General features: G+C 69.6%; 85 protein-coding genes and 1 tRNA gene (1 of these 86 only partly in view). 34 read left to right on the top strand and 52 right to left on the bottom strand.

Annotation, left to right across the window (positions count from 1 at the left end; translation table 11 throughout):
* Together ABJF88_14945 and ABJF88_14940 are read right to left on the bottom strand one after the other, a co-directional pair.
* Positions 1-246, bottom strand: partial view of a bacteriorhodopsin gene (locus ABJF88_14945; protein MEP0548231.1) — the 5' end (the start) only. It extends 480 nt beyond the left edge of the window; 246 of the gene's 726 nt are visible here — the first part of the coding sequence; the start codon lies at positions 244-246; its stop codon lies beyond the left edge, outside the window.
* Between the two features lie 134 nt (positions 247-380).
* Positions 381-2,084 (bottom strand): S8 family peptidase, encoded by a 1,704-nt coding sequence (locus ABJF88_14940; protein ID MEP0548230.1) that lies wholly within the window; start codon positions 2,082-2,084, stop codon positions 381-383.
* Positions 2,085-2,359: 275 nt separating this feature from the next.
* On the opposite strand from ABJF88_14940, the gene ABJF88_14935 reads away from it, so the two are divergent.
* The gene (locus ABJF88_14935; protein ID MEP0548229.1) at positions 2,360-2,890 is read left to right on the top strand and encodes a hypothetical protein; all 531 of its coding nucleotides are present in this window, start codon (positions 2,360-2,362) and stop codon (positions 2,888-2,890) included.
* Positions 2,891-2,959: 69 nt separating this feature from the next.
* Here the strand turns inward: ABJF88_14935 and ABJF88_14930 are convergent, their stop codons facing one another.
* From ABJF88_14930 to hppD, 5 genes are all read right to left on the bottom strand, one after another.
* Positions 2,960-4,399: a T9SS type A sorting domain-containing protein gene (locus ABJF88_14930; GenBank protein MEP0548228.1), complete on the bottom strand. Its 1,440-nt coding sequence runs from the start codon at positions 4,397-4,399 to the stop codon at positions 2,960-2,962.
* 71 nt (positions 4,400-4,470) lie between these two features.
* Positions 4,471-6,441, bottom strand: a complete 1,971-nt coding sequence (locus ABJF88_14925) for an AMP-binding protein (protein MEP0548227.1) — start codon at positions 6,439-6,441, stop codon at positions 4,471-4,473.
* 5 nt (positions 6,442-6,446) lie between these two features.
* Positions 6,447-7,505 (bottom strand): porin, encoded by a 1,059-nt coding sequence (locus tag ABJF88_14920; GenBank protein MEP0548226.1) that lies wholly within the window; start codon positions 7,503-7,505, stop codon positions 6,447-6,449.
* 83 nt (positions 7,506-7,588) lie between these two features.
* Entirely contained in the window at positions 7,589-8,848 is a 1,260-nt protein-coding gene (locus ABJF88_14915; GenBank protein MEP0548225.1) for a cupin domain-containing protein, read from the bottom strand.
* A 90-nt stretch (positions 8,849-8,938) separates the two neighbouring features.
* The gene (gene hppD / locus ABJF88_14910; GenBank protein MEP0548224.1) at positions 8,939-10,171 is read right to left on the bottom strand and encodes a 4-hydroxyphenylpyruvate dioxygenase; all 1,233 of its coding nucleotides are present in this window, start codon (positions 10,169-10,171) and stop codon (positions 8,939-8,941) included.
* 185 nt (positions 10,172-10,356) lie between these two features.
* Here hppD and ABJF88_14905 point away from each other — a divergent pair, with 185 nt between their 5' ends.
* The gene (locus ABJF88_14905; protein ID MEP0548223.1) at positions 10,357-10,581 is read left to right on the top strand and encodes a hypothetical protein; all 225 of its coding nucleotides are present in this window, start codon (positions 10,357-10,359) and stop codon (positions 10,579-10,581) included.
* A gap of 8 nt (positions 10,582-10,589) precedes the next feature.
* Here the strand turns inward: ABJF88_14905 and ABJF88_14900 are convergent, their stop codons facing one another.
* The gene (locus ABJF88_14900; protein ID MEP0548222.1) at positions 10,590-13,592 is read right to left on the bottom strand and encodes a T9SS type A sorting domain-containing protein; all 3,003 of its coding nucleotides are present in this window, start codon (positions 13,590-13,592) and stop codon (positions 10,590-10,592) included.
* A 120-nt stretch (positions 13,593-13,712) separates the two neighbouring features.
* Here ABJF88_14900 and ABJF88_14895 point away from each other — a divergent pair, with 120 nt between their 5' ends.
* From ABJF88_14895 to ABJF88_14875, 5 genes are all read left to right on the top strand, one after another.
* Positions 13,713-14,315 (top strand): NUDIX hydrolase, encoded by a 603-nt coding sequence (locus ABJF88_14895; protein MEP0548221.1) that lies wholly within the window; start codon positions 13,713-13,715, stop codon positions 14,313-14,315.
* A gap of 125 nt (positions 14,316-14,440) precedes the next feature.
* Positions 14,441-14,707, top strand: coding sequence for a hypothetical protein (locus ABJF88_14890; GenBank protein MEP0548220.1), 267 nt, complete (start codon positions 14,441-14,443; stop codon positions 14,705-14,707).
* Between the two features lie 62 nt (positions 14,708-14,769).
* On the top strand, positions 14,770-15,537 hold the full coding sequence (locus tag ABJF88_14885; GenBank protein ID MEP0548219.1) for a rhomboid family intramembrane serine protease: 768 nt from the start codon (positions 14,770-14,772) through the stop codon (positions 15,535-15,537).
* Between the two features lie 36 nt (positions 15,538-15,573).
* Entirely contained in the window at positions 15,574-15,735 is a 162-nt protein-coding gene (locus ABJF88_14880) for a hypothetical protein (protein MEP0548218.1), read from the top strand.
* A gap of 95 nt (positions 15,736-15,830) precedes the next feature.
* Positions 15,831-17,276 carry a glycosyltransferase family 39 protein gene (locus ABJF88_14875; GenBank protein MEP0548217.1) on the top strand — a complete coding sequence of 482 codons (1,446 nt, stop codon included), beginning with the start codon at positions 15,831-15,833 and terminating at the stop codon, positions 17,274-17,276.
* A gap of 100 nt (positions 17,277-17,376) precedes the next feature.
* On the opposite strand, the gene ABJF88_14870 is transcribed toward ABJF88_14875, so the two are convergent.
* From ABJF88_14870 to ABJF88_14855, 4 genes are all read right to left on the bottom strand, one after another.
* On the bottom strand, positions 17,377-19,938 hold the full coding sequence (locus tag ABJF88_14870) for an ATP-dependent Clp protease ATP-binding subunit (protein ID MEP0548216.1): 2,562 nt from the start codon (positions 19,936-19,938) through the stop codon (positions 17,377-17,379).
* 271 nt (positions 19,939-20,209) lie between these two features.
* Positions 20,210-20,599 carry an iron-sulfur cluster assembly accessory protein gene (locus ABJF88_14865; GenBank protein ID MEP0548215.1) on the bottom strand — a complete coding sequence of 130 codons (390 nt, stop codon included), beginning with the start codon at positions 20,597-20,599 and terminating at the stop codon, positions 20,210-20,212.
* Positions 20,600-20,765: 166 nt separating this feature from the next.
* Positions 20,766-26,963 carry a lamin tail domain-containing protein gene (locus ABJF88_14860; GenBank protein MEP0548214.1) on the bottom strand — a complete coding sequence of 2,066 codons (6,198 nt, stop codon included), beginning with the start codon at positions 26,961-26,963 and terminating at the stop codon, positions 20,766-20,768.
* Positions 26,964-27,134: 171 nt separating this feature from the next.
* Complete coding sequence (locus tag ABJF88_14855) at positions 27,135-28,361, bottom strand: amidohydrolase (protein MEP0548213.1); 1,227 nt, start codon at positions 28,359-28,361, stop codon at positions 27,135-27,137.
* Positions 28,362-28,589: 228 nt separating this feature from the next.
* Between ABJF88_14855 and ABJF88_14850 the strand changes: the two genes are divergently transcribed.
* The 5 genes from ABJF88_14850 (at position 28,590) to ABJF88_14830 (ending at position 36,299) form a co-directional block, all read left to right on the top strand.
* The gene (locus ABJF88_14850; protein MEP0548212.1) at positions 28,590-29,207 is read left to right on the top strand and encodes an RNA polymerase sigma-70 factor; all 618 of its coding nucleotides are present in this window, start codon (positions 28,590-28,592) and stop codon (positions 29,205-29,207) included.
* On the top strand, positions 29,204-30,145 hold the full coding sequence (locus tag ABJF88_14845; protein ID MEP0548211.1) for a FecR domain-containing protein: 942 nt from the start codon (positions 29,204-29,206) through the stop codon (positions 30,143-30,145). Before ABJF88_14850 ends, ABJF88_14845 begins: the two co-directional genes overlap by 4 nt.
* Before the next feature lie 22 nt (positions 30,146-30,167).
* The gene (locus ABJF88_14840) at positions 30,168-32,879 is read left to right on the top strand and encodes a carboxypeptidase regulatory-like domain-containing protein (protein ID MEP0548210.1); all 2,712 of its coding nucleotides are present in this window, start codon (positions 30,168-30,170) and stop codon (positions 32,877-32,879) included.
* Positions 32,880-32,965: 86 nt separating this feature from the next.
* On the top strand, positions 32,966-33,886 hold the full coding sequence (locus ABJF88_14835; GenBank protein ID MEP0548209.1) for a fasciclin domain-containing protein: 921 nt from the start codon (positions 32,966-32,968) through the stop codon (positions 33,884-33,886).
* A 241-nt stretch (positions 33,887-34,127) separates the two neighbouring features.
* Positions 34,128-36,299 (top strand): DUF4397 domain-containing protein, encoded by a 2,172-nt coding sequence (locus ABJF88_14830; GenBank protein ID MEP0548208.1) that lies wholly within the window; start codon positions 34,128-34,130, stop codon positions 36,297-36,299.
* A 64-nt stretch (positions 36,300-36,363) separates the two neighbouring features.
* On the opposite strand, the gene ABJF88_14825 is transcribed toward ABJF88_14830, so the two are convergent.
* Positions 36,364-37,533, bottom strand: a complete 1,170-nt coding sequence (locus ABJF88_14825; protein MEP0548207.1) for a glutamate--cysteine ligase — start codon at positions 37,531-37,533, stop codon at positions 36,364-36,366.
* A 128-nt stretch (positions 37,534-37,661) separates the two neighbouring features.
* Here ABJF88_14825 and ABJF88_14820 point away from each other — a divergent pair, with 128 nt between their 5' ends.
* Together ABJF88_14820 and ABJF88_14815 are read left to right on the top strand one after the other, a co-directional pair.
* Positions 37,662-38,621, top strand: a complete 960-nt coding sequence (locus tag ABJF88_14820; protein MEP0548206.1) for a cation diffusion facilitator family transporter — start codon at positions 37,662-37,664, stop codon at positions 38,619-38,621.
* Positions 38,622-38,665: 44 nt separating this feature from the next.
* Positions 38,666-40,087: an FAD-dependent oxidoreductase gene (locus ABJF88_14815; protein ID MEP0548205.1), complete on the top strand. Its 1,422-nt coding sequence runs from the start codon at positions 38,666-38,668 to the stop codon at positions 40,085-40,087.
* Here the strand turns inward: ABJF88_14815 and ABJF88_14810 are convergent.
* Complete coding sequence (locus tag ABJF88_14810) at positions 40,062-40,298, bottom strand: hypothetical protein (GenBank protein MEP0548204.1); 237 nt, start codon at positions 40,296-40,298, stop codon at positions 40,062-40,064. The two genes, ABJF88_14815 and ABJF88_14810, sit on opposite strands and share 26 nt — an antisense overlap.
* A 367-nt stretch (positions 40,299-40,665) precedes the next feature.
* Here ABJF88_14810 and rsmB point away from each other — a divergent pair, with 367 nt between their 5' ends.
* Positions 40,666-42,027, top strand: coding sequence for a 16S rRNA (cytosine(967)-C(5))-methyltransferase RsmB (rsmB, locus tag ABJF88_14805; GenBank protein ID MEP0548203.1), 1,362 nt, complete (start codon positions 40,666-40,668; stop codon positions 42,025-42,027).
* On the opposite strand, the gene ABJF88_14800 is transcribed toward rsmB, so the two are convergent.
* Complete coding sequence (locus ABJF88_14800; protein MEP0548202.1) at positions 42,024-43,226, bottom strand: class I SAM-dependent rRNA methyltransferase; 1,203 nt, start codon at positions 43,224-43,226, stop codon at positions 42,024-42,026. The two genes, rsmB and ABJF88_14800, sit on opposite strands and share 4 nt — an antisense overlap.
* 203 nt (positions 43,227-43,429) lie before the next feature.
* Here ABJF88_14800 and ABJF88_14795 point away from each other — a divergent pair, with 203 nt between their 5' ends.
* Both ABJF88_14795 and ABJF88_14790 read left to right on the top strand, forming a co-directional pair.
* Positions 43,430-44,518, top strand: a complete 1,089-nt coding sequence (locus ABJF88_14795) for a PorV/PorQ family protein (protein ID MEP0548201.1) — start codon at positions 43,430-43,432, stop codon at positions 44,516-44,518.
* Positions 44,519-44,520: 2 nt separating this feature from the next.
* On the top strand, positions 44,521-45,249 hold the full coding sequence (locus ABJF88_14790; GenBank protein ID MEP0548200.1) for a TonB family protein: 729 nt from the start codon (positions 44,521-44,523) through the stop codon (positions 45,247-45,249).
* 6 nt (positions 45,250-45,255) lie between these two features.
* Here the strand turns inward: ABJF88_14790 and ABJF88_14785 are convergent, their stop codons facing one another.
* From ABJF88_14785 to ABJF88_14775, 3 genes are all read right to left on the bottom strand, one after another.
* Entirely contained in the window at positions 45,256-46,326 is a 1,071-nt protein-coding gene (locus tag ABJF88_14785) for a DUF2156 domain-containing protein (GenBank protein ID MEP0548199.1), read from the bottom strand.
* Positions 46,327-46,400: 74 nt separating this feature from the next.
* Positions 46,401-47,195, bottom strand: a complete 795-nt coding sequence (locus tag ABJF88_14780; GenBank protein MEP0548198.1) for a phosphatase PAP2 family protein — start codon at positions 47,193-47,195, stop codon at positions 46,401-46,403.
* A gap of 133 nt (positions 47,196-47,328) precedes the next feature.
* Entirely contained in the window at positions 47,329-48,996 is a 1,668-nt protein-coding gene (locus ABJF88_14775; GenBank protein ID MEP0548197.1) for a hypothetical protein, read from the bottom strand.
* A gap of 226 nt (positions 48,997-49,222) precedes the next feature.
* On the opposite strand from ABJF88_14775, the gene ABJF88_14770 reads away from it, so the two are divergent.
* Positions 49,223-50,737, top strand: a complete 1,515-nt coding sequence (locus tag ABJF88_14770) for a sugar transferase (GenBank protein MEP0548196.1) — start codon at positions 49,223-49,225, stop codon at positions 50,735-50,737.
* A 138-nt stretch (positions 50,738-50,875) separates the two neighbouring features.
* Complete coding sequence (locus ABJF88_14765; GenBank protein ID MEP0548195.1) at positions 50,876-52,870, top strand: dehydrogenase E1 component subunit alpha/beta; 1,995 nt, start codon at positions 50,876-50,878, stop codon at positions 52,868-52,870.
* Here the strand turns inward: ABJF88_14765 and ABJF88_14760 are convergent.
* Positions 52,864-53,805, bottom strand: a complete 942-nt coding sequence (locus ABJF88_14760) for an NAD(P)/FAD-dependent oxidoreductase (protein MEP0548194.1) — start codon at positions 53,803-53,805, stop codon at positions 52,864-52,866. The genes ABJF88_14765 and ABJF88_14760 overlap by 7 nt on opposite strands.
* A 168-nt stretch (positions 53,806-53,973) precedes the next feature.
* On the opposite strand from ABJF88_14760, the gene ABJF88_14755 reads away from it, so the two are divergent.
* Positions 53,974-54,855: an SDR family oxidoreductase gene (locus ABJF88_14755; GenBank protein ID MEP0548193.1), complete on the top strand. Its 882-nt coding sequence runs from the start codon at positions 53,974-53,976 to the stop codon at positions 54,853-54,855.
* 7 nt (positions 54,856-54,862) lie between these two features.
* On the opposite strand, the gene pgl is transcribed toward ABJF88_14755, so the two are convergent.
* From pgl to folD, 5 genes are all read right to left on the bottom strand, one after another.
* Positions 54,863-55,597: a 6-phosphogluconolactonase gene (gene pgl / locus ABJF88_14750; GenBank protein ID MEP0548192.1), complete on the bottom strand. Its 735-nt coding sequence runs from the start codon at positions 55,595-55,597 to the stop codon at positions 54,863-54,865.
* A 295-nt stretch (positions 55,598-55,892) separates the two neighbouring features.
* Positions 55,893-57,332, bottom strand: coding sequence for a glucose-6-phosphate dehydrogenase (gene zwf, locus ABJF88_14745; protein ID MEP0548191.1), 1,440 nt, complete (start codon positions 57,330-57,332; stop codon positions 55,893-55,895).
* A gap of 97 nt (positions 57,333-57,429) precedes the next feature.
* Positions 57,430-58,356, bottom strand: a complete 927-nt coding sequence (gene gnd, locus ABJF88_14740; GenBank protein ID MEP0548190.1) for a phosphogluconate dehydrogenase (NAD(+)-dependent, decarboxylating) — start codon at positions 58,354-58,356, stop codon at positions 57,430-57,432.
* A 142-nt stretch (positions 58,357-58,498) separates the two neighbouring features.
* The gene (locus tag ABJF88_14735; GenBank protein ID MEP0548189.1) at positions 58,499-59,533 is read right to left on the bottom strand and encodes a mechanosensitive ion channel family protein; all 1,035 of its coding nucleotides are present in this window, start codon (positions 59,531-59,533) and stop codon (positions 58,499-58,501) included.
* Positions 59,534-59,535: 2 nt separating this feature from the next.
* Entirely contained in the window at positions 59,536-60,411 is an 876-nt protein-coding gene (folD, locus tag ABJF88_14730) for a bifunctional methylenetetrahydrofolate dehydrogenase/methenyltetrahydrofolate cyclohydrolase FolD (GenBank protein ID MEP0548188.1), read from the bottom strand.
* Between the two features lie 129 nt (positions 60,412-60,540).
* Between folD and asd the strand changes: the two genes are divergently transcribed.
* The 4 genes from asd to ABJF88_14710 all read left to right on the top strand — a co-directional run bounded on the left by asd (position 60,541) and on the right by ABJF88_14710 (position 63,841).
* Positions 60,541-61,617 carry an aspartate-semialdehyde dehydrogenase gene (gene asd, locus ABJF88_14725; GenBank protein ID MEP0548187.1) on the top strand — a complete coding sequence of 359 codons (1,077 nt, stop codon included), beginning with the start codon at positions 60,541-60,543 and terminating at the stop codon, positions 61,615-61,617.
* Positions 61,618-61,909: 292 nt separating this feature from the next.
* Positions 61,910-62,410, top strand: a complete 501-nt coding sequence (locus ABJF88_14720) for a GNAT family N-acetyltransferase (GenBank protein MEP0548186.1) — start codon at positions 61,910-61,912, stop codon at positions 62,408-62,410.
* A 76-nt stretch (positions 62,411-62,486) separates the two neighbouring features.
* Complete coding sequence (locus ABJF88_14715; GenBank protein MEP0548185.1) at positions 62,487-63,029, top strand: DUF2911 domain-containing protein; 543 nt, start codon at positions 62,487-62,489, stop codon at positions 63,027-63,029.
* 2 nt (positions 63,030-63,031) lie between these two features.
* Positions 63,032-63,841, top strand: coding sequence for a DUF6503 family protein (locus tag ABJF88_14710; protein ID MEP0548184.1), 810 nt, complete (start codon positions 63,032-63,034; stop codon positions 63,839-63,841).
* A 419-nt stretch (positions 63,842-64,260) separates the two neighbouring features.
* On the opposite strand, the gene ABJF88_14705 is transcribed toward ABJF88_14710, so the two are convergent.
* Positions 64,261-67,992: a chemotaxis protein CheB gene (locus ABJF88_14705; protein MEP0548183.1), complete on the bottom strand. Its 3,732-nt coding sequence runs from the start codon at positions 67,990-67,992 to the stop codon at positions 64,261-64,263.
* Positions 67,993-68,472: 480 nt separating this feature from the next.
* On the opposite strand from ABJF88_14705, the gene ABJF88_14700 reads away from it, so the two are divergent.
* Complete coding sequence (locus tag ABJF88_14700) at positions 68,473-68,997, top strand: hypothetical protein (protein MEP0548182.1); 525 nt, start codon at positions 68,473-68,475, stop codon at positions 68,995-68,997.
* A 201-nt stretch (positions 68,998-69,198) separates the two neighbouring features.
* Here the strand turns inward: ABJF88_14700 and ABJF88_14695 are convergent, their stop codons facing one another.
* Complete coding sequence (locus ABJF88_14695; protein ID MEP0548181.1) at positions 69,199-69,846, bottom strand: hypothetical protein; 648 nt, start codon at positions 69,844-69,846, stop codon at positions 69,199-69,201.
* A gap of 250 nt (positions 69,847-70,096) precedes the next feature.
* Here ABJF88_14695 and ABJF88_14690 point away from each other — a divergent pair, with 250 nt between their 5' ends.
* Positions 70,097-71,782, top strand: coding sequence for a sodium:solute symporter (locus ABJF88_14690; GenBank protein ID MEP0548180.1), 1,686 nt, complete (start codon positions 70,097-70,099; stop codon positions 71,780-71,782).
* A gap of 151 nt (positions 71,783-71,933) precedes the next feature.
* Here ABJF88_14690 and ABJF88_14685 read toward each other — a convergent pair whose 3' ends face one another.
* From ABJF88_14685 to ABJF88_14670, 4 genes are all read right to left on the bottom strand, one after another.
* Positions 71,934-73,151 (bottom strand): HlyD family efflux transporter periplasmic adaptor subunit, encoded by a 1,218-nt coding sequence (locus tag ABJF88_14685; protein MEP0548179.1) that lies wholly within the window; start codon positions 73,149-73,151, stop codon positions 71,934-71,936.
* 68 nt (positions 73,152-73,219) lie between these two features.
* Positions 73,220-75,583: an FtsX-like permease family protein gene (locus tag ABJF88_14680; protein MEP0548178.1), complete on the bottom strand. Its 2,364-nt coding sequence runs from the start codon at positions 75,581-75,583 to the stop codon at positions 73,220-73,222.
* A 4-nt stretch (positions 75,584-75,587) separates the two neighbouring features.
* Positions 75,588-76,247 (bottom strand): ABC transporter ATP-binding protein, encoded by a 660-nt coding sequence (locus tag ABJF88_14675; protein ID MEP0548177.1) that lies wholly within the window; start codon positions 76,245-76,247, stop codon positions 75,588-75,590.
* A gap of 86 nt (positions 76,248-76,333) precedes the next feature.
* Positions 76,334-77,368 carry an LLM class flavin-dependent oxidoreductase gene (locus ABJF88_14670; protein ID MEP0548176.1) on the bottom strand — a complete coding sequence of 345 codons (1,035 nt, stop codon included), beginning with the start codon at positions 77,366-77,368 and terminating at the stop codon, positions 76,334-76,336.
* A 206-nt stretch (positions 77,369-77,574) separates the two neighbouring features.
* Here ABJF88_14670 and ABJF88_14665 point away from each other — a divergent pair, with 206 nt between their 5' ends.
* The gene (locus ABJF88_14665) at positions 77,575-78,015 is read left to right on the top strand and encodes a MarR family transcriptional regulator (GenBank protein MEP0548175.1); all 441 of its coding nucleotides are present in this window, start codon (positions 77,575-77,577) and stop codon (positions 78,013-78,015) included.
* Between the two features lie 623 nt (positions 78,016-78,638).
* Here ABJF88_14665 and ABJF88_14660 read toward each other — a convergent pair.
* From ABJF88_14660 to ABJF88_14575, 18 genes are all read right to left on the bottom strand, one after another.
* Positions 78,639-79,739, bottom strand: coding sequence for an adenylate/guanylate cyclase domain-containing protein (locus ABJF88_14660; GenBank protein MEP0548174.1), 1,101 nt, complete (start codon positions 79,737-79,739; stop codon positions 78,639-78,641).
* On the bottom strand, positions 79,739-80,773 hold the full coding sequence (locus ABJF88_14655; protein MEP0548173.1) for an STAS/SEC14 domain-containing protein: 1,035 nt from the start codon (positions 80,771-80,773) through the stop codon (positions 79,739-79,741). The genes ABJF88_14660 and ABJF88_14655 overlap by 1 nt, the downstream gene beginning before the upstream one ends.
* A 112-nt stretch (positions 80,774-80,885) precedes the next feature.
* Complete coding sequence (locus tag ABJF88_14650; GenBank protein ID MEP0548172.1) at positions 80,886-83,120, bottom strand: patatin-like phospholipase family protein; 2,235 nt, start codon at positions 83,118-83,120, stop codon at positions 80,886-80,888.
* A gap of 24 nt (positions 83,121-83,144) precedes the next feature.
* Positions 83,145-84,362 (bottom strand): ABC transporter permease, encoded by a 1,218-nt coding sequence (locus ABJF88_14645; GenBank protein ID MEP0548171.1) that lies wholly within the window; start codon positions 84,360-84,362, stop codon positions 83,145-83,147.
* Positions 84,363-85,148: an ABC transporter ATP-binding protein gene (locus tag ABJF88_14640; GenBank protein MEP0548170.1), complete on the bottom strand. Its 786-nt coding sequence runs from the start codon at positions 85,146-85,148 to the stop codon at positions 84,363-84,365.
* Positions 85,148-86,458 (bottom strand): efflux RND transporter periplasmic adaptor subunit, encoded by a 1,311-nt coding sequence (locus ABJF88_14635; protein ID MEP0548169.1) that lies wholly within the window; start codon positions 86,456-86,458, stop codon positions 85,148-85,150. The genes ABJF88_14640 and ABJF88_14635 overlap by 1 nt, the downstream gene beginning before the upstream one ends.
* Before the next feature lie 6 nt (positions 86,459-86,464).
* Complete coding sequence (locus ABJF88_14630) at positions 86,465-87,895, bottom strand: TolC family protein (protein ID MEP0548168.1); 1,431 nt, start codon at positions 87,893-87,895, stop codon at positions 86,465-86,467.
* On the bottom strand, positions 87,892-89,079 hold the full coding sequence (locus tag ABJF88_14625; GenBank protein ID MEP0548167.1) for an STAS/SEC14 domain-containing protein: 1,188 nt from the start codon (positions 89,077-89,079) through the stop codon (positions 87,892-87,894). The genes ABJF88_14630 and ABJF88_14625 overlap by 4 nt, the downstream gene beginning before the upstream one ends.
* Before the next feature lie 59 nt (positions 89,080-89,138).
* Positions 89,139-89,840 carry a hypothetical protein gene (locus ABJF88_14620; GenBank protein ID MEP0548166.1) on the bottom strand — a complete coding sequence of 234 codons (702 nt, stop codon included), beginning with the start codon at positions 89,838-89,840 and terminating at the stop codon, positions 89,139-89,141.
* 101 nt (positions 89,841-89,941) lie between these two features.
* Complete coding sequence (locus ABJF88_14615) at positions 89,942-90,913, bottom strand: STAS/SEC14 domain-containing protein (GenBank protein ID MEP0548165.1); 972 nt, start codon at positions 90,911-90,913, stop codon at positions 89,942-89,944.
* A 7-nt stretch (positions 90,914-90,920) separates the two neighbouring features.
* Positions 90,921-92,066: a mechanosensitive ion channel family protein gene (locus ABJF88_14610; protein ID MEP0548164.1), complete on the bottom strand. Its 1,146-nt coding sequence runs from the start codon at positions 92,064-92,066 to the stop codon at positions 90,921-90,923.
* 3 nt (positions 92,067-92,069) lie between these two features.
* On the bottom strand, positions 92,070-92,447 hold the full coding sequence (locus ABJF88_14605) for an STAS/SEC14 domain-containing protein (GenBank protein ID MEP0548163.1): 378 nt from the start codon (positions 92,445-92,447) through the stop codon (positions 92,070-92,072).
* Between the two features lie 157 nt (positions 92,448-92,604).
* Positions 92,605-93,243 (bottom strand): porin family protein, encoded by a 639-nt coding sequence (locus tag ABJF88_14600; protein ID MEP0548162.1) that lies wholly within the window; start codon positions 93,241-93,243, stop codon positions 92,605-92,607.
* Positions 93,244-93,293: 50 nt separating this feature from the next.
* Complete coding sequence (locus ABJF88_14595; protein ID MEP0548161.1) at positions 93,294-93,497, bottom strand: hypothetical protein; 204 nt, start codon at positions 93,495-93,497, stop codon at positions 93,294-93,296.
* Between the two features lie 164 nt (positions 93,498-93,661).
* Positions 93,662-94,309: a TetR/AcrR family transcriptional regulator gene (locus ABJF88_14590; protein MEP0548160.1), complete on the bottom strand. Its 648-nt coding sequence runs from the start codon at positions 94,307-94,309 to the stop codon at positions 93,662-93,664.
* Positions 94,310-94,464: 155 nt separating this feature from the next.
* On the bottom strand, positions 94,465-97,791 hold the full coding sequence (locus ABJF88_14585; GenBank protein MEP0548159.1) for an efflux RND transporter permease subunit: 3,327 nt from the start codon (positions 97,789-97,791) through the stop codon (positions 94,465-94,467).
* A 60-nt stretch (positions 97,792-97,851) separates the two neighbouring features.
* Complete coding sequence (locus tag ABJF88_14580; protein MEP0548158.1) at positions 97,852-99,069, bottom strand: efflux RND transporter periplasmic adaptor subunit; 1,218 nt, start codon at positions 99,067-99,069, stop codon at positions 97,852-97,854.
* 58 nt (positions 99,070-99,127) lie between these two features.
* The gene (locus tag ABJF88_14575) at positions 99,128-100,714 is read right to left on the bottom strand and encodes a TolC family protein (protein MEP0548157.1); all 1,587 of its coding nucleotides are present in this window, start codon (positions 100,712-100,714) and stop codon (positions 99,128-99,130) included.
* Between the two features lie 218 nt (positions 100,715-100,932).
* On the opposite strand from ABJF88_14575, the gene ABJF88_14570 reads away from it, so the two are divergent.
* Together ABJF88_14570 and ABJF88_14565 are read left to right on the top strand one after the other, a co-directional pair.
* Entirely contained in the window at positions 100,933-101,583 is a 651-nt protein-coding gene (locus ABJF88_14570) for a response regulator transcription factor (GenBank protein MEP0548156.1), read from the top strand.
* A gap of 2 nt (positions 101,584-101,585) precedes the next feature.
* Positions 101,586-102,863 (top strand): ATP-binding protein, encoded by a 1,278-nt coding sequence (locus tag ABJF88_14565; GenBank protein MEP0548155.1) that lies wholly within the window; start codon positions 101,586-101,588, stop codon positions 102,861-102,863.
* Positions 102,864-103,186: 323 nt separating this feature from the next.
* Here ABJF88_14565 and ABJF88_14560 read toward each other — a convergent pair.
* Both ABJF88_14560 and ABJF88_14555 read right to left on the bottom strand, forming a co-directional pair.
* A tRNA-Gly gene (locus tag ABJF88_14560) sits at positions 103,187-103,262 on the bottom strand.
* 36 nt (positions 103,263-103,298) lie between these two features.
* The gene (locus ABJF88_14555) at positions 103,299-103,901 is read right to left on the bottom strand and encodes an HTH domain-containing protein (GenBank protein MEP0548154.1); all 603 of its coding nucleotides are present in this window, start codon (positions 103,899-103,901) and stop codon (positions 103,299-103,301) included.
* A 344-nt stretch (positions 103,902-104,245) separates the two neighbouring features.
* Between ABJF88_14555 and ABJF88_14550 the strand changes: the two genes are divergently transcribed.
* Positions 104,246-104,791, top strand: a complete 546-nt coding sequence (locus ABJF88_14550; GenBank protein MEP0548153.1) for a DinB family protein — start codon at positions 104,246-104,248, stop codon at positions 104,789-104,791.
* Here the strand turns inward: ABJF88_14550 and ABJF88_14545 are convergent.
* Both ABJF88_14545 and pbpC read right to left on the bottom strand, forming a co-directional pair.
* Positions 104,788-110,463, bottom strand: coding sequence for an Ig-like domain-containing protein (locus ABJF88_14545; GenBank protein MEP0548152.1), 5,676 nt, complete (start codon positions 110,461-110,463; stop codon positions 104,788-104,790). The genes ABJF88_14550 and ABJF88_14545 overlap by 4 nt on opposite strands.
* A 75-nt stretch (positions 110,464-110,538) precedes the next feature.
* Complete coding sequence (pbpC, locus tag ABJF88_14540; protein MEP0548151.1) at positions 110,539-112,887, bottom strand: penicillin-binding protein 1C; 2,349 nt, start codon at positions 112,885-112,887, stop codon at positions 110,539-110,541.
* Between the two features lie 124 nt (positions 112,888-113,011).
* On the opposite strand from pbpC, the gene ABJF88_14535 reads away from it, so the two are divergent.
* The 4 genes from ABJF88_14535 to ABJF88_14520 are packed head-to-tail and all read left to right on the top strand — an operon-like array spanning position 113,012 to position 115,257.
* Complete coding sequence (locus ABJF88_14535; protein MEP0548150.1) at positions 113,012-113,446, top strand: hypothetical protein; 435 nt, start codon at positions 113,012-113,014, stop codon at positions 113,444-113,446.
* A complete protein-coding gene (locus ABJF88_14530; protein ID MEP0548149.1) occupies positions 113,443-113,904 on the top strand; it encodes a DUF4174 domain-containing protein in 462 nt (153 codons plus the stop codon). The genes ABJF88_14535 and ABJF88_14530 overlap by 4 nt, the downstream gene beginning before the upstream one ends.
* Before the next feature lie 46 nt (positions 113,905-113,950).
* Positions 113,951-114,307, top strand: a complete 357-nt coding sequence (locus ABJF88_14525) for a DUF3140 domain-containing protein (GenBank protein ID MEP0548148.1) — start codon at positions 113,951-113,953, stop codon at positions 114,305-114,307.
* On the top strand, positions 114,307-115,257 hold the full coding sequence (locus ABJF88_14520) for an alpha/beta hydrolase (GenBank protein ID MEP0548147.1): 951 nt from the start codon (positions 114,307-114,309) through the stop codon (positions 115,255-115,257). The genes ABJF88_14525 and ABJF88_14520 overlap by 1 nt, the downstream gene beginning before the upstream one ends.
* Positions 115,258-115,343 lie beyond the last annotated feature (86 nt).

Below are 115,343 nucleotides of genomic sequence, written 5' to 3'. Positions count from 1 at the left end.
GAGCGGCGTCGTCACCACCCAGTCGGCGTAGCGCGCCCAGTACGTCGTCTGCCCCGCGACTTCGACGGTGCCGAGCCCGAGCGCCATCGCGAGGTAGGCCAGCCCCGACCAGACGGGGATGATGGTGGCGACGAGGTATTCCCACGTCGGCACGCCGCGCGGGTCGCGCATCCACGCGAGGAAGAGGAGCGCCCCGCCCGCCATGCAGGCAACGTAGACGAAGTGGAGGGTCGTGGAGAGATCCATCGGAGGGGCGGCAGAGGAGAGGAGACGGGGAGCGCGAGACGTGACGGGCACTGACGCCCCGCGCTCCGCGATGTTTCTCCGCAGTCCCGCGCGAGGGGCTCAGACTCCGTCCCTCGCGAGGTGGTCCTTCGGCCTTAATTCCCCACTCGGGTGTCGGCGAGTTCGACGGCGCGCCACGCGTTGACGACGGCACCGGTGACCGAGAGCGTCGCGAAGTCCACCTCATCGCCCGAGCCCGGCCGGATCGCCGGCACGCCGCGGTACGGCACGGCCGATTCGAGGAGGATCTCGCGCACGTCGAGCGGCGAGAGGTCCGGGTAGTAGCTCAGCAGGAGGGCCGCGATGCCGCTCACGACGGGGGCGGCGACGCTCGTTCCGTCCACGCGCGTCGTCGCGTTCGCCGGTTCGAGCACGTCGATGGCCTCGCCGGGCGCGAAGAGGTCGACGTTCGTGACGCCGTAGTTACTGAACGAGGCGGCGAAGGCGTCAGGGTCCCACGACGACGCGCCGACTTCGAGCCAGTTGCTCGCGCGCGCTCCGTCGCTGAGGACCTGGGAGGGGAAGTTGGCGGCGCGGTCGATGTCTTCGGCGCTGTTGCCGGCGGCGTGGACGAGGAGGACGCCGCGCTCCTCGGCGTAGCGCACGGCCGCGTCGACGGCGTCTTTGTCGGGCGAATAGGATTTGCCGAAGCTCATGTTGACGACGAGCGCGCCGTTGTCGACGGCGTAGCGGATCGCGTTCGCCACGTCTTTGTCGCGCTCGTCGCCGCTCGGCACGGCGCGAATGGGCATGACGTAGACGAGCGTGTCCGGCGCGACGCCGCGCGTCCCTGCCTCGTTCCCCCGGATCGCCGCGATCACGCCGGCGACCGATGTGCCGTGGTTCGGGTACGGCCCCGTCACATCGCCGTTGCCGTAGTAGCGCTCGTTCGTGTCGTCGTAATCGTCGCCGACGACGGGGCGGGGGTCGAATTCGAGGTTGTAGCCGTACTTCAGCATGTTCGCGACCTGGATCCGCTGCTGCGTGATGTCGGCCGGCGTGAACCCGGACTGGAGGAGGTAGCTCACGAGGCCCTTCGCCTGAAGCACGGCGGGGGTGTCGAGCATGCCGGGCTCCAGCTTCTCAGCGGAGTACGGCCCGCTGCCGAGCGTCGGTTCGAGGATGGAGACGGCGCGCTGCGTGGCCTCTTCGATCTGCTGCATCTGCGGGAGGACCGCTTCGTACTCGGCCCGCTTCGCCGCCAACTCCCGCTCCAGCGATTGGTAGTAGTCGTACTCCTCGCGGCCGGCCGGATCGAGGGCAGCGGGGTCGGCGTCGCGATAGCGGGGGCGGAGGCGGAGGACCTCGCGCGTGAGCTCGTACGTGTCGTGGAAGACGTTCGCGCCATCGGGGCCGCCGAGGAAGTTCCAGCCGTGCACGTCGTCGACGTAGCCATTCCCATCGTCGTCCACGCCGTTGCCGGCGATCTCGTCTTCGTTTCTCCAGAGGCGACCCTGCAGGTCCTCGTGCGTGGTGTCGACGCCGGAGTCGATCACGGCGACAATAACCTCCCGTTGCGGCGTGCGTCCGTCGAGCGCTCGGTACGCTTGATTAAGGCTGATGCCGCGCACGGCGTCGGCCGTCTCGTCGAGTTCGAGCCACGCTGGAGGGGCGGCCACGAGGCGGGCGGGGGCCGGGTCTTCCGCAGCAGACGGAGCTTCGGTGGCGGGCTCGGTCGGGTCCTGGACCCTCTCGATGGCAGGGGCGGTGGGCGCGGGCGTTGCCACGTCCCGCGCGGCGGAACAGCCGACGAGCGTGGCGGCGAGGAACAGGACGAGGAGCGGGCGGAACGACGTCATCTGGAGAGCAGGAGGGAGAAAGCGGGCGGGTGGACGGTCCAACGTGGGCGCCCGAAAGTAACGCAGGCGGCGGCTCGTTCGTACACCACGTGGCATTACAGGGCCCTTCCGCGATGCATAAGCGCGGGTGGGATGCACGAACTGTTTCGCAGGTAGACGGATCGGGAGAAAATGACGGGTTAGGAACAAGACGGCGTGAAGCGCCATGTAAGGGCGAGCACCTCAGCAGGACTTCCCCTCAGCAGGATCATTTTCTCACCTCTACGAGCACTCTCATGGCTAATCGAACCGCAGACCGTCCCATCGTGACGGGCATGTTCCACGACAACGACAGCGCCGACCGCGCGTACCGCTCGCTCCGGGACCGGGGCTACACCGACGACGACATCCACGTCGTGATGTCGAAGGACACGAAGAAGCAGTACTACGACCGCGAGCACGTCGAGATCGAGGAGGGCAGCAAGGCGATGGAAGGCGCCGGCGCCGGCGCCGCGACCGGCGGCACGATCGGCGGCATCATCGGCGCGCTCGCCGCCGTCGGCACGAACGTGATCGTCCCGGGCCTCGGCCTCGCGATCGCCGGCCCGCTGGCCGGTGCGCTCGCGGGTGCTGGTGCGGGTGGCGCGGCGGGCAGCCTCGTCGGCGCGCTCATCGGTGCGGGCATCCCCGAGGACCGGGCGAAGGAGTACCACGAGGGCGTCAAGGAAGGCGGCATCGTCGTCGGCGCGCACCCGCGCAACGACGAGGACCGCGAGTACCTCGCGAACGAGTGGGACACGTACGGCGCGCGGAACATCCACTACTAGCGCGCGGCTCGTACGGCAACCCTGGCAGCAGGGCAGGAGGCTCCGGCTTCCTGCCCTGTTTTCGTTTGGCTAGCGGACGAGCGTCACGCGCTCGGTCCACGCTTCCTCGCTCGTCTCGAATCGCACGACGTACGTCCCCGCCGGGAGCCCCGCGCCCCACGCCGCCTCGTGCGTGCCCGATGCGTGAGGTCCATCGGCGAGCGTCGCCACGCGGCGGCCGAGTGCGTCGTAGACGGTGAGGCGGACGTCGGCGAGCTCGGCGAGGGTAAAGGCGAGCGTGGTAGTCCCGGCGGTGGGATTGGGAAAGGGCGCGGCGAGGGCTGTCACGGCCGGTGTCGCTTCGTCCTCGGCATCGACTGAATTGAGGATCTCCTCAACGGAATTGCAGCCAGTTGCGTTGTTGGATATATCGATATCGCCGCCGACGCCATCGTTAGCGAGGAGATCGTAGAGGCCGACCGTGCATGAACTGAGTACGTTGTTCGAGAAGACGCGGAGCCCCTCCGCTACAGCAATGAGGTTGGCGAGGCCGTCGAGGTGGGGAAGGGCGTCGTTAGCATTGATCTGGAGTCTTCCCCCGATAGCGGTAAGACCGTTGAGGTTGTCGAGATCGGTGAGCGCGCCGTTACCTGTTATAATGAGATTGTCGTCCGTTGAGGCGAGAGCATCGAGGCCCTCGAGGTTGGTAAGTACGCCATTGCCTTCGATGACCAGTTCCCCAATCGAGAGGAGGGATTCGAGCCCTTGGAGACTGTAGAGGGCGCTGTTGTAGGATATTTCGAGGAGTCCCTCCACAGCGATAAGGTTGTTGAGTCCACCGAGATCAGCGAGCGCGTCGTTGTTATAGATGTAGGCGGCTTCCCCGACCGAAGCGAGCGCACCGAGGCCGCGAAGGTTCGTGAGATTCTCGCTCTCATACACTGTAAGGCTCCCAACAGACACGATGTTATGAAGCCCATCCAAGTCAGAGAGCGCGTTGCTGCGGTTAATTGAGAGAAGCCCTCCAACAGAGGTAAGCCCAGCGAGTCCTTCGAGGGTGCTGAGGACGTCGTTCCCCGCGATAACGACGTCCCCCTCGACGTAGGTCAGAGCGAGGAGACCAGCCACATCGAGAAGTTCCTCGTTGCCTGAGATGTGGATGTTGCCCACTTCAGAGAGGCTGGTGAGGCCGTTGAGGTGTACGAGTGACTCATTGTGCGTAATGAAGAGGGTTCCGGCAGAGACGAGAGCACCGAGTCCGGCAAGGTCGTTCAGCCCACCTCTTGAACTGAGGCGAAGGGTGCCTCCGACAGAGACTAGACTGTGGAGGCTATCGATGGAGCTCACTACGCCACCGATCATCAGGTTACCCGTCACCTCCGCGCAGTCGAAAGCGTCTACCTCTGCCTGTGTATCTAGCTCGAAACTCCCCTGACAGACTTGAGCCTGCACGGCGAATCCGGGAAGTGCAGCGGCAAGAAAAAATGCGTTGAGGAGAACGAGGGGTAGAAAACGAGCAGAGAGACACATGGGGCACGCAGCAAGATGATTGGGAAGCGGCCCCTGATAATAGAACCTCCTATCTGCGCAAGTCAATCCGCTCACACCGCATCACGCACGGCGTCCACCGCCGCCGGCTCTTCCAGGCTCGTCGTGTCGCCGAGGGCGTCGCCGAGGTAGGCGGCCCGGATAAGCCGGCGCATCACCTTCGCGTTCCGCGTCTTCGGGAGGGCCGTCGCGAACTTCACCTCGCGCGGCTTCAGCGGCTTGCCGAGCGCATCCACGAGCCGGGCGACGAGGTCGGCGCGGAGTTCCTCGCTCGGCGCGTGCCCGGCGGCGAGCACGCAGAAGGCGACGACCTCCTGCCCTTTGATGTCGTGCGGTACGCCGACCGCCGCGCTCTCTAGCACAGCCGGGTGCGCGTTCAGCACGGCCTCGACCTCGGCCGGCCCGAGCCGCTTGCCAGCGACTTTGATGGTGTCGTCGCTCCGACCGAGGATGTACCACAGCCCGTCCGCGTCGACGGCAGCGAAGTCGCCGTGCGTCCAGAGGGCGGGGTGTCGGCGCCAGTACGAGTCGAGGTAGCGCGCGCGGTCGCCCCAGAACCCACGCGTCATCCCGATCCACGGCTGCCGGATCACGAGCTCGCCGACTTCGCCCCGCACCGGCTCGCCCGCGTCGTTCACCACGTCGGCGTCCATCCCGACGACGGGGCCGGAGAACGCGCACGGCTTGAGCGGCTGGAGGAAGTTGCCGCAGACGATGCCGCCGGAGATCTCGGTCCCGCCGGAGTAGTTGAGGATCGGCTTGCTGGAATCGAGGACGTTTTCGAACAGCCACGTCCAGCTTTCCGGGTCCCACGGGCTGCCCGTCGAGCCGACGGCGCGGAGCGCGCTGAGGTCGTGCTTGGCGATGGGCTCGGTGCCATGAGGCATGAGCGAGCGGACGAGCGTGGGGCTCAGACCGAGGTGGGTGACGCCGTGCCGCTCGCACAGCGCCCACGTCCGGTCGGGCTCGGGGTAGTCGGGCGCGCCGTCGAAGAGCACGAGGGTAGCGGCGTTGAGGAGGGTGCCGAAAACGAGCCACGGGCCCATCATCCAGCCCATATCGCTCATCCACCACATCACGTCGCCCGCGCGCAGATCCATCGGATGCGCCATGTCCTGCGCCGCTTTGATCGGGAAGCCGCAGTGGGTGTGGACCGCGCCCTTCGGCGCGCCCGTCGTGCCGCTCGTGTAGATCAGCATGACGAGGTCTTCGGCACTCGTGCGCTCCGTCGCCACCGCGTGGGGATCGTCCGTGCCGAGGGCCATGAGGTCGTCCCATGTCCGGTCGCGGCCGTCCGTCATCGGCACGTCGAGGCCGGGGACGTGCTCGAAGACGATCACGTGCTCGACGCTCGGCACGTCCGCGAGGGCTTCGTCGGCGGTCGGTTTCATCGGGATCGCTCGGCCGCGCCGCGCGAGGGCGTTCGCCACGAAGAGCGCTTTGGCCTCCCCGTCGGCGAGGCGGGTGGCGACGGCCTGGGCGCCGTAGCCCGAGAAGAGGGGAAGGATCACGCCGCCAATCTTCGCGACGGCGAGGAAGGCGACGACGATCTCCGGCGTCATCGGCATGTAGAGCCCGACGGCGTCGCCCTTCCCAAGCCCGAGCGCGCGGAGTGCGGAGGCACAACGGCTCACCTCGCGGTGCAGCTCGGCGTACGTCATCGTGCGGACCTCGCCTTCTTCGCTCTCGTAGCGGATTGCGTCGCGCCCGGCGACCTCCGTGTCCTGCCACTTGTCGAGCAGGTTGTGGACGATGTTCATCTCGCCGCCGACGCACCACATCGGAAACTCGATGCCCTCCGCTGTGTCAAGGGTGCGGTCGTACGGCCGGTAAAACTGCACGTCGAGCGATTCGAGCACGGCGTGCCAGAAGCGGCCGACGTCGTCGACGGCCCACCGGCAGAGCGCGTCGTAATCGTCCACGCCGACGCGCTCCATGAAGCGGTGGAGGTTGGTGCGCTGGTCGGGGTCGGGCCGCCAGGCGATCTCCTGGCCGAAGGGGAAGGTGAGCGGAGCGGAGGGCATGGGCATTAAAATCCGAGCTGGACGTTCAGGAGCGCCTGCGTGGGTTCGGCCGCGTCGTCGAGGGGGAGGACGACGTTGGCCTGGAAGGCGGCGGCGCGGGTGAGCGTGAGGTTGTAGCCGAGCAACACTTCGTCGGACCCTTCGAAGCGATCGAAGCGGACGAGGAGACGGTTGTTCGCGTTGAGGTCGACGCCGCCGGTGAGGTAGAACCCGTCGCTGTCGGGGAACACGTCGTCCCCGACGCGCTCCGCGATGCCTTCGGCGGCGAGCAGGAAGGGGCCGGCGCGGAGGCGGACGTCGGCACCGAGAAGCAGGCGGCCGGGCACGTCGAGGGCCTTGGCCGTATCCGGGGTGTCGTAGGCGACGTTCGCGCCGACGATCAGCGTCGTGCCGCTGGAGGGCTGCGTCGTGCTCTGCGCGCGACCGACGAAGGTGAACCCGCCGCGCTGTGCCTGGCGGACGGTGCGACCGTCCACCGTCGTATTGAACGAGGCGTTGAAGAGGCCCGCGCGCAGGGTGAGCGCCTCGCCGGCCACCTGCGTCCGCATCGATCCCCCGACTCCCCGTCCAGGGGCGAGCGCGCGGACGACCCGCGAGCGGTTGACGAAGTCGATCCCGGCGGCCGAGGTCAAGAACTCGTACGAGAACGGCACTTTGTGGCGTCCGACCAAGATCCGGGTCGCCTCGTTCGGGCGGTAGCTCACGTAGGCGTCCAGGAGCGCCGGGCTTCTGGCGAACTCCGCTTGGATCCGGTAGCCAAACCCGCCGTCGAGCAACCCGGCGATCCCGAATCGAGCCGCGGCGATGCTGAAGCCACTCTGCACCGCCTCGGTGTCTTCGAGGATGAGTTGGGGGACGACCTGGATGAGCGCCGTGAACCGGAGGTAGTCTCGCTGGAATTGGGCGACGAGTTCGTCGTACAGCCCCTCCTTGTCGGTTTCGGTCTGGCCGCTGCCCGCTTCCTCGTCGTCCTCGGTGGGGCGTTCTTGCGCGCGCGCCGGGGCGGCGAGCATGAGCAGGAGGAGCAAGGGGGCGAGCCAGGATCGGTGCGAGGGGAGCGGCATGGTGGGAGAGGGGCCGGGGGAAAACGAGGTGGGGGCGACCGGATCGGTCGCCCCCACCAAGGTACGCGTCGGACGGATATCTCTCAGCGCGCTGCGTCGGCCGGGGAGGCGTCCGTCATCGCGCCGTCACCCGCGTGCGGCGGGACGGGCGCGGCGTCGGGGAGCGGGTGCCCGTGCTTCTCCGGCTGCCACGAGTAGATGTAGTCCTCGTCCTCGATGTCGAGCGCATCTTTGGTGAGGTGGAGCGGGCGGAACGTGTCCACCATCACCGCGAGCTCGTGCGTCTCCGTCTTGCCGATCGACGCCTCCGTCGTGCCCGGGTGCGGGCCGTGCGGGATGCCGCCGGGGTGGAGCGTGAAGCTGCCGCGCTCGATCCCCTTGCGCGACATGAAATCGCCCTCGGCGTAGTAGAGCACCTCGTCGGAGTCGATGTTCGAGTGGTTGTACGGTGCTGGGATCGAGTCCGGGTGGTAGTCGAAGAGGCGCGGCACGAACGAGCAGACGACGAAGTTGTGCGCCTCGTACATCTGGTGCACGGGCGGCGGCTGGTGGATGCGGCCGGTGATCGGCTCGAAGTCGTGGATCGAAATCGCGTTGGGGTACATGTAGCCATCCCAGCCGACCACGTCGAACGGGTGGTAGCGGTAGACGAACGGGTGGAGCTTGCCGTGCTTCTTGATGCGGACGATGAACTCGCCCTTCTCGTCGATCGTGGTCAGCTCGCCCGGCGGGCGGAAGTCGCGCTCGCAGTACGGCGAGTGCTCCAAGAGCTGGCCGAAGTTGTTGCGGTACCGCTTCGGCGGGCTGAACTGTGTCGGTGCCTCGATCACGAGCAGGCGAGGCTGTACGTCGCCGGTGAACACCCAGCGGTGCGTGATCGTGCGCGGGACGTGGACGTAGTCGCCCTTCGTGAACTCGACGGTGCCGAGCACGGTCTCGAGACGGCCCTCGCCGTCGTGGACGTAGATCAGCTCATCGTGGGTCGCGTTCTTGAAGAACTCGTTCTCGCCCATCGCCTCGGTCGGGGCGCAGAGCGCGAGGTTGACGTCGGGGTTGCCCATGATGTAGCGGCGGCCCGTCAGCCAGTCGCCGCCGGGGTCGACCTCTTTGCCGAGGAAGTGGCGGTGGCGGAGGAAGTCTTTCTCGACGAACTCGACGGCGTAGGGCTCCGGCTCGAGGACGCGCTCGACGAGCGTCGGCGGGTGGATGTGGTAGGCGATCGACTGGATCCCGGAGAACCCCTCGGCGCCGATGACCTCTTCGGTGTAGAGCGCGCCGTCGGGGCGAGGGAACTGCGTGTGGCGCTTGTGCGGCACGTTCCCCATGCGGACGTAATACGGCATGATTTCGAGTGTTGAGTTACGAGTGTTGAGTTACGAGTGGGGGATGAGCGGCGAGGTCAGCATTCGTCGCTCGTCGTTCGTCACTCGTAACTAGAGATTCCCTCGCCGTTCCTGCTCGCGCTCGATGGCTTCGAAGAGCGCTTTGAAGTTGCCCTCGCCGAACGTGCGCGCGCCCTTGCGCTGGATGATCTCGTAGAAGACGGTCGGGCGGTCCTCGACGGGCTTCGTAAAGATCTGCAGGAGGTAGCCATCAGGGTCGCGGTCGACGAGGATGCCGAGCTTGGCGAGCTCGTCGACGGGCTCGTCGATCGTGCCGACTCGGCCTTGCAGTTGGTCGTAGTACGTCGTCGGGACGGTGAGGAACTGAACGCCGCGGCTGCGGAGCTTCGAGACCGTATCGAGGATGTCGTCGGTCGCCATCGCGACGTGCTGCACGCCGGCGCCGTCGTAGAAGTCGAGGTACTCGTCGATCTGGCTCTTGCGCTTGCCCTTGGCGGGCTCGTTGATCGGGAATTTGATCCGCTCGTTCCCGTTCGACATCACCTTCGACATCAGCGACGAGTACTCCGTCTGGATGTCGGAGTCGGTAAAGGCGATGATGTTGCGGAAGCCCATCGTCTCGGAGTAGTACTCGACGAAGCGGTTCATGTCGCCGAGGTGGACGTTCCCGACGCAGTGGTCGACGTATTTGAGCCCGACGCCTTCCGGCTTCCAGTCGTCGTTCTCCCACGCCTCGAAGCCGGGCATGAAGAGGCCGTCGTAGTCCTTCCGCTCGACGAACGTGTGGATCGTGTCCCCGTACGTCCCCATCGCGGAGACGACGACGCGGCCGTGCTCGTCTTCGAGCACTTCGGGCTCGCGCACCGCGACGGCCCCGCGCTTGGTGACTTCCTCGAACGATTTCGTGGCGTCGTCCACCCACAGCGCGATGTCCTTCACGCCGTCGCCGTGCTTGGCGACGTGGTGGGCAATCGGGTGGCCGGAGTGGAGCGCCGTCGTGAAGACGAACCGGATCTTGTCCTGCTTGAGGAGATAGCTCGCGGCCTCGCGGTGGCCCGTCTCCGGCCCCCGGTAGGCGACGATCTCGAAGCCGAACGCCGCGGCGTAGTAGTACGCCGCCTGCTTCGCGTTCCCGACGTAGAACTCGACGTAGTCGGTCCCGTTGATCGGGAGGAAGTCGTCGGCGACGTGGTCGGGCGCGCCGCGCAGCCCGGCGGCCTTCGCCGTCGTCGCGTCGGTCTGCTGGGCGTTGGGCTCGGTAGCGACGGCGGCGAGGGACGAGCCGTCGCCCTGGGTGTGGAGGGTCTGCGAGGAATCAGCCATGGGGCGTGGGTAACTACGTAAACGAAAAAGGAATGCGGGGGAAGCGGACGAGGGCGGCGCGGGACGGGGCGGTTAAGGCACCGTGGATACGCTGTAATTGGACGTGCGAGCGGCGTCGTCCGTTCCGGTAGCGCTTCCGCGCAGGGTATCTTGTCTGTCCCTTCGCAGTGAACTTACTCGATACCATGCCACAGTACGAACTCGACCACGTGGGACCGGCGGCGTACGGAGGCCGGGTCCGTGGCCGCACGCCCGAGGAAGCCGTCCGCCGCGCCGCCGACCTCGACGACGATGCCGCCGTGACCGTCGGTGACGACGCTGACCTCCACGGCTGGCAGGAGGTCCGCATCGACGGCGAGCCCTCCGGCCGCGTCCGCCTCCACCAGCGCATGCAGTTCCGCCGCGACTGATCGGGCGGTTAGCGCACGACCGTCACGCGCTGCGATTGGCTGAACGTCTCGCCCTCGGCGCGGACGACGTACGCCCCCGCCGGAAGCCCCCGCGCTTCGACAACGACGCGGTGTGCGCCGACCGGAAGCGGCCCATCGTGCACCGTCGCCACGCGGCGCCCGAGCACGTCGAACACCTCCACCGTCACGTCCTGCGCCGCTGTGATGTCGAGCGCGAGCGTAGTCAGATCGCGGAACGGGTTGGGGTAGGCAGCGCCCAGCGCGTTTTCCGCAGGCACGCCAATGCCGGGTTCGAGGGCTACAGTGAAGGGGCTCTCGTACGCGCCGAGGTCTATCTCATTACCGAGCACGCGCGGTCCGCCGTCGAGGTCGATGGGCAACCGCTCCTCGGTGTCGCCGTCGCCGTCGAGGTCGAAGGTGTCGGGCGGGAGGAATAGCTGCCGGCCGAAACCGACGGCCGGAGAGCCTTCTTGGAGGCGGAGGTTGCCATAATTGTCGTCCTCAGTGCCCCACTCGGAGTCGGGACCGGACGATGGGGTTGCAGCGAAGAGCGGATCGGTGTTGAGAACGAATGGCCCATCGAAGCCCCCTTGAACGACTGAGTGTGAGAGGACAACGTTTACTTTGAAGGGCTCGTTGATTTCGGCCCCCCCGTTGTCCCACAAGACCGAATTGCGAACTCGGACCATCAAAGTCTCTTCGAACCCGTCGCTGTTGACGATCCCTGACTGGTTTCGCGTCGCCCCCACATTGACGATGAGGAGATCGCTATAACGATTAGACAGGAACCCATCTTCGCACTGATTCCCCACGAACGCGGCGTTGATTAGCTCGATATAGCTATCACGAGATAGCATAGCGCCACCATCGCACGAGTCGGCGCCGTCAGCGATGTTTCCATAGAACTCGGCGTTGACGAAGATCGGGGAACTGCCTGTGATTAGCACGCCTCCGCCCGCGGCGAAGTTGACCGAAGCACAGCGATTACGGATGAAGCGGGAGTTTACGATCAGCGGAGAACTGTCCTTTAGCACGAGCCCACCACCACCTATCGAGTCATCCGTCCCTAGAAACGTAGATAGGTTATCCTCGAAGGTGACGTTAAAGATGAGGCCTGAGCAACCCTCGAGGTGGGCGCCGGCGCCGCTGGCGGCTGTGTGGTCACGGAAGAACGTGTTACGGACAGAAAGGACCGAGGCAGTGCATCTAAGGCCACCGCCCGAGGATAATTCCCCCACGCCTGATGCGTGCCCGGAGGCGACGGTGAACCCGTCGAGGATGGCAGCCCCCGCTAAACTGTCGGCTCGGACGACGCTGAAGCTGTTGTCCGAGCCCTCTCCGGATGCGCCAATGTCACCGCTGAGCACTGTTTCACTCGTCGCCCAGTTCCGCTGATCGAGTTCAGCCTCGGTGCCGTCGAACCCGCCATACAGGGCGAGGCCAGTCTGTAGCTCGAAGCTCACCGTCCGGTCGCTATCGTCCGTGGGGTAGTAAACGCCCTCGGCGACCCAGATGGCGAGTGTGTCAAAGTCGATGGCGGCGGCGAGGGCGAGGGCATCCTGCAGGTCGGTGAAGGCATCGGCCCAGGAGAGGCCTGTCTCAGACCCCGTCGCGTCGGCGTCGACGAAGAGGGTGGAGGAGGCCGCGACTTGGCCGGGGCCGCCGATCACGAACACGTCGCTGCTGCCGGCACTTGTGAGGTCGAGGTCGCCGAAACTGGCTGTGCCTCGGAACGAGCCGGTTGCGGCGAACCGGTCGGCGTTGACAGCGACGCCGGTGCCGGTGTCCTGCCCGGTCCCGCCGAGGAGTTCGACGGTGACGAGGCCGCCCTCGCTGTCGAACACGGCGAGGTAGCCGTCGCGGCCCTGCGTCGTGACCGGTTCGCCGGCGAAGGTGCCAGCGCCGTCGACGTAGCCCGTGGCGAGGGCGTTGCCGCTCGCGTCTACGGCGAGGGCGGCGGAGAAGTTGGTCCCGTCGCCACCGCCGCGCCGTCCCCAGACCTCATTCCCCTCGGGCGTGAGTTTGGCGACGAAGATGTCGGTGAAGCCCTGGCTTTCGAGCACGTCGGAGGCGATGAGGATCGTGTTCGAGAACGAGCCCTGCACGTAGACGCTGCCGTCGGGGCCGAGCCCGATGCCGCCGCCGCGCGTGAACTCGGAGCCGTCCGCGCCGACGCCCTCGACCCACACAGGTTCGCCGTCGGTGTCGTATTGCACGACGAACACGTCGGTCGCGCCGGCACTCTGGATCGGGAGGTCGCCGAAGAGAGCGACGCCGCGGAACGAGCCGGAGACGTGCGCCCGCCCGTCGTCGGTGACGGCGACGCCGTAGGCGAGGTCGCCTTGGTCGGAGCCGCTGCGCCGCGCCCACACGACCTCGCCGTCCGAGTCGTACTTGGCGAGGAAGGCGTCGCTCGACCCGGCGCTCGTGAGCATCACGTCGCCGAACGTGGCCGTCCCGTCGAAGCCGCCGACGAGGTAGACGTTGCCCTCGGCATCAACCGCCACGTCGCGGCCCGTGTCTTGGCCGATGCCTCCCGCCTGCCGGACCCAAGCGAGGTCGCCGTCGGGGGTGTACTTGGCGAGGAAGGCGTCGAAGTCGCTGAACGTGGTCAGCTCGCCGTCCGGGTTGTCGCCGCCATCGAAGGTGGCGATGCCGGTGAAGAAGCCCGTCGCATAGACACTGCCGTCGGGGGCTACGGCCACGGCACCGCCGAAGTCGTTGAACACGCCGGTGCCGGCGCGGCGGGCCCACACGGCATCGAGGTCGTCGTCGTACTTGACGAGGAAGATGTCGCTGTCGCCCGCGCTCGTGACGCTCACGTCACCGAACGTCGCGGTTCCCTCGAACGTGCCGACGACGTAGCGGCTGCCGTCGGCCGCGAGGGCGATGCCGTCGCCGCCGTCGGCGCTCAGCCCGCCGCCGCTCACCGCGTCGTCGATGACGAAGGGTTGCGCGGCGGCGGTCGCGGCGCAGGCGAGGAGGAGGAGGGCGGAGCGGAGAATGAGCATAACCGTTCGAAGCAGGTGGAGGAGCGGGGATGATACCACCAGGCAGCCCGAACCCAAAGCCTCGCGCGCGACGGCGTAACTTCGGGCCTTCGCCCGCGCTCTCACCCTCCGCCCCTGACTATGCCGAACGATACTCCGTCTCTCTCGAATGAGGGCCGACGCTGGACGACGCTCTCCTCAGCAAAGCTGTTGGAGCGGTGGTGGATCACGCTCCGCGCCGACCACGTCCGCCTCCCGAGCGGGGTCGAAATGGAGGAGTTCCACGTCGCGGAATATCCGGACTGGGCGCTCGCCGTCGCGCTGACGGAGGACGGGCAGGCCGTGCTCGTGGAGCAGTACCGCTACGCCGTGGACCGCGTGGGGCTGGAGTTCGCCGCCGGGGTCGTCCACGCGGGGGAGCCGCCCCTCGAAGCGGCTCGGCGTGAGTTGCTCGAAGAGACGGGCTACGTGGCCAACGAGTGGACGGCGCTCGGGCGATGCGCGGTGGAGCCGTCGCGCCACACGAACTACGGGCACCTCTTCGTCGCGCGCGGCGCGCGGCGCGTCGGCGCACCCCAACTCGACGAGACGGAGGACCTCCGCGTCCGGCTCGTCGACGCCGGTGATCTGGCGGGGCTCGTGGAGCGGGGCGAGATCGTGCACGGCACCCACATCGCGGCGGTGTTCTGGGCGATGCAGCGCGGGCTAATTGGCGACGGCGCGCGCTCGGTGGACGGGGGGTAGATCGTTTCGCGTTCGATCCGCAGAAACGTCTGACCGGACGCGGCGTATGGACAGCATCTGTCCCCACCGCAGAATCCTCTCCCCACCGCAGACCACTTCTTCTCGCCCCTCATCCCTTCAGACCTATGCAAAAAGAACAGACTACCGTGATCGTTTCGGTGAACACCGAGCAGGACGAGCCCGCCCAGATCAAACAGATCCAGGCGCAGGTCGGCAACGGCTGGCAGGTCATCCAGAAGATCCCGATCTCGGGTGGGGGAGCGGGTCCCGGCAGCAACTCCGAGCACTTCATGCGGATGCAGGTCACGCTCGAACGCCAGATCGATGAGGACAACGTGATCGTGCAGCCCGAGGCTGGGGACGACGAGGACGCGGGCGAGCCGCGGGTCTAACCCAATAGTGCGGGCGGCGGCTGCCGCTGCCACCGATCTTTCCCCCTCGCAGCCCCTCCGCCATGCTGTTCCCCATAGGCGACGACGACCGCTCGCTCTCCGGCCCCGCCTTCGTCACGGGGGCGCTGCTGCTGGCGAACGTCGGCGTGTTCGTGCTCCAACTTCTGGATCCGGAGCTGATCTACGCCTACAGCACGGTCCCCTTCGAGATCACGACGGGGCAGGACCTCGTCAACAGCGCGCCGGTCGATCTCAGTCCGTCCGATCTCAGCCAGATCCCGCAGCGGCCCGGCCCCGTGCCGGTGCACCTCACGCTGCTGTCGAGCATGTTCATGCACGGCGGCTTCGCGCACCTCTTCGGCAACCTGCTCTACCTCTGGATCTTCGGGGACAACGTCGAGCACCGCTTCGGGCACGGCATCTTCTTGGCGTTCTACCTCGTGAGCGGGCTCGTCGCGAGCGCGGCGCAGATCGCGCTAGACCCGGGCTCGGTCATTCCGAGCCTCGGTGCGAGCGGGGCGATCTCGGGCGTGCTCGGCGCGTACCTCGTGCTGTTCCCGCGCAACCGAGTCCACGCCGTGTTCCTGTTCACCGTCGTTTCGGTCCCTGCGATCGTGGCGATCGGGCTGTGGATCGTGTTCCAGTTCGTCAACGGAGCCGGCGCGATCGCGGCGGCGGAGCAGACGGGCGGCGTCGCGTACGGCGCGCACATCGGCGGATTTTTCGCGGGCGTGCTCATGGCGTTCGTGCTGCGGCGGACCGTCCGCGAGCTCCCCAACCGCCTCACCCACGCCATCGGTGCCGACGCTCGAACTCGGCCGCTCTGGTGATTAGCTTCCCCTTTATCAATCCAACCCCTTACTGCGATGCCTGACAATCCGCCCCGCCAAGACGATCCCGAAGAGACCATCGACGAAGAGAACAAAGTGGACGAGGCTTCTTTCGAGAGCTTTCCGGCCAGCGACGCGCCGAGCTATTCGGCGACGTACAGCGACGACGAGGACGAAGACGGAGAGGATGACAACTGAGACGGCCCGGTGAGTCGGCTGGGCTTTGGGCGATGCGTTTAGGGCGCGGTGGTTAGATTCGGCCCCGTCCGTTTGATCGACTTGCGCATCCCTCCGTGAAAGCCCTCCGTGGTGCAGCGCTGATCGCAGCGCCGACCTTTTTCCTCCTCCTGTTCGTCGTGGTCGCGGCTCTCCGGATGCCGTATCCGTACGAGCTGGAGTGGATGGAAGGGGGCGCGCTCGGTCATGTCGGCCGCGTGCTGGCGGGCTCCCCGCTCTACGTCTCGCCGTCGCTCGACTTCGTCCCGTTCATCTACACCCCGCTCTATTTCTGGGTGGCGGCCGGAGCGTCCGCGCTGCTCGGCGAGGGGTTCTTCCCGCTGCGCCTCGTCTCGGTGCTCAGCACGCTGGGGTGCTGCGCGCTCCTGTTCCTCCTTGCTCGGCGCGAGGCCGCCTCGTGGCGGGCGGGGTTGCTGGCGGCCGGGCTCTACGCTGCCACCTTCGAGGCGTCCGGGGTGTGGATGGACCTGGCGCGGGTGGATGCGCTGTTCATGCTCTGCCTGCTCGGGGGCATCTACGTGGCACGGTGGAGCCGGGGCGTGGTCGGCTTGGCGACGGCTGGCGGGCTCCTCGGCCTCGCGTTTCTGACGAAGCAGCCGGGGCTGATCGTCGCGTTGCCGGTGGTGGCCTGGACGGTGTTCGCGCAGCGTGGGGCCGCGCGTCTCGCGGCCCCGCTCGCATTCGCGCTGGTAGCGGGCGGAGGAGCGCTCGCGCTGCACGTCGTATCGGGCGGGTGGTTCACGTATTACGTGTTCACGCTGCCGGGTCACCACGCTCTTATTCCGTCGGCCGTCCTCTCGTTCTGGAGCAGCGGACTGCTGCGGCCCCTCGGCTGGGCGGTGCTCGCGACGGGCGTCTTCCTCGTCGGCGCGCGGCGCGAGCAGGCGCTCTTCTACGCGCTCGTCCTCGTCGGACTCATCGGCGCGAGCTTCGTCTCGCGGATTCACACGGGCTCGTACCTCAACGCGCTGATGCCTGCGTACGCCGGGCTGGCCCTCGGCTTCGCCCTCGGTGTTGACGCGATGCAACGGTGGGCAGAGCAGCAGGGACACCGGGCGACGGCCGTGTTGATGGTCGCCGTGCTCGTGCAGTTCGGAGCGCTCCTCTACAACCCGATGCGGCTCGTCCCTACGGCCGAGGACCGGGCAGCGGGGGACCGGCTCGTAGAGATTTTGCGGGACGTGCCGGGCGAGGTCCTCGTCCTCTCGCATCCCTACCTCGCCGAGCGCGTCGGGAAACCGCCGCACGCACAGGAGATGGCGCTCTTCGACGTGTGGCGCGGCGCGCCCGGCGACCGCGACCGGATCGAGGCCCTGATCCAACGGGCAATCCGCGACCGCCGCTACGGCGCGATCGTGCTCGACGAACCGTGGTGGGGGACGCCCGACGACTTCGACGCGCACTACCGCCTCGCTGGCCCCGTGTTCGACCGCCCGCGCGTCTTCCTGCCCACAACGGGCTACCCCTCCCGGCCCGAGTACCTCTACCTCCGGCGCGACTGATCCTGCTCGGCGTACATCGGGAGCGGCCAGAACGTAGCCGCGCCCCGCTGCTGAGAGGCAACGAGGCGCGGCATTTCGGAGGAACCGGAGGCGAGGCCGGTTACTCCTGCTCTTCGGAGGTCGTCTCCTCCTCCTCGGGCTCGGACGGGGCGTCGGACTTCTTCGCCTTCGTCTTCTTCTTGCCCTTCTTGGTCTTAAAGGCCATCTCTTCGGTGTCGGCTTTGTGCGAGACCGAGATGGTGTCGCCTTCGCCGAGGTCGTCGGAGAGAATCGACTCGGCCATCGGGTCCTCGACGTACTTCTGGATCGCGCGGCGAAGCGGACGCGCCCCAAACTGCGGGTCGTACCCCTTCTCGACGAGGAACTCCTTCGCCGTCTTGTCCATCTCGATGTGGATCCCGAGGTCTTCGACACGCTTGAAGAGGTCCTTCTGCATGATGTCGATGATCTCGAAGATGTGCTTCTTCTCGAGCGGGTGGAAGACGATCACGTCGTCGATCCGGTTGAGGAACTCGGGGTTGAAGACGCGCTTGAGGGCGTCCTCCACCATCGACTTCATCTTCGCGTAGTCGAACGTGTCGCTCGTCTGGCTGAAGCCGATGCCCTTGCCGAGGTTCTTGATGTCCCGCGCCCCGATGTTCGAGGTCATGATGATGATCGTGTTGCGGAAGTCCACGCGGCGGCCGAGGCCGTCGGTGAGGATCCCGTCGTCGAGCACCTGGAGCAGGATGTTGAACACGTCGGGGTGCGCCTTCTCGATCTCGTCGAGGAGGACGACGGAGTACGGCTTGCGGCGGACCTTCTCGGTGAGCTGGCCGCCCTCCTCGTAGCCGACGTAGCCGGGAGGCGCGCCGACGAGGCGCGACACGGAGAACTTCTCCATGTACTCCGACATGTCGATGCGGATGAGCGCGTCCTGGCTGTCGAAGAGGAACTCGGTCAGCCGCTTAGCGAGCTCGGTCTTGCCGACGCCCGTCGGGCCGAGGAAAATGAACGAGCCGATCGGCCGCTTGGGATCTTTGAGCCCGGCGCGCGTCCGGCGGATGGCGCGGGCGAGCTTCTCGATCGCCTCGTCCTGCCCGACGACCGTGCCCATCAGCGCCTCGCCCATCTTCATGAGCTTCTGGCCCTCCGGCGACGAGATCTTGTCAACGGGGATGCCGGTCATCATCGCCACGACCTGCGCGATGTCGACGTCCGTCACGTCGTGGATCTCGGTCTCGGCCTGGCGCTCCCACTCTTCTTTCGCGTTCTCGAGCTCTTCCTGGAGCTTCTTCTCCTTGTCGCGGAGGCGGGCGGCCTCCTCGAACTTCTGGCTCTTGACGACCTGGTTCTTCTCCTCCTTGACCTCCTCAATCTGCTCTTCGAGCGTCACGATCTCCTTCGGAACCTTGATGTTGGAGAGGTGGACGCGCGCGCCCGCTTCGTCCATCACGTCGATGGCTTTGTCGGGGAGGTGTCGGTCGGTGATGTAGCGCTCGGCGAGCTTCACGGCGAGCACGAGGCTCTCCTCGTCGAAGTGCACGTTGTGGTGGTCCTCGTAGCGATCCTTGATGTTCTTGAGGATCTCGAGGGCTTCGTCCGGCGTGGCGGGCTCGACGAGGATCTTCTGGAAGCGACGGTCGAGCGCACCGTCCTTCTCGATGTACTGGCGGTACTCGTCGAGCGTCGTCGCGCCGATGCACTGGATCTCGCCGCGCGCGAGGGCAGGCTTGAACATGTTCGACGCGTCGAGCGAGCCCGAAGCACCGCCGGCACCGACGAGCGTGTGGAGCTCGTCGATGAAGAGGATGACGTCGGGGCTCTTCTCGAGCTCGTTCATCACGGCCTTCATCCGCTCCTCGAACTGCCCGCGGTACTTCGTGCCCGCGACGAGGGCGGCGAGGTCGAGCGTGACGATGCGCTTGTCGTAGAGCACGCGGCTGACCTTCCGCTGCGTGATGCGGAGGGCGAGGCCCTCGGCGATCGCGGTCTTGCCCACGCCGGGCTCGCCGATGAGCACGGGGTTGTTCTTCTTACGGCGGCTCAGGACCTGAGCCACGCGCTCGATCTCGCGGGCGCGCCCGACGATGGGGTCGAGCTTGTCTTCTTCGGCGAGCTTGGTGAGGTCGCGGCCGAAGTTGTCGAGGACGGGTGTCTTGCTCTTTTCCATTTTGCTTCGCTCTCTGCCTGATCCGGCGGAGGACCCGCGGCTCGAGGAGCCACCCGAGCGGGACGAGCTTTTGCCGGAGATAATCGAATCGAGTTCGGCGCGGACGGCGTCGTACGTAATCGAGAACCCCTGCTGGAGAATCTGCGCGGCGATGTTCTCGTCGTCGCGCAGCAGCGAGAGCAGGAGGTGCTCCGTCCCGATCACGTCACTCTTGTACAGCTTGGCTTCGAGGTAGGTGATCTTGAGCACCTTCTCGGCTTGCTTCGTCAGCGGGATGTTGCCGACAGTGAGGGTCCCGCCCGTCGAGCGGACGGTGTCCTCGATGGCTTTCTTGAGCTTGAGGAGGTCGGCCCCGAGGTTGCGGAGGATCTTTACCGCAATCCCCTCGCCTTCGCGGATGACGCCGAGCAGGAGGTGCTCGGTCCCGATGTAATCGTGCCCTAGCCGGATGGCTTCCTCTCGGCTGTAGGAGATCACGTCGCGGACGCGGTTCGAAAAGTTACCTTCCATGTATGGGGTGGTCGGGGCAGGGCCGTGTCGGTGGATCGAGCGACGCCTACCGGCTGCATATATCGTGAGTCGGCCGGGGTTACGATGGCTCGCAAAGAGCGGGCCGAGTCGGTGCGGCCCCGGTCGGGGGCTCCGTTCTATAACGTACTGCGGATCGGGCTTGATATGCACGGAGTTCGCAACCAAAGCGAACCGTCGTCCACGTGGCGCGAATGGTGCTCACGCCGGGTGAAACGTACACACATTGCCTGAACGAGATCGCGCTGGGCGATCAGGCGCTGAAGCTGGACCCGCAGCCACACGTCTGCGTGGCGTTGGGGTTCTCAAAGACGAAGCCCCGCGCGTCGAGGCCATCGTGGTAGTCGACGACCGTGCCCATGAGGTAGAGCCCGTGGCGCTTGTCCATGTAGACCACGATGCCGTCGAGGTCGAACTCGAGGTCATGTTCGCGCTGCTTGTCGAAGCCGAGCACGTAGCTCATGCCCGAACACCCGCCGCCTTTCACGCCGACGCGGAGGCCGTAGCCCTCGGGGATCTGCTTGTTGGCGATGATCCGGCCGACTTCAGTCACGGCGCGGTCGGTCAACTTAACCGGGGACGGACGGCGGACCGGGCTCGGCGTGGACTCGGACGGGGGGGCGGGGGAGACGTTCGTGTTCATAGGTCGTACGGGAAGGCTGGACCGCCAGCGCTCTAGTTCAGTGCACGGCATACAACAGGAGCACGCGGGGGCAGTTCCTCTAAAATTGGGTGATCGGGGGATTGTGCGATTGGTCCCTGGAGGGCATCGCAATCACGCGATCGACGATGCAGTCAGCCGGCGAATGTCAGAGGTTACGGGCCAGCACGACCACTTCCTTGTACGCCTCCGTTCTCCCGCCGTTCAGGTCGAGCGCTTCGAGGAACACGATGTAGATGCCGATGCGGAGGGGCTGCCCGTCGTCGCTGCGGCCCTGCCACGTGAGCGTGCCGGTCTGCGTCGCGCCGCCGAGCGCGGCGTCTTCGAGCGTGCGGACGAGCCGGCCCGCGGCGTCGAAGATGCGGACGCGGACGAGCGCGGCGTCGGCTTCGAGCGTGTAGCTGATCTGCGTACCGACGGACGCGTCGAACGGCGACGGCGAGATCGTGAGGCCGGGCGCGGGCGGGGCCTCGCCGGGGAGAAGGAAGACGCTGTTCTGCCGGCCCGGCGTGCCGCCCGCCGGGTCGAGACTGCTCGTCCAGTTCCCCGCGCTGCTGCTCGGTCCCTCGGGGTCCAGCCGTTCGAGCGAGATGCCCGTCGCGTCGTCGAGCTCGGGTCGGTGCCAGTCGTCGGAGTACGCCACGCTGTCGACGAGCACGCCGTCGCCGCGGAGCAGGCGGACGGTGTCTTCGGTGTTGGCGAGCGACAACGTCGTGCGGTCGACGGGGAGGAGGAGGGCGTCGGAGAAGTCGGTGCCCGGGAAGAGGCGGGCGAGGAGCGACGAGTCGGCGAGCGCGCCCTGCGTCGGCGGGTCCTCGAAGCGGTCGCCGAACGCGCTCGTATCGGCGAAGGCGACGGCATAACCGCCGGGCGGGAGGGCGGCGAACGGCACGGCGCCCGTCAGCCGCCCGCCGACGCTGACTGTACGGACCGCGTTGTTCTCGTCCTGCGCATCGGTGATCTGTACGCGCGTGAGGGCGAGCGTGAGATCCGTCGCGTTGAAGAACTCGACGTACTCGGTCCCGTCGAGCCGCCCGTCGCGGGGGTCGCGCAGCGGGTCGATCATCAGTTCGTTGACGACGAGCCCACCGACGGGCGAGAGCCGGGCGAGGGGGATCTCGGCCGCGTCGAGCGTATTCCCGACGAAGTCCGCCACACCGCCGACTGTGACCGTCCGGCCATCGACGGCGCCGAAGGTCAGGTCTACGGTCGGCTCGGAATCGGACACCGCGACGGCGTCGGGAGTCGTCCCGCCATCGAGTGCGAAGTCGCCGGGCTGGACACTCGTTGGGTCGAGCGGTTCGGAGAAGTAGAGGCGGACCGTCGCCGCGTCGAGTTGCTCGGCGAAGAGTACAGCGGGGGCTCCGGCGTCTGGGGCGAAGACGGAGTTGAGTTCGCCCGGCGTCCCGCCCCGCGGGTCGACCGACGAGGCCCAGTTGACGAACACGCTGCTCGGCCCGTCGGGGTCGATCCGCTCGAGCGCGGCGTCATCTGACTCGCCCCAGTTCGGGCTGTAGCGGACGGAGTCCACCGTGAGCCCTGACGGGGCGTAGCGGATCACTACGGCATCGCCCGTCGAGTTGAGGTTGGGGAAGCCGCCGAGCTCGAGCACCGGCCCGGCCGCGGGGAAGGCCTCGGCGAAGACGGCGGCGTCGGCGACGAGGATGGCGTACTGGCCGGGGAGGAGGAAGAACGGCGCGTCGGCGAGCGGTGCGGGCGTGCTGCCCTCGTCGGAGAGCGTGAACTCGCTGAGGTCGAAGTTGGCGCCGGAGCGGTTGAACACCTCGACGTACTCGCCGTCGTTGCCCTGCGGCGACTGGAACTGGATCTCGTTGACGACGACGTCGCGGACGCCGGGCACCGCGCCTTCGCCGAAGAAGAACGGGGCCGAGCCGGAGCCGAGCACGTTCCCGACGAGGTCGGCGATGCCGGTCGCGGTGAGGCTGTAGCTCGACCCCTCGGCGAGCGGCACGGCGAGGGTGAGCGTCACGCGGGCGAGGTTGCCGCCGGGCGCGTACGCTACGTCCGTGGGCTGACCGATCCCGCCATCGATAGCGTAGTTCGCCGGGTTCGTCGCCGTCGCCTCGCTCACGGGTTCGGAGAACAGCACGTCGAGCGTCGTCGCGCCGAGGGCAGAGACGCGGAGGAGCGCGGGCGGCGTCTCGTCTCGCGCGAACGTGAAGTCGATCGTCGCCCCGGCCGTCGCATTCCCGAGCTGATCCGCGATGCCAGTCGCGGTGAGGGTGTAGTCGCCGCCGTCGAGTGGAGCGGCGAGTGTCAGCACGACGACTATTTCGTCTTCCCCGACGAGGTCTGCGCCGACGACGGCGGGCGCGCTGCCGCTGAGACTGAACGCGCCGGGCGTCACGGTCGCCGCGGCGAGCGGCTCGTCGAACGTCACCGCCAGGGTCGTGCCGTCAGCCTCCACGTCCACGTCGACGAGCGTCGGCGGGTCGGTGTCGGGCGGGACGGAGTTGGCCTCGCCGGGCGTGCCGCTGCGCGGGTCGAGCGAGGTCGCCCAGTTGCTCGCGACGTTGCTCGGACCCTCGGGGCTACGGCGCTCCAGCGAAGCGTCGATCCCGCCCCACGCCGTCTGATAGCGGACGGAATCCGTCACGATCCGGGTATCGCCCGCCGCATAGGCGATCACGACCGCATCGCCAGAGTTGTTGAGCGTGGGGAAATTGGCGACTTCCACGAACGGGACGCCGGGGAAGGCGGCAGCGAACGCCTCGGGGTTGTTCACGAGGACGGCGTACTCGCCCGGCAGCACGAAGCGAGGCGCGTCGGTGATGGCGACGGTGTCGCTTAGATCGGCGAGCGTGAAGTCGCTGAGGTCGAACGTCTTGTCGGAGCGGTTGAACAGCTCGACGTACTCGTTCGAGCTCACCGCCGGCGGGTCGTACATGATCTCGTTCACGACGAGGTCGCGCGGCTCGGGCACGTCGCCCTCGCCGAAGAAGAAGTCGGCGCTGCCCTCGCCGAGCACGTTCCCTTCGGTGTCGGCGATGTTCGATGCGGTGAGCGTGTACTGTTGCTGCGCGGCGAGTGGGGTCGCGAGCGTGAGGACCACGCGCCGCGCATCGCCGGCCGGGGCCACCGCGACAGAGGCCGGCGCGCCGATCCCGCCGGACACGGCGTAATTCCCCGCGGTCCCGGCCGACGCTGGATCGACAGCTTCGGAGAACAAGGCCTCGACCGTCGTCGCATCGAGCGCGGCGACCTGGACGAGCGCGGGCGGCGTGAGGTCGGGGCTGAAGGTGAAGCCGATCTGCAGACCCTGAGCGACGTTGCCAAGCTGGTCGGTGACGCCGGAAATCGTGACGGTGTAGGTGCCGGGCGCGGGCGCGCTCGCGAGCGTCAGCGCGACGGCGGGGTCGTCGTCGTCCAGGTACTCGGCCGTGAGGACGGCCGGGCCGTCGGTGATCGTGAACGCGCCGGGCGTGACGGTGGCTTCGGCGAGCGGCTCGTCGAAGGAGATGGTGAGCGTGAGGCCGTTGGAGGCGATGTCGGCGTCGGTCGGCTGCGGCGGATCGGTGTCGGGCGGGACGGAGTTCGGCGCCGCCGGCGTGCCGCTGCGTGGATCGAGCGAGGTGGCCCAGTTGCTCGCGACGTTGCTCGGGCCGTCGGGGCTGCGGCGTTCGAGCGAAGCGTCGGTCCCGCCCCAACTCGTCTGGTACCGGACGGAGTCGACGCGGACACCGCTCGGCGCGTGGCGGATCACGACGGCGTCGCCGCCGCTGTTGTTGAGCGCGGGGAAGTTGGGGACGGCGAGGAACGGCACGCCGGGGAACTGCTGCTGGAACGCCGCGGCGTCGCGGACGAGCGCGGTGTATTCGCCCGGCAGGAGGAAGATGGGATCGGCGGCGACGGGGACCGTCGCGGTGAGGTCGGAGAGCGTAAAGTCGCTGAGGTCGAACGTCTTGTCGGAGCGGTTGAACAGCTCGACGTACTCGTTCGAGCTCACCGCCGGCGGGTCGTACATGATCTCGTTGACGACGAGGTCGCGCGGCTCGGGCACATCGCCCTCGCCGAAGAAGAAGTCGGCGCTGTCGGAGCCGAGCACGTTCCCGCTGAGGTCGGCGACGTTCGTGACGGTCAGCGTGTACGTCTGCGGCCCGTCGAGCGGCGCGCCGAGCGTGAGGACGACGCGGGCCGGGTTGCCGCCCGGCGCGACGGCCACGCTCGCGGGCTGCCCGATGCCGTTGTCGATGGAATAGTTCGCCGGATCGCCGGCCGAGGCCGCGTCCACCGGCTCGGAGAACACGACGGCGACGGTCGTCGCGTCGAGCGCGCTGACGGAGGCGAGGGCGGGCGGCGTCACGTCGGGGTCGTAGCTCACGCCAACGGTGGCGCCGTCAGTGGCGTTGCCGCGCTCGTCGGCGATGCCGGTGATCGTGAGGGTGTAGCTGCCGGGCGCGAGCGGGGCGGCGAGCGTCAGCACGGCGGCCGTGGCGTCGGCGTCGTAGCCCGCGTTCGTCACGGCCGGTGCGCCGCCGTCAAGCACGAAGTTGCCGGGCACGACGGTCGCCGGATCGAGCGGCTCGTCGAAGAAGACGGTGACGGTCTGCCCATCGCCGCTCACGTCGGCGTCGAGCGGTGCGGGCGGCGCCGTGTCGACTTCGAACGCGGTGTTCTGCTCGCCGGGCGTTCCGCCGCGCGGGTCCGTCGTCGTGGCGAAGTTCGTGGCGCTCGTGCTCGGGCCGTCGGGGTCGCGGCGTTCGAGCGAGGCATCATTACCGCCCCAGTTCGCGGCGTACGGCACAGCGTCGATCACGGTGTCGCCGAGCCGGATCGTCGGCGTATCGCCATCGTTGTTGAGCGCGGGGAAGCCGGCGACGGCGAGGAACGGCACGCCGGGGAACCGCTGCTGGAAGGCGTCGGCGTTGCGGACGAGCACGACGTACTCCCCGGGGCCGAGCGCCGTCGGCTCGCCGGTGAGCGGGACGGGGTTCGATGTGTTGTCCGAGAACGTGAGCTGGCTGAGGTCGAAGGTCTGGTCGTCGGTCCGGTTGAGCAGCTCGACGAACTCGTTCGTGTTCACCTCCGGCGGGTCGTAGAGGATCTCGTTGACGACGATGTCGCGCACGTCGGGCGTGTCGAAATCGCCGAAGAAGAAGCTCGCCGAGGTCTCCGGCTGCACGTTCCCTTCGGTGTCGGCGACGTTCGTCGCCGTGACGGTGTACAGGGTGCCCGACTGTAGCGGTTGGTCCAGCAAGAGGAAGTATTCCGTCTGCGGATTCTCGGGGATCGCCACGACCTCGCTCGGCGCTCCGATGCCGGGCGCGACGTCGTAGAGCGACGGGTCGAGGCCGTCGACGGGCTCGCTAAAGGTGACGGCGATGGTCGTTGCGTCGAGGGCTTCGGCGCTGACGAGGTCGGGCGGCATGGTGTCGGCCTCGAACGTGAACCCAATCGTCGTGCCCGGTGGGACGACGTTGCCCTCCGTGTCGGAGACTTCGCTGATCGAGAGCGTGTAGTCGCCCGACGGGATCGGCGTGGCGAACGTGAGCCGGACCGCGTCGCCCTGTCCGGCGATCGCTGCCGTGCTCGGGGCACCGACGCCGTTGTCGAGCGAGAAGTTGGCCGGCTGAATCGTCGTCGGGGCGAGCGCTTCGTCGAACTGGACGAGGAGCGTGCCGCCGCCGTCCTGCACCGCGACGCTGAGCGGTACGGGCGGGGAGAGGTCGCCCGCGTCGGGATCGGCGAGGAAGTCGTCCCAGAAAAAGGCCGCGCCATTCGCCGACGAGTGCTTGAGCCACACGCCGAGCGCGGCGCTCGTGGCGTACGTGTCGTCCTGCACCCCCGTGATGACGGGCGCGCCGTCTACGTTAACCTGCCACGTCCCGCTGTCGTCGCGCAACACCTCGACCGCCACCGTCCCCTCGTCGCCGACCACAACCGGCCCGGCGCTTGCGCCGAGTTCGGTGCGGGACGTCGCCGGGCCGTCTTGCCGGTAGAGCCGGACCTCGTCGGAGTTGTTCGTACCGAGTTGGACGTAATAGCCCTGCACCTCACCCGTCAGCTCCGGCGTGTCGGCGATGAGGTAGACGCGCGTACCGTTCGCGTTCGTGAGGTTGGCTTCCCAGCGGAACGTGAACGTCCACCGGCCGGATGCGACGCTCGACGCCGTGGCGAGCGCGATCGTATCCGACGCGGCGAGCCCGTCCGAGCGGAGCGCGAAGTCAGCGCCGAACGGGACGACAGTGAAGCGGTCGGTGTCGCCCGTCCACGCGGGGTCGGCGGTGAAGTCGCCGTCGGCGAAGTCGTCCTGCACTTGGGCAAGGGCGGCCGAGGTCCAGAGGAGGGCGAGGAGGAGGGGGAGGGCGCGGCGGAGCCCGGACATAGCGGCGCGAAACGGTCAACGGAGGAGCGGGGCCGGAGAGGTGCCCGGCGTCGGCGCACAGTATACGGTGGAGCCGCGAGCGAAGGCAGCGAACAAACGCACCGTTACCCGAGCCTCCGAAGTGCAGACGACGAGTGTCCGACCCGCGTGACGCCGCCGGATGGAACGATGTCAGCCCCCAATGGACAGGCGTTGAGCGATCACGTCGGCCATGAGGTGAGCGGCGGCGGGCAGCGCCTCCTCGGTCACGTCGAAGAGGGCGTGGTGGAGCGGGTAGCTCGTCTCCTTCCCGCTCCGCGTGCCGACGCGGAGGAGCATGCCGGGGATCTCCTGCGCGTAGAACGCGAAGTCCTCGCCGCCCATACTCGGCTCGGGGATCGTGTGCACCGCGGCCTTGCCGTGCTGCTCCACGATGAGGTCGCGGACAGTCTCGACGAGCGCGGCGTCGTTGACGACGGGCGGGAGGTTGTCGTCGATGTCGAACTGAATCTGCGCGTCGTAGAGCGCGCCCATCTCTTCGGCGACGGCCTGCATCTTGTCGGCGAGGAAGTGGAGCGCGTCGAAGTCCACGCACCGGAGCGTGCCGCCGAACTCGACCTCCGAGGGGATGACGTTGAGCGCCTCGCCCGCGCGGAAGCGGCAGGCGGTGAGCACGGCCGTGCGGCGCGCGTCGTGGATGCGACCGGGGAGCTGGTAGAACGTGTTGAGGATCTGCGTCGCCAGCCACACCGTGTCGACGGTCTCGTACGGCCGGGCGGAATGCCCCGAACCGCCGCTCGTGATTCGGACCTCCCACGGTGCCGTCGCCGCGGTAATGGCGCCGGTGCGGAGCCCGAAGCGGCCGACGTCGAGGCTGGAGTCGACGTGGATGCAAAAGATCTCGCGGACGGCGCCGTCGCGCTGGCCGGGTCGAGCGTCGAGCACGCCGTCGGCCATCATGCGGGGCGCGCCGGAGGGGGTGCTCTCCTCGTTCGGCTGGAAGAGGATGCGGGCGGTGCCGTAGAGGGCGTCGCGCCGCTCGTCGAGCAGGAGCGCCACGCCGACGGCGACGGCCATGTGGGCGTCGTGACCGCAGAGGTGCGCCATGTTGGCGACGGTCGAGGCGTAGGCGCACGTCTTCGCGTCCTGCATCGGGAGCGCGTCGAGCTCGGTCCGGTACGCGACGGTCGGGCCGGGATGGGCACCCTCGATGTCGAGGTAGAATCCCGTCCCGGCGAGGGGGCCGTGGATCTCGAACCCGTAGGTTTCGAGGCAGGCGCGGAGGTAGCGGGACGTCTCGTGCTCACGGAATCCGACCTCCGGGTACTGGTGGAGGTGGCGGCGAAGCTCGATCAGCAGATCGTGGAAGCCTTCGTCGGTGTGGGCCGAGGGGATCGAGAGGACGGGACTGGAATGCACGTCGGGAATGGGAGGAGCGAGCGGAGCGTGAGCACGGGGTGTACGCCCGATGGAAGGCGAGGTTTGCGCAGCGACGGCGCAGGTGGAAGGGCTTCCGGGGCTGTTGCCCAACCTACGGTATATCGTCCGTACCCTATGGCGTATTAACGCATTGGACGTGCCGCGCGCCGTCTCGGTAGTCACGACCGAGCGGTCCCGGGTATTCTCGGTGAACTCGCTCCCCGGCCTATGCGCGCCCTCACCCTCACGCTGCCCGCCCCGGCTTTCGTGTCCTCCGATCCGCTCCCCGACACCGACCCGTTCGCCGCCTGGTGCCGACGGCTCGCCGCGTCGGACCCGCACGCCTTCGAGGCCGTGTTCCGCGCCACGCACGGCGCGCTCGTCCGCTACGCCACGACGTACACCCACGATGCGGTGGCGGCGCACGACCTCGTGCAGGACGCCTTCGTCCGCATCTGGGAACGCCGCGCCACGCTCGACCCGAACCGCTCGCTGAAGGCGCTGCTCTACCGGACCGTCCGCAACCTCGCCCTCAACCGCGTCCGCGACCGCCAGACCCGCCGTGACCTCCTCACCGACTACGACCCCGAGGTCTACCGCGAACCGACGCCCGACGCCCACGCCGAGGGCCGCGAGCTCCGCCGCCACCTCGACGCGTGGATCGCGGAACTGCCCGAGCGCCAGCGCGAAGCCCTCACGCTGAGCCGCTTCGACGGCCTCAGCCACGACGAGATCGCCGACGTGATGGAGGTCTCGCCCCGCACCGTCAACAACCACCTCGTGAAAGCCCTCAAGTATTTACGGGACTGTACGGCCGCCTACGAGCCGAGCCTGATCCAGCGATGAAGAAGCGCACGCCCATCCCCCCCGAACTCGACGCCCGCCTGCGGGACGAGCCCGACGCCGCCGAACTCGCGCGTGTGTGGGACCTCCTCGGCGAAGCGGCCCCCGAGCCGTCGGACGCCGACGGCGCAGCGTGGGACCGCCTCCGCGCCGCAACGCTCGACGCGCCCGCCAGCCGCCGCACGGCCGACCGGGCTGCCGACCGCGCCCCACGCCGGAGCGAGCGTCGCCGGGTTCGCATCCTCGCGCCGGTGCTCGCCGCTCTGCTCGCCGTGGCGGGCTGGGTCTACCTCAGCGCGCCGGTATCGGTCACGGCACCGGCCGGTTCGTTCACGACCGTCGCCCTCCCCGACGGCTCGACGGTCGAGCTCAACAGCGGCTCGGCCATCGAATATCCCCGCGCGTTCTGGCGGCTCCCGTTCATCGCCGCCGAAACGCGGGCGGTCCGCCTCGTCGGCGAGGCTTATTTCGACGTCGAGACGGACGGGCGGCCGTTCGTCGTCGAGACGGCCGACGCCCGCGTCCGTGTGCTCGGGACCGCGTTCAACGTGCGGACGCGCGACGGCTCGACCGTAGTGACCGTCGCCGAAGGCCGCGTGCAGGTCGACGGCACGGCGGCGGCCGAGGCCGTCGTGCTCGACGCTGGGGAGCGCGCCCGCGTGGTCGGCGGCGTGCCGACGGTCGAGGCCTCAGGCGTAGCGCAGGCCCTCGCGTGGCGGAGCCGAGGCTTCGCCGCGCAGGGTGTCCCGCTCGCCGCCGTCCTCGCCGAACTCGAACGCCGCTTCGCTGTCGAGATCACGCTGAACGCGCCGGACGCCGCAGGCGACACGCTCACGCTCTACTTCCCGCAGCCGACCGACGCCGAGGCGATCCTGCGCGACCTCTGCACGGCGCGCGACCTCCGCTACCGCCGAACCAGCCGGGGCTTCGAGGTGTACTGAGCCGCCCACCCGCCGCCGACCGATGCTTCTCCGCCGCTGCGCCCTCGTCCTGCTGACGTGCCTCGCCCTCCCGGCGCAGGCGCAGGAGGCGGCGTATTCCCTCGCGCTCCGCGACGTACCGCTGGAGCAGGCGCTCGAAGAACTCGTCGCGCTCACCGACATCAGCCTCGTCTACGGCGACGAGATCGGCGCCGAACGGACGTTCTGCCGCCGGACGGACGCCAGCGCCGAAGCGCTCCTTCGCTGCATCGTCGAGAGCGCGGGACTCGACTTTTACCAGCTCTCGTCGGGCACGTACGTCGTTATTGAGCGCGCCGAGCAGGTTCCGCAGTACGGCAGCCTCGCGGGCATCGTCGTGGACGGCGACACGGGCGAGCCGCTGCCGGGCGCGAGCGTGCTCCTCGCCGATGCCTCGGCAGGCATGGCGGCGAACGCGGCGGGGATGTTCACGTTCTCGGCGCTCGAACCGGGGCCGTACCGCGTGACGGCGTCGTTCATCGGATACGAGCCGGTGGCGGAGCGCGTGTGGGTGCCGGCCGACGGGCGGGCGCGCCATCGAATCGCGCTCCGGCCGAAGCCGTTCGCCGCGTCGCCCGTCGTCGTGGACGGGTTGCAGCAACGGGCGCCGTCCGCGCTCCCCGGCCAGTCCGACCTCTCCGCCGCCGAGTCGCAGGCCGCCACGCTCGGCCCGGCCGACGCCGCCCGCAGCGCCCGCACGCTCCTCGGCATCGCCGACCGCCCGCTCCTCGCCGACCTCAGCATCCAGGGCGGCGAGGCCGGCGAGCACGTCACCACGCTCGACGGCGCGCCGGTCTTCGACCCCGTCTCGCTCGGACGTGTGCTCACCGCGTTCAGCCCGCTCGCGGTCGAGCGGCTCACCGTGCGGAAGGCGGGCTTCGGCGCGGCGCACGGGAGCTACACGGCGGGCGTGGTCGAGATCGACCAGGCGCTCGGGAACGGCCCGCTCGCGGCCACGGCCCAGCTCGACCCGTACAGCGCGAACGTCCACGTCGGCGGCGGCAGCGCAAACGTGGCGGCGATGGCGGCCGCGCGGACGAGCTTGTGGAGCCTCTACCGGCCCGGCACGCTCGACGCGGCGCTCCGCCACTGGAACGACATCGACCCCCTCCTGATTTCTGTGGCGACGCCGTCCGGCGGAGCGAGCGACGAACTCACCTTCCAGCCGCACCGCCACGGCTCGGACGTAGCGTTCACCGACCTCCACGCGGCGGTCCGCGTCAAGCTCGGCCCGTTCCGTACGCTGCGCGCTTCGGCGTATCGCGGCTCGAACGAAGTAGAGACGGAGCTGTTAGCGGCGGGCTTCGGCGCGGCGGAGAGCCCGGAGCAACTCACGCTCAGCCGCGACCGCTACCGCTGGACGAACACGACCGGGCGGGTCCGGGTCGAGTCGCTCCTCGGCGCGCGGGCGCTCGGATACGCCGGCGTCCGCGCCAGCCACCACACACTCGCTCACGGCTATCAGGCGCTCGACGCGGCCGACATCGGCTATGCGCCGGAGACGGGCTCGATCTCGGATTTCGAGACGGCGCTCCGCGACGCCCTCGCCGCCGAGCCGCTCCCCGACGACGGCAACCGCTTCACCGAGTGGGTCGCCGAGGCCGGGCTCGACTACAGCCTGTCGCCGACGCACCTCGTCGAGGTCGGCGTCGAGGGCGCCGTCGTGGATCACGCCTTCCACCTCGACAATCCCTACCTCCGGCCGCTGCGGAGCGCGAGCACGCTCGGCCGCGTCGCCGCCTTCGTCACCGACCGCGTCCATGTTTCGCGCCGGACGACGCTCGAAGCCGGGCTTCGGATGACGTGGGTGCCGGACCGCGCCGCCGTCTACGCCGAGCCGCGCGTCGCCCTCCGCTACGATGCCGAGCGCGGCCCCGTCGGGCCGTACGCCGTACGCCTCGCCGCCGGGCTCTACCGCCAGTTCGTGAACCAGTTCGACGTGACGAGCGTGGGGCCGAGCGCGATCGTGCCGAGCGTACGGTTCTGGCTGCCCGTCGATGCGAGCCTCATGCCGCCGCGCGCGCTCCACCTCGCCGCCGAGGGGTTCGCCGCGCCCGCGGCCGGGTGGACGGTCCGGGGCGAGACGTATTACAAGCACCTCCCGCACCTCCTCGCGCTCGACTACGGCGCGCTCCTTGATCACAGCGCCAGCTTCGAAGCCGACGCCGCCCAGGCCTCGTTCATCGGCGCGGCGCGCGGATTCGCGTACGGCGGCGGCGCCCGGCTCGAACGCGAGACAGGCCGCGTCCGCCTCGGCCTCGGCTACGACTACAGCTACTCCCGCCGCACCTTCCCGTCCCGCTTCGACGGGCGCACGCAGCCGGCGCCGTGGAACCAGCCGCACCGCCTCCAACTCAGCGCCGACCTCGACCTCGGCACCGGGTTCGTGACGCGGCTGCGCGGGCGCGGCGTGTGGGGCCGGACGTGGGGCTACCGGCAGGCGTACTACGACTTCCTCGCGTTCCACGGCAACGGCGGCGAGATCGGGCTGCCGGAGGAGCGCGCCCTCCCCGCGCTCTACGAGGTCGACCTCGGCGTGGGCTACAGCCGCCGCGTGGCGGGCACGAGCGTGGCGCTCACCGTCGACGTGCTCAACGTGCTCGACCGGGCGAACGTGCTCGACTACAGCCTGCGGCCGGTTGGGGAAGGGTTCGAGGCCGTAGCGCGGACCGGGCTCGGGATCCAGCCCGTCGTCACGCTGCGGGTCGGGCTCTGATTTCTTTTCGGGGCCGATGGGTATGCTCGGGCGGTGACGGGTAGAGGGGATGCAGTTCACTCCTCTTGGACACATACCCCACACCGATGACCCACCTACGATTCCACCGCCTCCTCACGCTGCTCTTGCTTCCCGTCTTCGCCTTCAGCTTCGCCGCGTGCGACAGCGACGACGCCGATGACGACGACGGGCAGACGATTGTCGAGGTCGCGCAGGCCACGCCCGACCTCAGCACGCTCGTCACCACGCTTCAAGCCGCCGAGCTCGTCTCCACCCTCAACGGCAACGGCCCGTTCACCGTCTTCGCCCCGGTCAACAGCGCCTTCGCCGCGCTCGACCAGGACCAGGTCGCCCGGCTCCTCGCCTCCGGCAACCAGGCCCTCCTCCAGAAGGTGCTGACCTACCACGTCATCCCCGGCCGCATCCTCGCCGCCGACCTCACCGACGGACAGACCGTCACGACCGTCGAGGGCAGCACGCTCACGATCGACCTCGACGGCGGCGCGAGCGTCAACGGCGTCGAGATCGTTCAGACCGACATCGAGGCCTCGAACGGCGTCGTCCACCTCATCAGCGGCGTGCTGACGCAGAACCTCGACGTCACGGACGTGGCGGTGCTGCAGGGCTTTGACACGCTCGTCGCGGCGCTCGGCGCGGCCGGCCTCGTCGACGACCTCCAGGGCGACGGCCCGTTCACGGTCTTTGCGCCGACGGAGCAGGCCTTCGCCGACCTCCTCGCCGCGCTCAACGTGACGGCCGAAGAGCTCCTTGCGCGGGACGACCTAGATGACATCCTGCTCTACCACGTGGTCGAGGGCGAAGCCTTCGCCTCGGACCTCAGCGACGGGCAGGTGCTCACTACGCTCGGCGGCGGCACGCTGACCGTCGACATTACCGGCAGCACCGTCTCGCTCGTCGGGGCCAACAATACCGTCACCGTCGTGGTGCCGAACGTGGACGTGTCGAATGGCGTCATCCACGCCATCGACGCCGTGCTCCTGCCGTAGTGCTCCACAGCGCGCGTCGTCGAGAGAACGGACGTTCTCTCCGGCAAACGCTGGGAGACGTAATGACCGGCGCAACGGGATTTCTCCGTTGCGCCGGTTTTCTTTTGCCTCTGTTTTAGTTGATGGTAGGTAGTCATCGCCGCATGGCGACGGGTAATGGGGATGACAACTCGCCAGGCGCCCGCTCACGTGGTTCACTTCGAGGCGTCGGGGCTCTCCCTTACTCTTGCATGGAGGCATCATGTCTAACTTCTACTCTGCATCTCGCGGGGCGCTCGCTGCACTCTCCGTCGCGCTCCTCTTCTTCGCTGCGACCCCGGCATGGGCGCAGACGTTCACCGCCGATCTCGCCGGGGCGAACGAAGTCCCGCCCGTCGACACCGACGCCTCCGGCGCGGTCGAGGCCGTGCTCGACGGGCTTTCGCTGACGGTGAGCGGCAGCTTCGAAGGGCTCGAGACCGACTTCAACACGGCCGTCGGCGCCCACATCCACCGGGGCGCCGCCGACGCGAACGGTCCCGTCATCTTCCCGCTCGACCCGACGCTCGACGGGGACAATCGCGGCGGCACGTTCGAGCCTGGCAACAACTCGTTCACGCTGACGCAGGCGCAGGCCGACGACCTCGCGGCAGGGCTGTACTACGTCAACGTCCACTCGGTCGGGAATCCGAGCGGCGAAGTTCGCGGCCAGCTCCTCGAAGCCGCTGGTGGCGCGCGCTTGCAGGTGATCCACAACGCCGCCGACCCCGGCGCCGCCGTCGTCGACGTCTACGTCGAGGAGGTCAGCACCGAGGAGCCGTTCATCGACGACTTCGCCTTCCGCACCGCCACGCCGTACGTGACCGTACCGGCCGGCGTCGCGCTGACCGTAACCGTCGCGCCCGGCAATTCCAACAACGCCGATGACGGGCTCGCGTCCTTCGAGTACACGCTCGAAGAGGGCGAGACGTATCAGCTCATCGCGAACGGCGTGCTCGACCCGAGCCAGTTCGAGGCGAACCCGAGCGGGGAGCCGATTGCCTTCACGCTCTTCGTCAACGGAGCGGGGCAGGAGGACAGCGACACGGCCGGCGAGATTCAACTCAACGTCGTCCACGGCGCGACCGACGCGCCGGCGGTCGACGTGATCGCCCGCGACGTGGCGACGCTCGTCGACGGCGCGACGTACGGCGACCTCACCGGGTACATCGGCGTGCCTGAAGGCCGCTACCTACTCGATGTCACGCCCGACGAGGCCAACGACGTGATCGTCGCGACGTTCGAAGCGGACCTCCGTGGCGCGGCGGGTGCGGCGCTGACCGTCCTCGCCTCCGGCTTCCTCTCGCCCGACAACGATCAGAACGGTGAAGCCTTCGGCCTGCTCGCCGTCTTCGCCGATGGCACGACGGCGCTCCTGCCGCAGCTCACCGATGCCCGCGTGCAGGTGATCCACAACGCCGCCGACCCCGCTGCGGCCGTCGTCGATATCTACATCGAAGAGGTGAGCACGGATGAGCCCGCGATCGGCGACCTCGCCTTCCGCGCCGCCACGCCGTTCATCGACCTGCCGGCGAACACGACGCTCTCGATCACGGTAGCGCCGGGCGACTCGGACAGCGCCGACGATGGGCTCGCGACGTTCCCCGTCGTCCTCCTTCCGGGTGCGACGTACTCGGTGATCGCGAACGGCGTGCTCGATCCGAGCCAGTTCGAAGCGAACCCGTCGGGCGAGCCGATTGCGTTCACGCTCTTCGTGGACGACGACGCGCAGGAAGCGTCGACGGAAGAAGACGAGGTGCAGTTCAGCGTCGTCCACGGCGCCACCGACGCGCCGACCGTCGACGTGATCGCCCGCGACGTGGCGACGCTCGTCGACGACGCGACGTACGGCGACATCACGGACTACATCGGCGTCCCGGCCGGCGCGTACACGCTCGACGTGACGCTCGCCGACGGCACGACGGTCGCGGCCACGTTCGCCGCCGACCTCAGCGGTGCGGCCGGCGTAGCGCTGACCGTGCTTGCCTCGGGCTTCCTCTCGCCGGAGAACGACCAGAACGGCCCGGCCTTCGGCCTGCTCGCCGTCTTCCCCGACGGCACGACGGCGCTGCTGCCGATAGGTGCCGTGTCGAACGAGGACGGAGCCGTATCGCCGACGGCGTTCACGCTCCGCGGCGCGTATCCGAACCCGGTGCAGGCCGCGACGACGGTGCAGTTCGATCTCGGCACAGACGCCCGCGTCAGCGTCGAAGTCTTCGACGTGCTCGGACGGCGGGTGCTGCAGACCGCGCCCGCACTGAAGGCAGCCGGCACGGCGCAGGAGGTCCGGATCGACGCGGGATCGCTGCCGTCTGGGGCCTACCTCTACCGCCTCACGGCGGAGACCGCGGCGGACACCCTCGTCCAGAGCGGTCGACTCACGGTGATTCGCTGAGGAGCATGCGCCCGAGCGAAACGCCGTAACAAAAGCGGGAGGGGCCGTAACCCCTCCCGCTTTTTTATGGAGTCGCGCCCTTCATCACGTCGGCGCGCATCTCGGTGGCGAGCGCGCGGACGATGGCTTCGAGCGAACCGGTCTCGGCATAGGCCCGGCGCTGCCGCTCGTACGAGGCTCCGTCGCGGAGGATCGTCCGGACGTCCTGCAGTTCGTCGTAGCAGCCGAGCTTCTGCGCGAACGAGCCGAGGTTCTCGACGAGGGCTTCGATCTCTTGCCGGAGCGGGGCGCGTCCGCCCTCGTTGTCCGTGATGATCTCGGCGCCGAGCCCGCTGCGGGCCGCCCGCCACTTGTTCTCGCGGACGATCCACGGGCGGAGGATGGTCATGTAGTGCCCTTCGTCGTAGTGCTCGCTGAGGCAGGCGACGAGGCTCTGGATGAGCGCCGAGAGGGCGGCGACTTCGGTGAGCGTCGAGGGCACGTCGCAGACGCGGACCTCGATCGTGCCGAAGTTCGGGTGCGGGCGGATGTCCCACCAGATCTCGCGGACCGACTGGATGGCGCCGGCGCGGATCAGCGTGTTCATGAACGACTGGAACTCGCCGTAGTTGGCGAGGCGGTACGGGAGGCCGGCGGTCGGCATCCCCTCGAAGATCTTGCTCCGCGCCGAGGCCAGCCCGGTATCCTCGTGGTCGGTGAAGGGGCTGGAGGCGGAGAGGGCGAGGAGGTGCGGGATGTACGTCGTGAGCGCGTTTGTGATGGCGATGGCCTTCTCCCCGCTGCTCACGCCGACGTGGACGTGGAGCCCGTAGATCAGCAGCCGCCGCGCGGGCCACTGGATGCGCTCGACGAGCATCTCGTACCGCTCGTTCGGGAAAATCTCCTGGTCGCGCCACTGCCCGAACGGGTGCGTCCCGGCGAGGGCGAACGCGAGCCCGACCTCGTCGCCGATGGCGTAGACCTCTTCGAGCGTCGCGGCGAGGTCGGCGCGGGCTTCGTCGACCGTCTCGCAGATGCCGGTGATGACCTCGACCGTCGACTGCGTCAGCTCCTGCTTGATCTTCGGGTGCTCGACGCCGTTCACGTTCACGCGGTCGAGGATGGCGAGCGAGCCCGACGTGAGGTTCATCGTGGCCGGGTCGAGGATCTGGACTTCGAGCTCGACGCCGAGCGTCGGGCGGGGCGATCCGCAGAAGGGGATCTTCGTGGTGGATTCGGAGGCCGTGAGCGGCATGGACGGGGTCGGCGTGTGGGTGGGCGGAGCGGTGCAATTAAACCGATAGGGCGGTCCCATGCAACCGGCGGGGCCGCGCACGGAGGAGCGACGGGGAGGTCGTACCTTTCAGCCCGTCCCCGCTGCTTATGTCCGCATCGTCTCCGTCCGCCGCGCGCGATCAGCGCAAGCTCGCCATGACCGCGAGCCTCGGCGTCGCTGTGCTGATGCTCGTGGGCAAGCTCGCCGCCTTCTTTATCACGGGCTCGACGGCGATCCTCTCCGACGCGCTGGAGTCGGTGATCCACCTCTTCGCGACGGGCATTGCTGCGGTCAGCCTGTGGTACGCCGCGCAGCCCCCCGATCCGGCGCACCCCTACGGCCACGGCAAAATCGCGTACTTCTCGAGTGCCTTCGAGGGTCTGTTGATCGCCGTCGCCGCCGTTGCCATCATCGTGACGGCGGCCGACGCGCTCATCACCGGGCCGGAGCTGCAGCAGCTCGGCGTTGGGCTCCTCATCACGGCCGTGCTCGCGGGGATCAACGCCGTACTCGGGATCGGGCTCATCCGCGTCGGCAAGCGGCACAACGCGATTGTGCTCGTGGCGAACGGTCAGCACGTGCTGACCGACATGTGGACGAGCCTCGGCGTGCTCGTCGGCCTCGGGCTCGTTTGGGTGACGGACATCTTGTGGCTCGACCCCGTCGTGGCGATTCTCGTCGGGGCGAACATTATCTGGACGTCGGTCCGCCTGCTCCGCCGGTCGTACGAGGGGCTGATGGAGAAGGTCGAGGCGGGGGACACGGCGCAGATCGTCGAGCGACTCCACGAGGCCGAGGTGCGCGGGACGGTGATGGGGTGGCACCAACTCCGCCACCGCCGCGTCAACGATCAGGTCTGGGTCGAGGTCCACCTCCTCTTCCCGCCGGCGCTCTCGATCACCGAGGCCCACGCCCGCGCTACGTCCGTGGAGACCGCCATTCGCAGCCTCTTCCCCAAAGACGACGTGCTCGTTACGTCCCACCTCGAACCCGACACCCACGAGCACCACCACCCGACGGCGGTCGAGACGGCTCACGACGCCCTCGCCACGCCGCCGCCGGAGTAGCGCGCCGATTAGGGCGGGACGTATCATAGCTGCCGCGTTTCCCCATGTCTCTCGCCGCCCGCCGCCCCATGCGCATCGCCATCATCGGGGGCCTCGCTGCTGGCCCCGCCGCCGCCGCCGAAGCCCTCCGCACGAACCCCGAGGCCGAGGTCGTGCTCTTCGAGCAGGGACCGCACATCTCGGTCGGCGCGTGCGAGATCCCGTACTTCGTCGGCGGCTTGATCGGGGAGGAGGCCGACCTCGAAGTGCTGACGCCGCGCGAGTTCGAGGCGACGCGCGGCGGGACCGTGAAGACGCGCCACCGGGTGACGGCGATCCGCCCGCGCGAGCGCTCGCTCACCGTCGAAGCCCTCGACTTTGGTAGCGTCCACGACGAGCGGTTCGACCGGTTCGTCCTCGCCGTCGGCGCCCGGCCGCGCCGCCTCGGGCTCGACGGGGAGGACGCACCGAACGTGTTCGCCGTGCGGACCTACGAGGATGCCATCGCCATCAAAGCGTATCTCGACGCCGAACCGGTGCGGCACGCCGTCGTCGTCGGCGGCGGCTACATCGGGCTCGAAATGGCGGAGGCGCTCCGCTCGCGCGGCGTCCGCGTGTCGATCCTCGAACGGGCGGGCCGCGTCCTTCCGGGCACGCTCTCCGACGACCTGAGCGCGCCCGTCAGCGAGGCCGTTCGCGCCGGCGGCGTCGTCGTCCGTGGCGAAGTTCCGACGGCGTTTGCGACGGATCGGTGGGGGCGCGTGAAGGCCGTGCACACGGATAAGAAAGAGATCATCGGCTGCGACCTCGTGCTCGTCGCGATCGGGCTGGAGCCGCGCACGGAGCTGGCCCGCGCCGCCGGCGTGAAGCTCGGCGCCACGGGCGCGATCGCCGTGGACGATGGGATGCAGACAAACGTCGCGAACGTCTGGGCCTGCGGCGACTGCATCGAAGTGCCCCACATCCTTCGCCGGAAGCCGGTCTACGTCCCGCTCGCGCCCGTCGGCCGACGCTCGGCTCGCGTGGCGGCGCGGAACGCGGCGCGGCAAGGCCGGGGCGACCGCGCCACGTTCGCCCCGATCACCGGCGCCGTCGGCGTCTGCGCGTTCGGGGTGGAGTCGGCCCGCGTCGGGCTGGGGCTGGAGGAAGCGCGGGAGGCCGGGTTCGACGCCGTGGCGAGCACGATCCGCCACTGGTCGCGGACGAAGGTCTACCCGAAGTCGAAGCCGATCTGGGTCCGGTTCGTCGTCGAGCGCGGGACGGGGCGATTGCTCGGCGGCGAACTCGTCGGGCAGGAAGGTGCCGGGCTCCGGGCCGACGTGCTCGTCCCGCTCATCCGCGAGGGCTACACGGCGCGGCAGATCGCCGACGAAGTAGACCTCATCTACAACCCGCCGATCGCGCCGGCCGTAGACCCGTTGCTGATTGCGGCTTCGGTGGCGGCGAAGGCGGCCGGCACTGTCAGACGCGGTCGTTCAGCCCGGTGACGCCGGATTTCTGGGCGCAGTGATCGCAGCAAAAATAGGTGCCGTCGGATTCGAGCCCGTGGCCGAGGATGCGGACGCCGCAGTTCTTGCAGTTCGGCGCGAGCTTCTGGGCGGCGCACTCGATGGAGTCGAACACGTACTGGTCGCCCGCGAACGTGGTGACGGTGAAGGATTTGTCGTATTCGTTGCCGCAGGTATCGCAGGTAGGCATGGGGAGGGGGGCAGACGGAAATGGAGGAGAGGACGCGCGGAAAGGTAGACACCGAACCATGCGGGTCGCAGATAGATCCGGGCCGCCGAACTCGCGCCCCGATGGGTCGTAGGTTGACGCCGTCTCCCTAGCCCGTGGCCTCTTTTATCTCTTCTCGCTATCGATGAGCTTCAGCCCCAACAGACAGTCATCCCCGACTTGATCGGGGACCCACCGGCCACCGCCCTCCTGTGGGTTGCCGCCATCGCGGGATGACGGGTAAAGGGGGGAGCCTGGAAGCGCATCTTTTCAGCGCCTGCGCTGAGATGACGAGGGGCGGGGCACACTTCGAGTTGTTCAACGAATGCAGCATCACTTTTCTGAACGCATGGCGCTTCCTGATTCATCCTCCGATCCCACCCTCGTATCCGCCCGCGAGCGAGCACTCGCCCGCCTCCTCCGCATCGAGCAGGAGGGAGCCTACGTCGGGCTCATGGACCACGGAGCGACCGACACCGAGGAGGACGCTCGCGAAGAGCGGCAGTCGGCCGAGTACGTCGCCGGGATCACGCGGCAGCGTCGGTGGCTCGACTTCCTGCTCTCCCATTTCTATCGGGGCGATCTGGAGAGCATGGAGCCCGTGCTCCGGCAGATCCTCCGCCTCGGGCTCTACGACATCCTCTTCCTCTCGACGCCCGAGCACGCCGCCGTCAACGAGGCCGTCGAACTCGCCAAGCGCCACGTCCGGCCGAAGGCGGGTGGGCTCGTCAACGGCGTGCTCCGCGCCGTGCTCCGGCAGCGCGACCGACTCCCCGAGCCCGACACCGGGCGGCCCGAGCGCGACCTCGCCGTCCGCCACTCGCATCCGACGTGGATCACGCGCCGCTGGCTCGATCGCTACGGAGAGGCCGAAACCGCCGCTCTTCTCGCGCACGACAACGCCCGCCCGCGCTACGCGCTCCGCATCAACACGCTGCGCACGACGCCGGAGCAGTTCCACCGCGATCTCGACGCGCTCGGGGTAGAGTGGACGCCGTCCGAGTGGCTCGACGACTTCGTGACCGTCGCCCAACTCCAGCCCGTGCTCCGCGAAGGGTGGCTCGCCGAAGGCCGCTGCGCCGTGCAGGACGAGGCCGCCGCTCTCGTCGTCCGTCTGCTCGACCCGAAGCCGGACGAGACGGTGCTGGACCCCGCCGCCGCGCCGGGTGGGAAAACGCTCTACGCCGCGCTGCGGATGGGAGACGCCGGCCGCGTGCTCGCGTTCGACGTGCATCCGAGCCGGGCGAACCTCGTCCGCGAAGCCGCCGCCGCGCACGGGCTGTCGTCGGTCGAAGTAGAAGCGGCGGACCTGCGCGAACTGGCCAAGCGACCGAACCCGCCGCAGGGCGACCGCGTCCTCCTCGACGCACCCTGCTCCGGCCTCGGCGTCCTCGCCAAACGCGCCGATCTCCGCTGGCGCCGCACGCGCGAAGAGATCGACCAGCTCACCGATTTGCAGGACGACCTGCTCGACGCTGCCGCCGTGCTCGTCCGCCCCGGCGGCCTGCTCGTCTACAGCACGTGCACGATCGAGCCCGAGGAGAATGCCGAGCGCGTCGCCGCCTTCCTCGCGCGCCACCCCTACTTCGAGGCCGAGCGCGCCGACGGCTTCGTGCCCGAGACGTTCGTGACGGCGGACGGCCACTTCGCCGCGCTCCCGCACCGCCACGGCACCGACGGCGCCTTCGCCGCCCGGCTGCGGAAAGGCTAGCCCGGCACCTCGTCCCAGAGTTTCTGGAAGAGGTAGAACTTGAGGTAGTGCGTCTCCGGCATCGACTCCAGCACGGGGTGGTCCGGCGGCTGGCCGCCGCGGTGGAGCAGGCGGAGGTGAGCGCCCGCCTTCTTCGCGCTGTAGTGGACGAGCTTGACGAAGTCGTCCTCGGAGACGGCCTGCGAGCACGACGCCGTGGCGAGGAGGCCGCCGGGCGGGAGGATCTGCAGCGCCGAGATGTTGATGCGCTGGTACGCCTTCATCGCGGCCTCGACGTGACGGCGGCTCTGGGCGAAGCCCGGCGGGTCGAGCACGATGAGGTCGAAGTCGGATTTCTCTTCGGCGAGGCTGCCGAGGCGGTCGAGCGCGTCGGCGGACTCGGTCGAGATGCGGTCGGAGACCCCGGCGAGTTCGGCGTTGTGGCGGACGCGGGCGAGGGCGTCCTCGGAGGCGTCGAGGAAGTGGACGTGGGCGGCCCCGGCGGCGGCGGCGTGGAGGCCGAAGCCACCGTCGGCGCAGAACACGTCGAGCACGCGGCGGCCCTTCGCAAAGGGGCGGATGCTGAGCCGGTTCAGCCGCTGGTCGATGAAGAAGCCTGTCTTCGGCCCGTTCAGCACGTCGACCTCGAACGGCACGCCGTGCTCCTCGATGCGGACGGGGCCGGAGAGCTCGCCGCGCAGCACGCCCGTCGATTCCTCGAGCCCGTCCTTCTCGCGCAGCGCCGCGTCGTTGCGCTCGACGATCGCGGAGGGCTTGAGCCGGGCTTCGAGCGCGTCGAGCAGCCACTCCTTCCGCTCGGCCATGCCGTACGAGAGCGTCGTGAACGTGAGCACGTCGCCGTAGCGGTCCACGACGGTGCCGGGCAGGCCGTCGCTCTCGCCGAAGACCATCCGGGCGTGCGTGGCGTCGGGGAATGCCGCCTCGCGGAGATCGACGGCGCGGTCGATCCGCGTTTTGAAGAATGCCGCGTCGATCTCGGCCTCGGCGTCGCGCGTCAGGAAGCGGACCGCGATGAGGGATTCGTCATGGTAGAGCCCGAGCCCGAACACCTCGCCTTCGAACGACTCGATCTGGACGACGGCGCCGCGCTTGGGCGTCGCACTCTTGCGGGCGAGCTGGTTGGCGAAGACCCACGGGTAGCCACGCCGGATCGCTTTGTCTTTGTGGGGGCGGAGGACGACGCGCGGGTAGTCGGGCATGGGGAGGGGAGGGTAGGGAAGCGGAGACGGGGGCCAACCTACGCCGGGGGCGTCGCTGCGTGCGCGGAGGCGCGGCCAACCCGGTGTGAAATAGTCGGGGTGGGTACGGCGTTGTGCTGGCAGGGCCGATAAATACCCCTTGCTCTCCGCGCCCGAATTGGCGATGTTTCCCCGGTTATCCCTCTCAGACGCCTGCCCCCGCGATGAATCTGCTCCGCTCGCTCGGCCTTCTCCTCCTCCTGCTCGCTGTGGCTGCGGCCCCCGCCGAGGCGCAGCGTGTCGCGAAGTACGGCGCCGACTTCCTCGCCGGCGGGGTTGGCGGGCGGGCGCTCGGGATGGGCGGAGCCTACGTTGCCCTCGCGAACGACGTCACGGCTGGCTACTGGAACCCCGCCGGGCTCAACGCGACGGCCTACCCCGAGGCCGCGTACATGCACGCCGAGCGCTTCGACGGCATCGTGCAGTTCGATTACGGCGCGGGCGTTTTCCCCGTCAACGCCCGCTCGACCGTCGGCATCTCGTTCTTCCGCAGCGGCGTCGACGACATCGCGAACACCCTCAACGCGTGGGACGCGCAGAACGACCGCCCGACGCCGGACTCGATCAGCTTCTTCTCCGCCGCCGACTACGCGTTCTTCGTCTCGTACGCCCGCCAGCTCAAGTCGAACCTCTCGGTCGGCGCGACGGCGAAGGTCATCCGCCGCGGCATCGGCGACTTCGCGACGGCGTGGGGCTACTCCGTCGACGTCGGCGCGCAGTACCGGCTCGGCATCTTCCAGTTCGGCGTCAACTTGCAGGACATCACGGGGATGCTGCAGTCGTGGAGCGTGGACAGCGAGGCGCTCGGCAACATCAGCGAGGTGTTCGGCCAGGACCTGCCGGTCGGCGGATCCGAGATCGTCCTCCCCGTGGCCCGCTTCGGGACCGGCGTCACGCTCCCGCTCACCGACGACATCGGCTTCACGACGGGGCTCGACTTCGACCTCGCCTTCGACGGGCAGCGCGCCTACGCCTTCAACTCCGGCGACGTGTCGTTCCACCCCCGCTTCGGGACGGAGCTGACGTACCGCAACGTCGTCGCCCTCCGCGCCGGCATCTCCGACGTGACGAGCTCCGAGCGCTTCGGCACCCAGGTCACGCCCACCGTCGGTGCCGGGCTCAACGTCGGCGCGTTCGACGTCGACTACGGCTTCGGCGACTTCGGCGGCATCCGCTCGGATCTGGGCTACTCGCACCGCGTCTCGCTGAAGTATACCCTCACGCAGGACGCGCTCGCCCGCGTCAACCGCTAAGTATGAAACGCGACGACTGGACCGGACTCGGGACGAGCGTAGGGCTCCACGCCCTGTTGCTGCTGATCTTTACGATCGTGTCCGGCGTCGCCGAGCCGCAGCCGCTCGGGCTGATCGAGGTCGAGTTCGGGCCGTTCGAGATGGCGCAGCCCGCCGCCCGCTCCGAGACGAAGCAGCCGGCGCCGACGCAGCCGCGCCCCGAGCCGCAGCCGGAGAAGCCCGCGCCGAAGCCGACGCCCGCGAAGACCGAGCCCGTCAAGCTCCCGACGCGCACGCCGACGCCCGAGCCCGAGCGCGTCCCCCCGCCAACGCCGGAGCAGACGGTGAACGAGCCGGAGCGGCAGACACAGCCCGAGCGCCCCGTCGCCGACCCCGCGCCGACCGAGCGCACCGGTGGCAACCCGGTGGGCACGACGGGCTCCACGTCCGAAGCGGGCGACGAGGGGACGAGCACGCAGCGCCGCGCCCCGTACTCGATCGACGGGCTGAACCGGACGCCGCGCCGCGCCCCCCTCCCGCGTAATCCCGGCGCCGTCGGGACGGTGACCGTCCGCGTGACGGTCGCTCCGAACGGGAGCGTCGTCGCGTACCCGCTCGTCCGCCGGGCCGGGCCGAACCTCGACCGCGCCGTGCAGGAGGCGATCCGAAGCTGGACGTTCAACCCGCTCCCGCCCGCCGCGCCGCAGGAGAATCAGTCGGGCACGATCACGTTCTTCTTCAGCCTGAACTGACCGGCGTCAGCCGCGCAGCCCGCCGAGCGTGCGCGCTTCCTTTTGTACGGCCTCGACGAGCGCCCGCCCGACGAATGCGAACGGCGAGCGGCCTTCGCCGCTGAACGCGTCGGCCGTGGCGTGGAGCGTGAGGAGGCTCGGTGCGGGCTCGTTCGTCAGCGCGGTGATCGGGTCCCAGCGGTCGGGGACGAACTTGGCCTTGAAGGCTTCGAGGCCTTCGAAGTTGTAGAACCGTTTGCCGTGGGCGCGGACCCAGCCGAGCAGGGCGCGGAGCCAGAGCGGGTTCTCCATGTCGGCCGGTGCCCGTTGTGAGAGCGGGGAGAGGCCGAGCGTGACGAAACTTGCGCCTTCTGCGGCGAGGGCGCGCATCGCCGCATCGAGCAGCAGCGTCGCCGTGCCGTTCGGGGCGCGGTCGCCGCGGACGAGCTGCTCGACGAGCCAGCCTTGCCGCGCGGGGATCGGCGAAGCCACGAGAAAAGCCACGGCCTCACCGTTCCGTTCAGCGACGAACATGCGGCGGTCGAGGAGCCGCCCGAGCGTTTCGGTCTCGACGAGGAAGCGCATCGCGGGCAGGCCGCGCGTCCGTAGCCACTCGGCGAGGCAGCGGCGCAGTTCGGGGTGATCGTGCGCCCGCCCCGCCGCCCATTCCGCGACGGCCACGCCTTTGTTCACCGCTCGATTGCGCTGCGCGCGAAGCGACGCTTTGTGACTGACGATCTCCGGCCAGTCCGCCGGGTCCCACGCCGGCTGCGCGCCGACGAGCATCTCGCTGTAGCCGGGGCGCCCGGCACGGATCGCGCGAAGGGGGGCGTCGGCGCCGAAATAGCAGACTCGGGCGCCGTGGCGTGCCGCCTCGGCCTCGAACGCCGTCGCGACCGCGTCGAGGTTGTCGGGTGCACAGACCGGCGAGCCGGCCACCACCCACATCCGCCACGACCGCACGTACCCGACGACGGCGTCGCCGTCGGGCCGGAACCATAAGCGGATGCCCGGATTGAGGATCTGATAGGCCGTCGCGTTCCACCCGTGGCGGAGCACGAGGGCGCGGGCACGGGCGAGGTCGGACAGCGGAGCCACGGGGTCGGTGCTCGTTCGCATCGTCGGCCCGTCCGTGTTCGGTGGATTTTTTGCCCGGTGTCAGCCGGTCCCCGTCAGAACGAGAGTCGCAGCGACAGCCCGGCTCCGCCCTGCGTGACGGTCGGCGAGACGCGGAGGCCGCTGGGGTGGCGCTGATGCCGGTTGGCGAGGGCGTAGCCCGTAAGGATCCCGATGGCCGCTCCCGCCACTACGTCCGACGACCAGTGATCGCCCCCGACGACGCGCGCGACGGCCGTCCCCGTCGTGACCCCGAAGAGGGCATAGGTGGCGGGGCTGGGGTAGTAGACCACCCACGGCGTGATGAGTGCGAAGGCGAGCGTCGTGTGGCCTGAGGGGAACGATTTCTGGTCCGAGAATGGCTCGAAGTCATACGGCCCCTCCAGCCGGTGGGGGCGCGCGCGCCCGGCGAAGCCCTTGAGCACGGATGCGAGCACATGCCCGTAGAGCCCGGCTTCGAGCGACGTGAACGCCGCGTCCTGCAGCCGCGCGTCCTCTGTCAGCAACGTCGCCCCGAACACGACCGCCGCTGCCGGCAGCGCGAGGTTCGGGTCGCCGATCAGGTTGGTCGTGTTCAGAAACGGGCCGAGGTCTTGATCGCGCTCTTCGCCCGCACTCCCGGTCAGCGTGTCGTCGGTGAGGGTGAAGAGGACGAGGGCGCTGCCCGCGCCGGCGGTGTAGATCGCGTGGCGCGACGTGAGCCCACGCAGCACGCCGAGCGGATCGTCCGTGGCCCAGCGGAGGAAGCGGCCGCCGTCGGTCTGCTGCGCGTGGGCCGCCGGCGCCACCAAGCTGACGAAGAGCGACACGGCGAGCAGGAGGGGCAACAACAGCGGTCGGGGTGGGGCCATCGGAGAGGGGATAGGCTCGGCAACGCACGGCAGACGGACGCTTGGACGGACCCTCCAGAGTAGCAAATTCCTTCCGCTCCCGCTACCGAAATAAACGAGCGCGGCCGACCGAAGATGGCGGCCGAAGCGGGCGCTAGAGGTCGACGACGAGTTCGGAGCGCACGAAGAGCTGGTTTGACGTGCCGTCCCACTGCTGGTAGTCGGCGAAGAGGAGGAGTGCGACATCGCGAATCGGCTCCCACGAGAGGCCGACGCTGAGGCCGATCCCCTCGAATCGCTCGCCCGCAAGGAACACCTTCGAGAAGTCGGTGAAGGGCGGCTGCCGCCCGTCGGTGATGTCGCCGCCGACGTTGCGGACTGTCTCTCCGGTCTCGGGGTCGATGATGTTCTCGCCGCGCCGGACGTAGCGCGCCTTCACGACGCCGCGTGTCCGCATCGGTCCCCACGCCCGCAGCCCGACCTCGACCTGGTCCGCGTTCGGGCCGAGCGGATGGCCGAGTCCGAAGCCGTTGTGCTGGTAGGCGTTGTAGAACGAGCCGTCGAGCAGGAAGCGGTGGGTGTAGACGAACGGCTCGATCCGCGTGTATTCGACCCACCCGAGCGCCGGGCCGAGGGCCGCCCCGAGCCCGGCCTGCACCGCCCACTTGTTGTTGAACGAGTTCTTCCCGAGGAGCGACGTGTCGAGGTCGTCGGCGAGGAACGTGGCGTAGGCTTCGACGCCGTCGGTCGGTCGGAGTACGGCTTCGAGCGCGAAGAGGGTGTTGTCGCGGTCCCAGAGCGCGTGCTCGGCCGGCTTGAAGGGGTTGACGGGGTTGAGGTACGCGAGTTCGGGGCCGCGCTGCCCGTAGACCACCATCTCCGTGAACGCGAGTTGGAGCCGGTGCCACGGGTTGAGCGTCAGCCGGTGGAACGCGAGGTAGCGTTCGGGGCCGAGGAGCACGGAGCTGTCCTCGTCGCCCGGCACGTCGAACGAGCGGTCGCCGAGCGCTCCGTGCATGAACTGGTACTGCACGACGCGGGTGTCGACGCCGAGGCGGACGAACGAGAAGTAGTCCGAACCCTCCGTCAGGATCAGCGCGTCGTCGAACGAGGCGCCGACGAGGAGGCGGGCGTGGGCGATCTCGGCGGAGAACACCCGGCCGGCTGCCCGCACCGAGGCCGTCGCCCGGTCGAAGTTGCCGGGGGGGATGTCGGTCCGGCCGATATAGTAGAGTGGGGCAAGGACGGGGTCGGACTGGAGCACGCGCGTGTCGCCTGCGACCTGCCCCCCGTTGAACGTGCCCGTATAGAAGCCGACGAGGCCTCGGTAATTCCCCTGAAGGACGCCTTCCGGCACGATTGCTACGCCGCTGTACGTCGCCTCGGCTTCCGAGCGCCGCGCCTGAACGCGGCCGATCGCGCTGAGCGCGAGCCGCCAGTCGTCGTCGCGGTGGTAGTAGAGGAATTTCTCCGTCTCCGCCCCCGTGGGAATCGCGATCCGTCCGCCCGCGCCGATTACCGTCTCGATGGCCGACTCAGGCTCGAAGACCTCGCGGCGGTACCGTGCCAGCCAGTCGGCGGTGACGGCGTTCATCGTGCCGGTGGTGCGCGCGGTGAGGCTGTCGAGCAGGCGCCCGACGCGGTCGCGCCCGAGCGGACGCAGTTCGTGGCGGTACTCGGGGAGCTTGCCCTGGACCCGCTGCTGGTGCAGGAACTCGTAGACCGGATGCTCGGCCGGGATGATTTCCGGCTGGGCGGAGGCCGGCGGGGCGAGGCACACGATGAGGAGTGCAGCGCTGAGGCGGAAGGGGAGGAGGCGCACGGGGGGTAAGCCGCAGGAGAAGGGGAGGGCGAGCCCAAAGCTATCACCGGCTCCACCCCGGCGCAACGCAGCCACACGTGCCCCGAAGTAGGGCATCGTAGCGTGCCCTGCTTGCATGATTCATCGGTAGTAGATACATTCGTGTGACCTCACTGTGATATTTCACCGGACCCGGGTAGGCCCTATCGGTAGCTTGCTACACGCGTAACAGAACCTCCCCACGCCTGTGGCTCGCAAAGCCGAATTGGCCGCGTTGCTCTTTAGCGACCTGGTCGCCCTGACTCTCGCCTACCTCGCGTTCCACGCCGCCCGCACCGAGTGGGGCTGGCTGGGGACGACGGCAGACGTATCCGTCTTCGCCCTCCCGTCGGTGGGCGTGCTCTCCGCCTTCTGGCTCGTGCTCTTCCTCTTCTCGGGGATGCACCGCGAGCGCCACGCTGCCAGCCGGTTCGACGAGTTCGTGGTCCTGCTCAAGGTGGTAACGGTCGGGACGCTCCTGCTCTTCTTCCTCCTCTTCATCGAGCGGCTCGACCCGCTCTCGGCACGGAAGGCGATCCTGCTCTACTGGGGCTGCGTGGTCGGGTTCGTCGCGGCCGGACGCTTCGCCGTGCGGAGCATCCAGAAAGCGCTGATCCTGCGAGGTCACGGGCTGCACAAAGCCGTCATCGTGGGGTGGAGCGCCCAAGTCGAGCAACTCTATCGCGAAGTCGCACGCTACCCCGCGGCCGGGCTCGAAATCGTCGGCGCGGTGCGGCTGCAGCCGGAGCCGGTGGCGGAGCTCGCGCTCGCTGGGACGGCGGACGCCTACCTCTTCGGCGGCGACGGGCCATCCGGCGACGGCCCGGCCGGCGACGGCCCCGCATCCACCTACCACGGCGACGTGGCGCCCTCGTTCAACAGCAACGGGCTCTCGACGGCCGTCCACTCCATCGCCGCGCTCCCCGGCCTCATCGACCGGCTCGGCGTGCAGGACGTGCTCATCGCCCTCGGCACCGACGACCACGCTTACCTCGACGAAGTCCTCCGCGTCTGCGACGGCCGCCCCGTCGCGCTCAAGCTCGTGCCCGACTTCTACACCGTGATCGGCGGAATGGCGCGGACCGAGCACATGTACGGGCTGCCGCTCATCGAAGTCCTCCCGGAGCCGATCCCGGCGTGGGAACGCCACACGAAGCGGATCCTCGACGTCGTCGTCAGCGCCGTCGTGCTCGTAGTCGGGATGCCACTGTGGCTGGCGGTAGCGGCCCTCGTCAAGCTCACCTCGGACGGCCCCGCGATCTACCGGCAGACGCGGGCGGGGCAGCACGGCAAGCCGTTCACGATGTACAAATTCCGCACGATGCAGGACGACGCCGAGCGCCACACCGGTCCCGTGTGGGCACAGAAAGGCGACTCGCGCTACACACCGATCGGCCCGTGGCTCCGCGCCCTCCGCATCGACGAGATCCCGCAGATGTGGAACGTGCTGAAGGGCGAGATGAGCCTCGTCGGCCCGCGCCCCGAACGCCCTTACTTCGTCGAGCGGCTCGCGCGCGAGATCCCGCTCTATAGCCGCCGCCACCGCATCCAGCCCGGCGTTACGGGCCTTGCCCAGGTGAAGTGGCGCTACGATCAGGACCTCGAAGACGTCCGGCAGAAGCTGAAGTACGACCTCTTTTACATCGAGAACATGAGCCTGCGCATGGACTTCCAGATCCTGCTCCAGACGATTCGTACGACGCTCGGTCGGCAGGGGCATTGAGCGATTGGGTTATCGGGAGATTCGCTGATTTGGTGATTGGGTGCTAACTTCGCCGCCCCGTTCCTTTCACGAGCCGCGCCGGATTGATCGGGTGCGGCTTTGCTATTCAACCCCTCGCTAGCGTCTGCCGTGGCTGCTGTGAAATCCAAACCCACGACCTCGAACTCCCAACCCGTAGCCGATCCCGCGGCGCTGTATCGCGCGCTCCGGCTGCCCCGGACGATCGAGGAGAAGATGCTGCGGCTGATCCGGCAGAACCGGCTCTCGAAGTGGTTCTCCGGCTACGGGCAGGAAGCCATCGCCGTCGGCTGCGCGTGGGCGCTCGGCGAGCGCGACGTGATCCTCCCGATGCACCGCAACCTCGGCGTGTGGACGACGCGCGGCCTCCCGCTCGACCGGCTCTTCTGCCAGCTCATGGGGAAGGAGGGCGGCTTCACGAACGGCCGCGACCGGACGTTCCACTTCGGAACACTCGAGCACCGCATCGTCGGGATGATCTCGCACCTCGCGGCGATGCTGCCCGTCGCGACCGGCTTCGGGCTCGCGTCGCAACTGAAGGACGAGGGTTTCGTCGCCTGCGCGTTCGTCGGCGAAGGGGCGACGCGGGAGGGCGATTTCCACGAGGCGCTCAACCTCGCCGCCGTGTGGAAGCTGCCCGTGCTCTTCGTCGTCGAGAACAACCGCTACGGGCTCTCGACGCCGACGAACGAGGCGATGGCCGTCGAAGACATCGCCGACGCGGCGGCGGGCTACGGGATGGCGGGCGAGGTCGTGGACGGCAACGATGTGCTCGCCGTGATCGACGCCGTGGCGCGGGCGGCCGCGCGGGGCCGAGCGGGCGAGGGGCCGACGCTGCTGGAGATGAAGACGTTTCGGATGCGCGGGCACGAGGAGGCGAGCGGGACGAAGTACGTGCCCGACGCGCTCATGGAGGCGTGGTCCGACCGTGATCCGTTATTGCAATATCAAAGACACGCCCTCGCCGAAGGCTGGCTCTCCGAGACCGAGGTGGCCGAGATCGACGCCGCACTCGCCGCCGAGATCGAGGAGGTCGCCGAGTGGGCCCTCCGGCAGCCCGACGTCGAGAGCGATTTGGAGACGGAGCGCGCCGCGCTCTTCGCCCCGTCGTCCGCCGCGACGACCACACCAGAGGGCGCGGCCACCGAGAAGCGCTTCATCGACGCCGTGCAGGACGGGCTCCGGCAGGCGATGGAAGCCGACGACCGCGTCGTGCTGATGGGGCAGGACGTGGCGGAGTACGGCGGCGTGTTCAAAGTCACGCAGGGCTTCGTCGAGCAGTTCGGCAAAGCCCGCATCCGCAACACGCCGATCATTGAGAGCGGCGCGCTCGGCTGCGCGATGGGGCTCGCGCTCGAAGGCTTCTCGCCCGTCGTCGAGATGCAGTACGCCGACTTCATCACGTGCGGGTTCAACCAGATCGTGAACAACCTCGGCACGACGCACTACCGCTGGAACGAGCCGCTGAACGTGACGATCCGCGCGCCGTTCGGCGGGGGGATCGGGGCGGGGCCGTTCCACTCGCAGAGCCCCGAGGCGTGGTTCGCGCACGCGCCCGGCCTCAAAGTCGTTATCCCCGGCACGCCCGCCGATGCGAAGGGCCTGCTGATGGCGTCGATCGAAGACCCGAACCCGGTCCTCTTTTTCGAGCATAAGCACCTCTACCGCTCGCTCAAGGGCGACGTGCCGGATGCGCCGTTCACGATTGCGCTCGGTGAGGCCAACGTGGTGCGCGAGGGCGCGGATCTCACGCTGGTGACGTGGGGCGTGGGCGTGCAGTGGGCTCGCGAAGAGGCCGCGCACTGGGCCGAGCGCGGGGCGGAGGTCGAGATCGTCGACCTGCGGACGCTCGTGCCGTGGGACCGGGCGACGGTGCTCCGCTCGCTCGCGAAGACGAACCGGCTGCTCGTGCTCCACGAGGCACAGCGGACGGCCGGCTTCGGGGCTGAAGTCGCCGCCCAACTCATCGAGGAGGGGTTCGAGCACCTCGACGCACCGCCGATCCGTGTGGCGTCGGAGGACCTTCCGATCCCGTTCTCGAAAGGGGTCGAGGCGCAGGTCTACTCGGCGCGGGGCAAGCTGCGCGCGGCCGTCGAGCACGTGCTCGCCTACTGAGGCGCAGCCGGCACCGGTTTTTCCGGGCGCTCCGTGTGCGCTTCCTCTTGCAATTCGTGGTTGATGGCGACGGCCGCCTGCGCGCCCTCGGCCGCCGCGACAACGATGAACTCGGTGTCGCCGTCGGCATCGCCGGCCACGAAGAGGCCGGGCACGCACGTGCCTTTGTTGGACTCGGTGACGATCTCGCCTCGCTCGTCGCTTTCGCAGCCGAGCAGGCGGGGGAGCGGGGAATGTTGCGTGCGCGACGTGTTGAAAAAGAGCGCGCGGCATTCGAGCGGCGGGCCCTCCGCGAAGCAGACTCGTTCGAGCACGTCGCTGCCTTCGAGCCGGGTCACCGGCTCCTCGCGCAGGGCAACCCCATTCGCGTCGAGCCACGCCCGGTCGTCGTCGGAGATGGGTTCGCCGTCGGTGCAGGCGGTGACGTCGCCGGACCACGTCGTGAGCGCGACGGCGGCCCCGATGACGGCGCGGCCTCGGCCAAACGCGGCAATCGGCTCGTCGCGGTGCTCCCACGCGTCGCAGTACGGGCAGTAATACAGGCCGCGCCCGAAGAAGTCATTCGCCCCATCGACATCGGGGAGCCGGTCGCGGATGCCGGTGGCGAGGAGGAGCTTCCGCGAGCGGAGCGTCCGCCCATCTTCGACCGTGACCTCGAACGCAGCGTCGGAACCCTCGTCGAGCGTGCGCGCCTCCGTCACCTTCGCGTTCACGATGTCGACGCCGTAGCCCTCGACCTCTTCACGTCCAAGCCGGAGGAAGTCAGCGGGGGCCATGCCGTCGCGCGTGAGGAAACCGTGGAGCGCGCGGGACGGCGCGTTGCGCGGCTCGCCGGCATCGACGACGAGCACGGAGCGCCGGCAGCGGGCGAGGACGAGGGCGGCGTTGAGCCCGGCGGGGCCGCCGCCGACGATGAGCACGTCGTAGGTCTGCATAGGAGATGCGGGCGAGGGGAGGGGTGAAAGGGCGCGGGATCGGCGTCGGTTCCGCGCTGAAATGCGCAAGTCTGGAACCTCCACTCGCCATCGTTCGGTTTGAGTAGAGCCGCGCGCCCGGCCTCTCTTTGTGCGGCCTCGCCCCTCTCCTTTCCTCTTCCCTCTGCCATGTCCGACGACCAGAAAAACAAGGATAAAAACGCTTTCCCGCCGCAGCATCAGGGCGATCAGCCCGGCGACGAACACGAGATGACGCCGCAGCCGGCGTTCGAGAACCCCGATTACCCGGGTTCGGGCAAGCTTGACGGCAAAGCGGCCCTCATCACAGGCGGCGACAGCGGGATCGGCCGCGCCGTCGCCGTCCTGTTCGCCCGCGAAGGCGCCGACGTCGCCATCGTGTATCTCGACGAAGAGAAAGACGCCCGCGCGACGAAGCGCGCGGTCGAGGAGGAGGGCACGCGGTGCCTGCTCATCCAGGCCGACGTTAAGCAGGAAGCGGAGTGTCGTCGCGCCGTCGAAGCCACGGTGGAGGCGTTCGGCCGGCTCGACGTGCTCGTCAACAACGCGGCCGTCCAGTTTCTGCAGAAGCGGATCGGCGACATCACAGAGGAGCAGCTCGATACCACGTTCCGAACCAACATCTTCGCGCACTTCTTCACGACGAAGGCCGCGCTCGAACACCTCCCCGAAGGCGGTGCGATTATCAACACGTGCTCCGTCACGGCCTTCCGCGGCAGCCCCGGCCTGCTCGACTATTCCAGCACGAAGGGGGCGATCGTGGCCTTCACTCGGTCGCTCGCGCAGAACGAGGAGGTGCTGGAAAAGAAGATCCGCGTCAACTCCGTCGCGCCCGGCCCGGTGTGGACGCCGCTCATTGTCGCCTCATTCGACGAGGAGAAGGTGGCCGAGTTCGGGACCGACGTGCCGATGGGACGGGCGGGGCAGCCGGAGGAGATCGCGCCGGCCTACGTCTACCTCGCCTCGAACGACTCCTCCTACGTGACCGGACAGACGATCCACATCAACGGCGGCGAGGTCGTCGGCGGGTAGCGCACGGCTACACCGCGTCGGCGCCGGGGCCGTAGGCGTCGTCGTCCACGTACCACAACAGCCGTTCCCGGGCCTCTACGCGCTCCGCCGGCGGGGCATTTTCCGGGCCACGGAGGACGGCGGTGAGCGCGTCGCGCTTGCTCTCGCCCGCGACGAGGAAGAGGACGGTGTGTGCCGCATTGATGGCCGGGAACGTGAGGGTGACGCGGTCGTGGACGGGGCTGCTCGGCGGCGCCTCGGCCGCAACGACCCACCGCTCGGCCTCGTCGAGCGCCGGGCTGCCGGGAAAGAGGGACGCGACGTGCCCATCCGCTCCCATGCCGAGGAGGACGAGGTCGAAGGCCGGCACGTCTCCGTCGAACAGGCCGCGCAAGGTCTGCTCGTAGGCGCGGGCGTCGGCCTCGGGCGTGCTGCCCGTCGGGATCGGGTGGACGCGGTCGGGCGAAAGCGGGAGGCCGTCGAGGAGAGTGTCCCGGGCCATCAGGAAGTTGCTGTCCGCGTCGTCGTGGGGGACGTGCCGCTCGTCCCCGAAGAGGACTTCGACGCGTTGCCAGTCGAGGGCGTTGCGGTAGTCCGTCGCGAGGAGTTGGTAGAGCGGGCGCGGGGTGCCCCCGCCCGTGAGCACGAACGACGCGCGGCCGTGCCGTTGAATCGCCGCGCGCAGCGTCTCGACGACGGTTTCGGCAGCGGCGCGGGAGAGGCGGGCCGTGCTGGCGAACGTGAATACCTCGGGCGCGATCATCGGTTGAAAGGGTGAAGGGTGAAGTGAAAAGGGTGAAGTGGGAGGGAGAAGGGCAGAGGGTAGGGCCTATCCGAAAAGCCCCAATGTGTCATTATGAGAATGTGTCATTCTGAGGGAGCGCAGCGACGGAAGGATCTCCTCGATTTGAGCGGAATCGTCTGACCCGAGGAGATCCTTCGCTGCGCTCAGGATGACAAGGGGTACTCTTCGGAGAAGCCCTTAGTCCCCGGACGAGGGAGCGCCGAGGGCGGGGTGATCTCCTTTTACCCTTCACCCTTTACCCTGCAATCCCCTCTCACGTGGCGACCTCCTCTTCCGGCGTCGGTTCGCGCTGGTCGCCGATGATCATGCGGGCGGCCTGGCCCGGCCCCCACGTGCCGGAGGGGTACTCGCGGACGGGGATGCCGGCGTCGAGGAGGGGCTCGTAGAGCGCCCACGCGGCCTCGGTCTCATCGGCGTGGACAAAGAGCGTCTGGTCGCCCGCGGCGACGTCGGCGAGCAGGGTTTCGTAGCCCGAGGGGAGCGGGCCGAAGGCCTGCTCGTAGTCGAAATCGAACTCCTGGCTGGAGAGCTGGAACCCGCTGCCTGGCTTCTTCACCTCGAAGCCGAGCGTGAACCCCTCGTCCGGCTGGAGCCGGATGCGGAGGACGTTCCGCGAGATCGAGCAGTGGTCGGCTCCGCCGAAGAGTTGGACGGGCGGGCAGCGGAAGTAGACGTCGATGTCGGTGACCCGCGTCGGCATGCGCTTGCCGGAGCGGAGGATGAACGGGACGCCCTGCCAGCGCCAGTTCTCGATGCGGAGGCGGAGCGCGACGAACGTCTCCGTCGTGGAGTCGGCGGGCACGCCGTCGTGGTCGAGGTAGCCTTCCTGCCCGTTGGCGGCCGTGTAGCGGCCGAAGATGACCTCGCGGGGGTCGATGGGGGCGATCGAGTGGAGCACCTTCAGCTTCTCGCGCCGGATGGGGTTCGCGCTGAGCGTGGCGGGCGGCTCCATCGCCGTGAGCGTGAGGAGCTGCGTGAGGTGGTTCTGGATCATGTCGCGGAGCGCGCCCGACGTGTCGTAGTACCCCGCCCGCCCCTCGACGCCGATCGACTCGGCGACGGTGATCTCGACGCGGTCGATGTGGTTCCGGTCCCAGAGCGACTCGAAGATGGCGTTCCCGAAGCGGAAGACGAGCAGGTTCTGCACCGTCTCTTTGCCGAGGTAGTGGTCGATCCGGTAGATCTGACTCTCGTCGAAATGCTGGTGGACGAGGTCGTTGAGCGCCTTCGCCGATGCGAGGTCGTGGCCGAACGGCTTCTCGATGACGAGCCGCGTCCAGCCCTCGCGCTTCTGCGATTCGTCGTCGTCGCCGATGTCTTCGATGGCCTTCGAGAAGACGGACGGGGGCAGGGCGAGGTAGTAGATCCGGTTGCCCGCGAGGCCGTGCTCTTTTTCGAGCTGGGCCGCGCGCTCGAAAAGCGGAGCCATCCCTCCGTCTCCGCCGATCTGCTGGTACGCGACGCAGTCGCCGCACCACGCCTCCAACCCCTCGTCGTCGACGCCGTCGTCGCGGAGGGCGCTGACGGTCTCCTCGCGCATCCGCTCGTCGTTCCAGTCCGAGCGGCCGACGCCGAGGATGACGACTTTGCCTCGCTCGGCCCGTTGGACGAGCCCGTTGTAGAGGGCAGGGATGAGCTTGCGGCGGGCGAGGTCACCGGTGGCGCCGAAAAGGATGAAGAGGCAGGAGTCCATCGCGCTACGCGGGTCGAGTGAGGAGGGGGAAGGAGGATATCGCCAGGCCGACGGCGGCGCGGCAGGCCCGTTCCCGGACTGCCGCGCCTCGTGGAGATCAGCTTTTCTCGTCGGCTTCAGCAGCCTGCATGGCGTGGCCACCGAACTGATTGCGGAGGGCGGCCAGCATACGGTGGTGGAAGCCAATCGTGTCGCGGGACTCGAACCGTGCCATCAGCGAGTGCGTGAGGACGGGAGCCGGTACGCTGAGTTCGATGGCCTCATTCGCCGTCCACCGGCCCATGCCGGAGTCGGTGACGTGGGGCGCGATGGCTTCCAGCTGATGCCCTTCAGCCTGGAGCGCGAGCTCGACGAGTTCGAGCAGCCACGAGCGGATCACGCTGCCGTACTGCCACACGTTCGAGATTTGCTCGAGGTCGAGACCGAACTCCTTCTTCGCCTCCATGATGGCGAAGCCTTCGGCGTAGGCCTGCATCAGGCCGTACTCGATGCCGTTGTGGACCATCTTGACGAAGTGCCCGGAGCCGCAGGGTCCCATGTGGCCCCACCCTTTGTCCGGGGCCGGGGCGAGGGCTTCGAAGACGGGCCGCAGCACGTCCACGGCTTCGTCCGAGCCGCCGACCATCATGCAGTAGCCGCCTTCGAGCCCCCACACGCCCCCGCTCACGCCGGCGTCGACGAAGTGGATGCCGCGCGCTTCCAACTCTTTGCCCCGCCGCATCGAATCCTTGTAGTTCGAGTTGCCGCCATCGACGATGATGCAGCCCGGGCCGAGCTGGGGCTCCAGGCTCTCGATGACGCTGTCCACGACAGGCCCGGACGGCACCATCAGCCAGAACACGCACGGGGAGCCCTGTTTCTTGGCGAGCTCGTCGAAGGAGTGCGCGGCTCGGATGCCGTCCGCCTCCAGCGCGTTGACGTCTTTTTCGCTGCGAGCGTACCCGATGGGGTCGAGGCCGGCGCGGTGGAGACGGCGGATGATGCCGCCGCCCATTTTACCGAGGCCGATGATTCCGATCTGCATAGGAGGGGAGGGTGAGGTGAGCAAGGGAGCGGACGGTACGTGCTGAAAGCGCACGGCTTTAATGTATGCAGTGGCGACCACATCCACACGCCCGAGCTGAACCGGTCTTTCCTCGCAGCGGAAGCCGCGGCACGGCCTCGCCTCACGCCTCGGCGCGGCGGTCGGGCGGCGGGCCCGGCCGCATGAACGGGGCGTCGCGGAACGCCTGCGCCTCGTCGATGAAGAGCTGGAGGTGGGGGAACGGGATCTCGATGTCGGCCGCGCGCAGGGCCTCGCGGACTTTTTCGAGGTACTCGAAGCGGACGGGGATCTCCAGCTTCGGGTCCTTGAGGAACAGCCGGAGCTCCATGTCCACGCTCGAATCGTTCATCTGCGTCACGACGACGTGCGGCGGGTAGTCGGGGTGGAGGCGGGCGTCGCCCTCGGTCGTCTTCATCACGGCCTCGCGGGCCTGCTGGGGGTACTCCTTGTACGCGATTCCGAACGGGACGACGATGCGGAGCACGCCGAGGAGGGTGTGGTTGATGACCTTGTTCTGGATCATGTGCGCGTTCGGCAGCACGGCCACCTCGTTGTTGAGCGTGCGGATGCGCGTCGAGCGGAGCGTGATCTCCTGCACGGTCCCGAACGTGTCCTCGATCACGACGTTGTCGCCCACGCGGAAGGGCTGGTCGAGAAGGATCGTGATGCCGGAGATGAAGTTCTCGAGGGTGTCGCGGGCGGCGAAGCCGAGGGCGATGCCGGCGATCCCGAGCCCGGCGATGAGCGCGCCGACGTTCATCCCGAGCTGGTCGAGCGCTACGATCGCCGCGAACGAGAACAGCAGCAGCCGGAACGTCTTCATCAGCAACTGCTGAATGCCGAGGTCGATCTTCCGACTCCGGCGCAGCCCGCCCTCGAGCAGCCGCGAGAGCACGGCGTAGATGAAGTAGAAAAGGACGAGCGTGAGGAGCGCCGGGATCAGACCGTCGAGGACGAACGCGAAGAGGGCGGTCGAGATCTGCTCGTAGACGTCGTCGAAGCGGCCTTCGCGGAGGGCGCGGCCGGTCTCTTCGAGGTTCTGCGTGATCCGGCTGACGGCGTCCGTCGTGTCCACGCGCGCGGAGTCGGCGGCGAGCGAATCGGCGGCGAGAGAGTCGGCGGCCTGGTCGAGGACGTTTGTGGGATCTTGAGCCATAGTCAGGCGGAGCGCTGGGCGGCTTCGAGCGTGTTCTTCAGCAGCATCGCGATCGTCATCGGGCCGACGCCGCCGGGGACGGGCGTGATGTGGCCGGCTACGTCGCGCACGGCGTCGAAATCCACGTCGCCGACGAGCCGGTAGCCGCGCTCGCGGCTCGCGTCCTCGACCCGGTTGATGCCGACGTCGATTACGGCGGCGCCGGGCTTCACCATGTCCGCGGTCACGAAGTGCGCGCGGCCGATAGCCGCGACGAGGATGTCGGCCTGCCGCGCGATGGCGGGGAGGTCGCGCGTGCGGCTGTGGCAGACGGTCACGGTTGCGTCGGTGCCGCGCTGGAGCAGGAGGTTCGCCATCGGCTTGCCGACGATGTTGCTCCGCCCGATGACGACGGCGTGCGCGCCCGAGGTCTCGATCCCGCTGCGGTCGAGCATCTCGATGATGCCCGCCGGCGTGCACGGCGCGAACCCCGGCTCGCCGATCACGAGACGCCCGACGTTTACCGGGTGGAACCCGTCGACGTCTTTGTCTGGGTCGACGGCGTGGATCACGGCGGACTCGTCGACGTGGTCGGGGAGGGGGAGCTGGACGAGGATGCCGTCGACGGCCGGGTTCGCGTTCAACTCGTGGACGATGCCGAGGAGGTCAGCCTGCGAGAGGTCGGCGGGGAAGTGGAGCGTCTCGCTGTCGATGCCGGCTTCGGCGGCGGCGCGGATCTTCCCACGGACGTACGACGCCGAGGCGGGGTGCTCGCCGACGAGGACGACGCGGAGGGCGGGGACGCGGTGGCCGGCCTGCGTCCAGTCCTCGACGCCCGCGCGAACGTCGGCGCGGACGGCGGCGGCGATCTCTTTTCCGTCGATGAGTTGGGCGGGCATGCGGGCGTGGGTGAGTGGTCGAAGTGGGTACGGAAACTACTCCAAACGATGGAGCCGAACAGGGCGGAGACGGCGGCGTTTTCGTATCCTCGGCCCATTCCCTCTGCCCACCCACCTACTCCTCTCCCCATGCTCAGAGTCGGAATCCTCGGCGCGACGGGCGCCGTCGGCCAGAAGTTCGTCGAGCTGCTCGACGGCCACCCGCAGTTCGAGATCGCGGCGCTCGCGGCGTCGGAGCGCTCCGCCGGCAAGCCGTACCGTGAGGCCGCGAACTGGATCGGCGGGACCGAGATGCCCGAGCGCGTCGCGGCGATGGAAGTCGTGCCGGCCGAGCCCGGCGCGCTCGACTGCGACTTCGTATTCTCCGGCCTCGACGCCTCCGTCGCGGGTGAGGTTGAGCGTGCCTTCGCCGACGCGGGCGTGCCGGTGATCTCGAACGCGCGCAACCACCGGATGGACCCGACGGTGCCGCTCCTCATCCCCGAAGTCAATCCCGACCACACGGCCCTCATTGACGGGCAATCGACACCGGGATTCATCGTGACGAACCCGAACTGCTCGACGGTCGGGCTCGTGCTCGCGCTGAAGCCGCTCGTCGACGCGTTCGGCGTCGAGGCCGTCTCGGTCGTGACGATGCAGGCGCTCTCGGGCGCGGGCTACCCCGGCGTGTCGTCGCTGGATGCGCTCGGGAACGTCGTCCCGTTCATCGGCGGCGAGGAGGACAAGCTGGCGACGGAGCCGCTGAAGCTGTTCGGCACGCTCGTCGACGGCGCGATCCGCCCGGCGGAGATGACGATCTCGGCGCAGTGCAACCGCGTGCCGGTGCTCGACGGGCACACGGAGTGCGTGTCGGTGAAGCTAGGCACGGCGGCGAGCCCTGACGACGTCGCCGAGGCGCTCCGCTCGTTTCAGAGCCCGCTCGCCGGGCTCGACCTGTGGATGGCGCCCGATCGCCCGATCCGCGTGTTCGACGACGAGCGGTTCCCCCAACCGCGCCGCCACGTCGAGGCCGAGCGCGGGATGCAGGTCGGCGTCGGCCGCGTGCGCGCGTGCCCGGTGCTCGGTGTGAAGTTCGTCGTGCTCTCGCACAACACGGTGCGCGGCGCAGCCGGCGGCGCGATCCTCAACGCGGAGTTGCTGCTGTCCGAGGGGCGGCTGCGTAGCGAGCCGGTGAGCCGAGGGGTCGAGGACGGCGTGAGTCAGTGATTGCGCAACGTGCCTGGCTCTGTTGAGAGTCTCGGAGACTGATGAGGAATCAATAGAACCCACCCGCCCCCCTCGGAGGGGGGCAGCGAACAGAGTGAGCGGGGGGGCCGCAGCGCTCGGGGAACCAGACGGGGTTAGTCCCGACTGTGGCGGACCCCCACCTGTCCTCCCCCTCCGAGGGGGAGAGACTCCTCCTCTACCGTTACTCAGCAGCGTGCGAGCACATTCCCGCTCCGTTCGTACTCTCCCTCTCCCACTACGCACGCCCTCTCCTCGTCTCGTGGATTCTTCGATGCCTCCCATCCTCATCCGCCGCGCCCGCCCGGCCGAACGCGAGGCCGCCGTCGCCCTGTGGGCGCAGCTTCAGGACGAGCACGCGGCCCTCGATGCGCGCCATCGGCCGAGCGAATCGGCCCGCGAGCGTTGGCGCAACGACTTCATCGTATGGAGCGAGAGCGAGGCGCACCGCGTGTTCGTCGCCGCGTCGGGCAGCGAGATCGTGGGCCTGCTTACGGCGCACCCGTATTGGCCCGCGCCGGTCTACGTGCAGGAGATGGAGGTCTATGTGACGGAACTCGTCGTCCGGGCGGACTTCCGTGGGCAGCGCGTCGGGGAGCGGCTCGTCGGTGCGGTGCGGGCGTGGGCGCGCGAGCTGGGCGTGACGCGGATCCGCGCGGGCGTCCTCTGCCGCAACGAGCGCGGGCAGGCGTTCTGGCACCGGCAGGGGGCCGACGACTTCTTCACGACCGTGACGCTGTCGGCCGACGCAGGGGAGGAGGAGGCGTCGACGTGACGGCGGCGTGACGTATCATGCGGGGCGCCGGGCTACCCCTGTGCTTCTCCACTCTCTCCACCACACCGTTCAGACTATGCTACTCCGCCATTCCCTTTTCCTCTGCCTCGGCCTCCTGCTCCTCGCGGCCCCCGCGAGCGCCCAACAGCGCGGCAACGACGAGGCCCGCACGAGCCCGAATGCCTCGGTCAGCCAGACCATCGGCACGACGGTGGCGACCGTCGGCTACAGCCGCCCGAGCGTCCGCGACCGCGAGATCTTCGGCGACCTCGTGCCCTACGACGCCGTCTGGCGCACGGGCGCGAACGAGGCCACCACCATCACCTTCTCCGGCGACGTGACCGTCGAAGGGCAGCCGCTTTCGGCCGGGACCTACGGCCTGTTCACGATCCCCGGCGAGGACGAGTGGACCGTCATCTTCAACGAGATGTCCGAGCAGTGGGGCGCGGGCGACTACGACATGAGCCGCGATGCGCTCCGCGTCACGGTCGAGGCCAGCGAAGCCGACGACACGGAGATGATGACGTTCTCCTTCGAAGAAGTCGGCGAATCGATGGGTAAACTCGTCCTCCGTTGGGACGAGACCGCTGTGGCGCTGACGATCGGCGCGGGGCAGTAAACGTGATTCGTGCTCGGACCCCGCTCGCTCTGCTCGCCGTCGCGCTGCTCTTCGCGGCGTGCGCCGAGCCAGAGCGAGCGGCTCCGGTACCGCCGGACGCCGTGGCGGTGACGCCGGAGCCAGTCCCCACGGATTCCGCCGCTGTAGCGATCATCGAGCGCGCCCGCCGCGTTCACGGCGCCGACGTGCTCGACCGGGCCGTCGTGGGCTTCTCGTTCCGCGGTGCGTCCTTCACCGCCGAACGCGACGGCGACCGCTTCGTCTACGCCCGGACGTGGACGGACTCCGCCGGCGTCGTCCGCGACACGCTAGGCAACGACGGGTTCGGCCGGACCGTGAACGGGACGCCGGTGGCGCTGCGCAAAGCCGACGCGCTCGCCGCCGAGGGCGCCGTCAACTCCGTCGTCTACTTCGCCCTCCTGCCGTACCCGCTCGCCGACGCCGCCGTGCAGCCGCGCCTCGTCGGCGTTGACACGCTGGGCGGGGAGGCCTACGACCTCGTCGAAGTCACCTTTCGGCCGGAGGGCGGAGGCCGGGACTACCAGGACCGCTTCGTCTACTGGATCCACCGCGACCGCTCGACGGTCGATTACCTCGCGTATTCCTACGAGGTCAGTGGCGGCGGCGCGCGCTTCCGCGAGGCGTACAACCCGCGCACCGTCGGCGGCGTCCGGTTCGTGGACTACCGGAACTACTCGGCCGAGCCGCTGGAGCCGTCGCTCGAAGGGATGGGGCGGATGTTCGAGGCGGACTCACTCGACCTCCTCTCCGAGATCGTGCTTGACGACGTGCGCGTGAGGCCGCTGCCGTAGCCACGAGTGCCGTAGCCACGGGACGGCGTTGGACCCCCCGCCGCGCTTGCCGTCGCGGACCCCCCGCTTCCGGCGCCATCGCTCGGCTTCGCCTCGGCTCAAGGCGACGAAAGCTGTCCCCCTCGACGAGGGGGACAGCCGCGCGAAGCCGGGAACGAGCGTAGCGAGCGACCGCGAGTGCGGCGGGGGGTCCGCTCGGGTTCGCCCCGGTCCGTCATCGGGGAATCCCTGAAGGCGTGACACGTAGTATCACCGCTTGAGGGGAGTAGGGCGGGAGCCCTACGTTACGGGTGTCACTTCCAAAACGCAGGAGTCTGACCGGCACCGCCGGTTCCCCTCTACGACGCTCTCCCTTCCTCTCTACGCGTCTCTCCTGTCAGCGATAGCGTTCGAGGCCGACCCTCCCCCGCGGGTCGGCCTCACGCTGTTGTACCCCTTTCCATACTGGCCGGGAGGGTAATCGTCACGCGGGTGCCGGTGCCGGGCGTGGAGTCCACATCGAGCCGGCCACCGATGAGCTCGAGTCGCTCCCGCACGCTGCGGAGCCCGAACCCGTGGGGATCGGCGTGGCTCAGCAGTGCCACATCGAACCCCTCGCCTCCGTCTTCGACGACGATGCGGACGTGGCCGTCCCGCTTCTCGGCCTCGATCCGCGCCCGTTTCGTGCCGGCGTGTTTGACTACGTTGAACAGGATCTCGCGGAGGAGCTGGTACAGGAGGACGCGGCGTGCGGGGTCCGGGACGCGGACGTCGTGCGCGACGGCGAGGTCCACTTCCATCCCGTACCGCCTGTGCTTCTGGGTGGCGAGCCATCCGAGGAGGTCGCCGAGGTCCTCGCCCTGCAAGAGCGGCGGGCTGAGCTCGTGCGAGAGCGTCCGCGTGATATCGATAGCCTGATCGAGCGTGCGTTGGAGCTGTGCCAACGCGGCCGGGTTCAACGGGGCATCGTCGGGCACCGAAGCCATCATCTTCGCGCCGACGAGGATCTGCTGGAGGTCGTCGTGGAGGACGTGGGCGATGCGGCGGCGCTCCTCCTGCTCGGCCATCGTGAGGCGAGAGGCGAGGACGTTCACCTGTTCGGTCCGTTCGCGGACGCGCTCTTCGAGGGTCTCGGTGAGGCTGCGGAGCCCGCTCTCGGCCCGCTTCTGCTCGTCGATGTCGAGGTTCATCCCGATCCAGCCGCGCACGGTCCCGCCGGGGGCGCGGAGCGCGATGGCGCGCACGGCGGTCCAACGGTAGGTCTCGCTTGAGGCGTGGTAGAGGCGGAACTCGGTGTAGTACGGTTCGACCGCCTCGACGGCGCCTTTCCAAGACGCGGCGGCGTGCGCGCGGTCGTCGGGGTGGACGACGTCGAGCCATTCTTGGCTGAGCCATGCCTCGGGCGACTGCCCCGTGAAGGCCTGCCATGAGGGCGAGTCGTTCACGGCGAGGCCCTCGGCGTCCGTCGTCCAAACGGCCTGCGCCGAGGCGGTGACGAGGGCGCGGAACTGCTCCTCGCTCTCGCGCAGTGCGGCCTCGGACTCCCGCCGCCGCGTGATATCGACGAACGTGATGACGACGCCTTCGATGCGGTCCGTCGTGCTGCGGTAGGCGTGGAGCCGGGCGAGGTACCACCGGCCGTGCTCGTCCGCCACCTCGTGCTCGATGGGAATGAGGTGGTCGAGCACGCGCTGGGCGTCGTCGGTAAGCCGGTCGTAGCCGACGAGGCGGTGGGAGAGGTCGGAGAGGGGGCGGCCCCGGTCGGCGGGGCGGATGCTGAAGAGCGCGCTGGCCTGCGGGGTGAAGCGGAGGATGCGGAGCTCGCGGTCGAGGAAGACCGTGGCGATCTCGGTGGCGGCCATGAGGTTCTGGAGGTCGCCCGAGAGCTGGGCCAGTTCCTCGACCTTGTGGCGGTTCTCCTGGTTGACCGTTTGCAGCTCCTCGTTCATGCTCTGGAGCTCCTCCTTGCTCGTCTCTAGCTCTTCGAGCGTCGAGCGCAGCTCCTCGTTGGCCGACTGCAGCTCCTCGTTCGAGGCCTTCATCTCCTCCTGGCTCGTCTCGTACTCCTCGATGATCGCCTGCAACCGCTGCCGCGCGATGTCGAGCTCGGCCTCGAGCTCGTCCACCGGCCCGTGCTCCACCGCCTGGGCGGCGGCATCGCCGTTGCCGCCGTCGGCGGGGCTGCCTTCGACGGAGCCGGCGTGCCACGGCCGCTCGTCGAAGATGACGAGGCTGAACCCGTCCTGGCTCGGGTCGAGCGCGGGGCGGACGTCGAGGGTGACGTGGCGGGGCGCCCCGTCGAGGCGGAGGGCGACGGGCTTCGAGCGCGTGGCCTCGCCCCGCTCCTTCGCCGCGTAGAGCGCCGTGCGGAGCTCGACGCGGAGCTCCTCGCGCACGAGGCGGAACACGACGGTCGTGGGCTCGCCGCCGGGGTGGACGAGGTAGCGCCCGGCGTGCTCCGACGAGTGGACCACCTTGAAGTCCGGGCTCACGAGGATGCTCGGCGGGGCGAACTGCTCGACCATCCGCTGGTGGAACGCGCCGTAGGCCGGGGGCGGGCCGGCGTCGTCGGCCTGCGCGACGTCGCGGAGCAGGCGGCGGTGGGCGATTGGGAAGACGGGGAGGTGGAGCTCGCGCGTCGGCACGTTCCGCTTCCGGTAGAGGCAGGACTTCTTGTCCTCGACACGGAAGAGGTCCGAGCCCTCGACGGTCTCCGACGAGCCGAGCGAGAGGAAGCCGCCGGGGAGCAGGGCGTAGTGGAAGATCTCGATCACGTCGCGCTGCACCTCGCGCTGGAGGTAGATCAGGACGTTCCGGCACGCCACGAAGTCGAGCCGCGAGAACGGCGGATCGCCCATGAGGTTGTGCGGGGCGAAGACGACGAGCTCGCGGACCTCGTTCCGAATCCGGTAGCCGCCGTCCTCCTTCACGAAGAACCGGCGGAGCCGCTCGGGGCTCACGTCGGTGGCGATGTCGCCGGGGTAGAACCCCTCGCGGGCGCGCTGGAGCGAGCGCTCGTGGAGGTCTGAGGCGAAGACTTGGAGGTGGGGCGGCGCGCCGCGGCGGGCGGCTTCCTCGAGGAGGAGGATGGCGAGGGAGTACGCCTCCTCGCCCGTCGCGCAGCCGACGCTCCACACGCGGACGCTGTCGCCGGGCTCCTTCCCCTCGAAGAGCGCGGGGATCACCTCGCGCTCGATCTGCTCGAACACGGCGGGGTCGCGGAAGAAGTTCGTGACGGTGATGAGGAAGTCGTCGGCGAGGGCGTGGGCCTCGTCCGGCTCCCGGCGGAGCAGCGCCACGTAGTCGCCGAGCTCCTCGACGTGGCGGAGCTGCATCCGTCGTTGGATCCGCCGCATGATCGTCGAGCGCTTGTAGCGGCTGAAGTCGCGGGCGGTGCGGGCGCGGACGTGGGCGAAGACCTTGTGGAGGAGCTGGCGCTGCTCGCCCTCGATGTCGCCGTCGTCGTCGGGCACGGGGAGGCGGGGCTCCGTGCGCGCGAAGCGGAGGATGGCGTCGGGGATCTCGGCGAGCGGGAGCACGAGGTCCACGAGCCCCGTCGCGATTGCGCTCTGGGGCATCCCGTCGTACTCGGCCTCGTTCGGGTCCTGAACGACGGTGAGCCCGCCTTTCTCTTTGATCTCTTTGATGCCGAGCGTGCCGTCGGAGCCGGTCCCCGTGAGGACGACGGCGACGGCGTGGCCGTCGTGCGTGGCGGCGAGCGTGCGGAAGAAGTGGTCGATGGGCGCCCGCTCGCGCCGGCGCTCCTCGAGCGGCGAGAGCCGGAGGTGGGTGTCGATCGTGTTGAGGTTCCGGTTCGGCGGGATGACGTAGACGTGGTCCGGCCGGAGCGCGACGGTGTCGTTCACCTGCTGGATCGGCATCGACGAGTGCGGCTGGAGGAGGTCCGCGAGGTGGCTCTCGTGCTCGGGCGAGAGGTGGACGACGACGACGAACGCGAGCCCACTCCCCTCGGGGATGTGGTGGAGGAACGTCTTGAGCGCCGCGAGCCCCCCGGCCGACGCCCCAATCCCGACGACCGTCGGCTCGTTCGCGGGGGACGACGTCTCCACGGCTTCCGAACCCGCTTCGGGATCGAGATCGCCGACCGCGTCGTCCGTAGCGGAGAGGGCGTCGTCTTCGGGAGGAGCGTCGTTGCGGTGTGGCGGTTCCATTCGGTTAGCGTCGGGTACGGGACCCACGGTAGCGACCGTTCCGCCCAGAGGCAGTCTCGGAGGATGTGGCAAGTTAGGTAAAGTAGACCCCGCCGCCGGTCGCGGCAAGAGACGGAGAGGGAAGTGCCTCCGGTAAGGCGGCCACGCACCCGTTGCGCAGACGGCTCTCCGAGGCAGGGAACGAGCGCGAGGTGGAGCCGCGCTGATGTCCGCTGTGTGTGTCCAAGGGTCAAACGCCTGTGCCGGCCATCGCCGCGCAGCCATGCGTCTTGAGGTTAGGTAGCCCTCGGCGTTTCAGGGAGAGGAGGTGGCGGCGATGGACGAGCAGGCTCCGGTCGGGGTGTTTCTCACGGCCGTGTGATCGGAAGGCCGTCGGTTTCCTGCGTCTAGGGGTGAGCCCGTCTCATGGGTTTGCCGCCGGGCGCAAGCCCGCGCGGGTTCCGCATCCAGCGTCCTCCACTCATCAACCCGTGCCTCGTCATGCCCGTTCGCTTCTTCGGTTGCCTCGCCCTCCTTCTCCTCATGGCTTCGCCGGCCGCCCACGCTCAGTTCGCCGTGCTGCCGTACGCCGGATACGACTTCGATGGGGAAGCCGTGCTGATCGGGCTCGGGGCTGAGGTCGCCCTGCCCCTTCCGGCTCCGGTTGCGCTCTCGCTGCGCCCGTCCGGCGAGTACCTCTTACCCAAAGATCTCGACATAGGGGGCCGCACCTTCGGCCAGAACATCGCCCAGGTCAATGTCGATGTGATTGCTCGGCTGAGAGCACCCGGGATCCAGCCCTATGCCGGAATCGGGGTGGGGATCCGCTTCATCAAGCTCGACACGTCGGACAACGACGACGTGGAGGGAAACTTGGACATCGAGGAAACGAACGTCGGCGCGAACCTGCTCGGCGGCGTCGTGTTCGGCGGCATCGGCCCGGTTCAGCCCTTCGCACAGGGGCGGCTCACGGTCGGGGACGGGAGCGCGCTCGCGGTCTTCGGCGGGCTGAGGGTGGGGCTCTAAGAACGGCTAACAAAACCCAACAACGCTGTCATTGCGAGGAGCGAAGCGACGCGGCAACCCCGAAGGGCTCAGCGGAGCTAATCTCCCTCGGTTTGCTGGAATCGGGGGATGGGCTACGCCGAGCCTTACAGCGTTGCCGCGCTCCTTTCAGTCGCTCGCAATGACGACAAGAGGTTTTGTAGGGCCTCTAAAGCGCAAGGCCTACATCTGCGAGGTGAACATGATGTGGGCCTTCGGCGTGCCGGGGAACATCAGCCACGGGCCGTCGGCCGTCGGCGTCGTGGGGAGCCCCGTGGTCTCCGCTGTCGCGTACGCGATGTAGACGACGTAGAGCGGACGCGCACCAGTGACGGCCCCCGTCGATTCGTCGACGCTCACCGAGTCGCCGGAGAGGCTGTAGAGCGCGGCGGGGTGGGACGGCATCGGGAGCGTCCCCGCCTCGACCTCGGCGAACCGGACGCTGTCCACGTCCGACGTCCGCCCCTCGGCCCGGAGCGCGCGGCCCCGCGCCATGAACGGCTCCAGCGACTCGTGGTAGCACGCGACGTGGAAACGGTCGTCTGCCGGGTCGTCGGCGAGGCAGATGTAGGGCCCCTCGCCGCTGCGGAGCTCGACGAGCCCTGCGCCGTCCGTTCGCTCGTGGACGGAGGCCGAGGCGCGGAACTCCTCGGGCAGCGCCGCCACCGAGGCGGCCACCGTCAGGTCCGTCGTGGACATCGGCTCTGCGGGCGAAGGCGCCGACGCTTCGGAGGGCGGTGCGGAGTCCTCGGGTGCGTCCTCGGGCGCGTCGTCTGGGGAGGCGCAGGCGGAGAGGGCGATGAGGAGGACGCAGGGCAGGAGTCGGCGCATGGGCGTATCGGCAGAACCGAGAGGAGGAGCCGAGAAGATCGAGCCCCGCCCGCGAACGTGCAAGCGACCGAGCAGGCCTGAGCCGGCCTCGCCCGGCCTGCCGAGTTCCGCCCCGCGCTAAGATTCCGGCGACGGCGAGCCCCACGCCAACACCGCTCACCGTATGCTCTTCGGGCGGGTCCGCGACAGCGGCCTCATGGACCTCCTCCTCAGCCCGGCAGCAACGCCGTAGTCCCTCACCCACTCCCTCATGCCTGCTCTCGCCTCGTTGGACTGGGCCGTCATCGCCCTCTACTTCCTGATCGTCTTCGGCGTCGCGATCGTCGCCACCCTCCGCGAGCGCCGCCGCGGCGACGAAGACGCCGCCGATTACTTCCTCGCCGGGCGCAACGTCGGCTGGTTCGTCATCGGCGCCTCGCTCTTCGCGAGCAATATCGGGAGCGAGCACCTCGTCGGGCTCGCCGGGAGCGGGGCGGCGTCGGGCGTCGCGCCGGGGCAGTTCGAGGTCCTGGCCTCGCTCATCCTCCTCGTGCTCGGCTGGGTCTTCGTCCCGTTCTACATCAAGAGCGGGGTGTTCACGATGCCCGAGTTCCTCGAGCGCCGCTACTCCCCGGCGAGCCGGTGGTATCTCGCGACCGTCTCCATCATCGCCTACGTCCTCACCAAGATCTCCGTGACGATCTTCGCCGGCGCCGTCGTCTTCCGCGCCGTCGGTGTGCCGTTCTGGACGGGCGCGCTCATCGTCGTCATCGCCACGGGGGCGTACACCGTCTTCGGCGGGCTCCGCGCCGTGCTCTACACCGACCTCCTGCAGACGTTCGTCCTCATCGGCGGCTCGCTCGCGGTCACGCTCCTCGGGCTCGATGCCGTCGGCGGGTGGAGCGGGCTCACCGCGTCGGTGCCGGAGGGGTTCCTCGACATGTGGAAGCCGGCGGCGGACCCGGACTTCCCGTGGACCGGCATCCTCTTCGGCGCGCCGATCCTCGGGGTGTGGTACTGGTGCACGGACCAGTTCATCGTGCAGCGGACGCTCTCGGCCCGGAGCGTGGACGACGCCCGGCGCGGGACGATCCTCGCCGGCTTCCTCAAGCTGCTGCCGCTCTTCATCTTCGTCGTGCCGGGCATGATCGCCTTCGTGCTGCTGGAGCGCGGCGCGCTCGCGCTCCCGCTCGGGCTCGACGGCACGACCGACTACAACGCGGCGCTCCCGACGCTCGTCGGCACGCTCCTCCCGATCGGGCTGCGCGGCCTCGTCGTGGCGGGCCTGCTCGCGGCGCTGATGTCGAGCCTCTCGTCGGTGTTCAACAGCTGCTCGACGCTCATCACGTGGGACGTGTACAAGAAGCTCCACCCGGCAGCGACGGAGCGGCGGCTCGTCTGGGTCGGTCGGCTATCGACGGTGGCGCTCGTGATCCTTGGGATGGCGTGGATCCCGTTCGTGGAGGCGGCCGAGGGTGGGCTCTACGTCTACATCCAGTCGATCCAGGCGTACATCTCGCCGCCGATCGCGGCCGTCTTCCTCCTCGGGCTGTTCTGGGGACGGCTCAACGCGGCGGGCGCCCTCGCGTCGCTGCTGACGGGGCTCGCGCTGGGGATGCTCCGGCTCGTGCTAGAGATCGTAGCGGGGTCGGGCGGCGAACTCGGCGGGCTGGCGGGGTGGATCGTCGGCGTGAACTTCCTCCACTACGCGATCCTGCTGTTCGCCGTGTGCTCGGTCGTGCTCGCCGTCGTGAGCCTGATGACGCCGCCGCCGCTGGGCGCGCAGATCGCCGGGCTCACGTTCGCCACGGCGACGGAGCCGGTCACCCGCGCCGACCTGCCCTCGGGTATCGCGATCGAGGAACCGACGCCGGATCTGGGGTGGCGGCGGATCGACCTGTGGCTGACCGTCGCGCTCGTGCTCTGCGTCCTCGCCGTCTGGCTCTACTTCTCCTGAGCGGCCGGTGCGGTCAGCCGATAGCGCGACCCGCGCTGCCCGAGGTCGTCGAACACCTTAACCTGACGGGCTTTGCGGGGGCAGCGTGTACTCGAACCGGTCGCCGTGGCGGAGGGGGGCGGGATCCACGCCGCCCACCCAACGCATCGCGTCAGTCCGAGCGGACGCGGACGCCGTCCTCGATCTGGTCGGAAGGGAAGAGGATGACGGCGTCGCCCTCGGCCAGCCCCTCCACGATCTCGGCGGCCTCGGCCGAGCGGTGGCCGACGCGGACCGTCCGCAGCGCGGCTTCCCCGTCCTCGACGGCGAAGACGGCCCACGTGCCCTCGCGCTGGAAGAGCGCGCTCGTCGGGACCGTCAGCACGCCCTCGCCCTGCCACGTGACGATGTGGGCCTCGACGCGATAGCCCGCGCCGAGCGACGGCGGCGGGTCGAAGAGGTCGGCGATGACGTTCACGCGCTGCTCTTCCACGCCGAGCGCCGAGACCTCGGTGAAGGCGTCGGGCTCGACGAGGCGGACGCGGCCTTCGAGCGTGCCGTCGCCGCCCCATTCCTCGATGCGGATGGGGGCGCCGGGCGCGATCCGCACGGCGTCCTCCGAGAGCACGTCGACGACGACTTCGAGCCCGCCCGTCGCTGTACTGGACCCACCGCTGCCTTCCTCGACGTAGCCGCCCCCGACGTCGCCGATCTCGACGAGTGGCGTGCCGGCGGGCACGACGCGCTCGTTCTCTTCGAGCACGCGGAGCACGCGCCCGGCGCTCGGGGCGTAGACAGGCACGGCCAACCCTTCGTCCTGCGGGCTCGCGCCGGTGAGGGCGGCGCGGGCGGCGGCGAGGTCGGCCTCGGCGGCACGCCGCGTGGCCTCCGCTGCGCGCACCTGCTGGCGGGCCGTCGCCACGGCGAGCGCGGCCTGCTCGCCCTCCTGGTTGCTCAGGATGCTGTCGGCAACGAGCGCGGCGGTCCGCGCCGCCTCGCGTTCGAGTTGCTCGGCCCGGGCCTGGGCCTCGTCCAATCGGGCGATGGCTTCGCGGCGCCGGGCCTCGGCCGCCGCGGCCTGCGCCCGTGCTACGCCGAGCGTACGCGAGTCGGTGGGCGTCGGGTAGAGCCGGGCGATGAGATCGCCCTCAGCCACGGGGTCGCCCTCGTCCACGGCGATGCGGGCGAGTCGGCCGGTGACCGGGGCCGCGACGACATAGCGATCCCGCACGCGCGTTCGCCCCTCCTCGACGACGGCCACGCTCAGCGGGCCGCGCTCGACGCGCACCGCTTCGACCTCGATGCCGCCGTCCGATGCCGTGAGGCTGAGGACGAGGAGCACCACTGCGGCGGCGACGCCGATCAGAATCCAACGGGTTCGCTTCTTCATAGGGATGGTTGTTAGTCTTGCTTCCCTCGGCCTTCGTCACCCGAAAACCACGGATCAGTGACCACGAGCTACTCGCGGGTCTTAAGGACTTCGATCAGGTCCATCCGGTCGAGCCTGCGCCGGACGATGAGGCCGCTGAGCACGGCGGCGGCGACGGTGATGGCGGCGGCCCACGCGAACGTGGCCGGCTCGATGATGAGGGGGATGCGGTAGTTCTCGGTCTGCAACCCGGCCGAGACGGCGGCGGCGAGGAGGTACCCCAGCCCCCAGCCGAGCGGGATGCCGAGGAGCGTAGTCAGCGCCTGCTCGCCGAAGAGGAGGACCGCCACCTCGCGCCGCGAGAAGCCGAGCACGCGGAGGCTCGCGAGCTCCCGCCCACGCTCCGAGAGCGCCACGCGCGCGCCGTTGTAGATCACGGCGACGGAGATCACCCCGGAGAACATGAGGATGAAAAACACGCCGATGAACAGCCCCTCGGCGAGTTGCTCCTCGAACGACGCCAGCAGTTGCGCGGGCGAGGCCACGCTCGCCACGACGGGCAACTCTTTGAGCCGGGCGTTCAGCGCCGCCCGCTCGCCCTCCTCGACGGCGAGATAGGCACCCGAGATCGCCCGCCCGCCGCGCACGAGCCGGTGCAGCGCGTCGAGGCTCATGTACGCCGATACGCCAAGGAAGTCCTCGACGACGCCGGCGACGGGCACGCGCGCCGTCCGCCGCTCGCCTTCGAGCACCTCCACCGTCACCGCGCCGCCCGTCTCGATGCCGAGCCGCTCGGCGAGGAACGCGCTGAGGACGAGGCCCTCCGACGGGATCGGCTGCGTCCCGCCGCCCGCCGTCACGATCCGCCGGAGCCGCGAGCCCTGTTCGACTCCGATGATCCCCGTTTCGCGCTCGCGGTGGCCCGCACGCAGGCGGACCGGCACCGCGCGGAACGGCTCGACGCGCGTCACCCCGGCGAGGTGGGCGAGGTCGTAGCGGACGGCCTGCGAGCGCGGCCGGTTGAACGTGATCGCGAGGTCCTCGCGCTGCGCCACGCGGAACTGCAGGTCCATCATGTAATCCACGCCGTCGAACATGAACAGCCCGATGACGAGGATCGCGACGGAGAACGCCACGCCGACGGCCGAGATCAGGCTCCGCACCGGCGTCCGCTCGACGTTGCGGAGGATCATCCGCCCGGCGGCGGGCAGCACGCGGCCGAGCCCGATCCGCTCGAAGAAGCCCGCCCGGAAGCTCGCCGGCGGCTCCGGCCGCATCGCCTCGGCGGGTGGGAGCGAGACGGCCTTGCGCACGGCTCCGAGCGCGCCGAGCGCCGCCGCGAGCGCGCTCACCCCGAATGCGACCGCGACGAGGCCCCACTGGATGTCGTAGCGGAGCGTCGGGAAGTCGAAGAAGTCGCCGTAGAGCCGGACCATCGCCCCGCCCGCCCAGATCCCGAGCCCGACGCCGGCGGCCGCGCCCGCGAGCACGGCCACGAGCGCGAAGCGGAGGTAGTGCCCGCCGACCTCAGCGTTCGTGTACCCGAACGCTTTGAGCACGGCGATCTCGGTCCGCTGCGTGGCGATCATCCGCCCGAGCACGATGTTGAGCAGGAACGCCGCGACGAGGAGGAAGACGGCCGGGATCGCCGTCCCCATCGTCCGGTTCTGTTCGAGCTCCGAGTCGAGGATCTGGTGCGAGGGCTGGTCCTCGCGCGTGTACGCCCCGAGCCCGCCGTAGGGCTCCAGCAGCCGGTCGAGGTCGGCGAGGACGTGGTTCTCGTTCGCGCGGGGGGCGAGCGTGAGGACGACCTCGTTGAACGCTCCCTCCAGGTCGTAGGCGGGTCCGAGCGCGTCGCGGCTCATCCACACGATCCCGAACCGCTGGTCGTCGGGGTAGAGCGCGCCCGGCGGGACGGCGTAGGTGTACTCCGGCGAGATCGCCGTGCCGACGATCTGGAGGTCGCGGTAGCGCCCGTTGAGGACGGCGCGGAGCGTGTCGCCGGGGACGAAGGCGTTGGCAATCGCGAAGTTCGCGCTGACGACGACCTCGTCGCGGCGGCCCGGCGCGAGGTAGCGCCCGGACGTGAGGTGGAGGTCGGCGAGTTCCGGCCGCCGGTCCTCGGGGACGGAGACGAACCGGCCGAGCGCGGGCGAGTCGACGCTTGGCACGTCGAGCGTAGCGGCGAAGGTGACGCGGGTATCGACGGCGGCGACGCCGGGGATCTCCTCGATCCGCCGCGAGAGCGACTGCGGCGCGCGCTCGAGGCTTGCCCACACGTCGGGGAAGCGGGCGTCGCGGTAGTAGAGTTCCTGCGAGACGACGAGCGACTCGTAGGTGCCGCGCATCGTCAGCACCGTCATGATCCCGACGGCGACGACGGCCCCGATCGAGAGGAGCTGCCCGCGCAGCTTCCACACCTCGCGGAGGAGCTTTCGGTCGATGGCGGTCATGATCTCACCAGTGGATCGCGTCGAGCGAGGCGCGGTGGGCGTTCTCCGTCCGCTCCACGATCTCGCCGCTGCTCATCTGCACGACGCGGTCGCCGAGCGCGGCAATCGCGGCGTTGTGCGTGATGATGGCCGTCGTCGTGCCGACTTCGCGGTTGACCCGCTCGATCACGCCGAGGACGAGCTTGCCCGTTTCGAGGTCGAGCGCGCCCGTCGGCTCATCGCAGAGGAGCACGTCGGGCTGCTTCGCCACGGCGCGGGCGATCGCGACGCGCTGCTGCTCGCCGCCGGAGAGCTGTGCCGGGAAGTGGTCGGCGCGGTCCGTGAGGTCCACGAGGGCGAGGGCTTCGTCGGCCGGCATCGGATCGCGGGCGATGTCGGTGACGAGCGCGACGTTCTCGCGCGCGGTCAGGCTCGGGATGAGGTTGTAGAACTGGAAGACGAAGCCGACGTGGTCGCGGCGGTAGCGGGTCAGCGCCCGCTCGTCGGCCGCGCTGAGTTCCTGGTCGCGGTAGAAGACCTCGCCGCTCGTCGGCGTGTCGAGCCCGCCGAGGATGTTGAGGAGCGTGCTCTTCCCGCTCCCCGACGCGCCGAGGAGGACGAGCAACTCGCCCGCCCGCAGCTCGATATCGACCGAGCGGAGGGCGTGGACCTCGACCTCGCCCATCCGGTAGACCTTCGACACGTCGCGGACGCGGAAGACGGCCTCGGCATTCGCGGGGGCGGCGCCGGCCGCGCTAGGGGAGGGCGTCGTCATGGCTCCGGGACGAGGGGTGGGCGCTGCGCGGTGGCGCGGGACGGGACGGGCTCCAGGTCGAAGACGTCGGCGAGGAGGTCGTAGGAGCGGAGCCGCGCGGCGGGGTCGTGGACGATCGTCATCACCATCACCTCGTCGGCCCCGGCCTCGTGCGCGGCGGTTTCGATGCGGTCGCGCACCGCGTCCGGCGTGCCGACGAGGAGGAGCTGCGCCATCGGCCCGGCGGGCGGTGTGGCGGGCGACCACCCGGCGGCGCAGGCCTCGGCGGGGCTCGGCACCGGCCCGGTCTCGCCCGTCCGCATCCGCTGGAACAGGACCTCGACGGAGGACGCCAGTTCGCGCGCCTCGGCGTCCGTTTCGGCGCAGACGACGGAGAGCGCGAGGATCACGCGGGGCTCGGGGAAGTCGTCCGAAGGCTCGAAGGCTTCGCGGTACGCGGCGACGGCCGGGGCAGCGGGCGTTGGACTGAAGTGGCCAGCGAAGGCGTAGCCCGCGCCGATCTGCCCGGCGAGGCGGGCGCTGCCGCCGCTCGATCCGAGCATCCAGATCGGCGGGAGGTCCACGCCGCCCGGCGTCACGCCGATTCGCCCGAACGGGTGGTCCCCGAAGTCGCCCGATTCGAAGGCGAGCAGCTCGGCCATGAGGCTTCCGACCTGATGGCCGGAGACGGAGCGGAGGGCCTGCGCCGTCAGCGGGTCGGTCCCGGCGGCGCGCCCGATGCCGAGGTCGATCCGGCCGGGGTGCAGCGCCTCGAGCGTCCGGTAGCGCTCGACGACTTGGAGCGGCGTGTGGTTCGGGAGCATCACCCCGCCCGCGCCGACGCGAATCCGCTCGGTCAGTGGCGCGACGTGGGCGATGAGCAACTCAGGCGACGACGAGGCGATGCCGCCCATCCCGTGGTGCTCGGCGAACCACAGCCGCGCGTAGCCGCGCCGGTCGGCGAGGCGGGCGAGGTCGGCGGCGCGGCCGAGAGCGTCGACGGCGGTGGAGCCGGAGAGGACGGGGAGGACGTCGAGGACGGAGAGGGTCACGGGGGTGCGTATCGGGTTAACGGTCGGTCGGCACCGTGGCGAGGGCAATCTTGTAGAAGAAGCTCAGAGGCCAGAAAGCAGTGGGTTATGGAACCTACCTGTCCGGTAAATTAAAGTTTCGTTTATCGAAACATTAGAATACGGAAACATAGAGAAGGCCGACTGGTACACCCGACTCCCGCTCTCCTCTCGACGCGCTCTACCCCGTGACTCCGACCGAACGCCTCGCCGCCTTTACCGACGCCATCCGGCGGCTTGACGGCTATAACGTGCAGGTGGCCGGGGAACTGGCTGCCCGACACGAAGCGCTGAACCTCCAGGACCTCATGGCGCTCAGCGTCCTCGGCGCACACGGGCCTAGCCGGATGGGGGAGATGGCCGAACACCTCGACCTCGCCCCGGCCTCGACGACGCCGATCGTGGACCGCCTTGAAGCGCAGGGCCTCGCCCGCCGTCGCCGCAGCGACACGGATCGCCGCGTCTGGCTCGTCGAGCTCGCCGAAGCGGGCGAGCAGGTGGTCACCGAGTTGGATACGATTTACCACCGGGCCGCTGCCGAAATGCTCGCGTCGCTGACGGACGCCGAGCAGGAGACCTTCGTGCGGCTGTTCGTCAAAGTCGCCGCTGGAATCGGCGAGGCGGCGTAGCGCCCTCGGGACAAGCGGCCGAGCGTGAAGGGGCGTCGAGTCCCCGAGCCGTTCGAGGCGCTACGGTCGAACTGGCAGGCGGCAGCGCGGTGCCTTCCCGTTCGATAAAGGCGCGGGCGAAGCCGGAAAAGACCTCGATCATGCACCCGTCCGACGATCCAACGGGGGCGAGCCCGAAGCAAGCGAGGGCGGACAAGGCGAGCGCAGACGGGCGATTCCGAGCGTTGCATCAGAAAAGCCCGAACGCAAAAACGCCCCTCACGGCGTCGTAAGGGGCGTTTCGTTGGAGCGGAATACGGGACTCGAACCCGCGACCTCAACCTTGGCAGGGTTGATTGTTTGTTTTTGTAAAACTAAATAAACAAATACATAGGGTCGTATTTTTGGGCATTTCGCTGAGTGTGCGCTGAAAACGGCAGGGCGTACATACCATATCACATGGGGGGCGCCACGCGGTGCAGGTCTTGCCCGCACCCTACCCGCGCGTGTGGATGACCTGGGTTACGACGCCCCAGATCACGAGCTCGAGCACCTCGATCGGCGCGTACGCCTCATTTCCCAGAGCCTCTTTATCGGCCGTTTGTGATACGCTCTGAAATCTGTAGGTACAGAGATGTGGCCAATCACGAAAGCCGCCGCGTAGGTTCGCGAGTGGCGAGACGATGAACACCGTAGATCCGAACGGGTCCGTCGCGGCCCCGGAGCGCGACCAGGCCGAGATCCTCGATCTCCGCGTCCAGCGGGACTTCGGTGAGTTCGAGGACGCGCTCGGAGATGATCAGTCGCCGGCCGCGCGGGCGGCACTCCGCCTCGATCCGTGCGGCGACGTTCACGGCGTCGCCGCTGTGGACGATGTCCTTCTTGAGGTCGCCGATCTCAGCCGTTACCACGGGGCCAGCATGGAGACCGGCCTTGAACGCGGGCGCTTCGCCATAGCGTCGCTCGTAGCGCGCCCGCTGCACCTCGACAGCGTCCTCGATGAGGAAGAACGTGCGCAGCGCGTTTCCGCTCGCCCGGCCGTTCCGCACACGCCACGTCACGACGACCTCGTCCCCGACGTACTGGTAGATCTGCCCCCGCGTCGCGAGCACGGGCTCCGAAACGTCGTGGAAGAAGTCGTTCTTGAAGTCGTTGAAGCGGGCGGGGCCGAGGCGCTCGGCGAGGGCTGTGGACGCGGTGAGGTCGAGGAAGAGGAACACGCGCTCTTCGGCAACGGGGCGGGCGTAGCGCCCGAGGAGGAGGCTCCAGAGCGTGCCCGGCCCGAGCATGAGCCGGACCTGCCGGGCGAAGTTGATGAGGAAGCTCGCCAGCGTGAGGAGCGCGACGATCGCGAGGAACTGCCGGCTCCCGAGGAACGCCACGAAGTCGGAACTCGCGAACACCTCGCGCGGACGGACGCCAAGCTGGACGGCCCCGACGAGCCCCGCCAGCACGACGACGACGAGCGCGATGACGACGACGTAATACCCGGTGCGGACGAGGAGCACGCGGCCCGACGTCAGCCGCCGGACGTAGCGCGGGAGCATGACGAGCTCGAAGGCCGCACTGAGCGCGCCGACCACGACGCCGAAAGCGAGCGTGACGACGGGTCGGGCGGGCTCCTCGGGGGGCGCGACGAGCGCGCCGGTGATGGCCGCCGCCGCGACCCACGCGGCCACCATGCCGAGGGCGATCTTCCAGCGCCGTGCAGTCTGGACGTCTGGGAAGAAGGCGGGCCGGGGCATCAGCGGCGTACCGATTCGTAGAGCGCGGCGGCGAGGGCCTCGGCCTCGCGGGGCACGTTCTCCCGCGCCATCCCCTGCCCCGCGGCGAAGAGCCGCCCGAGCCGCTCGCTCGCCTTGTCGAGGAGGAACGCGGCGACCTCGGCGGCCGGGGCCGCGGTGAGCTCACCGGACGCTACCGCCGCCTCGACGTGAGGGATGAGGACGCCGACGAGATCGTGCTGCTCGCGCTCGAACGTCCTGGCGATCTCGGGGTCGGCGTCGAGCCCGAGCGCGTGGCCCTCGCGCGAGAGGAAGCGGAGCACATCGCGGTTGTGCCACGTGTAGAAGGCGAGGGCGACGACGAGAACGAAGAAGCGGACGCGGAACGGCTGCGGCCCGACGGCCTCGTCACGGAGCCGGGGGTCGGCGAGGGTCTGCTCGGCGAGGCGGATCACCTCGTCGTAGACGTCTTCGGCCGTGAGGAGGAGGAGCTCGCGCTTACCGCCGGAGAAGTAGGAGTAGAGGGTTTGAGAGCGGAGGCGGGCACGGCGGGCGATGTCAGCGAGGGAGGCCTCGGCGTAGCCCTCCTTCGAGAACACGGTGCGCGCGGCGTCGAGGAGCTCGCGGCGCGAGAACGTAACCCGCTCCTCGGAGGTGGCCGTCGAAGACGGCGGCGGAGCGTCGGGCTCCTCGCCGGCCACCCAGCGCATCGCCTCGTCCCGGTCCGCCCGATCGAAGGCGACGACGACCGGCCCGCTTGCCGGGGGGCGCTGCCGCTTCGCTGCCTTGGTGAGGTACGCCCACGGCGTCACGATCGCGGCGCGGTCGAAGCGGTGGACGTGTTTGGGGCGCGTGATGCGCTCGCCGAGGTGGTCGAGGAGCGCCTCGGGCGTGTAGCCGCCGAGCCCTTCGACCTCGACGTAAAAGCCGAGCCGCTCGTGGCGGTTGAGCTTCGCCGCGATCTCGTCGCGCACGGCGCGGGCGTCCTCCCCGCTGATCTCGCCGGTGAGGCGGCAGGCGAGGACGTGGTCGGGGGCGTCGAGGAGCGTCAGCATGGTGGCGGGTGAGAACGGGTTCGAGTGTCAGGATACGCACGTGCCGACGCCGAAGCGGCGCGTCGGAGCAGACGCGGACGCCGGGCTCGACCAACGCCTTCAGCCAACGCTTTCAGAACGAGCGACCGAACGAAAACGACAGGGTGGGCGCTTCGCCGATGTCGGAGCCGCTGAGGGTGAGCGCGGCCGGCCCGATGGGCGTCGCCGCGCCCACGGTCAGGCCGACGCCGCCGCGGTAGTTGTCGGGGTCGAGCGTCCAGCCTTCGCCTGCTCGCCCGGCGTTCGCGGTGGCGCGGACGAACACGTCCGGCCGGGCCTCCCATTGCACCGACACGGCGGCGATCTGGCTTGCCGGTCCGGCGAATTCCAGCGTCTCGGCCCCGTAAAGCGGGAAGAAGCGGCCGGGCAAGAGTGCGGGCACGATGGCCCCGCCGACGAACGCGAACTGGTCGAGCGGCACGTCGTCGCTCCACGTCCGCGTGACGACGGCGCGGGCGCTGAGCGTCAGCCCCTCGCGGACCGGGACCCATAGCTCGGCGTCGGCCGTGACGTGCTCGAACGAGGCCCCGAGCCCCGGCGCGACCTCGCCGCTGGCGAGGAGCCGGAAGCCCCGCGACGGGAACGCCGTGCGGTCGCGCGTGTCGGCCGTGGCGAAGCCGGCGACGGAGGCGTAGGTCCACGTCGCCGTCTCGACGCTGTCGGGGGCCACGTCGGGCTCGGCGCGGACGTGGGCGGCGGCGGGGCCGAGCCCGGTCACGACAGCGTCGAAGAGGACCGGGCCGGCGAATGCCCGCACGGCGAGCACGTCGAGCCGGCCCGTGGCCGTGGCCCGGTCGAGCCCGGCGAAGATGGGGATCGGGACGCCCGTGTAGCCCGCCTGCCCGGCGACGGAGAGTGGCGCGTCGAGGCCGAGTCGCGTGAAGTAGCCGGCCTGGAGTTGGGTCTGCTCGCCGAGCCGGACGTCAAGCTGCGTCGTACTCCCGAAGCGGACGAGGTCGCTGAGCGTGAGAGAGAACAGGAGGGCCGCGTTGTACTCGGTGTCGTAGCGGAACCCGAACCCGACGCGGTCCCCGGCCGACGTGTCCACGTCGAGCACGAGCGTGGGCACGGGTGCGCCGTCCACGAGCGCCGCGCCCTCCGCCTCGGCCTCGACGATCCGGTACGTGATGAGGTCGAACTGCCCCGTCGCGTAGACCCGCCCGACGGCCTGCTCTACCTCGGCCGCGCTCAACGAGCGGGGGAGGCCGAGGGCGAGGCGCTGCCGGACGAGCCGCTCGGCCTGCCCGTCCACGCCCCGGACGGCGACGGCCTCGGCGCGGTAGGCCCGCTCGCCGGGGACGTCGGGCCGGGAAAGCGGCGGGTTGCCGAGGCGCACCGCGAGCGAATCCAGCGCATCCCGCTTCGCTTCGGCTGCCGCCGCGCCCCGCTCAATCCAGGCGGGGCCGGCGTCGAAGGCGAACGACGAGAGGCCGCTCACGTCGGGCTCGATGAGCACGTCGCACAGCGCCCGCTGCTCGGCGAGGTCGCGGTCGCTCTGGTAGAACGCCGCGTTGACGAGGATGTCGAAGAACGAGTCCGGCCCCGCGATCTGCTCCGTCTCCGAGACGTCGACGCACACGAGCACGTCGGCCCCGAGCGCGAGCGCGTCCTCGGCCGGGAGGTTCCGCGCGAGGCCGCCGTCGAGGTAGCGCCGCCCGTCGATCTCGACCGGCGCAAAGAGGCTCGGGAGCGACATGCTCGCGCGTATGGCGAGGGGGAGGTAGCCGCCGTCGAGCCGGACCGGCGCGCCCGTCTCGACGTCCACGACGACGGCAGCGAACGGCCGCGGCAGCCGCGTGAAGTCGCGGACGTCTTGGACCGGCCACGTCAGCCCGGCGAGGAGGTCGAAGATGCCCTGCCCTGCGATGAGCCCGGACGGCAGCCCCAGCGAGCCGTCCTCGATGGGGAGCGAAAGGAGCGCCGCGCCCTCGCCGAGTCGGGCCTCCGGGGCCGCCCGCCGCCTGTCCACGGCGTCGGAGAATAGCGCCGTCCAATCGCGCCCGCCGACGATGGCGTCGAGCTGGTCGACGCTGTAGCCCGTCGCGTAGAGCCCGCCGACGATGGAGCCCATGCTCGTCCCCGTCACGACATCGACCGGGATGCCCGCCGCCTCGATCACGCGGATCGCGCCGACGTGCGCCAGCCCCTTCGCCGAGCCGCCCGAGAGGACGAGGCCGACGGTCGGGCGGTCGCGCGGCACGTCCTGCGCGGCGGCCGCAGGGCCGAATATAGTCGCGAGCACAGCGACGACCACGCACACCGGCACGACGAGACGAAAACGAAAGAGGGAGCGCGCGGGATCGGCCATAGACGAGAAGGTAGACCCCTTTCCCTACTCGTAGCGGAGCGCGTCGATGGGATCGAGGCGGGCGGCTTTGCGGGCGGGGTAGAACCCGAAGAACACACCGATGGCGGCCGAGAACAGCACGGCAATCGCCACCACCTCCAGCCCGACCGAGACCTCGAAGGGAGCGACCGCGCTGGCGATCGCCGCGAACGCGAAGGCGAGCGCCGTCCCGAGCAGCCCGCCGAAGAGGCACAGCAGCACGGCCTCGATCAGGAACTGCGTCAGCACGTCGGAGCCGCGCGCGCCGACGGCGAGGCGGATGCCGATCTCGCGCGTCCGCTCGGTCACGGAGACGAGCATGATGTTCATGATCCCGATGCCGCCGACGACGAGCGAGATGCCCGCAATCGCCCCGAGGAGGGCCGTGAGCGCGCCGAGGACGGTGTCGAAGGTCTCCTGGATCGACGCCTGCGACTGCACCTCGACGACCTGCTCCCCCTCGTCGCGGATGCCGTTGAGCTGGCGGAAGATGGCTTTAACCTCGCGCTCGGCGGCGTCCGAGCGGTCGGGGTCGGCCGTGCTGGCCCACACGACGTCCACGTTGTCGGAGCCGCGGAGCCGGTTCTGCACCGTCGTCACCGGGGCGAGCACGACGTTGTCCTCGTCGTCGCCGCCGAGCCCGCCGCCCTGCGCTTCGAGCAGGCCGATGACCCGGAACGGCACGTTGCGGACGCGGATCTGCGCGCCAATCGGGCGCTGGCCGGGGAACAGTTCGTCGGCCACGGTCTGCCCGATGACCGCCACCTTCGCCCGGCTGTCGACCTCGTCCTGCGTGAAGAACGTCCCGTCGGCGACCTCCCAGTTGCGCACGGCGAGGTACTCCGGCGTGACGCCCGCCACCTGCGACGCCCAGTTCCCGATGCCGCCGACGATCTGGGCCGGCGCGTAGGTGGCCGGCGAGACGGCCCCGAGCTCGGTGCTCTGGGCGCGGAGCGCGTCCACGTCGGCGAGCGTGATCTCGTTCTGGTTGCCGGTCTGCCCGCGCACGCCGCCGGCATCGCTCTGCTCGGGCGTGATGATGAGGAGGTTCGCGCCGAGCCCGGCGATCTCGCCCGAGATCGCCGACTGCGCGCTCTGCCCGAGGCTGACGAGGATCGCCACGGCCCCGACGCCGATGATGATGCCGAGCATGGTGAGCAGGCTCCGCATCCGGTTCTTGAGGATGCTGTCGAGCGCCGCGCGGAAGAGCTTTTGCCACTTCATTTAGGCGGGGGATTCGGGCAGGGGGATGAGCGGCGTGTCGGTCTCGAGGTCGCGGCGGGCGTCGCGGCGACCTTCCACCGGCTCGTCGCGGATGAGGTAGCCGTCGCGCAGTTCGATCACGCGCTTGCAATACTCCGACACCTCGGGCTCGTGGGTCACGATGAGGATCGTGATCCCGGCGTCGTTGAGCTCCTGGAAGAGCGCCATCACCTCGATCGTCGTGCGCGTGTCGAGGTTGCCCGTAGGCTCGTCGGCGAGGATGACGGCGGGCTCGTTGACAAGGGCGCGGGCAATCGCGACGCGCTGCTGCTGCCCGCCCGAGAGCTCGCTCGGCTCGTGGTCCAGCCGGTGCTCGAGGCCGACGCGCGTGAGCGCCTCGACGGCCCGCGCGTTCGGGTCCTTGATCCGCCCGGTCCGGTCGTAGAGGAGCGGGAGGAGGACGTTGTCGACGGCCGTCGTCCGGGCGAGGAGGTTGAAGCCCTGGAAGATGAAGCCGAGCTTCTGGCTGCGGAGGTCGGCCCGCTGGTTCCGCGAGAGCCCGCCGACCTCGACGCCGTCGAGGCGGTACGAGCCGCTCGTCGGCGTGTCGAGGCAGCCGAGGAGGTTCATCAGCGTGCTCTTGCCCGAGCCCGAGACGCCCATCACGGCGACGAACTCGCCGCGCTCCACGGTGAAGTCGAGCGGGCGGAGGGCGTGGACGGGCTCCGCGCCGGGGTACACCTTCTCCAGCCCCTCGGTGCGGATGACGGGCTGGTCGGCGGCGGTCTGGTTTGTGGAGGTCGCCATTATTCGACGCGGACCCCCGACCCGGATTCGGTGTCGTTCACACGCGTGACGACCTCCAGCCCGGCCCGGACCACGTCGCTGTCGGACGCCTCGCGGGGGGCAATCGCCGTCGTCGTGCCGTCGGTGGCGAGGACGCGGACGAGGATCGGGCGGAGAGGCGGGCCGTCGCCGTCGCCCGTGGGCGTCCAGACTTCAGCGAGGTCGGAGGCGAACGTCGGGGCGTCGGCCGGGCCGGTGTCGGACGTTGTGCGGACGGCGGCCTCGGCTTCGCGCTGCGCCTCGCGGGCGGCGGCGCGGATCTCCTCGGGTGGGTCGAACCGGATGGCCGCGGCAGGAGCGAGGAGGGCGTCCTCGACGCCACCCACGATGAAGTCGACCGTCGCCGTCATGCCCGGCAGGAGCAGGCCGCTCTCGTTGTCGGCGGCGACGACGACGGTGTAGAGCACGACGTTCTGGACCGTCTGCGGGCGGAGGCGGACCTCGCGCGTGACGCCGCGGAACGTCCGGTCAGGGTAGGCCGCGACGGTGAACTCGACCGGCTGGCCCGCTTCGACGAGCCCGACGTCGCTCTCGTCCACCTGAACGAGGATCTCCATGTCGCCCAGGTCCTCGGCGATCACGAACAGCTCGGGCGTCGAGAAGCTCGCGGCGACGGTCTGCCCGGCGTCCACGTTCCGCTGGATCACGACGCCGGAGATCGGCGCGCGGATCTCGGCGTTCTGCCGGTTCTTCTGCGCCTGCCGGAGCGCCTCGCGCGCCGAGGCCACGCTCGCCTCGGCCGAGCGCACGCCCGCCTGCGCTGAGCGCACCGACGCGGCGGCCGTCTCGGCAGCGGTCTGGATCGGGGCGAACTCGCGCGCCGAGAGGTAGCCCTGCTCCACGAGCGGCTCGTTGCGCGCGAGCGCGGCGGTGGCTTCGGCCCGCTGCGCCTCGGCCTGCGCAACCGAGGCCTCGGCCTGCCGCTGCCCCGCGAGCGCCCGGTCCACGCCCGCCTGCGCGTCGCGGACGGAGGCGTCGAGCAACTCGGTGTCGACCACGGCGAGGAGGTCGCCCTGCTCGACGCGGTCGTTGAAGTCGACGAACACGCGCGCGAGCTCGCCCGACACTTGTGTGCCGACCGTCACGGTGCCGACGGCGTCGAGCGTGCCCGTCGCGGAGACGGTCGAGACGAGGTCGCCCACGCGGACGGTCGCGGTCTCGTAGGGCTCGACGGCCTCGCCGTCGCCGCCGCACCCGCGGGCGAAAAGGAGCACGACGATCAGGACGACCGCGGCGAGGAGGAGGTACTTGGGACGGAAGAAACGCTTCATGGGGATTTAGTCGAGGGCGACGAGGGCCTCGCCGAGGAGGCCGGTCTGGTAGGCCACGGCGATGCGGCCGATGAGGAGGTCGTAGCGGGCGGCGGCCACGTCGGTCTCGGCCTGCACGAGCACGCGGCGCGCGTCGAGCACGTCGAGGAAGATGCCCGCGCCGACGCGGTAGCGGGCCTCCGTGGCGGCGAGCGCCTCGCGGGCGGCGGCGACGGCTTCCGTCGCGGCGGCGAGCCGGGCGGCGGCGGCCTCCACGTCGAGCACCGCCGTCTCGACGTCGGCCGCGACGCGGAGCTGTTGGAGGTCGAGCGCGGCGTCGGCGTCGGAGACGAGCACCTGCGCCCGCTCGACGGCCCGCCGCGTCCGCCCCTGATCGAGGATCGGGATGGACAGCGTGAGGCCGGCGCTCGTGTTCGGGTTCACGTCGAAGAACTGCCCGCCGAAGCCGCTGTTGTCGTCGAGCGTGTTGAAGCTCGTCCCGGCGCTGCCGCCGAGGCTGAGGTTGGGGTAGCGCCCGGCGCGGGCCGCGCGGATGTCGAACCCCGCTGCCTCGACGAGGAGGGCCTGCGCGTCGAGGTCGGGCCGCTCGGCGAACGCGAGGGCGACGAGCTCGGCCACGTCGAGGTCGAGGAGGGGGCGCGTGAGGAGGTCGTCCGGGGCCGGAGCCAGGTCGAGCGGGGTGCCCGGCGGGAGCCGGAGCGTCTGCCGCAGGCCGAGCCGGGCGACGGCCTCGTTGCGCCGCGCCGTGGCGAGGCGCTGCTCGCCGAGCGCGATCGCGGCCCGCTGCTGGAGCACGTCGCTGATGTTGCGGTTGCCCACGTCGTACTCCGCCTGTACGCGGTCGAGGAGCGCGCGCTCGGCTTCGAGATTCGTGGTCTCCACGCGTACGATGTCGGCGAACTGGAGCACTTGCAGGTACTGCGTTGCCGCCTGGCTCGCCACGTCCTCCGCCGCTCGGTCGAGGTCGAGCCGGGCCGCGTCGAGCACGCGCTCGGCCGCCCGCCGGTTGGCGCGCCGCGCGCCGCCGTCGAAGAGCGGAAGGCTGAACTGCGCGCTCGCGGTGACCCCAGCGCTCGTCTCGCCCTCCGTCACCAGATCGAACTCGGGATCCGTATCGTCGGGATTGCCAAAGAAGTCGGTCGCGTAGCCGCGGGCGTAGCGGACGGCGGGGCCGCCGGAGACGGAAAGCTCGGGGTCGCCGGCCGCCCGCGCCGCGCGGAGGTCGAGCGCCCGCAGGGCGACGGTGTAGCCCGCCCGTTCAAGCTCGACGCTCTGGGTGAGCGCGAGGCGGACAGCGTCGCCGAGCGTGAGGCCGACGGCAGCGGTCGTGTCGTACGGAGCCGCGGGGGCGACCTGCGCCGCCCCTTCGAGGGGGACGACGAGGCCGGCTATGAGGGCGAGGAAGGCGAGAGCGCGCACGGGCGAGAGCGGGTTCATGGGGCGAATGAGGCCTCGATGGGTGCCGGCGCAGCGTCCAGCCAGGCCCACGCTTCGGCCTCGTCGTCGGCGGCGAAAAAGCGGGCGTCGAGGGGGAGCAGCGGGGCGAGCGCTTTCGACGCCGCCGCCATCCAGGCCGGTCCGCCGACAATGGCGATGTGGCGGAGCTGGTCCACGAACGTGACGAGGCTCGCGTCTTCCTTCAACGCCCCGAGCGTCATCCCGTCGAAGTCATCGAACCGGAGGAGGACGTCGACCGCGTCGTGCCCACGAGCGACTTCTTTCAGGCGCGGCGTGAACGTCCGCTCGTAGTCGGCGGCGGTGAGGGGGCCGGTGACGGCGAAGGCGAGCGTGCTCCGACTCGTCGTGGGGATCTCCTCAATGCCGGGCGCGGCAGCGGAGGATTCGGTGGTCGATTCAGACGTCGCGGACGCTTCGCGCAGCCATGCCCATGCCTCGGCTTCCTCATCGGCCTCGAGGTGGCGGACCTCCATCGGGAGCAGCGGGGCGAAGGCGCGGACGAGCCCCACCAGCCAGCCTGGCCCGCCGACGACGGCGTAGCGCTCGATGCGGCGGAGGGCTTCCTGCTTCATGTGGGGAAGCTCCGCCGTGAAGGCGCCGGGGCGGACACCGTCGAAGTCCTCGGCGCGCACGAGGAGCCGGAACCGCTCGTGCGCCGCGAAGTCGGCCTCCAACCGCTCGACGTCTTCGGCGGCGACGGGGCCGCGGAGGGCGTAGGCGAGAATCGGCGTGCCCCCAGCCGACTCGGACGGCTCCGCGTCGACGGCTGCGATGCCAGGCCGGGCCGGGACAGGCCGCTCGGCGATCCACGCGAGCGCTTCGTCGTGCTGCTCCGTCGCGAACGCTTCGCCTTCGGCACCCGGGATCAGCTTGCCCTCCCACGTCGCTACCGTCTCGATCCACTCCTCCCCCGTGACGACGGCCACGCGGTAGTACCGGTCGAAACGGCCGAGTTGGGAAAAGCTGAAGCGGAGGTCTCGGAGGAGCCGTCCCAGCGAGATCCCCTCGAGGGGCCGGAGGTCGGCGAAGAGCGAGAGCTGCTCGTGGAGGTTGAGGGCGCGATCGAGGGCGGCGGCGGCCGTCTTTACGTCGGAGGTGTCGACGGAACCGGAGATGCGGAAGGCGACGACGTGGGGGGCGGGTGAGGCGAGGAGTTCGATCATGACAGGCCGGGCGGGTTGGGGTCGGGGACGCGAGCCGGAGGCGGGAGGTCGAGGCGCGGTCAGCGGCCCGCCTCGACAGAGCTGAAGCCGATGAGGAGGCGGAGGTACGGCCCGGCGAGGCTCGCCTCGGGGCCGCCGTCCACACCGAATTCGCTAAACTGCTCCCAGTCGCCGCTGGAGAGGTCGAGGAGGTAGCCGGCGCGGAGGCCGAAGGCGAGGCCGCGCGTGTGGTCCTCGCTCTTGCGGATCGGGACGATGAAGTCGCCGCCGAGGCCGGCGTTGAGGAGCCAGCCCCGGCTCGAAAGCGAGGAGCCGCGGCGGGGATTGTCGAGGGTGCCGTCGAAATCGGGATCCGTGGCGTCCTCATAGAGCCGGAGCGTGAGGTCGCCGTAGCCGCCGCCGACGAGGGGGTAGAGCTTGAGCCGCTCCGTCGAGTAGGCGAGGTAGCCGACGTTGAGCGTGGCGTAGCGGCCGGAGAGCGAGGCCTCGAACGCGCCGTTCCTCGCCTCGTCGCGCTGCGTCGTATGACCCTCGATCCCACCGACGAGCCGCCCGCGGAACTGGTACCGGGCCGTGGCGAACCCGACGCCGCCGGGTTCGAGCGACCCGTAGCCTCGGGCGCCGATGCGGTCGGAGAGGTTGCCGGTGTCGAGCGCGTTGCCGCCGACGCCGAAGTAGGTGATGCTGGCCTCGGAGCCGAACTGCGCACGGGCGGCCGGGGCCGCGAGGAGCGTGATGGCGAGGAAGGCGAATCGGATCATGGAAGGGCGAGGCTAAGGGGGTCAGGAGGGGTAGCACGGCAGCCCGCACAGACGGGCGGTGGTGCGGGCGTGAGGGGCCAGTGCGCTGGCCACCCCGGGGTTTACACGGAGGGTGAGGCAGTCGGTAGGAGGCTCGCTGCGAGGCCCGGCAGAGCGCCCTCACGTGTGGCCAGCGGCCGAGCGTTCACGGCCCGGATGCGGTCGAAGAGGAGGTGGGCGAGGACGGCGGCGTGCGCGCGAAGCTTGTCGCGGAACAGGTCTCCCCGCTCAGCCCCCTCCACCGCGAGCGAGCACACCACGAAGGCGGCGTGCAGGAGGCGAGGCGCCAGCTCGGCCGTATCGCCAAATCGCAGACGGCCCGCCGCCATCTCCCGTTCGAGCGCGGCCTCCACGAGCGCGACGAGCGCGCGGTGGCGGAACTCCATCCGCTGCGCCAGCGCCGGATCGGCCCGCAGCCGGTCCCGGCCCGATCCCAGCACGTCCTCCAGCCCTTCGTGCTCCTGCCACCACAGATAAGCCAGGGTGCCGGAGAACCACTGGAGCCGCGCGAGGAACGCGTGCTCGAACGGGCTCACGACCCCGAGCGTGTCCTTGACGAGGAGGTCGAGCGCGTCGTAGACGGCGTCGATGCGGGCGGCGTCGGCCGGGTCGGCGGAGGCGGGCGGCGTCTCGGATACCGCGCCCGATGGGGCGAGGTCAGGCTGGGGCTCTGGCACTTCGGAGCACAGCCAGCGGGACGCATCGTCGTGCTCGACGCTCGGGAAGTAACGCGCGGGGACGCCGTGCGCCGAGGCCACGACGCGGGCGTAGCGCCGTTCCCATGGGCGGTCCCCCACAACGGCTACGCGGCAGACGATGGGCGGCACCGCGACCCGCAACCGTGCCCAGAGCGCGTCCGTCTCGACCCCCGTGAGTCCGTCCGGGGTGAGGAGGACACGGGCGCCGCCGCACCCGTCGTAGCGACGGAGCGCGTCGAGGAACGTGCTAAAGTCCTGCGCGCTGAACTCCCCGCTGGGCTCAACGTGGAGCACGGCGAGGCCGGAGTCGTCTTGGTCGGAGCGGAGTCGGAGCATGGCGGAATCAGGGTTCGGGGGTGGAGCTCCCGTTCGCGGTGCTGCTGCGGACGGTCAGTGGCGGAGCCTGCTCGACGTGGAGCGTCCGCGTCGGGAAGGCGAAGTCGATGCCGCGCGCTTCGAAGGCCTCGACGAGGGCGAGGTTGATGGCCTGCTGCACGTCCATGTAGCGGCCGTAGTCGGGGTCGAGCACGTAGTACACGGCCTCGAAGTCGAGCGACGAGTCGCCGAACTTCTTGAAGTGGGCGCGGTCGAACCGGACCGGCGGGAGCACCTCGCCCTCGGCCTCGATGATGGCACGGACGACGCCGGGGATGGCCTCGAGCGTGGCGTGCTCCGTGGCGTAGGTCACACCGAAAGCGAAGACCACGCGCCGCTCCGTCATCCGCCGGTAGTTTCGCACGCGGCTCGAAAGGAGGTCCCCGTTCGAGAACACGATCTGCTCGCCCGAGAGGCTCCGCACCCGCGTCGACTTCAGCCCGATGTACTCCACCGTCCCGAGGTCGTCGCCGACGGCGAGCATGTCCCCGATCACGAACGGCTTGTCGAGCACGATCGAGAGCGAGGCGAAGAGGTCGCCGAGGATGTTCTGCATGGCGAGGCCAATCGCGATCCCGCCGATACCGAGGCCGGCGACGAGGGCCGTCACGTCGAAGCCGAGGTTGTCGAGCAGCATGAGCCCGATGATAGCCCATACGGCGATTCGCGCAAGGATGCCGACGGCCTGCATGCTCGTCACACTCGCGGCGTCGACCTCGATGTGCTGCTTCTTGTAGCGCTCGATCCATAGCGTGATGAGCCCGGTGATCCACCGGCCGCTCTGGAGGAGGAAGGCGAGCGTGAACAGGCCCGCGGTGAAGTCGAGCCCGCGCTCGTCCCACCCGATGAGGCGGGCGGCGAGGTAGAGGGCGAAGGCGAAGAGGAAGTAGCTCCGCGTCCGCTCGAGCACGTTCGTGACGACCTGCTCGCCCCACGTCATCGTCCGCCCGGCCATGCGCTCGACGCGCCACGCGATGAGCCGCCGCGCTCCAGCGAGGAGAATCGCCGTGGCGACGAGCGCGAGCACGAGGAGCGACCAGTCCTCGACCGTCGCGCCGAGCACGGAGTGAGCGAGGAGGTCGTCGCTGAAGAACCGGTGGAGGAGCGAGCGCATCGGTCAGGAGGTGACGGTGAGGCTCGGAAACTGGACGAACTGCTCGGCGAGGGCACGGTCGGCCGGCCGGAACCAGCGCGGGCGCGTGCGGAGGTACCGGCCGGCCATCACGACCACCCACGCTGCCCAGTCGTGGTCACCGACGACGGCGAGCCGCCGTATCGCGTGCGGATCGGTGGCGGCGAAGGCCTGCCCGGCCGTGACGATGCCGCCGTCGATGGCGCGGAGGCGGGAGACGTCGAGGAGGAGGTCGATCCGCCCGTGCGCACGCACCGCGCGGCGGAGGACGGCGAGGAAGCGGCGGTGCTCCTGCGACCCGACGAAGTCGGCGAACTCAACGCTCAACACAGGGGATGACGGGGGAGCGAGCAGGTGGATCATCGCGGCCTCTGCTTCAGAGCGTGGGAAAAAAGGTGGCCGCCCTTGGCCCGGCCCGGCGTAGTGAACCGGACGGGGCCAGCCCGCCCGCGCCCGGCTTGGGGGCTGGGAAGCGGGGGGTATGCGGGCATAGAGGGCGACCGTGTAGCGGGGGCGTGGGCTAGAGCCCGACGCCGATAGAGAGCGTGAGCGCGCCGTTCTTCGCCTCGGGGTCGCCACTGACGTCGAACACGTCGTTGAGCCCGAACGTGTAGCGGGCGTCGAGGACGAGCTTCCGCGCGCCGAGGTTGAAGTCGAGCCCGCCGCCGACGACCATGCCGAGGTCGCTGCCCTTGAGGGTCTCATCGAGGTCCTCCTCGTCGAGCTCACCGTAGAGCTTGATCCCGAGCGAAGGGCCGGCGACGAGGTAGGGCCGGGCCGGGCTCTGGACCGGTACGTTGACGCGGGCGAGCATGGGGAGCTCGAGGTAGCCGAACGTGTACTCCCGCTCGCCGACGCCCATCGGGGAGGAGCCGTCGGCGTCGATCTCGGCTCCCTTCGCCGAGAACAGGATCTCCGGCTGGATGGCGAAGACGGGCGTGAGGTTATACGTCAGGAAGAGGCCGCCGCTGAAGCCGGTGCGGTTGCCGGCCTCGTCCACGTCGTCGCCGTAGAGCGTGGCGAGGTTGAGCCCGGCTCTGACACCGGCGGAGAGGGACGAGTACGCCGCGCGCTGGGCGACGGGCGGGCTGCCGTAGCGCTGGGCTTGGGCCGAGTCGGCGGCGAGGGCGAAGAGCGCGAGGGCGACGAGGCCGGTCACGATTCGAGGGGAGACACGGGAGCGTAGGGGGTGCATGGGTCCTCGGGGAATCAGAGTGTCTGGTACGTGCTGCCATCCCGCTCAGGGATGGCGACGTGAAGCGTGGTGAGAGGGGCGACCTGGTCCATGGTTGGGTGGGTGAGATCGGCATACCCGAAGCGGCCGAGGGCACGTGCGAACGAGGAGAGCGTCTCCGCACCGTGACCCGGTGTGGTGGGCCGGGAGGCGGTGATGATGAAGAGCGGTTTGCACATGGCGGCGTCCGGCGAGTGGTTGTATCCGGGTGTGTCCCGGTCCCTGCCCGTTCAACGGGGCGGCCGAGGGCTCGGTCGTGGCGGGAGCCACCGTCCTGGCGTGGTGGCGCGGACCCCCGGCGCGTGGTGGATCGGACCACACGGTATCCGGTTCATCCGCTGTGTCACCCCCCGCCCGTGCGGTGTCCCGCGATCCCGTCGAAGACGAGCGCCACGAGCGTGTCGGCGATCTCGGCGGGCGGCGTGCCGCAGTCGAGGGGGCCGGTCTGAAGCCCGAGGGCGATGAGGTGGCCGAAGAGGGTCGCCAGCAGGTGGTAGGCCGCGACGCGGCTCGGCAAGGTTAGACGGTCCTCCTGGAGAACGGGAGCGACCACGTCGACCAACTCGTCGGTGAGCCGGGCCAGGCACTCGGCGACCGGCCCGACCTCGGCGTCGGCGAGCAGGCGGGGCAGCTCGCGGACGTGGACCCGGAGGAGGTCCGGGTTCCGACGGAAGTACGTGGCGGCGGCGAGGGCGAGCGTCCAAAACCGGTATCGGACGGCCCCCTCGCCCTCGGTGAAGGTCCGGACGACGATCCCACGGAGCGCCGCGAGGTGGTCGTCGAGGACGGTTTCCAGGAGGCCTGCTTTGCCCTCGGGAAAGTGGAGGTAGACCGTCCCCTTCCCGATATCGGCCAAGGCTGCGATCTCCTCGACCGTCGCTTCGTGGTAGCCACGCTCTGCGAAAACGGCTCGGGCGGCGAGCAGGAGGCTGGCGCGGCGGGCCTCCTGCTCACGGTGACGCCAGACGGGGACGGGTGCGGGAACGGGCACGGCAAGAGGAGTCGGTTGTGTTAGCGAGACAGGCGGGCGGAGGCCGCACGGAGTACCCCGAAGAACGAGGTCAGCACGGGCATCGCCACGAACACGATGAACCAGGACGGGACGGACGCGGAGCTAGGCACAGTGGGCCTCAGTGCGTGGTGGGGTTAGAGCGCGGGGCTCAGGACCGGATCGCCCATCACCGGCTCGTTGGCAAGTCGCTCGTCGGCGGCGTGCTCGGCGCGCTGGGCCTGGACGGCCTTGCGCTCGGCGCGGGCGTCGGCGCTGAACCGGCTCTTGATCCACCCCCCGAAGTCGTCGAAGTAGGTGTAGGCCACCGGCACCACGAGCAGGGTCAGCATCGTCGACGTGATGAGGCCGCCGATCACGGCGCGGGCCATCGGCGCGCGGAAGCCGCCGCCCTCGCCCATGCCGATCGCGATCGGGAGCATCCCCGCGATCATCGCCAGCGTCGTCATCATGATCGGGCGGAGCCGGACCTGCCCGGCCTCCACGACGGACGTCCAGCGGTCCTTGCCCTCGCGCCTTCGCTCGTTGATGTTGTCCACGATCAGGATCGCGTTCTTCGTCACGAGGCCGAAGAGCAGGATCACCCCGATCATCGACATCATGTTGAGCGTGTCGCCCGTGATGAGGAGGGCCAGGAGCACGCCGATGAGCGAGAGCGGCAGCGACATCATGATGGCGAACGGCTGCGAGATCGACTCGAACTGCGAGGCCAGGATGAGGAAGATGAGGATGATGGCGAGGAGGATCGCCTGGATCACGTATCCCGTCGTCTCGGCGAGCTGCTCGGTCTCGCCGCCGAGGCGGACGGAGTAGCCCGGCGGGAGCGTCACCTTCGCCAGCTCGGTCTCGATGTTGGCCGAGGCCTCGGAGATGGAGAGCTCCGGCACGTTGCTGGCCGAGATCGTCGCCACGCGCTGGAGGTCGTTGCGGTCGATCTGCGAGGGCGCCGTGCCCTCCACGATCCGTGCCACCTGCGAGAGCGGGACGGTGATGCTGCCGCCGCCCGCCGCCGTGTTGCTCGTGGCGATCGGAATGCGGGCGATGTCCTCGACCGAGCGGCGCTGCTCGGCGGCGACCTGGAGCACCACGTCGCGCTCCTCGCCCGTGGGGTCCTCCCACGTCGTCACCGTCTGCCCGGCGAGGACGGGCCGGACCGTCGCGGCGACCGCGCCGATGTCGAGGCCGAGCTCGTTGGCGAGGTCGCGGCGGACCTCGATGCGGTATTCGGGACGCGGCTGGCCGAGCGAGTTCGTGACGTCCACGACGCCCGTAGCGTTCGCCACCGCGTCCTCGACCTGGAGGGAGAGCGCCTGCAAGCCCTCCACGTCCGGCCCGCGCACCTCGACGGCGAGTGGGGCCGTCGCCCCGCCGAGACCGCCGGCTGCGAGGACCGAGATGTCCACGCCGAAGACCGGCTTCAGGCGCTCGCGCGCCACGACCATCAGCTCCTGCTGGCTCAACTCGCGCTCGCTCGACGGCGTAAGCTTGACGAAGATGTTGCCGCCGGTGACCGTGCCCGTCGCGCCCGCGCCGACCGTAGTGTACGTGTAGTCAACGCCCTCGATCTCGCCGACGACCTCGCCGATCTGCACGGCCTTCTCGCGGGTGTAGGCGAGGCTGGAGCCGTCCGGGGAGTCGAACTGGACGGCGAACTCCGCGTCGTCCGTCGTCGGCATGAAGCCGCCACCGATGAACGGGAAGAGCATGAGCGCGGCGAAGAACGAGGCGATGGCGAGCACGATCACCGCCTTGCGGTGCCCGAGCGCCCAGCCGATGAGGCCGCTGTACTTCTCGGCCCCCCGGTCGAACCACGTGTTGAAGGCGGCGATGAAGTTCTTGATCGGGTTCTTCGACTTCCCGTGCTCGGCCTTGTGCGGCTCGACGCCCCAGTGCGCCGACATCATCGGCGTGAGCGTGAACGAGACGAAGAGCGAGACGAGCACGGCCACCGCGACCGTCACGCCGAACTGGTAGAAGAACTTGCCGATGATGCCGCCCATGAAGGCGACCGGCACGAAGACGGCCACGATCGTCAGCGTCGTCGCGAGGACGGCGAGGAAGATCTCGCGCGTGCCCTCGCCCGCCGCCGTGAAGTGGTCCTTGCCCATCTCGCGGTGCCGCACGATGTTCTCGATCACCACGATCGCGTCGTCGATCAGGATGCCGATGGAGAGCGAGAGGGCCATCAGCGTGAGGATGTTGAGCGTGAACCCGAGCACGTTCATCACGATGAACGCCGAGATCACCGACACCGGGAGGGCGAGGCTCGTGATGGTCGTCGCTTTGATGTCGTTGAGGAAGAGCATCACGATGATGATCGTGAGGAGCGCGCCGAGGAGGAGCTCGAAGATGACGTCCTCGACCGAGTGCCGGATCATCACGGAGTTGTCACGGATGACCTGGAGCGAGGTCCCGGCCGGGAGCGCGGCCTGGATCTCGTGGACGGCCTCGATGACCTGCTCGGCCACCTCGACCGTGTTGGCCCCGCTCACCTTGAGGATGTCGAGGGCCACGGCGCGCTCGCCGTCCACAAAGGCGAGCGAGCGCTCCTCCTCCGTCGCGTCCTGGATCGTGGCGACCTCGCCGAGCCGGATCGGCGTCCCGTTGCGGTTGGCGACGACGACGCCGGCGAACTGCGCGGGGTCGTCGATGCGGCCCGTCACGCGGACGAGCTGCTCGCGGTTGCCGCGCTCGACGCGCCCGGCCGGGGCCTCGAGGTTCTGTGCCTGGAGCGCGCCGATGACCTGGTTCACGGTGACGCCGAGGGCCTGGAGCCGCTCGGGGTTGATGTCGACACGGATCTCGCGTGCGAGCCCGCCCGCGATCTGCACCTCGCCCACGCCCTGCACCGACTCCAGCGTGCGGCGGATGTCCTCGTCGGCCATCGTCGTCAGGTCTGAGATCGGGAGCGTCGTCGAGGAGACGGCGAGCGAGACGATGGGCTCGGCCGAGGGGTCGAACTTCTGTACGACTGGCTGCTCGATGTCCGCCGGCAGGTCGCGGCGGACGGCGTCGATCTTGGCGCGGACGTCCTGCGAGGCCTCGTCAACGTCCGTCCCGAGCTCGAACTCGACCGTGATGACGGAGACGCCTTCGAGGGAGACCGACGTGATGCCGTCCACGCCCGCGACGGGGTTGAAGGCCTCTTCGAGCCGCTGCGTCACCTCGCGCTCGATCGTCTCCGGGCTCGCGCCCGTGTAGACCGTCTGCACGGTCACGATCGGGATGTCGACGTCCGGGTACTGGTCGATGGCGAGCCCGGAGAAGGAGAAGAGGCCGAGCACGACGAGCCCGATCATCACCATCGCCGTGAACACGGGCCGCCGGATGGAGACGCCGCTGAGGCCGGTGAACCGGGTGAGGTCGACGGGTGCGCCGTCGTCGGTCGTCGCGGCGGGAGGCGGGACGGCCCCCTTTGGCGGGGTGTCGTGGCCGTTGGGGGAAGGCGTCGTGGAATCACTCATGAGGTCGGGAGGCTAAAAGGCCTGAAGGGGAAGCCGTAGGGGGAGCGCGGAACGCTTGGGCTACTCGCTGTCGGGGAGGACGGTGGTGCTGACGGGTGCGGCGGCCGAACTGGCCGCCCGATCCCCGGCGAGGCGGACGCGGACGCCCGAGACGGTGTCGGTCGTGGGCGAGACGATCACGGTCGCGTCGGCGGCGATCTGCCCGCGCACGGCCACGAGCCCGCGCGTCGCGTCGCGCGTCTCGACCGTCACGGGGCGCCGCGCGATCACGTCGCCATCGACGACGAGGAGGTAGGCCGTCCCGTCGCCCTCGCGGACGGCGGACTCAGGCACGAGGAGCGCCTCCTCGATCGTGTTCGAGATGACGACGCCTGTGGCGAACAGGCCGCCGACGAGGGTGCCGGGGTTCGAGAGGCGGAGGTAGACGCCGATCTGGCGCGTGCTCGCGTCGGCCGTCGGCTCGATGCGGGCCACGGTGCCGGTGAACCGCTGGCCGGGGTAGGCGTCGATCGTGAACTCGACGGGGTCGCCGACGCGGATGCGAGCGGCGGCGTCCACGCTCACCTGCCCGGCGAGTTCGAGGGCGCTCGTGTTGACGACCGTGAAGAGGCTCTGCCCCGGATTCACCGCCTCGCCGACCTCGACGAACCGCTCGCTCACGGCCCCGTCGATGGGCGCGCGGACGACGGTCCGGCCGGCCTGCTCGCTCGCCCCCGTCGCCTGCGACTGAGCCGAGGCCACCTGCGACCGCGCCGCCGCGACCTGGGCCTCGGCGGCCTCGACCTGCGCTTTCGCCGCCTCGTTGTCGAGCCGCGACATCGCGCCCTCTTCGAAGAGGAACGCCGCGGAGGCGGCCTGCTCACGGGCGAGTGCCAGTTGCGCCTCGGCCGCCGCGACCGCGGCCTGCGCCCCGCTCACCCCAGCGCGCGTGCTCGCGGCCTGGCTGCGGATGCCCTCGGCGTCGATCGTCGCCAGCGTGGTGCCCTGGCCCACGCGGTCGCCTTCCTGGAAGCGGACGGAGCCGAGCGTGCCGGAGACCTGCGCCTTCACGTCGACGACGCGGTAGGGAGCGAGCGTGCCGGTGATGGCGATGCCGGCGCTGATCGGGCCGCGCTCGATCCGGGTCACGTCGGTCGAGGCGAGGACGAGCGGGGCGCGCTCGGCCTCGTCGGCCACCTCGGGCTCGCTACCGCCACAGGCCGCAAACGCGACGAGGGCAACGAGGAGGAGGGGCGTCAGGGAAGCGCGGCGAGGGCGGGCGGTGTGCAGTGCGTTCATGGAGTCTCTCGAAGGGGAAGTCGTGGCGGGAAGCGCGAAGGCGAGGAGCGCGAGGGGATCAGGGCACATCGGGCGTCGGGACGTTGGGCGTTGGCGCAGTGTCCGTGGTAGTGGGGCGGGTCGTGTCGAGCGGCGGGAGCTCGGGGATGAGCTGGCCGTCGGGGAGGGCGAGCGTGCCGCCGGTGCCGGTGGAGGTGCCGGCGCGGAGGAGGTTGGCGTCGGCGTTGTAGAAGTCGGCCAGGGCCTGGACGAGGTTCGTGCGGGCCTGGAGGAGCGAGAGCCGGGCGTCGGAGACTTCGAGCGGCGTCGAGAGGCCCTCGTCGTACTGGAGCCCGGTGAGGCGGTAGACCCGGCCGGCCTGCTCGATGGTCTGCTGGCGGGCGGCGATGAGGGCGCGGGCGCGGCGCTTCTCGCCGAGCGCCTGCTCGGCCTGGAGCTGGACGGCTTCGCGGAGCTGGGCGGTCTGGAACTCGGCCTGGCTCAGTTCCACGCGCGCCTGCTGCACCTCGGCCGAGCGCCGGAAACCGTTGAAGATCGGAACCGAGACGCCGACGCCGACGGTGAAGTCCGGCCGCCACTCGCCCCCGAAGTCGAAGATCTCCTCGGTGAAGAGCTGCCGGCCGTAGTTGGCCTGGAACGAGACGCTCGGGAGGTAGGCGGCGCGCTTGAGGCGGACCTGCTGCTCGGCGATGGCCACCTGCTCCTCGGCTGCGAGGATCGCCGCCCGGCCCGAGACGAGGGCTTCGGCGTCGAGCGCGACGTTCTCCAGTTCGTCCGGGGCCGGGAGCGTCAGCGGCGTCGTGAGCGCGACGGGCTGGCCGTAAGGGAGGTTCGTGAGCCGCTTGAGGTCGAGCACGGCGAGCTCGGCGGCGTTCTGCGCCTGCACGAGTTGGGGCCGGAGGTTCTCCAGCTCCACCTGGGCGCGGAGCACTTCGAGCTCGGAGTTCGTCCCGGCCGTGAGCCGGAGCTGCTCGGTATCGAGGAAGCTCTGTGCCTGGACGATCGCCGCCTGCGAGATGACGACGAGTTCCTGCGCGACGAGGGCCTGGATGTAGGCCTGCTGCACCTGGAGGCGGATGTCGGCCAGCTCCTCGGTGAGGTTGTACCCCGCCGCCTCGCGGAAGTGCTTAGCGATCTGGATGCCCGCGCCGAGCTGCGGTGAGTAGATCGTCTGGCCGAGGCTGATCGTGGCGGCGTAGGTGTTCTTCTGGCCAAAGGGGAGCCCGCTGAACAGGCCGCCAATCGCCCCGAGCGCCGCGTTGCCCGCGTTGTCCTCGAGGTACGTCACCCGGTCTTCGAGGGGAGCCGTGGGGTCGGGGTCGAAGATCAGCGCCGGATCCACGACCGTGTCGTCGCCGCCGATCTCGGTCGAGGACTGGATCGCGCGGGTGTAGTTGAGGTTGGCGCTGATCTGCGGGAAGAGCGCGGAGTACGCCTGCCGGGTCTGGGCCGCCGCGAGGTCCACCTGCGAGCGGGCGAGGCCGACCTCCTCGCTGCGCTCGACCGCCATGAGGACGGCCTCGTCGAGGCTGAGGGCGAGGGGGGCACCCACCGGCCGGGGCGGCACGATGTCCTGGGCCGTGGCGCTCGTAGCGAACGCCGCGAGCACGACGAGGGCGGGAAAGAGAGGAAAGAGTCGGCGCATGAGAGCGGGTCGCGTGGAAGAGGCGTCTCCTGGAGGAGCATGTCCTGGTGTGTCCCTTTAATCGGCTGAGCGGCTCGTTTGATCGTACCGGGGTCCACCCCTCGCCCGTGGTGGCTTTTGCGCCTGCGCCGTGGTGAGATCCACCACGACCCGTTCTCTGCGCGCGCTCCGGCGTACTTTGAGCGCGTTCAGTCCCCCTTTCGCGGATTTCAGCCCCTATGAACCACCGCATCTTCGTCGTCGACGACCACTACGTCACGCGGAAGGGCTACGGCTTTCTGATCGGGGAGGAACCCGGCCTCGAGCTCTGCGGCGAGGCGGAGTCCGCCGAGGACGCCCTCGCCCACCTCCCCGACGCCTGCGACCTCGTCGTGAGCGACGTGTCGATGGACGGGATGAGCGGGGTCGAGTTCGTCAAGCACCTCCAGGCCGCCCGGCCGGAACTCCCCGTCCTCGTTGTCTCGATGCACGACGAGGCGCTCTACGCCGAGCGTGTGCTTAAGGCCGGCGCGCGGGGCTACCTGATGAAGAGCGAGGCCGGGACCGAGATCATCGACGCCATCCGCCGCGTGCTCCGGGGCGGGACCTACGTCAGCCCGTCGATGTCCGAGGCCATCGTCCGGCAGTTCTCCGGCGGGGTCTCGGCCACGCCGTCCTCGGGCGTCGAGGCGCTGAGCGACCGCGAGCTCGAAGCCCTGGAGCTCCTCGGGCGCGGTTTGAAGACGGCTGAGATCGCCGAGGCGATGGTGGTCAGCCCGAACACGGTCGAGAGCTACCGGGCGCGGATCAAGAAGAAGCTCGGGCTGGCGAGCGGCGGCGACCTCACGCGCTACGCGATCCGCCACGCCCAGGAGCGGGGCCTCCTTTAGCCATGCCCGGTCCCGAAGCCGTCCCACGCTCTCCTGCCGTTGCGGGAGCGGATACGGAAGCCCAGGCGGCGTTCGACCGCATCCTGCTCCGGGCCGAGCGGACGCGGGCCGGCCTCGTCGCCGCGTTCTTCGGCACGCTCACGGTCGCGCTCGTCCTCCGCGTCGCCATTGAGGCCGTGAGGGGAGCACCGGAGGCGATGGGGTTGGGTGTCGCCATCGTGGTCTTCCTCGGAGGCGTGACGGGCCTGGAGCTCCTCCTCCGCCGCGACGCGGCCACGCGCCTCCGCGAAGACCGACCGCCCTCCGACCTCGTCGCCTATGCGTTCACCGTCGTCGAGATCGGAGCGTATACGGTCGGGAACATGATGCTGGGGATCGCGGGCGACGCCGTGATCGTGGTCATCGTCGCGCTCGTGGCGCTCTCGGCGTTCCGCCTCATCCCGAGCGCCACGTTCCTCGCGGGGGTGACGGCGGCGGTAGCCTACCTCGTCCTCGTCTGGGCCGTCCGGTCCGAAACCGCTTCGGACCCGGGCGTCGAACGCTTCGTGTGGACGGCGGCGCTCATCGTGGCTTCGGGCGGCGCGCTCGACGTCATGGCGGGGGCCGTGCGCCGGGCCGCGCTCCGCCTCGCCACCGAAGCCGTCCGGCGGCAGCAGCTTCAAGCCGACCTCCTCGAATCGGTCGAGGCCACGCAAGAACGGACCGGGCGGGCACTCCACGACGGTGTGGGCTCCCACCTGACGGGCCTCTCGTTCTACACGCGGGGCCTAGTGCGGCGGCTAGAGCGCGGCGAGCCTGTGACAGCGGCCGAAATGGAAGAGGCCGCGGCGATGGTGGACGACGCCGTTCGCCAGGTACGGCAGCTCTCCCGTGGGCTGTCACCGTCGGAGATCGAACCGGGCACCCTCGCGCTCGCGCTCGCCGACCTCGCCGCAAGTGCGAGCCGGGCCACCGGGCTCCCCGTTACGCTCAATGCCGCTGACGGCCTTCCGGCGCTCGCACCCGGCGTCGAGGCCCACCTCTACCGGATCGTGCAGGAGGCAGTCGTGAACGCACTCAAGCACGCCGACCCCTCGTACGTCGCCATCTCACTCGAAGATGACGATGGTCTCGCTCTGACCATCGAGGATGATGGCGCGGGACTGCCCCCGCCCACGGAGCGAGTCGACGGCGTGGGGCTCCGGTCGATGCGCCATCGGGCCGACCTCGCAGGCGGGCACATTGACGTAGGTGCGGGCGGCGAGGGTGGAACTATCGTCCGGGTCGTAGTCCCAAGCTGAGCGTTTGGCGGTCGCCGTGATTTGGTGGGCCGAGTTCCACATTTTCGATATGTCTCAGCAATACTATTGGACCTCCGGAAAGGCTCCCGATCATGGGTGTGACCTCATCCGCGTACAGCCTCAGTAGATGCTGATAGTATTGCTGAAAGGCGGGAGGGGAGGGGGGCTCGAACTAGCCTGCCAGGCCTCCTGGGGCCTTCCGCGCGCTGAACGACCGCTGAAACCCGGTGGATTTCAATGGGCCTTCCTGGATAAGGGGCATTAGGCGAGAGGGCCCCTACAGATGCTGAAACGGCCCTCCAGGCATCCTGGGGGCCGTTTCGTGGAGCGGAACACGGGACTCGAACCCGCGACCTCAACCTTGGCAAGGTTGCGCTCTACCAGCTGAGCTAGTTCCGCGTGAGAGTCGAAAAGTAAGACGCTCCCTCACGGCTGTCAAGCGCACCGACCGTCCTTTCCCTCATAGATCGACAGCATTCGACGGATCTCCATGTGGACGCGGTGGCGAAAGTCGAACGGCTCAAGCACTTCGATGTGGTGCCCGCGAGACAGCACGTAGCTCATGAACTCGTCGAGCTTGTACGGGGGGAAGTAGGCGTCGAGTGTTCCATCTGCGTTCGCGGTTCCGTTGGTGAGGTTGCCGCCACGCGCGAGAAACGCTTGGATAGCGACTGCGGAGTAGCGCACGTGGATCTGCTTACTCGGATCGGCCCCGCCGAGCCCGGGCTCCGTTTCCGCGTTGAGGAGGATGGGGGCGAGGCTGGGGAAGGCGAGGAAGGGGAGGGCCGTGTGCTCCGACGCCAACACATAGGAATTCAGAGAAGCATCGAACTCGATGTCGAGCGAGAGCGCGTTGCGGAGGTAGGCGATGTCGCGCGTGATGGTGCGTCGGGAGACACCGAAGACTTCGGCGGCCGTAGCCGAGGTCAGCTTCTCCCCGGAGCGGAGCCACTCGATCAGGTGATGGGCACGTTCTTCTGAAGTGGTTCCGCAGCGGGTGTTGGAAGAGATCGGGGTAACTGGACTTGAGGAAGGCATGGGGGAGCGGGTGGGGTGGGGATGCCCTCTTAGACACCCGAGCGATGCGACGGTAACCTTCTAAACGCTTTCCTCAAAGAGTCAGAATCACCGGGATACCGTGGTCCTAATGACGGAGGATATAAATGAAGCAAGACATGATCTTATGGGCTCTCGCTGAGTGAAGGGGTCCGGCCTCCATCGAAGACAAGTTAACCTTTGCCAGGTAATGAAACATACCACGCAGGGGGTGGACAACGGAGTGCCCTACGCACGCGGGGGCGATGCATCGAGTGGCAAGGCTTCGCCGAGGACATTCGCGCCGGGGGTCCTATACTTGGGCGATCTCCACTCGACCACAACCCATGTCTCACCTCCTGATTCCGAAACCCAAACCCGGCGAGTTCGCTCCCTACTACGCGACCTACATCGATGCCGTGCGAGAAGGCGACCTCCTGAAGCTCCTCGAAGAGCAGGGGGCGGAGATGGCCGACCTGCTCGGCGCGTTCGGCGAGGCGCGGGGGACCTATCGCTACGCGCCCAACAAGTGGAGCGTGAAGGAGGTGCTCGGCCACATCACGGACACGGAGCGCGTGTTCGCCTACCGCGCCCTCCGCTTCGCCCGGGCCGATTCCACTCCGGTCCCCGGTTTCGAGCAAGACGCTTACGTGGCCGCGGCCGGGTTCGACCGACGGACGCTGGACGACCTGGCCGAGGAGTTCTTCGACGTCCGGAAAGCCACGATCAAACTGTTCGCCGGTCTCGATGCCCTTGCGCTGAAGCGAGCGGGCGTCGCCAGCGGTTTTCCGATGACGGTCCGCGCCGCGGCGTGGATCATCGCCGGGCACGAGCAGCACCACGCCCGCATCCTGCGCGAGCGCTACCTCACGGACCCGCCAGCGAGGAGCTAGGGCGAGGGTGCGCTCACGACAAGCGTGCCGGAGGCGGTTCGCCCATTCGTCTCCGGTTGATACATCGCCTCGGCCGAGGCCGGCGGGTGGACGAAGGTGCCGGGCGTCGTCGCGCGGGCGACGTAGGTGTACGTGTGCTCGCCCGCCCGCAGGTAGTCGGCGAAGAGGACGACGCGGTCGTCGCGGAACTCGGTGTGGTTGAACGAGCCCCACCAGGTCGAGGAGCCGGTCTGCTCGCGGGCGTCGTCCGACGTCGTCACGAAGTCGGCGTTGAGGGCTTCGAGGCCGGCCGGGAGCGCGTCGTCGAGGACGATGTAGCTGCGGGCCGTCGGGCTCGTGAGGCGGAGCGTGACGAGGACCTGCTCGCCCGCATCGAGGGTGACGGTCCCGCCCGTCGCGGTCGCTGCCCCGGCGGGCTGCCCGCGCTCGTCGAGCCGTTGGAGGCGGCGTTCGACGGCGAGGCCGCGGCTGCGCGACTCCTGCGGGCCCGTGGAATAGGTTTCGAGCGTGAGCGCGTAGTACGCCTGCCCCGGCCCGGTTTTGCGGATCGTGACGGGCGCTTCGGCGGGAAGCTGCCCGACGGGCACCTCGGCGTCGGCGACGTCGAGGCTCCGTCCGGCGAACGCCTCGCGGAGCACGCGCCGCCCGGCGACCTGCACCTCCGCGGTGAAGTCGGGCGCCGTCTGCTCGAAGGCGTCGAAGAACGCGCGGAAGGCGTCCACGACGGCGGCGTTGTCCTGCGTCGAGGCCCAGTGCCCGCCGTCGCGCGACTGCATCAGGTAGCGGATCATCCGCTGCCCGAGTTGCTGCGTGTCCGCCGACGGGTCGGCCTCGACGAGCGCGGCGAGGCCGTACGCCGTCGCCCGCGTATCGGAGGCGAAGATCCAGCCCCACGCGCCGCCTTCGGGCATGTCGAGGTACGCCGTCGTGGACTCGACGCGGATGCGGCTGCGGAGCCGTTCGAGGAGCGCCGCGCGGTACGACCGCAGCGGCGTGCCGCCGAGCACGACGGTCCGCAGCAGCAGGCTCTGTCCCTCGGCCGAAAGCTGATCCGGCCGCGCGGCGAGCTGATCGACCTCCGCCGCGAGCACGCGGCCGTGGCGGGCAAGCGCGTAGAGCATCAGCGCCCGCGTGTCGGCCCACACGGCGGCGTCGTAGTAATCCGGGCGCTCGCTCCGATTCCGCACGCTTCGTTCGAGCGCGGCGACGGCGTCGCGCGTGATGCCGAGAGGGATCGGGAAGCCCGCCGCCTTCGCTTCGGCGAGGGCGAGCACGACGTAGCCGGTGAGGTACGGGTTCGCGTGCCGGTCGCCCGCCCACAGCCCGAAGCCGTCGCCGGCCCAGTATTCGTCGAGGCTGCCGAGCCACGCCGTCACGACCTGCTGCCGGTCGCCGTCGAGCGCGTCGAGGTCGAAGGTGTCGAGCAGTTCGTCGCCGAGGAGGAGGGGGCGGACGCGGGAGGTTCGCTGTTCGAGGCAGCCGTAGGGGTAGTCGAAGAGGTAGCGGGCCGCGCCGTCGAGCCCGGCGAGCGCCGTCGAGGCGAGCGTGATGCGGAGGCCGCCGAGGCCGGGCACGCGGTCGGCCGGCAACCGCAGGGCCTCCTGCGCCGCGCCGTCCGTCGAGGCGAACGTCGCGCTCACCTCCTTCGTCGTAGGGAGGGCGACGGGCAGCGTGGTGGCGAAGGCGTCGCGCTCATTCCCGAGCCGCGCCGTGAACGTCAGCGCGGCATCGCCCGTCCGCTCGGCGGTCCACGCGAAGCGGACTTCGCGCGTCTCTCCCGCGTCGAGCCGGATCTGTTTCGATGCGTCGCCGCGCAAGGCGAGCCCTTCAGCCTCGGCCGTGACGGTGGCCTCGCCCGCCGCGTCCGTTCGGTTCGTGACGAGCACGCCGGCCTCGAACCGATCCTTCAGCCGTGCGAAGCGGGGGAGGGCGGCTTGCAGCACGAGCGGCTGCGTGACGACGATGTCGGTGTGCGCCGCGCCGAAGCGGTGGTCGGCGCTGAGTGCCGTCGCCATCAGTCGGAACGTGGTGAGGCTCTCGGGCAGGCGGAACGTAACACGCGCGCGGCCCCGCGCATCCGTGCGGACGGCGGGCGCCCAGTGGGCGAGCGGGCGGAAGTCTTTGCGGAGGAGGTCGGACGCGTCGCCGCCGCCGCCGCCTGCGTCCTCCTCTTTCTGCCCGAAGTTGCGCTGCCGGACGAGGTTCGACAACGTTTCGCTCGTGGTCACGCCGAGCGGGCGCGGGCCGTAAAACGTCTCGAACGGGTCGGGAAGGGCATAACCGATCAGGTTGAGCACGCCCGCGTCGGCCGCCGAGAAGGCGATCTCGCCCGCGATGCCGCGCCCGTCCGCACCGCGCAGCCGGAGGTCGACCGTCACCTCGTCGCCCGGCCGGTACTGCACGGCGTCGGGCTCGACGTCGACCTGCAAGTGCCGCACGCCGGGGTCGACACGCAGCTCGGCGTAGCCGATTTTGAACGACGGCGCGCCCGCGTCGGCCGTCGCGGACGGCGGCGCCGAGCGGCCGTGGAGCAGCACAACGCTGACGAACACGTTCGGCAGGTGCGCCTCCGTCAGCGGGATCTCGACCTGCGGGGCGCTCCCTTCGAGCGTCACGACGCGGCTCGAAATGATCCCCTCGCGCTCGACCGTCACGAGGGCCGTCGCGGACTCGTACGGCGACTGCACCATCACCTTTGCCGTCTCGCCGGGCGCGTACGTCGTGTGGTCCGGGACGAGGTCGATCCGGTCGTCGTCGGCGCGCTCCCACGCGACATAGCCCGAGCCCGTCGCGTAGAAATAGGCCTCAGTGTGGATCGCGTTGCCGCGCACGTCGCGGGCCGTGGCGCGGACGAGGTACGAGCCGCCCTCCGTGACGGGCATCGAAATCCGCGCGAGCCGCCCCGCCTTGGGCGTGACCGTCTGCTCGCCCATGGGCTCCTCGACCGTCTCGCTCCGCCACCGCAGCCGCCCGTCCGCGCCGACCTCGCGCACGCTGTTCCACTGCCGCCGGATCAGCTCGACCGTCACTTCCTTCCCGCCGACGGGCCGCCCCGCCGGGTCGACCGTCACGACGTCGAGTTGCATCACGTCGCGCTCGCTGAGGTCGAGGAAGGTCGTGCGCGGGCGGAGGCCGACGTAGAACAGGCCGGGGTGAAGCGGGACCGTCGTCCGGCCCGATTGCGTTTGCCGCGCCGGATCGGTGACGGTGCCTTCCCACCGAAGCTCGCGCGGCGAGCCGGTCTCGTTGCCGGTGAGCGGCAGCCGTACATCCACCGTCCCGTCGGCGGCGAGCACGGTGTCGCGTCGGGCGAACTCGTCGTACCCGTAATTCCGTTCGATCGCGCCGAACCGGAAGGCGTCGAAGCCGGGCGGGGCGAACGTCGTGGGCGAGGCAGAGAGGACAACTTGTGCCGGCTGCCCGCCCATCGGCGAGCCGAAGAGATAGCGGCCCTCGACGGTCCCCTCGAAGAAGTCGCCGACGACGTAGGCCGGAGCCGCCGCCCGCGCCGTGACCTCGAACCCGGCGCGGCGGAACGCCTCGACGCGGAACGTGCCCTCGGCGATGTCGCCGCGCTCCCACGGCTCGCGGTTCGCAGCGGCGGTGTCAGCGGCGTAGGCGACGCGGACCGAATAGACGCCCTGCGCCGCCGTTCCAGGCGCGGTCCAGTCCAGATCGAACGTGCCGAGATCTGAGGGGCGGAGGCGGCGGTCGAGCACGGTCTCGTCGCGCGGGCTGCGGACGAGGACGCGGACGCTGTCGCGGATTGCGCGCCAGTCGCCGTCGGTTTTGGAGCGGAGGATCGCTTTTAGGAAGACCGTCTCGCCGGCGCGGTACAGTCCGCGGTCGGAGAACACGCTCCCGGCCTCGGCGCGGGCCTCGGTGTTCCAGTCGAACGGCACGTCGAAGCGGTACGGCTCCAGCCCGTCCTGATACATCGACGCCGTGAACGCGAGGTCGCCGCCGCGCTCGACGAAGACGTACTGCTGCGGGTCGTTCCACGGGTTCGGCTTCTCCATCCCGAGTCCGGCCCAGCCCGGCGATTGTGCCTGCCCGCTCGCGTCCGTCGTGCCCTGCCAGCGGACGCCGTTCTCCGCGTCGCGGACGGTCACGCGCGCGCCCGCCACCGGCTCGGCCGTCGTGAGTTCGGTGACGAGGAAGAGGTTCTGGTGCGGGCTGAACTTGGCCGTGATCCCGAGCCGTGTCACTTGGGCAATCGCGCGATGATCCTGCGCTTCGTTCCGCACCGTCGGCCCGAGCACGCGGAGGCCGACGACGCCCGTTCCGCCCGTCAGCACCGAGTCGAGGGGGAGGGCGACGACACCGGGCGTGTTGCGCGCGAGCCCCGGCCGAAACGCCTCGGTCGCGGCGACGGGCTCCGGCTCGGCCGCGCCCTCGTCGAGCTCGCCGTACCAGTGCTCCCGGTCGTAGGCGCGGAGGATGGGCACGATCTCGTCCGCCCGCAGCCGCTGCCGCCCGACGCGCACGGTTTCGACGTTCGTGACGTGGAGCGGCAGGCCCGGCGTCCCGTCCGCTTCGAGCACGAGAATCCCGCCCGGCACGGACAGCGAGGGCTCGTAGGCCCGCGTCGTGAACGTCTGCTGCGCGGTGGCGAGCGTCTGCCCGAATACGTCGCGGAGGCCGCGCACGGTGAGGGCGTAGCGCGTCTCCGGCGCGAGCTCGAACGGTAGCGTGTGCTCGGCTCTGACAGCCGCGTCGCGTGCTTCGATGCCGGGCGGCAGCGCGGCGCTCGGGTCGAGCGCGACGGCGCGGCGGAGGTCGCCAAATCGGACCGGCGTCGAGAACGTCAGCCGGACGCCCCGGCGCGGGTCGAAGCCGGGCCGATCGTCGTAATACGACCGGTTCTGATCGACGGAGACCAGCCGGAGCGGGCCGTACGTCGTGAACGCGACCGTCGTCGTGTCCGCCATGCCGAGCGGGCCGACGGCGGAGGGGAGGCCGGGGAGGAGGCGGAGCGTGTACGCCGTCCCGCCCGCGAGCGCCCGCGCCGGCCGGACGACGAGCATGCTATCGCCGTCCGCCGCGACGCGGACCTCGACGGGGTCGCTGTCCTTCCGCGTCAGCGTCACGAACCGGGCCGCGCGGTCGGCCGCGATGGGTTGATTGAATTCGAGCCGGAGCGGGGCCGAGGGCTCGGCGTAGGGCTCGCCGCGCGTCGGCGTCGAGGTTACGAGGTGAGGGCGCGGCGTCTCGAAGCGCCACTCGAACGGCTCCGATCGCTCGCCGTCGAGGCTCTCGACCGAAGCGAGTCGGGCGCGGAATGCGGTGGCGGGCGGGAGGGGCGCGCTCGGCGTGAACACGAGCGTCTGCGTGCCCTCCCACGCGAGCGTCCCCGCCACGGCCGGGTCGAGTGTGATCGTGTTCGGCTCGATCTCCGGCGCGTCGCCGAGCGGCACCATCGGTCGGCTGAACGTCACGGTGACGGGATGATCCGGCCCCATCGCCTGCATCGGCCCGTAGGGCGTCGCGCTCATCACGCGGAGCGGCCCGTCGAGCGTCGGAACGAATGCCTGCCCGTCCGTCTCCACATCGAGCGCGACGTCCTCGACGCCGAAATCCCCGTCTCCCGCCTCGCGGGACGCTTTGCACGCGGCGAACGCGACGACGCAGACGAGGGTCAACACGCACGCGGCGAGGAGAGGTCGGTTCATACGAAAGTGCGGGATTGAGTCCGCTGCGAGTGCGTGGGAGAATGGGCGGTGCGAGGAATCACTTAAGGTATCGCTTTAGCTGCGAACGAGCACATCGGCGGGGCGGCTGCGGAGGCGTTGCCCTTCCGGCCCGATGCCCCGAAGCTCGATCCTGTGACGGCCGGGTCGCAGCGCCCACGATACGGCGTCGATCCCGCCCGGCAGCCGCTCGCCATCAACCCACCACTCGAGGTCGAGCACGTCGGCGTCGGCGGCGCCGCGAAGGGTGAGGCGCTGGTAGTCGGCCCGCAGCACGGGGTCGAGGTGGAAGACGGTGCCGGAGGCGGGGTACTGCACGCGGAGGCGGTCGGAGTAGACGAGCGCGGTGCCCTTCGCTTCCGTCTCGGCACGGCTGACGGTCGGGGGGAGCGGGAGGCCCTGGGCGCGCATCCAATCGTGATACTCGGGCGCGTAGACCGCGAAGAGCCGGTCGTCCACGGCGTCGGCGGGCGTGTCGGCGTCGGCGAGCAGGCCGGTGCGGCGGTCGAGCGCGACGCGGCGGTGGACGTCGCAGGTGTCGGTCGGGACGGTGCCGACGAGGAAGACCTCGCGCGCCCGGCTCGGGCAATGGGCGCCGGGGCGGAGCCCGCTCTGCGGACAGACGACGGCCTCGGCGATGCCTGCCGGCCGGGCGAAGTCGCCGCCGGAGCCGAGCGTGCGGAGGAGGGCGTGGAGGATCGGCCCGGCCCCGCTGACCCCGCTCACCCACCGCATCGGGCTCCCGTCGAAGTTGCCCGCCCACACGGCGACGGTGTGCGTCGGCGTCGTGCCCACGGCCCAGTTGTCGCGGTAGTCCTTCGACGTGCCGGTCTTCACGGCGGAGGGGAACGGGAGTTCGAGCGGTCCGCCGCGACCGAAGCCCGGCGCGCGCGCCTCGGGGTCGGAGAGGATGTCGGTGAGGAGGTACGCGACGGCGGGAGGGAGGCCGTTCGGCTCGAACCTCGGCTCCGGCGCGCGGAGCGTGTCACCCCGGACGGAGCGCGTCCAGCGGACGGGGCGGACGGGCGGGAGCGTGCCGCCGCGCCCTAGCCCGGCGTACGCCCGCGCCAGTTCGAGCAGCGACACCTCGCCGTTGCCGAGCGTGAGCCCGACGCCGTAGTGGTCGGCGGGGCGGTGCAGCGACGTGAGTCCGGCCCGCCGATACGCCCGTAGCAGCGCCTCCGGCCCGATCTCGCGGGCGACGACGACGGCGGGGACGTTGTACGAGCTCGCGAGCGCCTGCCGGAGTGGGACCGGCCCGTGGAAGCGCCGGTCGTAGTTCTCGGGCGAGAACGCACCGCCGGCCTCCAGAATCTGCACGTCGAGGTCGGGCAGGATCGAGGCGGGCGAGTAGCGGCCCGAGGCGAGGGCGAGACCGTACGTGAAGGGTTTGACGGTGCTGCCGGGTTGCCGGAGCATCCGCACGCCGTCGTTCTGTCCGCCGCGTGCATCCCAGTAGTCCGGGCTCCCGACATAGGCCAGCACGTCGCCCGTCCGGTTATCGAGCACGACGGCCGCCGCCGCCGTTACGCTCGCGTCGAGCACGGCGAGGTGGGCGCGGACGACGTGTTCGGCCTCGGATTGCAACGTCGCGTCGAGCGTCGTGCGGACCTCGGCGGGCGAGCCGTCCGCATCCGCGAGCACGAATTCAACGAAGTGCGGGGCGCGGAACGAGCGGTCGGGCGCGGCGAGCGGGAGGGGGAGGGCGGCGAGGCGTGCGCGTTCGGCAGGGGTGATCCGGTCCTCCCGTTCCATCGCGTCGAGCACGCGGCGCTGCCGGGCGTGGGCCCGCTCGGGGTGGCGGAACGGGTCGTATCGGCTCGGGCTCTGCGGGAGGCCTACGAGGAACGCCGCCTCGGCCGTCGTGAGGTCGCGCGCCCCTTTGCCGAAGTAGAGCCGCGCCGCCGATTCGATGCCGTGCGCGCCGTTGCCGAAGGGGACGCGGTTGAGCCAGAGCGCGAGAATCTCCCGCTTCGTAAGCCGCAGTTCGAGCCGAACGGCGAGGTGCGCCTCGGCGAACTTGTCGGCGAGCCCGCGGTCGGTCCGGCCCCGGAGTGAGCGGGCGACCTGCATCGTGAGCGTCGAGCCGCCGCTGCGCGGGCCGCCCGTCGCCCGGTGCCACGCGGCGCGGCCGATCGCGAGCGGGTCGATGCCGGGGTGCCGCCAGAACCGGCGATCTTCCGTCGCCACGAGCGCGGCGATGACGTCGGGGCCGACGGCGTCGAGCGGGACGGGTCGGCCGCGTCCGTCGGGCCGAACCTCGCGCAGCAGCCCGCCGACGCGGTCCGTCACGCTTGTGCTCACGACGGCGCCGGACGGGGCCGCGGCGTCCGGCAGCGGCCACGCCAGCGACACGAGCAGCGCGGCGGCGAAGCCCAGCGCGAGTAGGGAGGGACGGAGGCGCATCGGGAACGTAGAGGCGTAGCGTGCTGCACCCGTGAACGGTGACGACACCGAGTATACCAACGCCGGGGCTTGGCAGAACCTTGCGGGAGGCCCACGGTACTGAGAGAAATCGACCCCTTCGCCGATGCTCCAACGCTTCCTCGCTACCTACCGCGAACGCCGCCGCCTCCGGCTCGCCCTCCGCGTTACGCTCGCCGCCGCCCGCGTCCGCGCCGCGCGGGGCGCCGCCTACCTCGATGGGGCCGACGACGGGTGGCACACCCGGCTCAACACCGCGACACTCGAACTCGCCGACGGCGCGTCGTGCGTCCTCGGCCAGCTCCATGGCGGCTTCCGCCACGGCCTCCTCCGCGCCCGCGTGCTCGACCTCTCCAGCGCGCCCCTCGCCAGCCTCTCGCCCGTAGACCTCGGCTTCCAAGCCCGGCGCGACCTCGGCGAAGAGATCGAGGCGCTCGACTACGCCTACCTCAACCGGGCGTGGCGCGAAGAGCTCGGCCGGCGAGGTGCGTCCCGTCCGACGCCCGGGGCCGCGCGCCCCGCAGCGGCAGCGTTCGCGTGAACGTCGCCGCACCCCTGCTCCTCTCCCTTCTCGTGGGCACGGCCGCGCTCGGCCAGCCCGCCACGCCCGACCCGATGCCCTTCGATCCCGCCGACCACCGGTGGACCCACCGGCTGCTCTACGTCTTCGCCCCGTCCGACGACCACCCTGACCTCGTCGCCCAACGGCAAAGCGCGACGGGTTTCGTCGACGGCTTCCGCGACCGTGATCTGCTGTTCGTCTCCGTGCTCGATCGGGGCGAGAGCCGCGCGGACGGCCGGGCAATCGACGCCGCTTCGGCTCAGGCGTTGCGTGAGGCGTACGGGATCGAACCCGGCGCGTTCGCCGTCGTGCTCGTCGGGAAAGACGGGACGGCGAAGCGGCGGAGCGATGCGCCCGTCGCCATCGAAGTGCTCTTCCAGCAGATCGATGGGATGCCGATGCGCCAACGTGAGATGCGCGACCGCGACCGGCAGTAGCAGTAAGCCCTACGCCTTTCTCACTTCGACTACTACTTCATATCTGATGGCTGACTTCTCCGACGACCAGCAAGCGACCTACGACGCATTCCGCGACCTCGTGAACATGGCCCCGCAGGAGCTCGAAGACTGGCTCGACACCGACGAGTCGAAGTCCGTCGGGCAGAAAGACGGGGGGGGCGAGTCGGTCGGGCACCGCTCCGGCCGCCGCATCGTCGAGATCAAGCGGATGAACAAGGACGACCTCACCGACAGCGACCTCGATCACATGAACGAGGTCGTGGGCTATATCAAGCGGCACAAGGCGCAGGTCCCGAGCTCCGACATCGCGGAGAGCGACTGGCGCTACTCCCTCATGAACTGGGGCCACGACCCGTGCAAAGACAGCGACGTGGACTGCTGATGCGCCTCTCCAGCCGGCCGGTTCTCTCAGCAATTGTGCTGACGTTCGCGCTCGTCGCAAGCGGATGTGGGCTCTTCCTCCGCCTCGGCGTCGGGCTCGTCTACGACCGCGTCGACCTCCCCGAAGAGCAGGTGATCCGCGACGTGCCCTACGCCGCCGACGGCCTCGCCAAGCACCGGCTCAACCTGTTCCTCCCAACGCCCGACAGCGTCCGCGCTGCCGGTGGCTGGCCGACCGTCGTGTTCGTCCACGGCGGCGGGTGGACCGAGGGCGACAATGACCTCGAAGTCGGCGGGGCCGACGTGTACAACAACATCGGCCGCTTCTTCGCGAGCCGGGGCATCGGCGCGGCGACGGTGAGCTACCGGCTGCTGCCCGACGTCCGCTGGCCCGCGCAGATCGACGACGTGGCGGCGGCCGTCGCGTGGCTGCACGCGCATGTCGGAGACTACGGCGGCGATCCCGACGGGCTGGTCCTCATGGGCCACTCGGCCGGGGCCCAACTCGCCGCCCGCGTTGCCTTCGACGGGGAGCCGCTCACGGCGCAGGGGCTCTCGACGGACGTCGTCTGCGGGCTGATCGCCGTCAGCGGGGCGGGCTACGACCTCGAAGACGAGGAGACCTACGCCCTCAGCAACGATCCGGCGTACTACGCCCGCCGCTTCGACCCCGACGGCACCGATCCCGATTGGCAGACGGCGGCCTCGCCGCTCCGATTTGTGGACGCCGACGCGCCGCCGACCCTCGTCCTCTACGCCGGCGGCGAGACCGAAGCGTTGCAGCGGCAGTCGCAGCTCCTCGCCGCGGCGCTCGCCGAATCAGCGGTCGCGCACGAAGTCGTTGTCGTGCCCGGCCAGAGCCACGAGCGGATCGTGCCGACGCTCAGCCGCGACGACCGGACGGCGGGCCCGGCGATGCTGGATTTCGTGCGTTCGGGGACGTGCCGCTAGCGGACGCGTGGTACGTATTGCTGTCTTCATTTCCGTGGGGTATTATTTCCCATAGGGTTATGTTGACGCCCTCCTCCCGACGAGCC

This window comes from Rhodothermales bacterium (genome assembly GCA_039944855.1).
Classification (GTDB): Bacteria; Bacteroidota; Rhodothermia; order Rhodothermales; family JANQRZ01; genus JBBSMX01.
The sequence above is the reverse complement of the archived record's forward strand: the minus strand, read 5'-3'. Positions and strand labels throughout refer to the sequence as shown.

Excerpts from the sequence above, each read along its gene's own strand:
- gnd (MEP0548190.1), bottom strand. The coding sequence starts at position 58,356 with ATGCAGATCGGAATCATCGGCCTCGGTAAAATGGGCGGCGGCATCATC.
- ABJF88_14780 (MEP0548198.1), bottom strand. The coding sequence starts at position 47,195 with ATGGCCCCACCCCGACCGCTGTTGTTGCCCCTCCTGCTCGCCGTGTCG.
- ABJF88_14715 (MEP0548185.1), top strand. The coding sequence starts at position 62,487 with ATGCTACTCCGCCATTCCCTTTTCCTCTGCCTCGGCCTCCTGCTCCTC.
- ABJF88_14695 (MEP0548181.1), bottom strand. The coding sequence starts at position 69,846 with ATGCGCCGACTCCTGCCCTGCGTCCTCCTCATCGCCCTCTCCGCCTGC.
- ABJF88_14595 (MEP0548161.1), bottom strand. The coding sequence starts at position 93,497 with ATGTGCAAACCGCTCTTCATCATCACCGCCTCCCGGCCCACCACACCG.
- ABJF88_14920 (MEP0548226.1), bottom strand. The coding sequence starts at position 7,505 with ATGCCGCTCCCCTCGCACCGATCCTGGCTCGCCCCCTTGCTCCTCCTG.
- ABJF88_14610 (MEP0548164.1), bottom strand. The coding sequence starts at position 92,066 with ATGCGCTCGCTCCTCCACCGGTTCTTCAGCGACGACCTCCTCGCTCAC.
- ABJF88_14705 (MEP0548183.1), bottom strand. The coding sequence starts at position 67,992 with ATGGAACCGCCACACCGCAACGACGCTCCTCCCGAAGACGACGCCCTC.
- ABJF88_14865 (MEP0548215.1), bottom strand. The coding sequence starts at position 20,599 with ATGAACACGAACGTCTCCCCCGCCCCCCCGTCCGAGTCCACGCCGAGC.
- ABJF88_14525 (MEP0548148.1), top strand. The coding sequence starts at position 113,951 with ATGGCTGACTTCTCCGACGACCAGCAAGCGACCTACGACGCATTCCGC.
- ABJF88_14630 (MEP0548168.1), bottom strand. The coding sequence starts at position 87,895 with ATGAACCCGCTCTCGCCCGTGCGCGCTCTCGCCTTCCTCGCCCTCATA.
- ABJF88_14760 (MEP0548194.1), bottom strand. The coding sequence starts at position 53,805 with ATGCAGACCTACGACGTGCTCATCGTCGGCGGCGGCCCCGCCGGGCTC.
- ABJF88_14880 (MEP0548218.1), top strand. The coding sequence starts at position 15,574 with ATGCCTGACAATCCGCCCCGCCAAGACGATCCCGAAGAGACCATCGAC.
- ABJF88_14935 (MEP0548229.1), top strand. The coding sequence starts at position 2,360 with ATGGCTAATCGAACCGCAGACCGTCCCATCGTGACGGGCATGTTCCAC.
- ABJF88_14820 (MEP0548206.1), top strand. The coding sequence starts at position 37,662 with ATGTCCGCATCGTCTCCGTCCGCCGCGCGCGATCAGCGCAAGCTCGCC.
- zwf (MEP0548191.1), bottom strand. The coding sequence starts at position 57,332 with ATGGACTCCTGCCTCTTCATCCTTTTCGGCGCCACCGGTGACCTCGCC.
- ABJF88_14700 (MEP0548182.1), top strand. The coding sequence starts at position 68,473 with ATGCCCGTTCGCTTCTTCGGTTGCCTCGCCCTCCTTCTCCTCATGGCT.
- ABJF88_14565 (MEP0548155.1), top strand. The coding sequence starts at position 101,586 with ATGCCCGGTCCCGAAGCCGTCCCACGCTCTCCTGCCGTTGCGGGAGCG.
- ABJF88_14720 (MEP0548186.1), top strand. The coding sequence starts at position 61,910 with ATGCCTCCCATCCTCATCCGCCGCGCCCGCCCGGCCGAACGCGAGGCC.
- ABJF88_14635 (MEP0548169.1), bottom strand. The coding sequence starts at position 86,458 with ATGAAGCGTTTCTTCCGTCCCAAGTACCTCCTCCTCGCCGCGGTCGTC.
- ABJF88_14940 (MEP0548230.1), bottom strand. The coding sequence starts at position 2,084 with ATGACGTCGTTCCGCCCGCTCCTCGTCCTGTTCCTCGCCGCCACGCTC.
- ABJF88_14800 (MEP0548202.1), bottom strand. The coding sequence starts at position 43,226 with ATGCCCGACTACCCGCGCGTCGTCCTCCGCCCCCACAAAGACAAAGCG.
- ABJF88_14655 (MEP0548173.1), bottom strand. The coding sequence starts at position 80,773 with ATGCTGACGCTCCTCGACGCCCCCGACCACGTCCTCGCCTGCCGCCTC.
- pbpC (MEP0548151.1), bottom strand. The coding sequence starts at position 112,887 with ATGCGCCTCCGTCCCTCCCTACTCGCGCTGGGCTTCGCCGCCGCGCTG.
- ABJF88_14810 (MEP0548204.1), bottom strand. The coding sequence starts at position 40,298 with ATGCCTACCTGCGATACCTGCGGCAACGAATACGACAAATCCTTCACC.
- ABJF88_14520 (MEP0548147.1), top strand. The coding sequence starts at position 114,307 with ATGCGCCTCTCCAGCCGGCCGGTTCTCTCAGCAATTGTGCTGACGTTC.
- ABJF88_14900 (MEP0548222.1), bottom strand. The coding sequence starts at position 13,592 with ATGCTCATTCTCCGCTCCGCCCTCCTCCTCCTCGCCTGCGCCGCGACC.
- ABJF88_14545 (MEP0548152.1), bottom strand. The coding sequence starts at position 110,463 with ATGAACCGACCTCTCCTCGCCGCGTGCGTGTTGACCCTCGTCTGCGTC.
- ABJF88_14605 (MEP0548163.1), bottom strand. The coding sequence starts at position 92,447 with ATGATCCACCTGCTCGCTCCCCCGTCATCCCCTGTGTTGAGCGTTGAG.
- asd (MEP0548187.1), top strand. The coding sequence starts at position 60,541 with ATGCTCAGAGTCGGAATCCTCGGCGCGACGGGCGCCGTCGGCCAGAAG.
- ABJF88_14815 (MEP0548205.1), top strand. The coding sequence starts at position 38,666 with ATGTCTCTCGCCGCCCGCCGCCCCATGCGCATCGCCATCATCGGGGGC.
- ABJF88_14650 (MEP0548172.1), bottom strand. The coding sequence starts at position 83,120 with ATGGCCGATCCCGCGCGCTCCCTCTTTCGTTTTCGTCTCGTCGTGCCG.
- ABJF88_14585 (MEP0548159.1), bottom strand. The coding sequence starts at position 97,791 with ATGAGTGATTCCACGACGCCTTCCCCCAACGGCCACGACACCCCGCCA.
- ABJF88_14575 (MEP0548157.1), bottom strand. The coding sequence starts at position 100,714 with ATGCGCCGACTCTTTCCTCTCTTTCCCGCCCTCGTCGTGCTCGCGGCG.
- folD (MEP0548188.1), bottom strand. The coding sequence starts at position 60,411 with ATGCCCGCCCAACTCATCGACGGAAAAGAGATCGCCGCCGCCGTCCGC.
- ABJF88_14795 (MEP0548201.1), top strand. The coding sequence starts at position 43,430 with ATGAATCTGCTCCGCTCGCTCGGCCTTCTCCTCCTCCTGCTCGCTGTG.
- ABJF88_14680 (MEP0548178.1), bottom strand. The coding sequence starts at position 75,583 with ATGACCGCCATCGACCGAAAGCTCCTCCGCGAGGTGTGGAAGCTGCGC.
- ABJF88_14645 (MEP0548171.1), bottom strand. The coding sequence starts at position 84,362 with ATGAAGTGGCAAAAGCTCTTCCGCGCGGCGCTCGACAGCATCCTCAAG.
- hppD (MEP0548224.1), bottom strand. The coding sequence starts at position 10,171 with ATGGCTGATTCCTCGCAGACCCTCCACACCCAGGGCGACGGCTCGTCC.
- ABJF88_14925 (MEP0548227.1), bottom strand. The coding sequence starts at position 6,441 with ATGCCCTCCGCTCCGCTCACCTTCCCCTTCGGCCAGGAGATCGCCTGG.
- ABJF88_14620 (MEP0548166.1), bottom strand. The coding sequence starts at position 89,840 with ATGATCCGATTCGCCTTCCTCGCCATCACGCTCCTCGCGGCCCCGGCC.
- ABJF88_14535 (MEP0548150.1), top strand. The coding sequence starts at position 113,012 with ATGCTCCAACGCTTCCTCGCTACCTACCGCGAACGCCGCCGCCTCCGG.
- ABJF88_14870 (MEP0548216.1), bottom strand. The coding sequence starts at position 19,938 with ATGGAAGGTAACTTTTCGAACCGCGTCCGCGACGTGATCTCCTACAGC.
- ABJF88_14835 (MEP0548209.1), top strand. The coding sequence starts at position 32,966 with ATGACCCACCTACGATTCCACCGCCTCCTCACGCTGCTCTTGCTTCCC.
- ABJF88_14550 (MEP0548153.1), top strand. The coding sequence starts at position 104,246 with ATGTCTCACCTCCTGATTCCGAAACCCAAACCCGGCGAGTTCGCTCCC.
- ABJF88_14895 (MEP0548221.1), top strand. The coding sequence starts at position 13,713 with ATGCCGAACGATACTCCGTCTCTCTCGAATGAGGGCCGACGCTGGACG.
- ABJF88_14840 (MEP0548210.1), top strand. The coding sequence starts at position 30,168 with ATGCTTCTCCGCCGCTGCGCCCTCGTCCTGCTGACGTGCCTCGCCCTC.
- ABJF88_14905 (MEP0548223.1), top strand. The coding sequence starts at position 10,357 with ATGCCACAGTACGAACTCGACCACGTGGGACCGGCGGCGTACGGAGGC.
- ABJF88_14685 (MEP0548179.1), bottom strand. The coding sequence starts at position 73,151 with ATGAAGAAGCGAACCCGTTGGATTCTGATCGGCGTCGCCGCCGCAGTG.
- ABJF88_14830 (MEP0548208.1), top strand. The coding sequence starts at position 34,128 with ATGTCTAACTTCTACTCTGCATCTCGCGGGGCGCTCGCTGCACTCTCC.
- ABJF88_14930 (MEP0548228.1), bottom strand. The coding sequence starts at position 4,399 with ATGTGTCTCTCTGCTCGTTTTCTACCCCTCGTTCTCCTCAACGCATTT.
- ABJF88_14555 (MEP0548154.1), bottom strand. The coding sequence starts at position 103,901 with ATGCCTTCCTCAAGTCCAGTTACCCCGATCTCTTCCAACACCCGCTGC.
- ABJF88_14890 (MEP0548220.1), top strand. The coding sequence starts at position 14,441 with ATGCAAAAAGAACAGACTACCGTGATCGTTTCGGTGAACACCGAGCAG.
- ABJF88_14885 (MEP0548219.1), top strand. The coding sequence starts at position 14,770 with ATGCTGTTCCCCATAGGCGACGACGACCGCTCGCTCTCCGGCCCCGCC.
- ABJF88_14675 (MEP0548177.1), bottom strand. The coding sequence starts at position 76,247 with ATGGGCGAGGTCGAGGTCCACGCCCTCCGCTCGGTCGATATCGAGCTG.
- ABJF88_14755 (MEP0548193.1), top strand. The coding sequence starts at position 53,974 with ATGTCCGACGACCAGAAAAACAAGGATAAAAACGCTTTCCCGCCGCAG.
- rsmB (MEP0548203.1), top strand. The coding sequence starts at position 40,666 with ATGGCGCTTCCTGATTCATCCTCCGATCCCACCCTCGTATCCGCCCGC.
- pgl (MEP0548192.1), bottom strand. The coding sequence starts at position 55,597 with ATGATCGCGCCCGAGGTATTCACGTTCGCCAGCACGGCCCGCCTCTCC.
- ABJF88_14825 (MEP0548207.1), bottom strand. The coding sequence starts at position 37,533 with ATGCCGCTCACGGCCTCCGAATCCACCACGAAGATCCCCTTCTGCGGA.
- ABJF88_14860 (MEP0548214.1), bottom strand. The coding sequence starts at position 26,963 with ATGTCCGGGCTCCGCCGCGCCCTCCCCCTCCTCCTCGCCCTCCTCTGG.
- ABJF88_14660 (MEP0548174.1), bottom strand. The coding sequence starts at position 79,739 with ATGCCCCGGCCCGCCTTCTTCCCAGACGTCCAGACTGCACGGCGCTGG.
- ABJF88_14845 (MEP0548211.1), top strand. The coding sequence starts at position 29,204 with ATGAAGAAGCGCACGCCCATCCCCCCCGAACTCGACGCCCGCCTGCGG.
- ABJF88_14915 (MEP0548225.1), bottom strand. The coding sequence starts at position 8,848 with ATGCCGTATTACGTCCGCATGGGGAACGTGCCGCACAAGCGCCACACG.
- ABJF88_14790 (MEP0548200.1), top strand. The coding sequence starts at position 44,521 with ATGAAACGCGACGACTGGACCGGACTCGGGACGAGCGTAGGGCTCCAC.
- ABJF88_14580 (MEP0548158.1), bottom strand. The coding sequence starts at position 99,069 with ATGAACGCACTGCACACCGCCCGCCCTCGCCGCGCTTCCCTGACGCCC.
- ABJF88_14615 (MEP0548165.1), bottom strand. The coding sequence starts at position 90,913 with ATGCTCCGACTCCGCTCCGACCAAGACGACTCCGGCCTCGCCGTGCTC.
- ABJF88_14640 (MEP0548170.1), bottom strand. The coding sequence starts at position 85,148 with ATGGCGACCTCCACAAACCAGACCGCCGCCGACCAGCCCGTCATCCGC.
- ABJF88_14690 (MEP0548180.1), top strand. The coding sequence starts at position 70,097 with ATGCCTGCTCTCGCCTCGTTGGACTGGGCCGTCATCGCCCTCTACTTC.
- ABJF88_14850 (MEP0548212.1), top strand. The coding sequence starts at position 28,590 with ATGCGCGCCCTCACCCTCACGCTGCCCGCCCCGGCTTTCGTGTCCTCC.
- ABJF88_14570 (MEP0548156.1), top strand. The coding sequence starts at position 100,933 with ATGAACCACCGCATCTTCGTCGTCGACGACCACTACGTCACGCGGAAG.
- ABJF88_14735 (MEP0548189.1), bottom strand. The coding sequence starts at position 59,533 with ATGGCTCAAGATCCCACAAACGTCCTCGACCAGGCCGCCGACTCTCTC.
- ABJF88_14625 (MEP0548167.1), bottom strand. The coding sequence starts at position 89,079 with ATGATCGAACTCCTCGCCTCACCCGCCCCCCACGTCGTCGCCTTCCGC.